This is a genomic window from Acetobacter suratthaniensis (assembly GCF_017377745.1).
GTDB lineage: Bacteria > Pseudomonadota > Alphaproteobacteria > Acetobacterales > Acetobacteraceae > Acetobacter > Acetobacter suratthaniensis.
In genome coordinates, this window is sequence record NZ_JAFVMG010000002.1 from 57,672 (window position 1) to 173,014 (window position 115,343).

101 protein-coding genes and 3 tRNA genes (2 of these 104 cut by a window edge) are annotated in these 115,343 nt (G+C 60.4%); 36 read left to right on the forward strand and 68 right to left on the reverse strand.

The features are described 5' to 3' along the window. Positions 1–2,741, forward strand: partial view of a phosphoenolpyruvate carboxylase gene (locus tag J2D75_RS03835; protein ID WP_207853042.1) — the 3' portion only. The gene continues 67 nt to the left of window position 1, outside the view; 2,741 of the gene's 2,808 nt are visible here — the last part of the coding sequence; the start codon falls outside the window, past its left edge; the stop codon is at positions 2,739–2,741. An 83-nt stretch (positions 2,742–2,824) separates the two neighbouring features. Here the strand turns inward: J2D75_RS03835 and J2D75_RS03840 are convergent, their stop codons facing one another. The 5 genes from J2D75_RS03840 to J2D75_RS03860 form a co-directional block, all read right to left on the reverse strand. Beyond that, positions 2,825–3,838 carry an FkbM family methyltransferase gene (locus J2D75_RS03840; protein ID WP_243428474.1) on the reverse strand — a complete coding sequence of 338 codons (1,014 nt, stop codon included), beginning with the start codon at positions 3,836–3,838 and terminating at the stop codon, positions 2,825–2,827. Positions 3,839–4,036: 198 nt separating this feature from the next. Continuing rightward, positions 4,037–6,124 (reverse strand): elongation factor G, encoded by a 2,088-nt coding sequence (gene fusA / locus J2D75_RS03845; protein WP_207853047.1) that lies wholly within the window; start codon positions 6,122–6,124, stop codon positions 4,037–4,039. A gap of 227 nt (positions 6,125–6,351) precedes the next feature. Further along, on the reverse strand, positions 6,352–6,657 hold the full coding sequence (gene rpmB / locus J2D75_RS03850) for a 50S ribosomal protein L28 (RefSeq protein WP_207853049.1): 306 nt from the start codon (positions 6,655–6,657) through the stop codon (positions 6,352–6,354). 118 nt (positions 6,658–6,775) lie between these two features. Beyond that, the gene (locus J2D75_RS03855; protein WP_207853051.1) at positions 6,776–7,072 is read right to left on the reverse strand and encodes a hypothetical protein; all 297 of its coding nucleotides are present in this window, start codon (positions 7,070–7,072) and stop codon (positions 6,776–6,778) included. Positions 7,073–7,120: 48 nt separating this feature from the next. Then, complete coding sequence (locus J2D75_RS03860) at positions 7,121–8,938, reverse strand: ABCB family ABC transporter ATP-binding protein/permease (protein WP_207853053.1); 1,818 nt, start codon at positions 8,936–8,938, stop codon at positions 7,121–7,123. A gap of 164 nt (positions 8,939–9,102) precedes the next feature. Between J2D75_RS03860 and J2D75_RS03865 the strand changes: the two genes are divergently transcribed. After that, on the forward strand, positions 9,103–9,993 hold the full coding sequence (locus tag J2D75_RS03865; RefSeq protein WP_207853054.1) for an NUDIX hydrolase: 891 nt from the start codon (positions 9,103–9,105) through the stop codon (positions 9,991–9,993). Here the strand turns inward: J2D75_RS03865 and J2D75_RS03870 are convergent. Together J2D75_RS03870 and mutS are read right to left on the reverse strand one after the other, a co-directional pair. After that, entirely contained in the window at positions 9,981–12,932 is a 2,952-nt protein-coding gene (locus J2D75_RS03870) for a [protein-PII] uridylyltransferase (protein ID WP_207853056.1), read from the reverse strand. The genes J2D75_RS03865 and J2D75_RS03870 overlap by 13 nt on opposite strands. A 29-nt stretch (positions 12,933–12,961) precedes the next feature. Next, complete coding sequence (gene mutS, locus J2D75_RS03875; RefSeq protein WP_207853058.1) at positions 12,962–15,622, reverse strand: DNA mismatch repair protein MutS; 2,661 nt, start codon at positions 15,620–15,622, stop codon at positions 12,962–12,964. A gap of 198 nt (positions 15,623–15,820) precedes the next feature. Between mutS and J2D75_RS03880 the strand changes: the two genes are divergently transcribed. From J2D75_RS03880 to J2D75_RS03905, 6 genes are all read left to right on the forward strand, one after another. Next, positions 15,821–17,347, forward strand: a complete 1,527-nt coding sequence (locus J2D75_RS03880; protein WP_207853338.1) for a carboxypeptidase M32 — start codon at positions 15,821–15,823, stop codon at positions 17,345–17,347. Next, positions 17,340–18,509, forward strand: coding sequence for an SMP-30/gluconolactonase/LRE family protein (locus J2D75_RS03885; protein WP_207853060.1), 1,170 nt, complete (start codon positions 17,340–17,342; stop codon positions 18,507–18,509). Before J2D75_RS03880 ends, J2D75_RS03885 begins: the two co-directional genes overlap by 8 nt. Before the next feature lie 110 nt (positions 18,510–18,619). Continuing rightward, positions 18,620–20,023, forward strand: a complete 1,404-nt coding sequence (thrC, locus tag J2D75_RS03890) for a threonine synthase (protein WP_207853062.1) — start codon at positions 18,620–18,622, stop codon at positions 20,021–20,023. Between the two features lie 62 nt (positions 20,024–20,085). After that, the gene (locus J2D75_RS03895) at positions 20,086–21,351 is read left to right on the forward strand and encodes a M16 family metallopeptidase (RefSeq protein ID WP_207853064.1); all 1,266 of its coding nucleotides are present in this window, start codon (positions 20,086–20,088) and stop codon (positions 21,349–21,351) included. Next, entirely contained in the window at positions 21,348–22,688 is a 1,341-nt protein-coding gene (locus tag J2D75_RS03900) for a TldD/PmbA family protein (RefSeq protein ID WP_207853067.1), read from the forward strand. The genes J2D75_RS03895 and J2D75_RS03900 overlap by 4 nt, the downstream gene beginning before the upstream one ends. Before the next feature lie 60 nt (positions 22,689–22,748). Then, on the forward strand, positions 22,749–23,666 hold the full coding sequence (locus J2D75_RS03905; protein ID WP_207853340.1) for a Tim44 domain-containing protein: 918 nt from the start codon (positions 22,749–22,751) through the stop codon (positions 23,664–23,666). Positions 23,667–23,768: 102 nt separating this feature from the next. On the opposite strand, the gene J2D75_RS03910 is transcribed toward J2D75_RS03905, so the two are convergent. From J2D75_RS03910 to J2D75_RS03945, 8 genes are all read right to left on the reverse strand, one after another. Further along, on the reverse strand, positions 23,769–23,918 hold the full coding sequence (locus tag J2D75_RS03910; protein ID WP_207853068.1) for a hypothetical protein: 150 nt from the start codon (positions 23,916–23,918) through the stop codon (positions 23,769–23,771). A 12-nt stretch (positions 23,919–23,930) separates the two neighbouring features. Further along, on the reverse strand, positions 23,931–24,896 hold the full coding sequence (locus J2D75_RS03915) for a heme o synthase (RefSeq protein ID WP_207853071.1): 966 nt from the start codon (positions 24,894–24,896) through the stop codon (positions 23,931–23,933). Further along, on the reverse strand, positions 24,893–26,209 hold the full coding sequence (locus tag J2D75_RS03920; protein ID WP_207853072.1) for a cbb3-type cytochrome c oxidase subunit I: 1,317 nt from the start codon (positions 26,207–26,209) through the stop codon (positions 24,893–24,895). Before J2D75_RS03920 ends, J2D75_RS03915 begins: the two co-directional genes overlap by 4 nt. A 220-nt stretch (positions 26,210–26,429) precedes the next feature. Continuing rightward, complete coding sequence (locus tag J2D75_RS03925; RefSeq protein ID WP_207853342.1) at positions 26,430–27,116, reverse strand: class I SAM-dependent methyltransferase; 687 nt, start codon at positions 27,114–27,116, stop codon at positions 26,430–26,432. A gap of 233 nt (positions 27,117–27,349) precedes the next feature. Further along, entirely contained in the window at positions 27,350–28,345 is a 996-nt protein-coding gene (gshB, locus tag J2D75_RS03930; RefSeq protein ID WP_243428475.1) for a glutathione synthase, read from the reverse strand. A gap of 117 nt (positions 28,346–28,462) precedes the next feature. Beyond that, positions 28,463–29,935: an ArnT family glycosyltransferase gene (locus J2D75_RS03935; protein WP_207853075.1), complete on the reverse strand. Its 1,473-nt coding sequence runs from the start codon at positions 29,933–29,935 to the stop codon at positions 28,463–28,465. Positions 29,936–29,957: 22 nt separating this feature from the next. Further along, complete coding sequence (locus J2D75_RS03940) at positions 29,958–31,085, reverse strand: glycosyltransferase (protein ID WP_207853346.1); 1,128 nt, start codon at positions 31,083–31,085, stop codon at positions 29,958–29,960. A 32-nt stretch (positions 31,086–31,117) separates the two neighbouring features. Next, complete coding sequence (locus J2D75_RS03945) at positions 31,118–31,603, reverse strand: Lrp/AsnC family transcriptional regulator (protein ID WP_265782908.1); 486 nt, start codon at positions 31,601–31,603, stop codon at positions 31,118–31,120. A gap of 235 nt (positions 31,604–31,838) precedes the next feature. Between J2D75_RS03945 and trxB the strand changes: the two genes are divergently transcribed. The 4 genes from trxB (at position 31,839) to J2D75_RS03965 (ending at position 35,042) form a co-directional block, all read left to right on the forward strand. Further along, positions 31,839–32,786 (forward strand): thioredoxin-disulfide reductase, encoded by a 948-nt coding sequence (trxB, locus tag J2D75_RS03950; RefSeq protein ID WP_207853079.1) that lies wholly within the window; start codon positions 31,839–31,841, stop codon positions 32,784–32,786. Between the two features lie 118 nt (positions 32,787–32,904). Next, positions 32,905–33,792 carry a LysR substrate-binding domain-containing protein gene (locus J2D75_RS03955; RefSeq protein ID WP_207853081.1) on the forward strand — a complete coding sequence of 296 codons (888 nt, stop codon included), beginning with the start codon at positions 32,905–32,907 and terminating at the stop codon, positions 33,790–33,792. Positions 33,793–34,120: 328 nt separating this feature from the next. After that, positions 34,121–34,591 carry a MucR family transcriptional regulator gene (locus tag J2D75_RS03960; protein ID WP_207853082.1) on the forward strand — a complete coding sequence of 157 codons (471 nt, stop codon included), beginning with the start codon at positions 34,121–34,123 and terminating at the stop codon, positions 34,589–34,591. Positions 34,592–34,748: 157 nt separating this feature from the next. Further along, positions 34,749–35,042: an integration host factor subunit beta gene (locus J2D75_RS03965; RefSeq protein ID WP_207853084.1), complete on the forward strand. Its 294-nt coding sequence runs from the start codon at positions 34,749–34,751 to the stop codon at positions 35,040–35,042. A gap of 5 nt (positions 35,043–35,047) precedes the next feature. On the opposite strand, the gene J2D75_RS03970 is transcribed toward J2D75_RS03965, so the two are convergent. Continuing rightward, the gene (locus J2D75_RS03970) at positions 35,048–36,322 is read right to left on the reverse strand and encodes a UdgX family uracil-DNA binding protein (RefSeq protein WP_243428477.1); all 1,275 of its coding nucleotides are present in this window, start codon (positions 36,320–36,322) and stop codon (positions 35,048–35,050) included. Then, complete coding sequence (gene murJ / locus J2D75_RS03975) at positions 36,319–37,878, reverse strand: murein biosynthesis integral membrane protein MurJ (protein ID WP_207853086.1); 1,560 nt, start codon at positions 37,876–37,878, stop codon at positions 36,319–36,321. The genes J2D75_RS03970 and murJ overlap by 4 nt, the downstream gene beginning before the upstream one ends. Positions 37,879–38,078: 200 nt before the next feature. On the opposite strand from murJ, the gene J2D75_RS03980 reads away from it, so the two are divergent. Beyond that, on the forward strand, positions 38,079–39,197 hold the full coding sequence (locus tag J2D75_RS03980) for an AI-2E family transporter (RefSeq protein WP_207853088.1): 1,119 nt from the start codon (positions 38,079–38,081) through the stop codon (positions 39,195–39,197). 38 nt (positions 39,198–39,235) lie between these two features. Here the strand turns inward: J2D75_RS03980 and J2D75_RS03985 are convergent. The 7 genes from J2D75_RS03985 to J2D75_RS04015 form a co-directional block, all read right to left on the reverse strand. Beyond that, positions 39,236–39,309, reverse strand: a tRNA-Pro gene (locus J2D75_RS03985). Between the two features lie 67 nt (positions 39,310–39,376). Then, positions 39,377–39,961, reverse strand: a complete 585-nt coding sequence (locus tag J2D75_RS03990) for a MerR family transcriptional regulator (RefSeq protein ID WP_243428478.1) — start codon at positions 39,959–39,961, stop codon at positions 39,377–39,379. Next, a complete protein-coding gene (locus tag J2D75_RS03995) occupies positions 39,954–40,274 on the reverse strand; it encodes an integration host factor subunit alpha (protein WP_207853090.1) in 321 nt (106 codons plus the stop codon). Before J2D75_RS03995 ends, J2D75_RS03990 begins: the two co-directional genes overlap by 8 nt. An 85-nt stretch (positions 40,275–40,359) precedes the next feature. Further along, positions 40,360–41,331: a beta-ketoacyl-ACP synthase III gene (locus J2D75_RS04000; protein ID WP_408736734.1), complete on the reverse strand. Its 972-nt coding sequence runs from the start codon at positions 41,329–41,331 to the stop codon at positions 40,360–40,362. A 76-nt stretch (positions 41,332–41,407) separates the two neighbouring features. Continuing rightward, entirely contained in the window at positions 41,408–42,514 is a 1,107-nt protein-coding gene (gene plsX / locus J2D75_RS04005; protein WP_207853092.1) for a phosphate acyltransferase PlsX, read from the reverse strand. A gap of 80 nt (positions 42,515–42,594) precedes the next feature. Next, positions 42,595–42,798, reverse strand: a complete 204-nt coding sequence (rpmF, locus tag J2D75_RS04010; protein WP_081773538.1) for a 50S ribosomal protein L32 — start codon at positions 42,796–42,798, stop codon at positions 42,595–42,597. A 174-nt stretch (positions 42,799–42,972) separates the two neighbouring features. Beyond that, positions 42,973–43,527, reverse strand: coding sequence for a DUF177 domain-containing protein (locus J2D75_RS04015; RefSeq protein ID WP_207853094.1), 555 nt, complete (start codon positions 43,525–43,527; stop codon positions 42,973–42,975). A gap of 274 nt (positions 43,528–43,801) precedes the next feature. Here J2D75_RS04015 and J2D75_RS04020 point away from each other — a divergent pair, with 274 nt between their 5' ends. After that, the gene (locus tag J2D75_RS04020) at positions 43,802–44,359 is read left to right on the forward strand and encodes an outer membrane protein assembly factor BamE (RefSeq protein WP_207853096.1); all 558 of its coding nucleotides are present in this window, start codon (positions 43,802–43,804) and stop codon (positions 44,357–44,359) included. Positions 44,360–44,363: 4 nt separating this feature from the next. On the opposite strand, the gene J2D75_RS04025 is transcribed toward J2D75_RS04020, so the two are convergent. The 5 genes from J2D75_RS04025 to def are packed head-to-tail and all read right to left on the reverse strand — an operon-like array spanning position 44,364 to position 48,210. Continuing rightward, positions 44,364–45,692, reverse strand: a complete 1,329-nt coding sequence (locus J2D75_RS04025; RefSeq protein ID WP_243428479.1) for an ATP-binding protein — start codon at positions 45,690–45,692, stop codon at positions 44,364–44,366. Between the two features lie 59 nt (positions 45,693–45,751). After that, positions 45,752–46,483: a response regulator gene (locus tag J2D75_RS04030; protein WP_207853101.1), complete on the reverse strand. Its 732-nt coding sequence runs from the start codon at positions 46,481–46,483 to the stop codon at positions 45,752–45,754. Next, positions 46,473–47,000 (reverse strand): MarR family winged helix-turn-helix transcriptional regulator, encoded by a 528-nt coding sequence (locus J2D75_RS04035; RefSeq protein WP_207853103.1) that lies wholly within the window; start codon positions 46,998–47,000, stop codon positions 46,473–46,475. The genes J2D75_RS04030 and J2D75_RS04035 overlap by 11 nt, the downstream gene beginning before the upstream one ends. A gap of 14 nt (positions 47,001–47,014) precedes the next feature. Further along, on the reverse strand, positions 47,015–47,683 hold the full coding sequence (locus J2D75_RS04040) for a ubiquinone biosynthesis protein COQ9 (RefSeq protein ID WP_207853105.1): 669 nt from the start codon (positions 47,681–47,683) through the stop codon (positions 47,015–47,017). Beyond that, complete coding sequence (gene def, locus J2D75_RS04045; protein WP_207853107.1) at positions 47,680–48,210, reverse strand: peptide deformylase; 531 nt, start codon at positions 48,208–48,210, stop codon at positions 47,680–47,682. The genes J2D75_RS04040 and def overlap by 4 nt, the downstream gene beginning before the upstream one ends. 224 nt (positions 48,211–48,434) lie before the next feature. Between def and rpsU the strand changes: the two genes are divergently transcribed. Beyond that, the gene (gene rpsU, locus J2D75_RS04050) at positions 48,435–48,638 is read left to right on the forward strand and encodes a 30S ribosomal protein S21 (protein WP_081773585.1); all 204 of its coding nucleotides are present in this window, start codon (positions 48,435–48,437) and stop codon (positions 48,636–48,638) included. A 175-nt stretch (positions 48,639–48,813) separates the two neighbouring features. Here the strand turns inward: rpsU and leuB are convergent, their stop codons facing one another. From leuB to ubiA, 14 genes are all read right to left on the reverse strand, one after another. After that, positions 48,814–49,935: a 3-isopropylmalate dehydrogenase gene (leuB, locus tag J2D75_RS04055; RefSeq protein WP_207853109.1), complete on the reverse strand. Its 1,122-nt coding sequence runs from the start codon at positions 49,933–49,935 to the stop codon at positions 48,814–48,816. 24 nt (positions 49,936–49,959) lie between these two features. After that, complete coding sequence (leuD, locus tag J2D75_RS04060) at positions 49,960–50,583, reverse strand: 3-isopropylmalate dehydratase small subunit (RefSeq protein WP_207853111.1); 624 nt, start codon at positions 50,581–50,583, stop codon at positions 49,960–49,962. Next, positions 50,583–51,986: a 3-isopropylmalate dehydratase large subunit gene (gene leuC, locus J2D75_RS04065; RefSeq protein WP_207853113.1), complete on the reverse strand. Its 1,404-nt coding sequence runs from the start codon at positions 51,984–51,986 to the stop codon at positions 50,583–50,585. The genes leuD and leuC overlap by 1 nt, the downstream gene beginning before the upstream one ends. A gap of 258 nt (positions 51,987–52,244) precedes the next feature. Further along, positions 52,245–52,628 carry a 50S ribosomal protein L19 gene (rplS, locus tag J2D75_RS04070; protein ID WP_025861518.1) on the reverse strand — a complete coding sequence of 128 codons (384 nt, stop codon included), beginning with the start codon at positions 52,626–52,628 and terminating at the stop codon, positions 52,245–52,247. A gap of 14 nt (positions 52,629–52,642) precedes the next feature. After that, on the reverse strand, positions 52,643–53,395 hold the full coding sequence (gene trmD, locus J2D75_RS04075) for a tRNA (guanosine(37)-N1)-methyltransferase TrmD (RefSeq protein ID WP_207853115.1): 753 nt from the start codon (positions 53,393–53,395) through the stop codon (positions 52,643–52,645). Beyond that, complete coding sequence (gene rimM / locus J2D75_RS04080; RefSeq protein ID WP_207853117.1) at positions 53,392–53,934, reverse strand: ribosome maturation factor RimM; 543 nt, start codon at positions 53,932–53,934, stop codon at positions 53,392–53,394. The genes trmD and rimM overlap by 4 nt, the downstream gene beginning before the upstream one ends. A 17-nt stretch (positions 53,935–53,951) precedes the next feature. After that, positions 53,952–54,302, reverse strand: coding sequence for a 30S ribosomal protein S16 (gene rpsP, locus J2D75_RS04085; protein ID WP_207853119.1), 351 nt, complete (start codon positions 54,300–54,302; stop codon positions 53,952–53,954). A 62-nt stretch (positions 54,303–54,364) separates the two neighbouring features. After that, positions 54,365–55,765 (reverse strand): signal recognition particle protein, encoded by a 1,401-nt coding sequence (ffh, locus tag J2D75_RS04090; protein ID WP_207853120.1) that lies wholly within the window; start codon positions 55,763–55,765, stop codon positions 54,365–54,367. A 137-nt stretch (positions 55,766–55,902) separates the two neighbouring features. After that, positions 55,903–56,640, reverse strand: coding sequence for an ATP12 family chaperone protein (locus J2D75_RS04095; protein WP_207853122.1), 738 nt, complete (start codon positions 56,638–56,640; stop codon positions 55,903–55,905). Further along, on the reverse strand, positions 56,637–58,826 hold the full coding sequence (locus tag J2D75_RS04100; RefSeq protein ID WP_207853124.1) for an AsmA family protein: 2,190 nt from the start codon (positions 58,824–58,826) through the stop codon (positions 56,637–56,639). The genes J2D75_RS04095 and J2D75_RS04100 overlap by 4 nt, the downstream gene beginning before the upstream one ends. A gap of 29 nt (positions 58,827–58,855) precedes the next feature. Then, positions 58,856–59,836, reverse strand: a complete 981-nt coding sequence (locus tag J2D75_RS04105; RefSeq protein WP_207853126.1) for an RluA family pseudouridine synthase — start codon at positions 59,834–59,836, stop codon at positions 58,856–58,858. A 10-nt stretch (positions 59,837–59,846) separates the two neighbouring features. Beyond that, on the reverse strand, positions 59,847–61,217 hold the full coding sequence (locus tag J2D75_RS04110) for a replication-associated recombination protein A (RefSeq protein WP_207853128.1): 1,371 nt from the start codon (positions 61,215–61,217) through the stop codon (positions 59,847–59,849). 135 nt (positions 61,218–61,352) lie between these two features. Next, positions 61,353–62,042: a LolA family protein gene (locus tag J2D75_RS04115; protein WP_207853355.1), complete on the reverse strand. Its 690-nt coding sequence runs from the start codon at positions 62,040–62,042 to the stop codon at positions 61,353–61,355. Between the two features lie 96 nt (positions 62,043–62,138). Further along, positions 62,139–63,053, reverse strand: coding sequence for a 4-hydroxybenzoate octaprenyltransferase (ubiA, locus tag J2D75_RS04120; protein ID WP_207853130.1), 915 nt, complete (start codon positions 63,051–63,053; stop codon positions 62,139–62,141). Positions 63,054–63,146: 93 nt separating this feature from the next. On the opposite strand from ubiA, the gene J2D75_RS04125 reads away from it, so the two are divergent. Further along, positions 63,147–63,902 carry a 16S rRNA (uracil(1498)-N(3))-methyltransferase gene (locus J2D75_RS04125; protein WP_207853357.1) on the forward strand — a complete coding sequence of 252 codons (756 nt, stop codon included), beginning with the start codon at positions 63,147–63,149 and terminating at the stop codon, positions 63,900–63,902. Between the two features lie 69 nt (positions 63,903–63,971). Next, on the forward strand, positions 63,972–65,402 hold the full coding sequence (locus tag J2D75_RS04130; RefSeq protein WP_207853132.1) for a glutamate--cysteine ligase: 1,431 nt from the start codon (positions 63,972–63,974) through the stop codon (positions 65,400–65,402). A 76-nt stretch (positions 65,403–65,478) separates the two neighbouring features. Here J2D75_RS04130 and J2D75_RS04135 read toward each other — a convergent pair whose 3' ends face one another. The 6 genes from J2D75_RS04135 to J2D75_RS04160 all read right to left on the reverse strand — a co-directional run bounded on the left by J2D75_RS04135 (position 65,479) and on the right by J2D75_RS04160 (position 71,602). After that, complete coding sequence (locus J2D75_RS04135; protein ID WP_207853358.1) at positions 65,479–65,820, reverse strand: zinc ribbon domain-containing protein YjdM; 342 nt, start codon at positions 65,818–65,820, stop codon at positions 65,479–65,481. 107 nt (positions 65,821–65,927) lie between these two features. Continuing rightward, positions 65,928–67,325 (reverse strand): MFS transporter, encoded by a 1,398-nt coding sequence (locus J2D75_RS04140; protein ID WP_207853134.1) that lies wholly within the window; start codon positions 67,323–67,325, stop codon positions 65,928–65,930. Positions 67,326–67,458: 133 nt separating this feature from the next. After that, the gene (gene der / locus J2D75_RS04145; protein ID WP_207853360.1) at positions 67,459–68,865 is read right to left on the reverse strand and encodes a ribosome biogenesis GTPase Der; all 1,407 of its coding nucleotides are present in this window, start codon (positions 68,863–68,865) and stop codon (positions 67,459–67,461) included. A gap of 13 nt (positions 68,866–68,878) precedes the next feature. Further along, positions 68,879–70,270: a PQQ-like beta-propeller repeat protein gene (locus J2D75_RS04150; protein WP_207853136.1), complete on the reverse strand. Its 1,392-nt coding sequence runs from the start codon at positions 70,268–70,270 to the stop codon at positions 68,879–68,881. A 4-nt stretch (positions 70,271–70,274) separates the two neighbouring features. Beyond that, complete coding sequence (locus J2D75_RS04155; protein ID WP_207853138.1) at positions 70,275–70,976, reverse strand: tetratricopeptide repeat protein; 702 nt, start codon at positions 70,974–70,976, stop codon at positions 70,275–70,277. Between the two features lie 233 nt (positions 70,977–71,209). Continuing rightward, a complete protein-coding gene (locus J2D75_RS04160) occupies positions 71,210–71,602 on the reverse strand; it encodes a hypothetical protein (RefSeq protein ID WP_207853140.1) in 393 nt (130 codons plus the stop codon). A 178-nt stretch (positions 71,603–71,780) separates the two neighbouring features. Here J2D75_RS04160 and J2D75_RS04165 point away from each other — a divergent pair, with 178 nt between their 5' ends. From J2D75_RS04165 to hisI, 5 genes are all read left to right on the forward strand, one after another. Next, positions 71,781–72,686, forward strand: a complete 906-nt coding sequence (locus J2D75_RS04165; RefSeq protein WP_207853142.1) for a glycosyltransferase family 9 protein — start codon at positions 71,781–71,783, stop codon at positions 72,684–72,686. After that, complete coding sequence (locus J2D75_RS04170) at positions 72,683–73,732, forward strand: glycosyltransferase (protein ID WP_243428480.1); 1,050 nt, start codon at positions 72,683–72,685, stop codon at positions 73,730–73,732. Before J2D75_RS04165 ends, J2D75_RS04170 begins: the two co-directional genes overlap by 4 nt. After that, complete coding sequence (gene asnB / locus J2D75_RS04175; protein WP_207853144.1) at positions 73,733–75,544, forward strand: asparagine synthase (glutamine-hydrolyzing); 1,812 nt, start codon at positions 73,733–73,735, stop codon at positions 75,542–75,544. A gap of 63 nt (positions 75,545–75,607) precedes the next feature. Next, positions 75,608–76,498: a CAF17-like 4Fe-4S cluster assembly/insertion protein YgfZ gene (gene ygfZ, locus J2D75_RS04180; RefSeq protein ID WP_207853146.1), complete on the forward strand. Its 891-nt coding sequence runs from the start codon at positions 75,608–75,610 to the stop codon at positions 76,496–76,498. A gap of 6 nt (positions 76,499–76,504) precedes the next feature. After that, a complete protein-coding gene (gene hisI, locus J2D75_RS04185; RefSeq protein ID WP_207853148.1) occupies positions 76,505–76,936 on the forward strand; it encodes a phosphoribosyl-AMP cyclohydrolase in 432 nt (143 codons plus the stop codon). 55 nt (positions 76,937–76,991) lie between these two features. Here the strand turns inward: hisI and lpxB are convergent, their stop codons facing one another. Further along, positions 76,992–78,170 (reverse strand): lipid-A-disaccharide synthase, encoded by a 1,179-nt coding sequence (gene lpxB / locus J2D75_RS04190; RefSeq protein ID WP_207853151.1) that lies wholly within the window; start codon positions 78,168–78,170, stop codon positions 76,992–76,994. Between the two features lie 172 nt (positions 78,171–78,342). On the opposite strand from lpxB, the gene J2D75_RS04195 reads away from it, so the two are divergent. After that, the gene (locus tag J2D75_RS04195; RefSeq protein ID WP_207853153.1) at positions 78,343–79,800 is read left to right on the forward strand and encodes a SulP family inorganic anion transporter; all 1,458 of its coding nucleotides are present in this window, start codon (positions 78,343–78,345) and stop codon (positions 79,798–79,800) included. Positions 79,801–79,903: 103 nt separating this feature from the next. On the opposite strand, the gene J2D75_RS04200 is transcribed toward J2D75_RS04195, so the two are convergent. Further along, the gene (locus J2D75_RS04200) at positions 79,904–80,461 is read right to left on the reverse strand and encodes a protein-methionine-sulfoxide reductase heme-binding subunit MsrQ (protein WP_243428481.1); all 558 of its coding nucleotides are present in this window, start codon (positions 80,459–80,461) and stop codon (positions 79,904–79,906) included. Positions 80,462–80,660: 199 nt separating this feature from the next. On the opposite strand from J2D75_RS04200, the gene J2D75_RS04205 reads away from it, so the two are divergent. After that, the gene (locus tag J2D75_RS04205; RefSeq protein WP_207853157.1) at positions 80,661–81,536 is read left to right on the forward strand and encodes an NAD(P)-dependent oxidoreductase; all 876 of its coding nucleotides are present in this window, start codon (positions 80,661–80,663) and stop codon (positions 81,534–81,536) included. A 31-nt stretch (positions 81,537–81,567) separates the two neighbouring features. Here the strand turns inward: J2D75_RS04205 and J2D75_RS04210 are convergent, their stop codons facing one another. Further along, entirely contained in the window at positions 81,568–82,380 is an 813-nt protein-coding gene (locus J2D75_RS04210; RefSeq protein ID WP_207853159.1) for a squalene/phytoene synthase family protein, read from the reverse strand. A 269-nt stretch (positions 82,381–82,649) separates the two neighbouring features. On the opposite strand from J2D75_RS04210, the gene J2D75_RS04215 reads away from it, so the two are divergent. The 3 genes from J2D75_RS04215 to J2D75_RS04225 all read left to right on the forward strand — a co-directional run bounded on the left by J2D75_RS04215 (position 82,650) and on the right by J2D75_RS04225 (position 86,838). After that, entirely contained in the window at positions 82,650–83,258 is a 609-nt protein-coding gene (locus tag J2D75_RS04215; protein ID WP_025860543.1) for a superoxide dismutase, read from the forward strand. Positions 83,259–83,492: 234 nt separating this feature from the next. Continuing rightward, positions 83,493–86,111 (forward strand): ATP-dependent chaperone ClpB, encoded by a 2,619-nt coding sequence (gene clpB / locus J2D75_RS04220; protein ID WP_207853161.1) that lies wholly within the window; start codon positions 83,493–83,495, stop codon positions 86,109–86,111. 94 nt (positions 86,112–86,205) lie between these two features. Further along, entirely contained in the window at positions 86,206–86,838 is a 633-nt protein-coding gene (locus tag J2D75_RS04225; protein ID WP_207853163.1) for an NUDIX hydrolase, read from the forward strand. Positions 86,839–86,872: 34 nt separating this feature from the next. On the opposite strand, the gene hflX is transcribed toward J2D75_RS04225, so the two are convergent. From hflX to gpt, 12 genes are all read right to left on the reverse strand, one after another. Continuing rightward, entirely contained in the window at positions 86,873–88,231 is a 1,359-nt protein-coding gene (gene hflX / locus J2D75_RS04230; protein WP_207853165.1) for a GTPase HflX, read from the reverse strand. Beyond that, entirely contained in the window at positions 88,173–88,457 is a 285-nt protein-coding gene (gene hfq / locus J2D75_RS04235) for an RNA chaperone Hfq (RefSeq protein WP_207853365.1), read from the reverse strand. Before hfq ends, hflX begins: the two co-directional genes overlap by 59 nt. A 78-nt stretch (positions 88,458–88,535) precedes the next feature. After that, complete coding sequence (gene ntrX, locus J2D75_RS04240) at positions 88,536–89,927, reverse strand: nitrogen assimilation response regulator NtrX (protein ID WP_207853166.1); 1,392 nt, start codon at positions 89,925–89,927, stop codon at positions 88,536–88,538. After that, positions 89,917–92,148: a sensor histidine kinase NtrY-like gene (locus tag J2D75_RS04245; protein WP_207853168.1), complete on the reverse strand. Its 2,232-nt coding sequence runs from the start codon at positions 92,146–92,148 to the stop codon at positions 89,917–89,919. Before J2D75_RS04245 ends, ntrX begins: the two co-directional genes overlap by 11 nt. Positions 92,149–92,156: 8 nt before the next feature. Continuing rightward, positions 92,157–93,611, reverse strand: coding sequence for a nitrogen regulation protein NR(I) (gene ntrC, locus J2D75_RS04250; protein ID WP_207853170.1), 1,455 nt, complete (start codon positions 93,609–93,611; stop codon positions 92,157–92,159). Next, positions 93,608–94,750 (reverse strand): two-component system sensor histidine kinase NtrB, encoded by a 1,143-nt coding sequence (locus tag J2D75_RS04255; protein WP_265782851.1) that lies wholly within the window; start codon positions 94,748–94,750, stop codon positions 93,608–93,610. Before J2D75_RS04255 ends, ntrC begins: the two co-directional genes overlap by 4 nt. Then, entirely contained in the window at positions 94,747–95,808 is a 1,062-nt protein-coding gene (gene dusB, locus J2D75_RS04260) for a tRNA dihydrouridine synthase DusB (protein ID WP_207853369.1), read from the reverse strand. The genes J2D75_RS04255 and dusB overlap by 4 nt, the downstream gene beginning before the upstream one ends. Positions 95,809–95,910: 102 nt before the next feature. Then, positions 95,911–97,065 carry a 2-C-methyl-D-erythritol 2,4-cyclodiphosphate synthase gene (gene ispF / locus J2D75_RS04265; protein ID WP_207853172.1) on the reverse strand — a complete coding sequence of 385 codons (1,155 nt, stop codon included), beginning with the start codon at positions 97,063–97,065 and terminating at the stop codon, positions 95,911–95,913. Between the two features lie 148 nt (positions 97,066–97,213). Further along, positions 97,214–97,290 (reverse strand) — tRNA-Arg (locus J2D75_RS04270). Between the two features lie 39 nt (positions 97,291–97,329). Then, on the reverse strand, positions 97,330–97,635 hold the full coding sequence (locus J2D75_RS04275; RefSeq protein WP_207853174.1) for an ETC complex I subunit: 306 nt from the start codon (positions 97,633–97,635) through the stop codon (positions 97,330–97,332). 23 nt (positions 97,636–97,658) lie between these two features. Then, positions 97,659–97,735 (reverse strand) — tRNA-Pro (locus tag J2D75_RS04280). Positions 97,736–97,821: 86 nt separating this feature from the next. Then, positions 97,822–98,313 carry a xanthine phosphoribosyltransferase gene (gene gpt, locus J2D75_RS04285; RefSeq protein ID WP_207853176.1) on the reverse strand — a complete coding sequence of 164 codons (492 nt, stop codon included), beginning with the start codon at positions 98,311–98,313 and terminating at the stop codon, positions 97,822–97,824. A gap of 189 nt (positions 98,314–98,502) precedes the next feature. Between gpt and J2D75_RS04290 the strand changes: the two genes are divergently transcribed. The 8 genes from J2D75_RS04290 to J2D75_RS04325 all read left to right on the forward strand — a co-directional run bounded on the left by J2D75_RS04290 (position 98,503) and on the right by J2D75_RS04325 (position 110,138). After that, entirely contained in the window at positions 98,503–99,765 is a 1,263-nt protein-coding gene (locus tag J2D75_RS04290) for an exonuclease SbcCD subunit D C-terminal domain-containing protein (RefSeq protein ID WP_207853178.1), read from the forward strand. After that, positions 99,765–103,490: an AAA family ATPase gene (locus J2D75_RS04295; protein ID WP_207853180.1), complete on the forward strand. Its 3,726-nt coding sequence runs from the start codon at positions 99,765–99,767 to the stop codon at positions 103,488–103,490. The genes J2D75_RS04290 and J2D75_RS04295 overlap by 1 nt, the downstream gene beginning before the upstream one ends. A gap of 291 nt (positions 103,491–103,781) precedes the next feature. Continuing rightward, entirely contained in the window at positions 103,782–104,300 is a 519-nt protein-coding gene (locus tag J2D75_RS04300) for a sigma-70 family RNA polymerase sigma factor (protein ID WP_207853182.1), read from the forward strand. Positions 104,301–104,321: 21 nt separating this feature from the next. Further along, a complete protein-coding gene (locus J2D75_RS04305) occupies positions 104,322–105,332 on the forward strand; it encodes a FecR family protein (protein ID WP_207853184.1) in 1,011 nt (336 codons plus the stop codon). 145 nt (positions 105,333–105,477) lie between these two features. Next, positions 105,478–107,994, forward strand: a complete 2,517-nt coding sequence (locus J2D75_RS04310) for a TonB-dependent receptor (RefSeq protein WP_243428485.1) — start codon at positions 105,478–105,480, stop codon at positions 107,992–107,994. After that, complete coding sequence (locus tag J2D75_RS04315) at positions 107,994–108,278, forward strand: hypothetical protein (RefSeq protein WP_207853187.1); 285 nt, start codon at positions 107,994–107,996, stop codon at positions 108,276–108,278. The genes J2D75_RS04310 and J2D75_RS04315 overlap by 1 nt, the downstream gene beginning before the upstream one ends. Position 108,279: 1 nt before the next feature. Further along, positions 108,280–109,815: a PepSY-associated TM helix domain-containing protein gene (locus J2D75_RS04320; protein ID WP_207853189.1), complete on the forward strand. Its 1,536-nt coding sequence runs from the start codon at positions 108,280–108,282 to the stop codon at positions 109,813–109,815. Beyond that, positions 109,812–110,138: a DUF3325 domain-containing protein gene (locus J2D75_RS04325; RefSeq protein WP_207853191.1), complete on the forward strand. Its 327-nt coding sequence runs from the start codon at positions 109,812–109,814 to the stop codon at positions 110,136–110,138. Before J2D75_RS04320 ends, J2D75_RS04325 begins: the two co-directional genes overlap by 4 nt. Before the next feature lie 80 nt (positions 110,139–110,218). On the opposite strand, the gene glpK is transcribed toward J2D75_RS04325, so the two are convergent. From glpK to J2D75_RS04345, 4 genes are all read right to left on the reverse strand, one after another. Beyond that, a complete protein-coding gene (glpK, locus tag J2D75_RS04330) occupies positions 110,219–111,718 on the reverse strand; it encodes a glycerol kinase GlpK (protein ID WP_207853193.1) in 1,500 nt (499 codons plus the stop codon). A 27-nt stretch (positions 111,719–111,745) separates the two neighbouring features. Next, the gene (locus tag J2D75_RS04335; protein ID WP_207853195.1) at positions 111,746–112,564 is read right to left on the reverse strand and encodes an MIP/aquaporin family protein; all 819 of its coding nucleotides are present in this window, start codon (positions 112,562–112,564) and stop codon (positions 111,746–111,748) included. A 57-nt stretch (positions 112,565–112,621) separates the two neighbouring features. Then, positions 112,622–114,157 (reverse strand): glycerol-3-phosphate dehydrogenase, encoded by a 1,536-nt coding sequence (gene glpD / locus J2D75_RS04340; RefSeq protein ID WP_408736737.1) that lies wholly within the window; start codon positions 114,155–114,157, stop codon positions 112,622–112,624. 105 nt (positions 114,158–114,262) lie between these two features. Next, entirely contained in the window at positions 114,263–115,054 is a 792-nt protein-coding gene (locus J2D75_RS04345) for a DeoR/GlpR family DNA-binding transcription regulator (RefSeq protein WP_207853199.1), read from the reverse strand. Positions 115,055–115,289: 235 nt separating this feature from the next. Between J2D75_RS04345 and J2D75_RS04350 the strand changes: the two genes are divergently transcribed. Continuing rightward, positions 115,290–115,343, forward strand: partial view of an aromatic ring-hydroxylating oxygenase subunit alpha gene (locus J2D75_RS04350; protein ID WP_207853202.1) — the 5' end (the start) only. The gene runs 987 nt beyond the window's last position; 54 of the gene's 1,041 nt are visible here — the first part of the coding sequence; the start codon lies at positions 115,290–115,292; its stop codon lies off the right edge, out of view.

Below are 115,343 nucleotides of genomic sequence, written 5' to 3' on the forward strand. Positions count from 1 at the left end.
CGGAACCCTCAGGTGTCGGCACTCTGGCCGAAGGCACAAACCCGGTCATGGCCACGGCCCTCAGGCTGGGCGAATCCCTCGATCAGGGCGAACTCACCTACGACGACATCAAAACCCTGATCAGCACCCTGCGTGACGATGCCTTTGTCAGCCGTGCGCGCCGTCTGCACCGCTATGTCGGCGGCGCTACGCTGGATGCCTCACGCAAGAAGCTGAAAGCGGTTGCCGCACAGGTGCTGGAAAACCTGCCTGAACACAGCTTTTCCGCCTATAGCAGCGCCACGGACAGCATCCGCTTTGCCGCCGTCTTTACCGCACACCCGACCTTTGCGCTGAGCAACCCGGTTTACGCAGCACTGGCCCAGTGCGCCTCCACCGAAATGCCTCCCGAAAAGGCCCCTTTCTTTGAAACGCACCGGCGGCTTGCACCACCCACGCTGGAAGAAGAATTTACCCTTGCGGCACAGGCCATTACCCGCGCACGTGACGCGATCGACCTGCTCTGCGCCGCCCTGCTGGAAACAGCCGAAGCCAACTGGCCCGAACAGTGGCGCACCCTTGTGCCCTGTCCGGTGATTGCCACAAGCTGGGTGGGTTACGATACAGACGGCCGCACCGATATTGGCTGGTGGGACACGCTGCGCCTGCGCCTGCGCATGAAGCTGTTCCAACTCATGCGCCTTGAGCAGCAGATCGCGCATGAAGGCGTGCTTGCCCCTGAACTCAGCGAACGCCTGCAAAATGCCATTGCCTGCGTGAAAGAGCAGATCAGCGCCGCCCCCACCAGCCCGAGCGACACGCAGGCCGTGGCCCATTTCGCCCGCCTGATGGTGCAGGGCCGCGACCGGGCGCTGTGCAGCGCCTCCGAACTGGGCAAGCTGCTCCAGAACGCCATCGATTCCGCCCCGCCCTCTGCCCGCCTGCCGCTGGCAGTGGCCCGCGCAGGCTTTCTCTCTCATGGGCTGGGGCTGGCGCATACGCATGTCCGCCTCAACTCGGTGCAGGTTCACAACTTTGTCCGCCAGAAACTGAACCTGCTGGATGACCCGAGCAATCCGGCCCATCGTCGGGCTCTGCTCAACCGCGTGAACGAGGCCCTTGATACGGTCGAGCCGGTAGCCGTGGACTTTGGTGCGCTCCTCAACGACCCCTCGACAGCCGGGCGGTTGATGATGACCATCGCCCAGATCACCAAATACGTGGATACGCAAACGCCGGTGCGCTTCCTGATCGCAGAAACCGAAACCGGCTATACCCTGCTATCCGCCCTGTGGGCCGCCACCTATTTTGGCGTAGCCGACAAGATCGAAATTTCGCCGCTGTTTGAAACAGAGGAAGCGCTCGTCAACGGAGATCACATCGTCGAGGAAGCCCTGCGTTCTTCCGCATGGCGTGATTATGTGCGCCGCATGGGGCGTATCTGCTTCCAGTTCGGCTATTCTGACTCAGGGCGTTATATTGGCCAGCTTGCCGCCTCCTACCAGATCGAGCGCCTGCGCCTGCGGATTTACGATCTGCTGGCCCGCTGGAAACTGACCGATGTCACCGTGGTGTTTTTCGATACGCATGGCGAAAGCATCGGCCGAGGCGCACATCCTTTCCGCATGTCCGACCGTCTGGCCTATCTGTCCCCCGCTCATGTGCGCGCGCGCTTCCAGTCCAGCGGTCTGGCCTATCGGGAAGAAGCCGCTTTTCAGGGGGGCGATGGCTACACCCTGTTTGGCACGCCAGAGCTGGCCTGCGCCACGCTAGCAACCATTGCCGAGAACATCTACATGCCCTTCGGGCAGGATGAAGACCCCATTTACGATCATCCTGATTTTTCGGCAGACTTCTTCTCCAGCGTTATCGAAGATATGACCGGACTGGTGGAAGACCCCGGCTACGCGGCACTGCTCGGGGCATTTGGCCCTTCGCTGATCGACCGCTCAGGTTCGCGCCCCCCGGCCCGGCAAAGCAGCGAATCTGCTACACGCACACGCATTACCCACCCCAGCCAGCTCCGCGCCATTCTCAATAACGCCATCCTCCAGCAGCTTGGCTGGTGCGCCAATACCTTGCAGGGCCTTGGGGCCGCAGCACGCCGTCACCCCGAAACCTTTGAAACCCTCAATACATCCAGCCCGCGCTTTCATCGCGCACTGGACTTTGCCCGCCATGCGCTGGCCTGTTCGGATGACAAAGTACTGAAAAGCGTTGTCTGCCTGCTCGATCCGGGCTTCTGGCTCGACCGCGCAACCGAAGAACAGGACAGCAAGCGCCGTGGATTCTTCCTGACCATCATGCGGGATCTGGAAAAACTGAACCTGTCAGCCGAGCTGCAAACCCTGTTCCGCCGCATTCAGGCCGACCATCTGGCCCTGCGCGAAGCCTGGCAGCATGCCCCCCGCACGGAACCACGCATCCGTCTGCTGCATGCCATCCGCATCATGCTGATTGAACGCATCTGGCTTCTGGCCTGCCGCATTCCATTCTTCATGCCGCGTGGCGGGTTCAGCCACGATGCCATGATGCAGCAGATCCTGTGTCTGGACATCCCGACGGTGCTGCAGAACATGAACCATATTTTCCCCACGGGTTCCGGCCCGTCCGACCTTGATTTCTTTGAACCGCGCGGCCCGCGTGAAGAAGGGATCTATGTCCGTGAACATCGCGACATCTTCGCCCCCATGCAGCAGATTTTCGAACTGATCCGCGAAATCAGCGTGGCGCTGATGCACGATATTGGCGCATTTGGCTAAACCTTTTCGTCCCTCTCATGCAAAAGGGCCACGCCGTTCTCCGGCGTGGCCCTTTCTTTTTGATCTATCTGCTATGGAACAGCTCAGCGGCTGATCGGCGCACAGTAAAGAACCGTTTCTTCCTGATGAATGGTGTAGTGCCCGATATAAAACTTATAGAAATCAAAATGCTCTTTCACATACAACAGCAACGAAAAAATATCGTCCGGCTTGTGATAGAGAGAAATCGCCATTTTAGGACGGAACTTGCGAATACTCTGTATCGCTCCTTTTAATGTTTCCAGTTCTGCACCTTCAACATCGAGTTTGATATAATCAATCCTGTCAATTTCACCCCGCTCGACAAGACTATCCAGCGAGGTAAGCGGCACAGGCTTAGCCTCGACAGAAAAGCCCGGTGCATAGTGATCCGTAACCATTAAGGGCGCATCCACTTCATGATCTGAAAGACCATAGGGCATTGCCACAACATTCTGGTACGGAAACTGAGCGATATTATAACGTAGAATATCAATATGATCTTTCACGGGGTCAAAGGAATAAACCTTACCCGCCGGGCCAACCGCATTGGAGAATACAAGCGCCGTATCCCCTGTGCAGGCCCCACCATCAATCACGACATCGCCGGGTTCGGGCATAACCCGGACATCACCCACTTCGTAAAAATACTGCCGCCGATGCAGACAGGCCTCAAGCCCAAGACAATCCGCTACATAGCGATGCCCCTCGAACTCAAAATCAAAATGCTGGAGTTTTCCAAACATCCCTGTAACCGGATACTGACTTTCCGTAGATTTTTCCGCAGCACGGAATGCTTCCAGCTCCTTTTGGCGCGAAAGAAAATCGACCGGAATTTTGAACGCCAGATGCCCGGCAAGCCGGTAGGTAATCAGGCAGATATAAAGCAGTTTGGACTGATCATTGGACAGGCTGGAATAGGCTTCAAACAGCCTCTCCCGCCGCGCGAAAAACCACGAGAAGAAAAACATTCTGGCATTCAGATCGAAGTCTCTGGAACGATCCTGCCCATCAAAATTAAAGCGTTCGGCATCAAAATTATCTGAAAAATTGTTGAATTTCAAAGAATTCAAACTCATTCCAAGAACTATATTATAAAACCCATCAAAATTATCAGGTAAGTTCATGGACATTTCAGCACCTTAAAAAACTTTGTTAAATCACAGCAGATATTCACTCATAATGTAAAAAATACACGTGACCAAGAGCTTAAAAACACAAAGGCCGCCCCCTTTCGGGGGCGGCCCTTATACCCGGTCAGCTAACAGACCGTAAAATCAGCGGGACTGAGCCATGATTTCATCGGCCACGTTACGCGGCACGGGATCGTAGTGATGGAACTGCATCGTGAAGGATGCACGACCCTTGGTCATGGAACGCAGCTGAGAAATGTAGCCGAACATTTCCTTCAGCGGCACGAACGCACGCACCATAACGGTGGAACCAGACGTTTCCTGATTCTGGATCATGCCACGACGACGGTTAAGATCGCCCACCACGTCACCAACGTGATCGTTCGGCGTGGTCACTTCCACGTCCATGATCGGTTCAAGAATGACCGGGCCAGCCTTCTTCATGCCTTCGCGGAAGCAGGCCTTAGCGGCGATTTCGAACGCCAGAGCGGACGAGTCAACATCATGGTACTTACCGTCGAGCAGCGTGAACTTGAAGTCCACGGTCTGGAAGCCAGCCAGAACACCCGTAGAAGACTGGACGCGAATGCCCTTTTCCACTGCCGGGATGTATTCCTTCGGCACCGTACCGCCGACAACCTTGTTCTCGAACAGGATGCCGTCGTTACGCTCCAGCGGCTGGAACTCGATCTTCACTTCAGCGAACTGACCCGACCCACCGGACTGCTTCTTGTGGGTGTAGGTTTCGGTATGCGGCTGCGAAATGGTTTCGCGATAAGCAACCTGAGGCGCACCCACATTGGCTTCCACGCCGTATTCACGACGCAGACGGTCAATGATGATGTCCAGATGCAGCTCGCCCATGCCGGACAGGATGATCTGGCCGGTTTCCTGATCGGTCTTGAGCTGCAGGGAGGGATCTTCGCCAGCCAGCTTCTGCAGGGCGAGAGTCATCTTCTCGACCGCGTCCTTGGTCTTCGGCTCAACGGAGATGTCGATCACCGGCACGGGGAAGGACATACGTTCCAGCACAACCGGATCGGTGCCGTCAGCCAGCGTGTCACCCGTCTGGGTGTCCTTCAGGCCCACGAACGCCGCGATATCACCCGCATGCACTTCGCTCAGTTCTTCGCGCTTGTCGGCATGCATCTGATAGATACGGCCGATACGCTCCTTGTGGCCTTTCGTGGTGTTCAGAACCGTATCACCGGTCTTGAGCACGCCACGATAGACGCGCACGAAGGTGAGCGTGCCGTATTTATCGTTGATGATCTTGAACGCCAGACCAGCGAACTTGCCATCGGGGTCAACCGGGATGATCGGCTGGTTGTTTTCGTCTGCCTCTTCGCCTTCGGGCGGGGCGCAACGAATGCCTGCCACGTCGTTAGGAGCGGGCAGATAGTCGATGATCCCGTCGAGCAGGGGCTGCACGCCCTTGTTCTTGAAGGCCGTGCCGCACAGGACGGGACGGAACTCGCCGGAGATCGCGCCCTTCTTGATGCAGCGCTTGAGCGTCTCGACCGTGACGTCGCCGTTCTCGAAGTATTCTTCCATTGCCTTTTCGTCGACCGCCAGAGCGGTGTCGAGCAGGTTCTGGCGGGCTTCGGCAGCCTTTTCCTTCAGGTCGGCCGGAATTTCCTCATCGTGGAACTTCGCACCCAGTTCACCGCCTTCCCAGACGATGGCCTTCATCTCGACCAGATCGACAACGCCCAGGAACTGATCTTCAGCACCGATGGGGAGCTGCAGCGGAATCGCTACGATGTCGAGCTTTTCCTTCAGCGTGTCGAACGCGCGATAGAAATCGGCGCCGGTACGATCCAGCTTGTTGATGAAGATGATACGCGGCACGTTGTAGCGGTCAGCCAGACGCCAGTTGGTTTCGGACTGGGGCTGCACACCGGCCACGCCTTCGATGATGAAGACAGCGCCATCGAGCACGCGCAGGGAGCGGTTCACTTCGATGTTGAAGTCGATGTGTCCGGGCGTATCGATGATGTTGATACGGTGATCGTTCCAGTCACAGGTCACGGCGGCGGAGGTGATGGTAATACCACGCTCACGTTCCTGGGCCATGTAGTCTGTGGTGGTGTTACCTTCGTGCACTTCACCGATTTTGTGAGACACGCCGGTGTAATACAGAATGCGCTCGGTCGTGGTGGTCTTACCAGCGTCGATATGCGCGGTAATGCCGATATTGCGGATCTTGGACAGATCTGTTGTGGCGGACACGAAAACCTCCAGAAAACAGGCGAGGCGCGACGGGAGAGCCCTTCGCGCCTGTGGCCGCCGAACACCGCGGATATCGCCCTAGGCCAAGCCTTCAGGCATTCCGGCTGACGGACACCGGCCGAGAAACATGAAAACACCTGACATGACGCCAGGCACCTGAACCGCACGGGCCGGACGCACCCCAATCAGGGGCGCAGCCCGGCCCGAACACGGCAAAACCCCTGAAATCAGGCGCCAGCAGCGGCCTGTTTCTTGGCCTGAGCGCGCTGCAGGCGACGCTTGATCACCAGAGCTTCGGTCGGCAGCTTGCGGTTGGCCGTGCCGAGCAGGAAGGCATCAAGCCCACCATTGTGCTCGATGGTACGCAGGCCACGTGCCGTCACGCGCATACGCACGGAAGAACCGAGCGTTTCGGACATGAGGGAGGCATCCTGCAGGTTGGGCAGGAAGCGGCGGCGGGTCTTGTTGTTGGCATGACTGACGTTGTTTCCGGTCAGCACGCCCTTGCCGGTGATCTGGCAACGACGGGACATTGTCTCATCCTTGTCTTAACAAAAATAAAGGAACAGAGGGCCGAGACAGAACCCGGCGACCACATTCGGGATTGGCGCGGCTTATGACTTAGCCATCGCTTCCAGTCAAGGGTTTACCTCAGGCTTTCTCGCTTTCGTGGCCATCTTCCGCCTTTACGGAAGCATGAACATCGCCCGAGCGCACGCTGCTGGCGGCAGAGTCGAGGATACGCAGGACGGTCTCTTTGTCCACACTGCGTGCCAGAACACCCAGCGCACCGCCCAGAAGGGCCGAGGCCACCGCCAGTGGCGGATATTTTTCCTGCTTCAGATGGTCGATGGCATGCTCGATCACCATGGCGCAACGCGCCAGATCTTCGGGAACATCCGCCTGATGGGGAGGTGCTGCCGTATCCTGCGATGAAGTATCCGCCATATTTTTTCACTCCTCTACCCCACCCGGATTCGGGGCGGGCTTCTTCTTTCAGCCTTCCGCGACTGCTTCGCCAGCCTGGGCGGCCCACATCCCTGCGTAACGCCCCTGCGCAGCGAGCAGCGCCTCATGCGTGCCACGCTCCACCACGCGGCCATGTTCCATCACCAGAATTTCATCCGCGTCCACAATGGTGGACAGACGATGGGCAATGACGAGCGTGGTACGGCGGGCAGAGACGGTTTTCAGGGCAGCCTGAATTTCCTGCTCGGTATGTGTGTCCAACGCGCTTGTAGCCTCGTCAAGCACAAGAACGCGTGGGTCTTTCAAAATCGTCCGGGCAATGGCCACACGCTGCTTTTCACCCCCCGATAGCTTAAGCCCGCGCTCTCCCACCGCCGTGGCATAGCCTTCGGGCAGGGAGAGGATGAAATCGTGGATCTGGGCAAGCCGCGCCGCCTGCTCGACCTCCTCCTGTGTGGCCCCCAGACGCCCGTAGGCGATGTTGTAGCCTATGGTATCGTTGAACAGCACCGTATCCTGAGGCACCACCCCTATAGCGGCTCTGAGGTCAGCCTGCCGGTAATCCCGCACATCATGCCCATCCAGCCGCACACTGCCCGATGACACATCGTAAAAGCGGAACAGCAGCCGGCTGATGGTGGACTTGCCTGCCCCCGTGGTTCCCACAATGGCCAGCTTGCTGCCCGGCGCCGCCACAAAACTGACCCCATGCAGGATTTCCCGCTCGGGCCTGTAGCCAAAACGCACAGCGCGGAACTCCACCTCCGCCGGGCCAGCATCCGACAGGCGCGTGGCCATAGGCAGCGGCTGGGCGGGGTCTGCAACCTCCACGGTTTCGTCCACCAGCCCCATCATGTGTTCCAGATCGACCAGCGCGGTGCGAATGCCCGAATAAACCGACCCCAGAAAATTCAGCGGCCCGTAAAGTTGGAGCAGATAGGTGTTGAGCATGACAAACTCACCCACCGTAATCTGCCCCGCCTGCACATCACGCCCGCCCAGCAGCATGATGGCGGCCAGTGAAATAGCCACAATGGCCGCCTGCCCGAAATTGAGCAGGCCGAGCGAATACTGCGTTGTCAGCGCGGCCTTTTCATACCGCGCCTGCGCACTGTCATAACGCCGGGCCTCATGCAGTTCGTTGCCAAAATACTTGACCGTTTCATAGTTCAGCAGGCTGTCCAGCGCCTTGCCGGTGGCTTCGCTATTGGTTTCGTTCATCTTGCGGCGCACACCCAGACGCCACGTTGTAAACCGCACCGTAAACAGGATGTAGGCAACAATCATGACCGCCACCAGCACCACATACCACCCGCTGAACAGGTGCCCGATAACCGCCAGCACCAGAACAGACTGCAAAATGGTGGGGGAGATGGACATGAGCATGCGCAGCAGCGTTTCCACCGCCTCGGTGCCGCGCTCTATGGCGCGGGTCACAACGCCTGTGCGCCTGTCCAGATGGAACCGTAGCGACAGGGCATGCATATGCTGGAAACTGCGATACGCCGCCTGCCGCGCCACACGGAACCGCACAGGAGCAAACAGGGCATCACGCAGGTTGGTCAGCGCCGCTGATAACAGCCGGACAAGACCATACCCGACAATAAGGGCTGCTGGCGCCATAGCAAGATTGGCCGGATGCACGAAGCGATCCACCACACGGCTGTAAACCAGTGGCACGCATAACGTGACCAGTTCTCCCGCCAGCATGACAAGCAGCACAAGCACAACCCGCCCGCGCAGGGCAAGATCACCTCTCGGCCACAGATAGGGCAGAAGGCGGGCATAGGTAAGGGAGGCGGGTTTCTGAAGCGGCCCGGACACCGCACGACGCGAACGAGACATTCTGTGGATGTGACATGCCAGCGCTTTTTTGCAAGCCCCCAAAGCCTTGCCACATCGCGCGTCACACCGGATAACAGGGTCTTTCAGCACCCTGTACGCCGCTCCGGCGCACCACCCTGCCTATCCGCCACACCCGGCCACCATGCGGGACAACAGGATTTTTCATGTTTTCCAATCCCTCTCCCTTTTTAAGACATCTGCAAGAATGCAACACAGCCAACCCCGCCGCCACACGTGCGCCGTTCAGTCTTGCGGGCGTGGCTGCAGGGTGGATTACCCCTGCCCTGTTCGAACGCCTGACACAGGCGGGCCTTGGTTCCGCACAGGATGGCTTCAACCTGCCTGAACCTGCCACACTCGAACAACTGGGCGAGCAGCTTGCATCTGAGGGGTTTTACACCTCCCATCATGAGCTGTTTGATGTCGCAACCAATGTGGATTGCCCCACCATTGCCCGCATAGACCGTGGCGCCCTGCCGCTTTTTGGTCTGGTTGCTGCCGGTGTGCATATGAATGGCCTTGTCCACATGCCCTCCGGCCTGCACCTGTGGACAGGGCGGCGTGCCGCGAACAAACGGCTTGACCCGGCCAAGCTCGACCATCTGGTGGCAGGCGGAATCCCCGCCGGACACACCCCGGACGAAGCCCTGACCAAGGAAGCGGCGGAAGAAGCCAGCATCCCCTCAGCCCTGATCGCAACCGCACAGAAAACCGGCAGGATCGTTTACGCACTCGACCGCCCCGAAGGACTGCGGCGTGACGTTCTGTATTGTTATGATCTGTATCTGCCGACTGATTTCACCCCCATCGCAGCGGATGGAGAGGTTGAATCCTTCACGCTCATGCCGGTTGAGGAAGCCTTCCGCATCGTGCGCGATACGGATGAGTTCAAGTTTAACGTCAATCTGGTGCTGATTGACCTGTTCCTGCGCCACGGACTGATCGACCCTGACAGCAGCGAAGGCCGCCAGCTCCGTGCTGGGCTGAAATACGGCCTGTCCAGCGCCAGCCCGGGCCATGCAGCCCGGACCGGCACCGAGAATCAGGCAGAGTAACGCGCCGCTGCCTGCGCCGAGGCTTCGGCCTCGGCTTCCTTCAACCCGGCGAGCAGACGCTCACGGATTTCCTCAAGCCGCTTCTTGTCGGTAATCTTGAGGCCGAACAGATCCTTGACGTAGAACACGTCCACCGCCCGCACGCCGTACGTGGTGATGTGCGCCGAGGCGATCTGAAGGCTTTCCTTGTTCATGGCCTCTGTCACATCATGCAGCAGGCCGGGCCGGTCGCGTCCGTTGACCTCAATAACAGTATAGGTATTGGACGCACCGTTATCGACCACCACGCGCGGCGGCACATGGATGGCCCGCATACGCAGCGGCATGTGGCCAAAGCCCGCACGCGCAATTTCAGCCTCGATATCCAGCTCGCCACTCAGCCCCTGATGGATCAGCGCTGAAAGACGCGCCAGACGATGCGCCTCCTCATAGGCCTGCCCGGATGTATCCTGAATCCAGAACGTATCGAGCGCCATGCCGTGCGTCATGGTATGAATACGGGCATCGACAATGGAGGCTCCGGCAAGCGCCAGTGCTCCGGCAATTTTGGAGAACAGGCCCGGCACGTCCACGGTATAGACGGTTACTTCCGTCACCCCACGCGCGGGCAGCGGCAGCACATCGACCGTCAGCGGGGCATCGGCGGCATCGGCCTCGCGCACCAGACGGGCATGGCGGCGATGCGTCTCGTAATCGAACGACAGCCAGTAGCCCGCGTAACCCAGCCCCAGAAAGCGATCAATTTCCTGACGGGAAAGACCATCCTCGGTCAGCACTTCCGCCGCAATGTCTTTGGCGTGGCGCACACGCACATCGCGTTCGGTGGTGGACAGACCGCCCGCCAGCACTTCGGCCACGCGCACATACAACTCGCGCAGCAGGGTGGCCTTCCAAGCGTTCCACACCTTGTTGCTGACCGCACGCATATCCACAATGGTCAGCAGCAGCAGCAGGCGCAGGCGTTCGGGCGACTGCACGATATCGGCCACATCCAGAATGGTCTTGGGGTCGTCTATATCGCGCTGGAAAGCCGTATGGCTGAGCAGGAGGTGGTGTAGCACCAACCACGAGACCGTTTCCGTCTCCTCCCCCGACATGCCAAGACGCGGGCAGAGATCAGCGGCGATTTCCGCCCCGATTTCAGAATGATCCCCACCCCGACCCTTGGCCACATCGTGCAGCAGCACGGACATATACAGGGCCCGGCGCGAGTTCAGCCCCTTGACCAGCTCGTAGGCAATGGGGATTTCGTCCGCCATGCGCCCGGCCACAACCTCGTCCATAATGCGGACAGCCTCGATCGTGTGCTCGTCCACCGTAAAGACATGATAGGTATCGAACTGCATCTGCCCGACAATGCGCGCCCAGTCGGGGATAAGCCGCCCGAAGATACCGGTTTCGTTGAGAATATGCAGCCAGTGTGAATGCCCGGATGGCGGATGATTGCCATAGGAGACAGCATACCCGGCCTCTTCCGCGGCAGAAGGCGGCGGCGGCGCGGCCAGCAGGCGGCGGCGGGGCCGCTGCTCCTCAGCTGGGATTTCGCCACAGAGGAGGTCTAGGAAAATCCGCGCGGCTTCAGGGTTGTCGCGCAGGGTGGTCGCCCGGCGTTCCCAGCGGATCAGCTCATGCCGGGCCAGAGGATGCAGCGCCCGGCGGCGCAGGCGCGCCCAATCCAGAATCTGCATCATCTTGATAGGTTCACGGTCGAACGACACGCCCCTATCAGGCAGGATCTGGCCGTCAAGCAGGGTAAACCCGGCTTCACGCATGGCCTCATCAGGCTTGGCGGCATGAGCCACCGGCCCCTGTGCCTGCCGCAGCACGGCGGGTTCCAGCACATGGGTCAGACGCATGACTTCACGCGCGGTCAGGAAGTAGTGCCGCATGAAGCGCTCGACACCATTCTGGCGACCATGACGGGTATAGCCCATCCGCGCCCCGATAACGGGCTGGGTATCAAAGGTCAGACGTTCTTCCGCGCGGCCCGCCACGTAGTGCAGGTGCAGGCGCACCGTCCACAGGAAGTCCCACGACCGGCGGGCGCGGGCGGCTTCCTGTTCTGTCAGCAGGCCCATCCAGATAAACTCTGGGGCCAGCAGATCCTTGACATGACGCGTGCCAAAGGTGTTGCGGCACATCCAGTACAGGGTTTGCAGGTCACGCAGCCCGCCACGCCCTTCCTTGATGTTGGGCTCCACCAGATAGGGGCTGTCGCCAAAACGGCGGTGCCGTTCCAGCCGCTCGCGCCGCTTGTCCTGAATGAAGCCACCGACACCGGCCTCAACACAGGCAAGGATATAGCGGGCCTCGAACATGGCGAACAGCGCCGTATCCCCGGCCAGCAGGCGGGCATCAAGCAGGGCTGTGCGCACGGTGGTATCCGCCGCAGCCTCGGTAATGCACTCATTGACCGTGCGGGTTGCGTGGCCGACCTTAACCCCTAGATCCCACAGGAAATACAGTATGTATTCGATCAGCGGATGCACGCGCTCGCCAGCATCATCCGCAATCAGGAATAGCAGATCAATATCGCTGAACGGCGCCAGCAGACCGCGCCCGTAACCGCCCGTAGCCGCCATGGAAAAGCCCGACAGCCCACCCGCGGGGCTTGCTGGCCCCACCAGTTCAGTCGCGCGCATGGCCAGATCCACAATGGCGCGCAGCATGACATCCGTGAAGGATGCAATCATTTTGGCTGCTGCGGCGCCCTTGAGTTCATACCGCTCAAAACGGTTGCGGATATCGGCCTGATAGCGGCCCAGATAGCGGCGGAAAATCGCCACGGCCTCTTCCCGCTCGGGAATGACCGCTTCTTCTCGCGCGGCGTCTCTGAGCTCACGGGTCAGACACGCGGCAAGGGCTTCTGGCGTCAAGGCCGCCAGTACGGCCATGTCAGGCTGCTGCCCAGAGGCAGCGTGTGCGGAAGAAGTGGACATCGGGCTTCGGGTTCGGTTCCTGTAGGGGTCTAGAAACTGTCGGTTTCAGGGCTGGACTGTCCATGATCGCCCATGGCCTGAGAGTGCGTCCGCTCGGCTTCCCTGCGCAGGTCATACACAAGCTCCAGAGCATCGCGCGGGGTCAGGCTGTCGGGGTCGGTATCCATTATTCGTTTTCTTAACGTATTTTCAGGCGGATGGGGTAATGTCTTCTGCGTGTCGAAAAGGGGAAGCGGCTCGGGTATTGTATTTTCAGCACGCTCCAGTTCTTTGAGCAACCGTGCCGCCCGTTCCACAACCGGAACAGGCACCCCTGCCAGACGCGCAACATGCACACCCCAGCTTTTTTTGGCTGTGCCCGGCAGCACCTCATGCAGGAACACAATCTGCCCACGCCACTCCCGCACGCCCATGGTGTGCAGGCTCAGACGCGGCAGGGTATCAACCAGCCGCGCCAGCTCATGGAAATGCGTTGCAAAAATGGTTCGGCAGCGCACGGTTGAGTGCAGCGCCTCCAGCACACCCCATGCAATGGCCAGGCCGTCCAGCGTTGCGGTGCCACGGCCGATTTCATCCACCACCACCAAAGAGCGTGGTCCGGCCTGATTGAGAATGGCGGCGGTTTCGGTCATTTCCACCATAAAGGTCGAGCGGCCCCGTGCCAGATCGTCCGAAGCCCCCACACGCGAGAAGAGCTGGTCCACCACCCCCAGACAGGCCCGCTCCGCGGCAACGGGAAAACCCGCCTGCGCCAGAATAACCGCCAGCGCCGTCTGGCGCAGGAACGTAGATTTACCGGCCATATTAGGGCCTGTCAGCAACATGACGCGCTGCTCGGGCGGCAGGCGGCAGTCATTAGGCGTAAAGCGTGTGCCTGCGGGCAAGGCGGCCTCCACCACAGGGTGTCGGCCTCCCTCAAGGACAAAAGCCGTATCGTCCGTAACCTGCGGCGTACACCACGCCCCACCCGCCGCCAGCGTTGCACAGGACTGAAACACATCCAGCTCCGCCAACGCCTGCGCCAGCGGCGGCAGATCGGCCTCTGCCAGAATAACGTCCACCAGTGCACCAAACACCGCACGCTCACGGCGGGCGGCCTGCTCGGCGGCTTCGGTTATCCGTGTATTGAGAGTAGCCAGCTCTTCCGTAACAAAACGCGCATTACTGGCCGTACCCTGCCGCAACACCAGTTCAGCCCTGTCCTTGAGGCGCGCACTGGCCGCCACTGGCACTTCCATGACGTAACCAAGCTGGGCGTGATGGCGGATCTTGAGGGTCGTAACACCGTAACGGGTCGCATATTCAGCCTGCATGGCGGCAATCAGGCGGCGCGAATCATCGCGCAGGGTGCGGTGTTCATCCAGTTCCGCATCGTAACCCGGCGCGATCACCCCGCCATCATCCAGTCTGGCGGGCAGGTTTTCGGCCAGCGCGCGCCCCAACTGCGCCTCCAGCCCTCCGGCGACCGACAGAAACGCACAGACACGCGCCAACTCGCGCGGCAGGTCGCCTATCCGATGCAGCGCACCACCGGCCTCGCGTGCGGCCTGAATACCATCGCGCACCGCCGCCAGATCGCGTGGCTGGCCCCGCCCAACCGACAGACGCCCAAGCGCACGTGCAATGTCAGGGGCTTTTTTCAGGGCTGCGCGCAGTCCTTCGCGGCTGATGGGCTGTTCACGCAGCCAGCCCCATGCCTCCTGCCGCGCGGCAATCCGGGCAGGCTGCGTCAGGGGGGCTGCCAGCCATTCGGCCAGCAATCGCGCACCTGCGGCGCTGGCAGTGCGGTTAATCGCGGCAAACAGCGTGTGATCGGTACCGCCATCACGCGCGCGCAGCAGGTCGAGACTCGCACGGGTGGCGGGGTCTATGCCCAGAATACCGCTTTCATTCTGCGTGACCGGGCGGGCCAGACGCGGCAGGCGCCCCGCCTGCGTGCGGCGCACATACTCGACCGCCGTAGCGGCCGCCGTACTTTCCTCGTCCGAGAACGTGCCGAACGCATCCATGCTGGCCACGCCAAAAGCCGACGCCAGGCGCTCCCGCGCGGCCTCGGCTGATGGCGCGACCATATCGGGTGCGCGGCGGCTATTGAAATCCGCCAGATCAAGTGTTGCAGGCGCAAGAATTTCAGCGGCATCAAGCCGCCCCAACAGAGCGGGCAATCCGCTGATATTCAGGCTGGCCGTTTCGAACACGCCAGTAGAAACATCAATCCACGCAGCCCCCAGTGTTTCATGCTCTTTCGCCTTGCGGCTCCGTCCGGCTCCGGCTGTCAGCACCAACAACAGATTCGAACGCCCCGGCTCCAGCAACTCGTCCTCGGTCAGGGTGCCGGGCGTGACCAGCCGCACCACCGCACGCGCCAAGGGGCCTTTGGATGGGCGACCTTTAACGGGCGTTTCCGTCTGCTCGGCCACGGCCACGCGAAAGCCGCGCCGGATCAGCCGCGCAAGATAGGCCGGAGCCGCCGCAACCGGCACCCCACACATGGAAATGGGCTCTCCGCCATGGGTGCCGCGCGCTGTCAGGGCAATATCAAGGGCTGACGCGGCGGTAACCGCATCATCAAAAAACAGTTCGTAAAAATCACCCATGCGGAAAAACAGCAGGGCTTCGGGGTTTTCGGCCTTGAGCGTGAACCACTGCGCCATAGCGGGCGTGGCCCCTTCGGAGGAAAGTCGTGTCATACCCGTATCATAGAAGAGCCGCCGGACGGGGCAACCGGCTTTACGGCCTCTACCCCGCATTATACGCGACACCCTGCCTTTTACGCCCACGCCCAACGCGCCCATGCCGCACGCTCATTGCCGCAACGCAGCGCACGCGGGAAAATTCCGCCACGCAGGACATTCCGTCCGGGCGGCGGATGCTGTACCATGCGTGCCATGAACACGGCCTATCTCGCGCTTGAGCGCCATTTCGCCCGTATTGCCTCCCTACAGGACGCCATTGGCCTTCTGGGGTGGGACAAGGAAGTCATGATGCCTTCGGGCGCTGCGGAGCGCCGGTCGGAAAATCTGGCCATGCTCGAAGGGCTGCGCCATGAAATCCTGACCGCCCCCATCATGGCTGACCTGCTGGATCAGGCCGAGGCCGCGCCAGCACGCGCGGCATCAGCCGAAACGGACTGGCAGCGCGCCAACCTGACAGCCATGCGCCGCCAGCACACGCGCGCCACCGCCCTGCCGCAGGATCTGGTGGAAGCCCACGCGCAGGCCACAACCCTGTGCGAAATCGCATGGCGCGATGCCCGCCAGAACAGCGACTTCAAAGCCCTGCTACCCGCCCTGACCGAAGTGCTGAACCTGACACGCGCCATCGCTGCCGCCACAGGTGAGGCCTGCGGTCTCAGCCCTTATGATGCGCTGCTCGATTCCTTCGACCCCGGCACGCGTCAGGCGGACATAGACCCGCTCTTTACCCGCCTGCGGGCCGAACTGCCCGCCCTGACCGCCGCCGCACTGGAAACACAGGCCGCCCTGCCCACCACCAGAGCGCCACAAGGCCCCTTCTCCCTGCCCCGGCAGGAAGCACTTGGTCGCGAACTGATGCAGCGCATGGGCTTTGACACCACGCGCGGACGGCTGGATGTCAGCCTGCACCCGTTCTGCGGGGGGGCCACACATGATGTGCGCCTGACCACCCGCTACCGCGAGGATGATTTCATTCCCGCCATGATGGGAATCCTGCATGAAACAGGCCACGCCCTGTATGAAATGGGCCTGCCCGATGCGTGGATTTCGCAGCCAGTAGGGCAGTCCGGCGGCATGACACTCCATGAAAGCCAGTCGCTTATCATGGAGATGCAGTTCTGCCGTTCAGCCCCCTTTACCCGCTGGCTGGCCCCGCGCCTGCGTGCGGCCTTCGGCGTAGCGGACAACGCACCGGGATGGGATGCACAGGCGCTGCACCGCCAGCTCACACATGTGGAGCCGGGCTTTATCCGTGTCGATGCTGATGAAGTCACCTACCCGGCTCATATTCTGGCGCGCTATGAGCTGGAAAAAGCACTGGTTTCGGGCGATCTGGCGCTGAAAGACCTGCCAGCCGCCTTCAACGAGCGCATACACACCCTGCTGGGCCTGCGCGTGCCTGATGACCGGCAGGGTTGCCTACAGGATATTCACTGGCCCGCCGGGCTATTTGGCTATTTCCCCTGCTACGCATTGGGGGCCATGACTGCGGCCCAGCTCCGTCAGGCCGCCTGCACGCAGGAGCCTGCCATCCTGCCCGCTATTGAACAGGGTGACTTCGCACCCCTTCTCGAATGGCTGCGCACGCATGTGCATGGACGCGGCAGCAGCGCACCGCTCAGACAGATCGTGCTGGAAGCCACAGGTGCGCCGCTGGATGCGGATGCCTATCTCACCCACCTTCGCACCCGTTACGTGGATCGTGCCCCCAATGCCTGATACAGCCCCCTGTCGCCGCTTTTTCAAACGCCCCGCCCCCCGGCGGCTGGGCGTTCTTGCCACGGCGCTGGCATGCCTTGTCCTCAGCCCGCAGGCTTGGGCACTGCACATGCCAAAGGACTCTGAGCTGGGGCCACAGGCGCTCACGCCCTTCCTGCAATCGCCCGACCATATCTGGGATACCGTGCTACCCCTGCCCGATGGCCGGATGGTGCTTGAAGCCCCGGCATGGCTCGGCAATCACGGGCCGCAACTCTATATCCACACACCTGATGGGGCTACAGTGCCTTGGCCTGCGGCGCTCTCAGACACCACGCAGGATACGGGTGTTCAGCCTGATAGCACCGGCCCGCTCATAGCCGCAGCAGGTCTGACGCGCACCGCGCAAGGCAGCCTGTGGGTGCTGGACAGCGGCGTGCCCCAGCGCGAACAACCAGCCAAAGCCGCACCCAGACTGATCGAGATCGACCCCGCCCGCAATGCGGTGGTGCGCAGTGTGCGCATTCAGGCCGATGCCCTTCAGCCGGGCAGCATTCTCTCAGGCGTAGCCGTACACGACAATACCGCCTACGTGCCGGATTCCGGCGTGGGGGCCATTCTGGTCGTGGATCTGGAAACGGGTGTAACCCGCCGCTTTCTGGATCGGCACCCCGCACTGGTCGCCACACGCCCCATCATGACGCCGCAAGGCCCGCTACACCACCCGGATGGCGGGCTGGTAGCCGTGGATTCCAGCATGATCGCGGTCAGCCCGGATGGAAGCTGGATTGTGGTGCAGGCACCGGGCGGGTATCTCTCCCGCATTGATACCGCCATTTTTAACGACCCGCACATTACCCCCGCGGCGTTTGAAGAAAGCGTTACCCAGTGGTTCAAGACACCCAGCCTCGGCGGATTGGTGATTGATGCCGATGGCACGCTCTACTGGTCTGACCTCACCACCGGCAGCATACAGAGCTACACCACCGGGCGCATTCCGCGCAGGCTGATAACCGATGAACGCCTGCGCTGGCCCACCACACCGGGGCTTGATGGCAAAGGCCACCTCTATGTCACGGCCAGTCAGGTTGACCACAGCGGCGCGTTTGGCGGGGCACCGTCCATGAACTGGCCCGTAACACTCTACCAGCTCACCCTGCCCACGACGGCTCCCGCCCGTTAACCCCTGATCCTTTTTTATACGTCCTGCACCCGCCCGGCACCGGCGCGTGCGGGACGAATGTTCCACAAGGCCACTTCGCGGCACACGCCATTCAGGATATACTGTCGTCCATGCGTTACATTTCGACCCGCGGGAACGCCCCCGCCCTTTCCTTCTCCGATGTGCTGCTCACCGGCCTGGCCGAGGATGGCGGGCTTTACCTGCCCGAAACATGGCCGGAATTCTCCCTTTCCGACTGGCAGGCCCTGCGCGGACTGCCCTACCCTGAACTGGCAGCCCGTGTCATGGCCCCCTTTACGGCGCCGGACATCAGCTTCGAGACGCTCAAAACCCTGTGCGAGCGCGCCTATGCCGGTTTCAGCCACCCCGCCACGGTGCCGCTGACACAGGTGGATGACGGGCTGTTTGTGCAGGAACTGTTCCACGGCCCCACGCTGGCCTTCAAAGACATGGCCATGCAGGTGCTGGGCCACCTGTTCGAGCATGTGCTGACCCAGCGCAACGAGCGCGTAACCATTGTGGCCGCGACCTCGGGCGATACGGGCTCGGCCGCTATCGAGGCCTGCCGTGGGCGCGAACGCCTGTCCGTTGTCATTCTGCACCCCAAGGGCCGCACCTCCGAAGTGCAGCGCCGGCAAATGACCACGGTGCTGGAACCCAACGTGACCAACCTTGCGGTGGAAGGCACGTTTGATGACTGTCAGGATCTGGTAAAAGCCCTGTTCGCGGATATGTCCTTCCGCCGGGAAATGAACCTGTCCGCCGTCAACTCCATCAACTGGGCGCGTATTGCTGCCCAGATTCCCTATTACGTGCATGCCGCCCTCGCCCTTGGCGCTCCCGAACGCGAAGTCTCTTTTGCTGTGCCCACCGGCAATTTCGGCAATATTCTGGCCGCATGGGCCGCACGCCGCATGGGCCTGCCCATTCGCCAGCTCTGCGTGGGTTCGAACCGTAACGATATTCTCACGCGCTTCCTCAACGCCAATGACATGACCATCAAGGGTGTGGTGCCAAGCCTCTCGCCCTCCATGGACATTCAGGTCTCCTCCAACTTCGAACGCCTGCTGTTCGAACTGCTGGGCCGCGATGCAAAGCGTTGTGCCGAACTCATGACCGGTTTCCGCGCCAGCGGACACATGGATATTCCGGCTGAAACATGGGAGCGTGCGCGTGACCTGTTCTCCGGGCTGGCACTGGATGATGCCCAGACCGAAGCCGCGATCCGCTCCGTTCACCAGCGTTCAGGCTATCTGGCAGACCCGCATAGCGTGATCGGCATTGAGGCGGGCAGGCGCTTCCGCCAGCCCGGCATTCCCATGGTGGCGGAAGCCACGGCGCACCCGGCCAAGTTCCCCGATGCCATGGTGGCCGCAACCGGTATCCACCCGGCCCTGCCGCCCCATATGGCCGACCTGTTCGAGCGCCGCGAGCGCTACCGCACCGTGCCTGCCACTCAGGACGCCATCAAGGACGCTGTCCGCGCCGCCCTTGCTGGCGGCAACACCGACTAAAAACAAACGCTCCACCCCATCAGGCTGCCTGCCCGGCAGCCTTTCCTTTTTTCAGGACGAGAATGACAGACCCCATCAGACAGACCCGCCTGCCCTCCGGCCTGACCGTTATCACCGAGCGCATGGCGCACGTGGAAACGGTATCTTTCGGTGCGTATGTTTCCGCTGGCACACGCAACGAAACCGCCGAGGAAAACGGTGTCTCCCATTTTCTCGAGCATATGGCCTTCAAGGGCACGCATAACCGCTCCGCCCTGCGCATTGCCGAGGAAATCGAAAACGTGGGGGGGCATATCAATGCCTATACCGCCCGCGAGCAGACGGTGTTCTATGTCAAGCTGCTCCGCGAAAACCTGAATCTGGGTATCGACATCATTGGCGATATCCTGACCCACTCCACCTTCGATGCGGCTGAACTCGAACGTGAGCGCGGTGTGATCTTGCAGGAAATCGGTCAGGCCAACGATACGCCCGACGATATCGTGTTTGATCATTTTCAGGAAACCGCCTTTCCCGGTCAGCCTATGGGGCGCCCCACCCTCGGCACGGAAGAGCTGATCCGTAACATGAGCCGCGAAACGCTCATGTCCTACATGGCCACACATTACACGCCCGATAACGTGATCGTTGCCGCGGCTGGCAATCTGGAGCACGAGGCGGTGGTGGAGCAGGTGCAGCGGCACTTTGCAGACCTGCCAAACGCCACCCGCCCCAGTGTGTCGCCCGCTCGCTATCTGGGGGGTGAGTACCGCGAAAGCCGTGAGCTGGATCAGGCACATGTGCTTCTGGGCTTCCCCTGCGCGGGGTATCAGGGGGCGGACTACTACGCCACCATGCTGCTTTCCACTCTGCTGGGTGGGGGCATGTCCTCACGGCTGTTTCAGGAAATCCGCGAAAAACGCGGGCTGGTCTATTCGGTCTATTCCTTCAGCGCGCCTTTCCTCGACGGTGGTCTGTTTGGCATCTATGCCGGAACCGGAGAAAAGGAATGTGCGGAACTCATTCCTGTAACACTGGACGAGCTGCGCAAGGTGCAACTGAACGTGCAGGATGATGAACTGGCCCGCGCACGTGCTCAGCTCAAAGCCTCGCTGCTGATGTCGCTCGAAAGCACAGGCAGCCGGTGTGAACAGATTGCCCGCCAGCTCCAGATTTTTGGACGCATCATCCCCACACAGGAAACCGTGCGCCGGATCGAAGCTGTCACCACGGATGACATCCGCGCTGCGGCAGCCCGGATTTTTGCCGGAACACCCACACTGGCAGCCCTTGGCCCCATTGGTCACATTCCTTCCCTCCAGAGCATTACGGAGAATCTGGCAGCATGACGGCCCAGACCCTGTCCCTGCTTTCCGACCTGCTGCGCCATGCCAGACAGGCCGGGGCGGATGCGGCCGAGGCCGTGCATGTCAGCAGCCTTTCCGTAGGCGCTGGCGTACGAAACGGTGTGACCGAAGAACTCGAACGCTCCGAAACCACGGATATGGGGCTCAGGGTTTTTATCGGCTGCAAGAGCGCCATTGTCTCTACCTCCACCGTAGAGCCTGCCCGTTTCGGACAACTGGCGGCGCAGGCCATGGCTATGGCCCGTGTTCTGCCTGATGACCGCTACGCAGGGCTGGCCTCTCAGGCCATGACAACCCCCTGCACTGATAATGCCCTGCAGCTGAACGACCCCGCCGAACCGGATACCGCCACCCTGCTGGAACGCGCCCGTCTGGGCGAGGATGCAGCCTTGGCCATTACCGGGGTAACGAACAGCGCTGGCGCCAGCGCTTCATGCGGGCGCACGCAGGTCAGTTTTGCGACAACAGGTGGGTTTTCCGGCCAGTATGCCCGCAGCAGCCACGCCAACTCTGTTTGCGTTCTGGCGGGCAGCGGCGAGAGCATGCAGCGCGATTACGATCATCACGCCACGCTCTGGCTGCACGATCTGACAGATGCCGCCGAACTCGGCCGCAATGCAGGGCAGAAAGCTGTCGCGCGCCTGAACCCGACCCGCCCGCGCACAGGCCGCACGCCCGTTGTATTCCACCCCCGGGTGGCGGGCAGTTTTCTCAACCATTTTGCCGGGGCGATTAACGGCACGGCCATTGCACGCGGCACATCCTTCCTCAAGGACAGGATGGATCAGGCGCTATTCTCCAGCGAAATCAGCATTACGGACGACCCTACCCGCATCAAGGGCCTGCGCTCGCGCCCCTTCGATGGGGAGGGCCTGCGCATGGCCCCGCTCAGTCTTGTGCGCGATGGTGTGCTGTCTTCATGGTTGCTGGACAGCCGCAGCGCACGCCAGCTCGGGCTGGAAACCAACGCGCGTGCAGGCCGTGGCACCTCCGGCCCACCCTCACCGGGGGCCACCAACCTGTTTTTCGAACCCGGCACCCTCAGCCCGACCGAACTCATGGCCGACATCAAGGAAGGGCTGTACATCACCGAAATGATGGGGTCTTCCATCAATGGCCTGACAGGCGATTACAGCCGGGGTGCATCAGGCTTCATGATCCGGGACGGACAGATTGCCGAGCCTGTGGCTGAGTTCACCCTTGCCGGTAATCTGCTGGAAATCTTTGCCTCCATGACACTGGCGAACGATCTGGCCTTCCGTTTTGGCACCGACGCCCCCACATTAAGGGTCGAGACCCTGAATACCGCAGGGGCCTGACCTTTTTTGCCTGAGAGTATCTGATCTGTGAGCGTTCGTTTTTTATCCTCCGCACTGGCCATGGTCATGACCGCGAGCCTTGCCATCGGTCCCCTTGCCTCCCATGCCGATGCACGGGCAGGCAGCGGTGGCTCCATGGGGAGCCGGGGCAGCCGGACATGGAGCGCACCGCCCAGAACCAGCACATCCCCCTATGAGGCTGCGCCGATGGAACGCTCCATCGCGCCGCGCATGGCGCCCTCTACCCCCGGTTACGGTGCCATGGGTGCAGCGCCCTTCGCACGGCAGGGCATGCCTTACCAGAACCGCCATCCGTTCCTGACCGGGTTTGCTGGTGGTTTCCTTGGAGCCGGGCTTTTTGGCCTGCTCTCTGGCCATGGCTTCATGGGCGGGGTGGGCGGTCTGTTCAGCTTCCTTGGGCTGCTGATCCAGATCGGGCTGGTTGTGATGGTGGTTATGTGGCTTGTGCGCCGCTTTTCCGGCGCAGGCAACCGTATGGGTATGGGCGCGCAAGGGGCGTCTGGCCCGGCATCACCTCCCTTTGGCGCACAGCCTCAGCCCGCCAGCACACCGGTGCAGATCATGCCTGCGGATTATCAGGCCTTCCAGCAGACCCTGCTGGATATCCAGACCGCATGGAACCAGCAGAACATCTCGGCCATGCAGCAGATGGCCACACCAGAGATGGTCTCCTACTTCAACGAACAGCTGGCCACACTCGCCAGCCAGGGTGCGCGGAACGTTGTCTCTGATGTTCGCTTTCTTCAGGGGGATCTGTCCGAGGCATGGTCTGAAAACGGTATGAACTACGCCACGGTCGCCATGCGCTACAGCCTGATCGACCTGACCACGAATGCTATGGGGCAAGTGATAGACGGCAGTTCGACCGATCCTGTCACCATTACGGAACTCTGGACTTTTGTCCGCCCCGCACGGGGGGGCCGCTGGCTGCTTTCCGCTATTCAGCAAACCCGCTAAGGCGGTCAACCAACAGAAAAGGCCGGGGAGCACACTGCTCTCCGGCCTTTTTTATGTACCCGCTCACCGCTGGCCTATAAACAGCGCACAGCGCGTCTCCTATCAGGCGTGGAGCAGGCCTAGCCCAAACATCACGCTTGCCAGAACCAGCATGAAAGCCAGCATGCTTCTCACGCGCTGTGTCTGCCTGCGTTGTGTTTCCGCCAGCTCAGCCTGTGCGCTCACAGCCGTTGTCGCATCGGTATCGCTCATGGTGCTGCTCCCTTACCCAATCCAGTTCCAGCCGCGCAGGATATGATCCGCCAGCAGGCCGCAAAACAGGAAGAAAAGATATGCGAGTGAAAACCGGAACGAAATCCGTGCAGCCTTGTCGCCCGCAAGGCTGACACCCGTGGCATCCTGCGGTTCCAGCAGCACCCGCACGGCACAGGCGATAAAGCCCAGCCCCAGCACAAGCGCCGTAACCGTATAAAGCCAGCCGCTCAGCCCAAGCACCGATGGCACAAGAGAAACCGCCAGCAATACCAGCGTGTAGCCAAAAATCTGCCAGCGCGTATGCCGCCCTCCCCGCACAACCGGCAGCATGGGAATCCCTGCGCGCCCGTAGTCCTTGCAGGCATAAAGCGACAGCGACCAGAAATGCGGCGGTGTCCAGAAAAACACGATCCCGAACATGACCACCGGCATAACCGCCATATGGCCCGTAGCCGCAGCCCAGCCGATCATGGGGGGGAAAGCTCCCGCAGCCCCACCAATCACGATGTTCTGCGGTGTCGAACGCTTGAGCCACATCGTATAGATGACGGCATAGAAAAAGATGGAAAACGCCAGAATGCCCGCCGCCAGAGTGTTGGTGGCAATCCACATCAGGCAGACAGACAGGCAGGACAGCCCGATACCATAGGCCAGAGCTTCGTCCTGCGGAATGCGCCCCCCCGGAATAGGGCGGGTAATGGTGCGCTGCATGATGGCATCAATATCGCGGTCAAACCACATATTGATGGCCCCTGCCGCCCCCGAGGCCAGACAGATGCAGAAAATGCTCACTGCCGCGACAAACGGGTTGAGATGGCCCGGTGCCATGATCATGCCCGCGGCACCCGTAAATACCACGAGAGAGATAACGCGGGGCTTAAGCAGCATCAGCCAGTCACGCGCCTGCGTGCCAACACGCGCCGTTTCAAAACGCACCCGGCGGGCGGGTTTATCCGTCAGTGCTGCTTCGCTCATGCCCGCTCTCCCTTGCTGGTCTCACCGGACTGAACCGGAACCAGCATGGTAGCACCCATCTGCTCCACAGAGCCGTAACGCAGGCCAAGCCCCGCGGCCAGAAGGAAACACAGCGCCGACAGACCGAACAGCGCGCTGCCCAGCGCCTGCTGGCCGGGCACAAAAACGAGGGCCGTGGCCACAACCGTCAGTACAAAATGCAGCCGCGCCAGACGCCTTGGGTACCAGAACCCGCCGGTCTGGCCACGCCACAGGTAAAAGCCACCACAAACAGCGTAGAGCGCACCAAGCTGGAGGGCGGAATGCAGGCCAGCCCCCTGCACAAGCTGGGCCACCCAGCCAGCCGAGACCACGACCAGAAATCCCATGCCCCACAAAAGCGGCACACGCGGCGATACCCGGCTGCGCCACGTACCGGCCAGCCATAGCCCGGCAAGGCTGACAGCCGAAAACGTGCAGACTGCGAGCAGAATAGCCCCGATCCGCAGCGCACTGGCCTGTTCAGCCCCGGATGCCAGATCAGCCTTGGCCCACGCAACAAGGCCAGTACCAGCCGTAGCCGCCATGACAAGAGCCACCGGTTTTTCGGAAAAGCGGCCGATACGCGCACTCATTTCAAACACGACACCAAAACCGGCCAGCAGCACCACCAGCCCGATCGGCCCGGCAAAGGTTTCCACGCCTGCGGTTGTCGCAACGGGGAACAAACCGAAAGAGGTCAGCACCTGCCGTACCAGATGGGCTGCAAAAACCGGAACCGCCAGCAGCAGCACAGCAGCCGACAGCATTTCCCCCCACACGAAAGGCGAAAAACTGGAACGCCCGGCGCTATCGGCCCGGCTGTCAAAAATCGTTACCAGAAGCGCCATGCACGCCAGCAGCGTCCCTACGCACCACAACAGGGTGGCGATAGTCGCCCCGGTTCCATGCAGACCCGAACCTGACAGGGCCGCGCCCACTGTCAGCACCATGCCCGCCGTCACCAGCCCCAGACCGGACAGGTTCAGGCCATTGGCCAGCATACCTGCCCGCTGTAGCGCACCGGGCAACCACAGGGTACCGAATCCGCACACCATGGCAGGCACAACGACATAGAGCAGCATCAAGATCGGGTGGGCCTGCTCCAGCCCTGCCCAGACAGACCCCGAAGCCAGCGTACCCATACCCGCGAAAGCGGAAATCCCTCCGCCGACCAGTGCTGCAATCACAGCCAGAGCCAGCCATCCAGCTCCAAGTCCGGCCTCGACACCTGTTAGAAAACGGGTGGAGCCGTAGGCTTGGGCATGCGGGTTCTGAGCATGGACAACGGTCATGGTCTTCCTGTTTCCATCATTTCATACGCGCATGGCAGGATGGCGCGTTACGGTTTCAAAAACGAGAAACCTTCAATCCGGCTCTTTCTAGCGTGTTCCGCCGCATGGAACGAGCCATTCAGCCCCGCGCCCATCACGCCCCTGCCACGCCGCACACGCACATATGCGTGTGCAAAAGGAACGAGACAGGGCGCAAGCCGGGGGGGGGGGGGGGCGGGTATCAGCCCGGCAGGTTTTCGAGCGTAACCAGCGTAAACAGCCCCATTGGCGGGACAGGCTGGATATAGGCGCGCGCGAGATCATTCGGAGGCAGCAGCGATTCCATAGCAAAATCAGGATGCCAGCCGAGCGAGCGCGAGGCACGGGCCATGGCGTGCTCAACTGCACCGCGCACACCACCCGGTGCCAGAAAGTGGTTTACGAACAGGATATAGCCGCCCGGACGGACAACCCTTTTCAGTTCGCACAGCAGCTTGCGCGGATGCGGCACAACAGAGGCCACGAACATTGCCACCGCAATATCGAAGGAATTATCTGCAAAGCGCGTAGCTTCAGCATCCATTTCCAGCAGGTCGCGCACGGTTGCAAGATTATCGCGCTGCACGCGTTCGCGCGCCTTGGCCAGCATGTCGCTTGAAAGATCAATGCCGGTAATGGCCTTGTCGGCCTTATAATGCGGCAGAGCCAGACCGGTACCCACACCCACTTCAAGCACATCCGTGCCGGGCAGGCCGTTTACGGCTTCGACCGCACGCAGGCGGCCAAAGCGCGAAATGCCACCGAAAGCCACGTCATACACATTGGCCCAGCGACGATAGGCGAGTTTGACGGCTTCCGCATCAAGCGCTGAGCGCGAGGGAGGAGGAACAGGTGCGCCTTCCCCGTCAGAGGGATACCCGTTCAGCATGTCGTGTACTTCCCCTGCCTGCCTGTTCGCCACTATTTCTTCAAGAGCCACTCTGCCTCTTCCTTCCCCGTTGCGGTTCGCGGCCTCTGGCCTGCGCCCCGCACTACTGCCCGCACCATGCTCTGGCTCAAGGCGTGGGCCTTTGTATCATTACCTGAGCCGGACTATCGCCGGTTTTCGACATTCCGCCAAATATTTTGCCAGCAGAACGGGCAAAACATCCACGCATGCCCTCAACTGCCGCCCAGACGCCCCTCGATGGCCTCCCATACAAGGGCTGCACCATTCACGCCATCAAAGCGCTCAAGTTCCTGCAAACCAGTGGGGGAAGTCACGTTGATTTCGGTCAGATACTGCCCGATAACGTCAATGCCCACAAAAATCAGACCATGTTCTTTCAGGAACGGTCCGATGGCCTTGCAGATTTCCTGATCACGCTCGGTCAGCCCGACCTGACGCGCCACCCCACCTACGTGCATGTTCGAGCGATGGTCATCCCCCGAAGGCACGCGGTTGATCGCACCAACAGGCTCGCCATCCACCAGAATGATACGCTTGTCACCGGCAGTAACGGCTGGTTCGTAGCGCTGGATCATCAGCGGTTCGCGCGAGCGGGCAAAGTGCATTTCCAGCAGGGCGTTAAGGTTGCCGTCATCCTCACGGATACGGAACACGCCGCTGCCACCGTTGCCGAACAGAGGTTTGACAATGATGTCGCGCCATTTAGCGCGGAAGGCGCGAATCTCCGCCACATCCCATGTCACCAGCGTAGGGGGCATCAGATCCGGGAAATGCGTGACCAGAATTTTTTCCGGGCAGTCGCGTACCCAACGCGGGTCATTGACCACCAGCGCCTGCCCCGGCCCGGTGCCATGCACATGGTCAAGCATATGGGTTGCGGTAATATAGGCCATGTCGAACGGGGGGTCCTGACGCATCAGCACCACATCCACCTCACCCAGAGAGCGCCGCACGGCTTCGCCAAAGGTTGCGTGGTTACCCTTTTCGCGCCGGACGGTAACAGGGCGCATAAGCGCGCTAACCCGCGCGGGCCTGTGCTGCCCCGGCTGCGCCACGCCCTCACCCAGAGCAAGGCTGTTAACATCATAGACAAACAGGGAGTGCCCCCGTGCCTGGGCCTCCAGCATCAGGGCGAATGTGGAATCGCCCTCGATATTGATATGCTCCAGCGGATCCATCTGAACCGCCACAAGCCGATGCGAGCCCATATCCTTACACTTCCCGTTTCTTCTGATGCCGCGAAATATGGCAACATTCTGCCCGTTTTACCACCAACACGCAAACACACCCGGCCTGCATGCCTATTCCCCCGGTCTGATCACGCCTCATGAACGACGAACCGGCAGGCTGGCCGCTTCTCCCAGAGAGGCAGCGCCGGGCTTACAGCGCAGGCTTACCGGTTGCAGGACATACCATTCCGCCACCATACCCCGGCGCGCACGCGCCACGGGCTGGCCGGGGTCTCCCAGAACCTCAAACACACTTGGATTGGGGGCACCTTTATCCTGCGCAGAACGCAGCAGCATACCCCGCAGGCCACAGGCCGGACGCGGAAAATCAAACAGACGCCAGCGCGGTTCGACCGCCACAACCTCAATATCACGCGTGTAAAACGCTAGCTCACCCGCCAGACCATAGTTTTCGGTTATCAGAACGGGAGCCACGCCCGCAGCCTCACTGGCCATATGCGCCTGCATGGCCTGAGCCAGTGTGCTCCATCCCCCCATCTGCCTCAGAGTTACATCCGTACGCACGGGCAGGCGTAGGGGCGCGAAGGTTGCCTGCACCATGACCACGACAGTAAGGACACCACCAAGCCAGACAGCTCCTTTCCACCACCGGGGGCACCACACCCCCGCCGCCAATGCACAAGCGGGATACACCAGCACGGGCCAGTTGGCCTGCACCCGCGCACCAAGCGCATGCTGGAAAAACACAGCCAGCGGACACAGGATCATGCACAGCAGCAGCGCGGAAAAACCATCGCGCCGGCGCCACAAATGCACGCAGCCCCCCACAAACAGGACAAACACCAGCCCCGAGGCCAGCCCCACCTGCCCGCCCAGCAACTCGGACAGAAACACCGGCGCCCGCGCTGGTTGCCAGTCCAGCACCCGCCCGCCCTGTCGGGTTAAACCACCCCATGCGTGCTGCGCGTTCCACCAGATGACAGGGAGCACACACACGCACCCGACAATCGCCCCCAGCCACGGCCACGGCTTGCGCAGCCAGACCCGACCTGCCGGGCTGCCGACCAGCCACAACCCCACGCCGGCAACGGGCAGCACCATGGAATATTTGCTGTCAAAACCAAGCCCCGCCGCCAGCCCGGCCACCAGCCAGAGCCATGACGCACCGCCCATGCAAAGCCCACCCAGACTCCAGAGCAGCAGGGCTACAAAAAAAATCAGTGGCGTATCGGGCGTCATGATAATCGCACCAAGCCCGATTGCGAGCGTAGCATTGAGCAGCAGCGCCACGCGGGTTCCGGCCCGCCAGTCTGGCTGGCCATCTGGGCGGCGCAGCCATAGCGCACCAACATGGGCAAGCAGAACGGAACCAAGAGCGGCCGAAAGTGGCCCCATTACCCGCAGGCCAAGGGGGGTATCCCCCACCACCAGCAGGCCGAACCTGATCCACAGCGCCACCATGGGGGGGTGATCAAAATACCCGGCGGCAGGGGCGAGCGCCCAGAGCCTGTAATACGCTTCGTCAGGTGTAAGCGGCACACTGGCCGCAACCGCCAGCCGGAAGAGCGTCAGGAGCGCCAGTACGGTCAACCATCCACCGCGGCCCATACGCTCCCCCGCCCCCAACAGGTTACGGTCTCCAGACGATTGTGGAAGACATGGCGTAATTCCACACCGCCGCCATAATGGCCCCGGCCACGCTGGCCTCCGTAATCATATGCCCCTGATCATAAAGCATGCGGGCAATGCCGATATTGGCAATGGCACCCACCGAGCACACAAGCATGAACAGCAGCAGGCCCCGCGCAATCCGCGCACCCTTGAGCCGCCGGTCACGATAGGTGACGGTGTTGTCGAGGAAGAAATTAACAATCATGGCCACAACGGTGCCGATACCCTGTGCAAGCCCGAAATCGGCACCGCCCAGCAGAGCCAGCCGCATGATCACCAGATTGGTGAGCACACCCGCAAGCCCCACCCCGCAGAATGCAATAAAGCGCAGCGGCACCAGGCCGTGGCAGAGCTTATCCACCAGCAGGGCACCAAACTGGAGCATGACCAGCACATCCAGCTTGCTCTCCCCCGCAACGCGCGCGCGGAAACCGCAGGGCACTTCCTGCACTTTCAGTGGTTTGGGCGAGGACAGAACCAGATCAAGCAGGATTTTGAAGCCAGTCGCAGCCAAAAACGGCGCGATCTGCTGGAACCTGTCCTGCCTGATAGCGAAAAATCCGCTCATGGGGTCTGTCAGCCGCACCGGCATAAACCGCTGTGCAAGCCAGATACCACCATCGGACAGGGCATGCCGCCAGGCGTTGGCCAGCCCCTGATTGCTGCCACCTTCAACATGGCGGCTGCCAACGGCGAGATCGCACCCACCGCCCGCAACGGCATCAATCAAAGCAGGCAGGCGGCTTTCATCATGCTGGAGATCACCATCCATAACCGCCACAATCTGTGCGGAAGACGACAGCGCCCCTTCTATCACAGCCGAGGACAGACCCCGGCGACCAATACGGCACAGGCCGCGCACGCGGCTGTCTTCCTGCGCGAGAGCCCGCACGACATCACTTGTGCCATCGGGGGAGTTGTCATCAACAAAAATGACCTCCCAGTTCCGGCCATCCAGAACCTTGCGCAGCATGTCCACCAGCGGCCGAACATTTGCGCTTTCATTATAACAGGGCACGATGATGCTGACATCGGGCCCACCTGTCACGTCCGCCACTCTGGCTCCCTGCACCACATCACTAGTCATATCATCCACTACCGGCCTATCCGCACGCTCACTCATGCGGCTGGCCCCTCGTTCTCATTTTTCAACGGCACGCCCCACCGCTCCAGACTTGTGCGGATGGTCTGCAGGGTCTGCACACGGATAACATGCGTGGCTTCAGTCAACTGGCGGGTGAGCAGGTTTTCGTGGGCGGCATCACGCGCAATCAGCCTCACGAGAAAATCACCGCCACCACGGATCATGTGGCACTCGCGCACTTCCGGCCACTGGGCCAGATAATTCTCAAAGGCGCACAACACGGTTTCCTTCTGGCTTTCCAGCCCAATCAACGCAAAAAACGTAATTGGCCAGCCAAGAGCCGCTGCGTCCGGGTCGGCATGATAGCCGCGTACCACACCGTCATCCTCCAGACGCCGGACACGGCGCAGGCAGGGCGGTGCCGATATACCCACGCGCCGGGCCAGTTCGACATTGGTGATACGCCCATCGTCCTGCAACTCTGCCACGATGCGAAGATCAACTGCGTCCAGATCCACCACCTTCAAACTCCGATCCCCCCGTGCAGGATAAAATCCCTGCAGAGCACGCCATACCGGCAACTGGCACCGTATATGACACGCCCGCCTTCCCTCGGCAAACCGCATCCTTACACTGTCGCACCCCTTGCCCTACAGGGGCCGTGCGGTCATATCTGGCCCCATATCGCCCGGAACGCGCCGACAGCAGTGGCGCGGCCGGGCTTGGCCTTACCCGCTGGGGATGATGTAAAAAACCATGACCGAAACAATCACGACCGACCTGCTTGTCATCGGCGCTGGCCCCGCGGGCTATACGGCCGCCATTTACGCCGCGCGCGCCAACCTGTCTCCCGTGCTGGTGGCGGGGCTGCAGCCCGGCGGGCAGCTGACCATTACCACCGAAGTGGAAAACTACCCCGGCTTTGCCACGGCCATTCAGGGCCCATGGCTGATGGAGCAGATGGCCGAACAGGCGCTGAATGTCGGCACGCGTATTGAATACGACATTATTACAGATGTGAAACTCGATGGGGGTTCGCCCTTCCGGCTGGTGGGCGATTCCGGCACGGTCTACATTGCGCGTTCCGTTATTGTCGCAACGGGCGCACAGGCCCGCTGGCTTGGTCTGCCCAACGAAAAACGCCTGCAAGGGGCCGGTGTTTCCGCCTGCGCCACCTGCGATGGCTTTTTCTACCGTGGGCGCAGGGTTGCCGTTGTCGGGGGTGGCAACACGGCCGTGGAAGAGGCGCTCTACCTCACCCACCACGCCGACCATGTCACCCTGATCCACCGCCGCGACACGCTGCGCGCTGAAAAAATCCTGCAGGATCGGCTGTTCGCAAACCCGAAGGTCAGCGTTGTGTGGAACAGCGTTGTCGAAGACATTCTGGCTGACGGCACGCCCCCAACCGTTAACGCCATCGCCCTGCGCAACACGCAGGACAACACGCTCACCACCCTGCCGACTGATGGCGTGTTCATTGCCATCGGCCATTCGCCTACAACCGATATTTTCAAAGGCCAGCTCGAGCTGGATTCCGAAGGCTATATTGTTACGGTTGCAGGCGGCACACGCACATCGGTCGATGGAGTCTTCGCCGCGGGCGATGTTCAGGACAAAATCTACCGTCAGGCTGTCACCGCAGCAGGCACAGGCTGCATGGCCGCACTGGATGCGGAACGTTTTCTGGCTGGCCTAAATTAATAATTACTTCCCCATGGTCTCTTGACCATGGGGGGCAATTACTGCACGTATGTATAAACCATAAAGCATAATTTCATGCTTTACATGAGTATCATTCAATATTTAGTAGGAGGCGTGCGTGGACTGGGACAAACTCAGGGTTTTCCATGCTGTGGCGGAAGCCGGTTCCTTTACCCACGCGGGAGACGTTCTTAACCTGAGCCAGTCTGCTGTATCCCGGCAGATTTCCGCGCTCGAAGACGTTCTTCAGGTTCCTCTTTTCCACCGTCATGCAAGAGGTCTGATCCTGACCGAACAGGGTGAAACCCTGCATAAAACGGTGCGGGAAGTATTTTCCAAACTCGAAATGACACAGACCCTGCTGACTGAAAGCAAGGAAAAAGCCGCAGGTCGGCTGCGTGTCACAACAACAACCGGTTTTGGCAATTGCTGGCTTATGCCACGCCTGCACAAGTTCATGCAGGCCAATCCTGAAATCGATATCTGCCTTATTCTGGAAGATAACGATCTGGATCTGGGCATGCGCGAAGCTGATGTGGCCGTGCGCATGCACGCACCGCGCCAGCCCGATCTGATCCAGCGGCATCTGGCAGATTTCCATCTGCCCATTTTCGCAGCCCCCCTCTATCTTGAAAAACATGGCACGCCGCAGAGCCTTGAAGAAATCAAGAACCATCATCTGGTTCTGTTCGGCGAGCACCACCCACCCGTTACGCATGTAAACTGGCTGGCGCAGGCTCTGCAGAATACGGGTCATGCCGGGCTGCATAATACCCGGCTGGAAGTCAACAGCATGGCCGCCATGGCTTATGCCATTGCCGGTGGGTTGGGTATCGGTTCGATCCCAACCTATGCCGCAGCGGCATTCCCAGATCTGGTGCAGATCCTGCCCGATGTCGCCACGCCGACTGTTGATGCCTATTTTGTCTACCCGGAAGAACTGCGCAGCTCCAAGCGCGTGTCAGTATTCCGTGACTTCCTGATGAGCGAGCTGGGTATCCGCTAAAATAGCACCCGCTTTACAGATCAAGGGCAGACCGTTTCGTACTGTTTAAAGGCGAATCGTTCTGCCCTTTTTCATATGCACAGCAGTTCATACATAAAATCGCATAATAATGTGGCTGAATAGCACTCTTTCTATGTCTGTTCTTTAAATTTCAGAACCCACCTGTTTCATATCCTTTACACTTCTGCATATCTCTACTGCCAGAGAAGATCAGATAACCAAGAAAAACCGGGAAAAGGTTCAAAAAAAACGTATCTTCTCCATTCACAAACAAGAAACCATTCCCTATATTTGGAAAAGTAAATTCTTACTTTTAATTGGGCCAGCCATGACAGACACTGCAGACTACTCCCCCGTTCTAGAACTTGTATCAGAGATTGTGGCGGCATATGTTTCCAACAACCAGGTGGAAGCCACCGCCATTCCCGTTCTGATCAAGGATGTTTATCAGGCACTGAAAACCGCCGAACTGCCGCAGAGTGAGCCGGAAAAGCTTCAGCCTGCCGTGCCCGTCAAGCGTTCTGTTTTCCCTGACTACATCGTGTGCCTTGAAGACGGCAAAAAGCTGAAAATGCTCAAGCGCCATCTCCAGAGCGCCTACAACATGACGCCTGAGCAGTACCGTGAGCGCTGGGGCCTGCCCGCAGACTACCCCATGGTTGCCCCCAACTATGCTGAACGCCGCTCCACACTCGCACGTGAAATCGGTCTGGGCCGCAAGATTCACGCTGCTGGGGATGAAGATGAAGTGGGTGGCCGCGGCCGTCGCTCCAAGAAAAACGCGCCGACCAACGCGTAATACATCCCTCAGATCAACGAGGCCCGAAGCCCGGTGGAGCGTCTGTCACGCCCCACCGGGCTTTATTTATGTCTTGACGCAAGAACCCTATACGCAGGAGTGTTAAAAGCGAGTGGCCCTGCTATCTGGCCATATGATCAGATGGAAATGCACTACCATGACCAGATCTGAGCTTATTGCTGTTCTTTTGCAGAAACATCCTCACCTGCAGGTCAGGGAGGCAACGCGTCTCGTCAACACTGTGTTTGGTGGCATCGCCCGCAGCCTTGCCAATGGACAACGCGTGGAACTACGCGGATTTGGGGCTTTTTCCGTCAAGGAACGCGACCCCCGACTAGGCCGCAACCCCAAAACCGGGGAACAGGTGCAAGTCAGCCGCAAATATGTGCCGTTCTTTAAAACAGGCAAAGAGCTGCATCAGCGCCTGAACACTCCACGCAAAAAAGAATAACCTGCCTACAGCAGACCCTTGCTGCACAGATAGTCGCGGGCAAGCTTTATATCCGCGACGAATCTTTCATATTCTTTCTGGCGCGTAGATTCGTCGGGCAACCGTAATAGATAGGATGGATGCACCGTCACCAGCCCACTGGTTGTTTCATCCAGCGGCAGAATACGTGATCTCTCACGTGAAATTGTAATGGGTCGTTTCAGCACGCTTCGCGCCGCCGTTGCCCCGAGCATGACCACCAACACGGGATCAAGAATACGCCTTTCAGCCTCCAGCCAGACATGACAGGCGTTAATAGCTCCCTCGTCAGGCTTCTGGTGCAACCGCCTGCCATTACGCCAGGTAAAACCAAAATGCTTGACGGCATTGGTCACGTAAATCTGCTCACGGTTTAAACCTGCCTCCGCCAGCGCCCTGTCCAGAACCTGCCCTGCAGGCCCGACAAATGGCACTCCGGCCAGATCTTCCTGATCTCCCGGCTGTTCACCCACCAGCATCAGCCGAAGACGCCCCTGCCCGCTCCCGAACACGGTGCGCGTCGCCTTTTCCCATGAGGGGCAAGCCCGGCAATCCATAGCGAGCGCACCAAGAGCCGCCAGACTATCCGCCTGCCGGGTTTCCTCCAGCGATGGCGGCTGAACCGTGTTCGGGTAACCCTGCCAGCATCCCTGCCCGGAGGGTTGCCATGTGCTGGCCTGCACATGGGTGGCCTCAGTCTCGCCCGGCCCGAAAAATAGTCTCTGGCCATTCCACAACACACGTCGATAGGGGCTGCAAATCTCCCACAAACGTGGCATGCGCGCCTGACAGAAAGCGGCATTGGCCTCCAGAATATAGTGGGCAGGTGCGTCATGCAGGCAGGCCGTGGAGCGGTTTGCCGCAAAGGTGGAAAAACGCTGTCGGAAGGCCCTCGTTTCCCTTCGCACGCTTTCAGCTAGCGCACGCAGTGCCATCAGATCCGGGTCGTGCCCATTGCCCAGCGATAATTCGCGCCGGGCCAACCGATAGAGGATTGTGTAACCAAGGCTGAAGCGGGTTTCATCACGCGCCTGAATGGCGTCTTCCAACAGCGCCAGCAAAGCCCGTGAAAGCGTAACACGCAGCCCCGATGGCGCAGACTCCTTCCCGCTATCCTGCTCCGGCAACGCTTCACCAAAGCCAGCCACCCGCCAATGCAGGGATTCTGGCGGTGTCTCCCGCGCGATATGCCACCTGACCGCCTGCCGCCATGCTGAAAAATCAACCTGATGCGCAAGAACACTCTCTGCCAAGCGACTCAAGCCCCCCCGCTGCGCCTGCCACGCTTTAAGCGGCCGGGCATGGCTGCAACCTGCTGCCAGCGCACGATTCCCGTCAGGCACAGCAGAAGCAGATACAGAGCACCACCACCCACCACCATAAATCCAAGCCAGCACAGACGCAGCACGATATGGGCAGGAAACGGCAGCCCCCAAGCCCCCAAACCAACGCCTAGCGCCATGCCTAATGCAGCAAGCCCCACAAACCCCATACGCATAAGCAACGCCTGTGGCACATGCAGCACCGCGCGCAGGCGCAGTATAATTGCCAGACTGGCAACATTGAGCACCGCTGCCAGACTACTGGCCAAAGGTGGCCCCACATGAGCAAGCGGCTTCATAAACACAAGGTTAAGCAGCAGGTTAGCCACCAGTACACCAATGCCGATCATGACCGGCGTACGGGTATCCCCCCGCGCGAAAAAGGCAGGCGACAGCACCTTGACCAGCACAAACGCAGGCAGACCAATGGCATAAGCCCGTAATGACTGAGCCGACAGAACGGCATCATGCTCGGTAAAGGAGCCGTGGCCGAACAGAACCACCATAATGGGATCAGCCAGCACCAGAATACCGGCCACCGCAGGCAGCGTTAGCAACAGTACATACTCGATCGACCGATTCTGCGCCGTATGCGCCCCTTCATGATCACCCGCCGCGACATGACGGGTCAGAACAGGCAGTAGCGTTGTACCTGCGGCCGCACCCAGTACGCCCAGTGGCAACTGGTTAATCCGATCTGCAAAATACATGAGCGACACACTCCCCGCAGGCAGTAGCGTGCCGATAATGGTGTCGATTGTCAGGTTGATCTGCCCGACTCCACTCCCTATCAACCCCGGCACCATGCGCCTGAGCAGCAGCCTGATGCGCGGCGTCAGGCGCGGCCAAAGTGGCATAAGGCCAAAGCGTGCCCGCTCACAGGCCCACATGAGTAGCCCAAGCTGCACCACGCCCGACAGGGTAACCCCCCATGCCGCAACAATTGCTACATTGGCGCTCAGGCACGCCCCCCCAAGAATGGCCGCGATGCCAACAATATTGAACGCCAGATACGCAGCCGATGCCATACCAAAACGATGCAGCCCGTTCAGCACCCCCGCCAGCAGCGCTGCGGCACAGATCATGACCAGATAGGGAAAGGTAATCCGGCTAAGCGTTACCGCCAGCGCATAGCGTTCGCCGCTTTGCACAAAGCCCGGCGCAATCGCCCGCAGCACCGCAGGCATGAACAACTCGCCCAGCAGGCATAAAAACACCAGCCACGCCAGCATGACGCCAAGCGTACGCCGCGCGAAGTGGCGCGCCTCATCCGCCCCATCCTCGACCAGCACAGACGAAAAAAGTGGCACAAATGCCGCGTTGAACGCCCCTTCACCAAACAGCCGCCGAAACATGTTAGGCAGACGGCAGGCAACCTGATAGGCATCCTGTAATGGGCCAGCCCCAAGAAACGCAGCCAGAAGCTGATCGCGCACAAGACCAAGAATGCGGCTGAGCATGGTCCAGCCGCCAACTGTCAGAAAATTTTTCAGCATGATGTCCCGTGCGATCCGTCAAGGCCGTGGCGGTAGCCCCACGGCGCCGCCTGTCAGAGCATACCGGCTGCACGACTCATGAACAGTCTTAACAGATACGGCATAGGCATGCCGCTTACCTCGCTCTATTATCCCATGTCAAAGGCGGCAGCTTGCACAGCCTGCCGCCCGCCCCAGAAGCCTGGAAAGAATACACGCATATGCCAGCCCCGCCCGCCCAACACCCGGCCCCCATCACCCGCTGTCTGGGGCTGAAAGCCAGCCAGCGCTCAAAACGGGGGCAGGAAATCGCGCGTGCAACTCTGGCCACCTTTATCGCGGGTATGGCGCTTTACACTGTGCATGGCTTTTTACCTGCCCTTGCATGGGGCGGGGTTTTTGCCATTGCCACATGGCCGCTTTATACCCGGGCCTGCAAAGCCTGGCCCGATGCTGCGGGAGGCACAGTGCTGCCCGCCCTGTTTACGGCGGTAATGGCGCTGATATTCGTCATTCCCCTAACACTTCTGACGCTCGAAGCCATCGGCGAAGCCCAGAGTGTGCTGCGCTGGCTTGATGGCGCGCGCGCCCATGGCGTGCCTGTGCCCGAAGCCTTGGGCCATCTCCCCTTCGGTCAGGCTGCCATTACACAGTGGTGGCAAAGCCACCTGACGGACCCACGCAATATTTCAGGCATGCTGGGTGCTCTGGATAATCGTGGCATGGCTATCACCAAAGCACTCGGTGCGCAGATCGCCCATCGTGGAACCCTGTTCTGCTTTTCCATCCTGACCCTATTTTTTCTTTATAAGGATGGGCCTTCCGTTATCCGCCAATGCCGCGTGGCCTCCTGCCGTGCCTTTGGCAAACGGGGGGAAACCATCGGCCGCCAGATAGTGGCCTCGGTGCATGGCACGGTGCAGGGGCTTGTTCTGGTGGGCATAGGCGAAGGCATTATTCTGGGCATCGCCTATATGGTGGCCGGAGCGCCTCATCCTGCGCTTTTTGGTGTTATTACCGCTGTGGCGGCCATGATCCCGTTCTGCGCGCTTGTAGCTGTGGGACTGGTTTCGCTGCTGATTCTCGCACAGGGGGCCTCAGCAGCCTGTGTGATTATTTTTGCGCTGGGCGCCACAGTCATTTTCATTGCCGACCATTTCGTACGCCCTGCCCTGATCGGCGGCAGCACAAAACTGCCATTCCTGTGGGTGCTTCTGGGCATTCTGGGAGGAGCCGAAACATGGGGCCTGATTGGCCTGTTTATCGGCCCGGCCATTATGGCAGCACTCAACCTGCTGTGGCGGCGCTGGACATACGGCAATAGCGAGGCAGCCCCATAAACAGGGGCGCCTCGCCATACCAACTTTTCGGAAAAATATCGGGCAGGCGGGATTCGAACCCACGACCCCCAGTCCCCCAGACTGATGCGCTACCAGACTGCGCTACTGCCCGTTAAGTGTGAAGCGGTGTTTAGCAGGCGATCCCACACGGCACAAGCCCGTGTGAGATAATTTTTTGCTTAAACAACAAGTTTCTGGCGAATGGCCAGCAGCTCCACCAGAATACCTTCCAGTTCAGCCCGCAGATGCGCGTCATAAACAGGCACGGCAACAGGAGCCGCCTCTTCCTGTACGCTGGCGGTTACAGACTGAGCTTCAGACTCCGCAATAATATCCTGCACCTCAGGGTTTTCATGCTGAAGAGCTTCGGCAACATCCACCGATTCCGCCGCGGTATCATCGACCACACGCGCAGGCATGGGAACAACCATGCCGCTATCGAGCAGGCGCTGAACACCCTTGACTGTATAACCCTGCGTATAAAGCAGATCGGAAATATGCCGCAAAAGGGCAATATCATCCTGCCGATAATAACGCCGCCCCCCAGCACGCTTGACCGGCTGCACCTGCTGGAACTGGGATTCCCATAGTCTCAGCGTGTGCTGAGGCACATGCAGTTCGTCGGCAACTTCACTAATGGTTCTGAAAGCGTCCGGTGCTTTTTCCAATTCGTCCAATCCCATGCCCTCTTCCTCGGAATCCAGCGCTTCCAACAGACCGATACGCACCTGCCCGGCGCTGCCGTATTCCGAAGAATCAGTCATCGTCATAGCCTTCATACCCTTCCGGGGGTTCATGATTGACCTCAGCTTTCAAAAGCTGACTGGACCTGAAAACCAGCACGGAGCGTGGCATGATCGGAACTTCCTCACCCGTTTTCGGGTTGCGTCCCGCTCGTTTGCCTTTCTTGCGAACGGCAAAGGTGCCAAATCCACTGATCTTGACGCTTTCTCCGCGTTCAAGCGCTTCCATGACTGTCTCCAGAACATCTTCCAGGAGCACAGACGACTCTTTACGAGACAGACCTACCTGCTGATAGACCTGCTCTATCAAGGATGCACGCGTCACAGTTTCCATGAATCGGAGCGTAACCACGCCCGCAGGGCGCGTCAATTCATTCGCACAAACGTCGCATTTTTATAGAGAGCGCAGTCGCCGCCGGTTACATCCGAACTAGCGCCGAACCCCATGTCAACCCGCCGCCCAGCGCCTCAAGCAGCACCAGATCACCCTTGCGGATACGCCCGTCACGTATGGCCTCATCCAGCGCCAGCGGAATGGAGGCTGCTGAGGTATTCGCGTGTCGGTCAACGGTCACCACCACCCGCTCGGGTGGCAGGCCAAGTTTTTTGCCCACACCTTCGATAATGCGGATATTGGCCTGATGCGGCACAAGCCAGTCTACGTCGGCATAGGACAGCCCCTGAGCCGCCAGCGCCTCATCCACCGCAGAAGACAGCTTGGAGACAGCATGACGGAAGACATCGCGCCCGCTCATGACCAGATGACCGCTTTTGTCGGGCTGCCCCACGGCACCATCGACATAGAGCAGATCGCCCAGCGTGCCATCGGAATGCAGGTGGGTGGACAGTAGCCCGCGCCCGTCATCCTCATCCGAGGCGGACAGCACCACAGCGCCCGCACCATCACCGAACAGGACGCAGGTGCCGCGATCCGACCAATCCAGAATGCGCGAATAAACCTCGCTGCCAATCACCAGCACCTTGCGGGCCATGCCCGCGCGGATATAGGCATCAGCCGTAGCCAGCGCAAAAATGAACCCTGAACAGGCCGCAGAAAGATCGAAGCCGAAGCCTCGCGTCATACCAAGCAGAGCCTGCACGCGCACCGCAGTTGACGGGAAAGCCTGATCGGGGGTGGCCGTTGCGAGAAAAATCGCATCAATATCGTCGGCAACCAGTCCGGCATAATCGAGCGCTGCCTGCGCAGCCCGCGCTCCCATACTGGCGGCTGTATCATCTGGCCCGACCTTATGGCGACGGGTAATGCCGGTGCGGGTTCTGATCCACTCATCCGACGTGTCCAGCTGGGCAGCAAGCTCGTCATTGGTCACAACCCTGTCTGGCAGGTAGCTGCCAGACCCGATCAGAAGCGCATGCTTCGTCATCGCCATTCTTTCATTATCCACCGCCGCAACGGACATACATCGCTGCTCACCACGACAGGCCAGTTCATGTCTATGCGTCTATTCAGGAAACCGGAACCGCAACCTCGCGTTCTTCGGCTACCTTCTGCCCGGAGAGCAATGCCCCCATATGGCTGAGACGGTCACGGATACTGTCATTGAAACCATGCGTAACCATGTCCATGGCTACATCAACGGCTGCGGCAAACCCTTCGGCGTCAGTGCCGCCATGAGACTTAACCACCACGCCGTTCAGGCCAACAAACACCGCGCCATTGTAGCGCCGGGGGTCCAGCCATTCCTTCATCCGCTCCAGACCGGGGCGGACAAGCAGATAACCGATTTTTGCCAGCACGCTGCTCTGGAACACCCGGCGCAGCAGGGTGGTGGCCATTTTCAGCACACCCTCGCCCGTTTTGAGCGCAACATTGCCGGTAAAGCCGTCCGTCACAACCACATCGGTCGTGCCTGCGGTAATATCATGCCCTTCCACAAAACCGTGGAACTGGGCAGCCAGCGGGCTTTCGCGCAGCGTTTCCGCAGCAACCCGCAGCTTTTCATCGCCCTTGAGTTCTTCCGAACCGATATTGAGCAGGCCGATGGTCGGAGCCGGGAGACCCAGCACCGACTTGGCAAAGGCTTCACCCATGACCGCGAACTCAACCAGATTGCGCCAGTCGCATACGACATTGGCGCCCAGATCGAGCATGACCACGTCACCTTTCACGGTCGGGCTGATAGCCGCCATGGCGGGACGGGAAATACCCGGCAGGGTTTTGATCACGATCTTGGCCAGAGCCAGCATGGCCCCGCTGTTGCCAGCGGACACCACGCCCTGAGCACGCCCACTGGCCACGGCATCCATGGACAGACGCATGGAGGACTGCCGCTGGCGCAGAGCCTGCGTGGGCTTCATGTCCATGGGAATGGACACATCGGTATGCCACACCGTGCACACCGCTGCCGCACGGGGATATTTAGCCAGCAGCGGTTGCAGTCTGGCCTCATCCCCGATCAGCAGGACGCGCAGATCACGGTGGCGTTCCGCGGCAATGGAAAGCCCGGCAACAACGACCTCGGGAGCCCCATCGCCTCCCATTCCATCCACCGCAAGGCTGAACGCCCCGGAGGGATCGGAAGGAAAACTGTCTGGAATCTCGGTCTTGTTCATGCCTGCTTCTCTGCCATGCCGCAGATGCCTTGCTCCCGTATCCGCACGCCTGAGCGCACGCTCAATACCCGCCTGAAAAATCAGGCGCGCACAGCTACCTTCAGCGCCTTGCCAGCGGCAACCACTTCACGCCCATCGTAATGGCCGCAATGGCTGCACACATGGTGCGGGCGCTTCAGCTCACCGCAGTTGGAGCATTCAGCAAAAGCCTCGGCGCTGAGCGCCTGGTGGCTGCGACGCATACCACGACGAGAAGGCGAAGTTTTTCTTTTGGGTACAGCCATGAGCCTGAGCCCCTTCCTGCAAAGACAAGTTAATAAATGCCCGGCTCGCGTTCCTGCGCCCTACCAGACAACACCATTCGGTTCATCACCAGACTGAGCCGGGGCCTCTAGCAGACGGAGGGTTTTTTCGCAAGTAATGCAAAAAGAAAACCCGCGTCTTTCTTTAACGCCCGCTCAGGCTTTTCCACCATTCCAGCGCGACAGCGCCGCAAACGGGTGGGGTCGCTGCTCGCTCTTATCCAGCGCTACGGGCTCTTCCGCATCGTCCTCATCCCTGACGAGGCCGGGCGGCAGATCAATATCCGGCGCATGGGGATAGGGATCGAGATCAAGCGCAAACTGCTCAACCACGGCCTCCCCCAGATCAATCTCCTGACCATCATAGGGAATTTCATCCGCCGCATCCATGTCGGGCAGATCAGACTCCACAAAATGTTCGGCCGGGACGAAACGAACCACAAAAGAGCCTGCAATCATATCCTCAAAAGTTTCAAGACTGACAACGCAGGTCTGCATGAAGCGTGCCGCCAGCGCTCCCTGAGCCTCCACCACGCCGCGCTTCTGATCACGCAGGTGGTAACGGCAGCGCAGCATATCAATGCGCGGCAACTTGAGCCGGGCCGCAACGGCGCGGCATTCCGCTTCTGTTGCCTCCACCGTGATTTCCGTGCCGTTCACACCGATTCGGCGCACGGCCAGAGGGCGAGAAAATTCAGGCCTGTCTTTCATGGAAACCTCCACAGGTGGCACAATGGCTCTTTCAAAAGTCGCGTGCCTGCGGGCCACGCCCGCACATGGCACACGGATCGTTCTATCATATCGCCCCGCAACAGGGGAGTAATGCCGTGCAGCAAAGGGGAAATACGCTCCAAGCTCCATTCAGGAATTGACGCACCGCAATGGTTCGGGCATCCGAAACAAGAGAAATAAGCCCGGCCGGAGCAAGCCAGACCCTATGGCTTGAAACCACGGGGGACAGAAACGCAGGGAAAGCCTGAAACGCATGACACTGCCACGCCGCAACCGGATGACGCGCCTGCATGGTGCCTGCACAGCCCTTGCGGCGGTTCTGGCGCTTTCGGGCTGCGCGGTTTTCTCCCCCACGCCCATCCCGCGCGGCTCTCTGGTCGAGGCGGATGATTACAACCAGCTCATTCCCGGCTCCAGCACCCGTGCCGATGCGCTTGATCTGATGGGCACCCCCACCACCAAAGGGGCCTTTGACGACAATACGTGGATTTATATTTCCATGACCACGCGGCTGGTACCCATGGATTATCCAGCCGTGCTCAAGCAGGATGTGGTGGTTCTGAAATTCACCCCGACAGGCACCCTGCAAAGCGTACGCGCCCTTGACCGCAAGGATGCGATACATGTGGCCATGGTTTCCAAGATCACCCCGACCCCCGGCACCAAAGTCAATGTTCTCCAGCAGATTTTGGGCAATGTCGGTCGCTACAACCCCATGCAGAACATGATGGGCTCCGGCTCGGCTGGCGGCATGATGGGTGGCTACAACAACCAGGGCCCCGGCCACTTCGGCTCTGGCAACTCTCTCTGAGCGCCTAGCGCGGCAGGGTAATCCTGACGCGCAGCCCACCTTGGGGCGAATCCTCCAGCGTCAGTTCACCGCCATGGGCGCGCACGATATCGCGTGAGATCGTCAGCCCAAGCCCTGTGCCATTGATCTGACCGCTTTCAAAAGCAGTCAGAACCCGCTCGCGCCGATCCGGCTCGATACCCGGCCCGTTATCATCCACCAAAAATACTACCCGCTCGGGCGTAACCCGAACTGTCAGGCTGACACACGCCCCATGGCGGCGGGCATTGTCGATCAGATTGGTCAGAGTTCTACGCATGGCGTCAGGCCGCATGGGCACCACAAGCTCTGGCGAGACTTCCAGCCGCACCTCACGCCCGCCTGCCCGCGCTGCCGCCGCAACAATTTCTTTCAGGAATGGCCGCAGCGCGACATCTTCGACCTTTTCCATCCCCTCGCCGCGCACGAAGGCGAGATAGGTACCGATCAGGTTTTCCATCTCCACCACGTCGCCCACCATGTCGTCGATATCCTGCCGCAGATCCTCCGCACGCACGACGCCGGTTTGCGGGAGCATGACCAGAGAAAGCCGCAGACGGGTCAAAGGAGTACGCAGGTCATGAGAGACCCCGGCCAGAACCCGCGTCCTTTGCGCTACAAAGCGGTGTATGCGTGCCTGCATGCGATTGAACGCCACAGCAACCCGACGCACCTCCTGCGCGCCTGTAGGCCGTATCATGCCCACATCACGCCCCAGCCCGAACTGTTCCGCCGCATGGCCAAGCATGCGAATAGCCCTGACCTGCCTGCTCATGAACAGGCTGGCCAGCATGAACAACAGCAGCGTACTACCCACAGTCCAAGCAACAAACAGCCAGATCTGCCCCATATCCAGCCGCTTGCGCGGGGCGTCCACCATCAACACACCATCAGGCAACTGTATGAAAATACTGACTTTTCTTGGATCGCGATTCCATGAAATATAAAATGGATAGGAGATGGACGAGGCCAGATCGCGCACCAGATCATCATCCATCGGCCCCAGCACATGGGTGGAACCAAAGTGATCCAGCTTCATGCCCGGCCGCCACTGCTCCCGCAGGTGCAGATGTGACCACGCCTGTGATACAAACCACGCCTTGTCAGCCGGGCTTTTAAGCCGCTCCAGCGCATTGAGCGACAGCACGACCTCAGAGGCCACGCTGTCCGTCAACCTGCGCGAGACGACCTTGAGAAAATTACCGTAAAACAGCTCAAGCGCGATCCCCTGCGTGGCCAGCAGCGGAAACAGCACAATCAGCAACGAACGCCCGAGAAACGAACGGGGCAAAAAGCGCCGCAGAATTCTTTCCATCCTGCGTCCTCCCTGCTCCACCATAAACTGCCACAGACGCGCTCCCCGGCCCATCGCGCCTACAGGCCCGGCTTCAGGACATAACCGCGCCCTCTGACCGTTTGCAGGAAGCGCGGCTCCCTCGGGTCTGTTTCAATACAACGGCGCAAGCGCGTAACCTGCACATCCACTGCGCGCTCGCCTATTTCCAGCATATCCAGTGCCGTAGCAATTTCCTCGCGCGAGAAGATTTCGCCCGGCCTGCGCGAGAGCACGGCCAGTAGCGCAGCCTCGCCCCCGGTCAGGTGAATATTGCCATCTGGCCCCTGCAAAAGCAGGCGCTCCAGATCAAACTCCTTATCGCCAAGACGCACGATGCGTGGCGTGCCCGGTGTTGGCGCGGGCTGGTGTCGCCGCAGATGCGCCTTGAGCCTGAGCAGCAGTTCCCGTGGCTCGAACGGTTTGGCAAGATAATCATCCGCCCCGGCTTCCAGCCCTGTAATCCGGTCTTCCGGTTCGCCTCGGGCGGTCAGCAGGATAATGGGCATGTCCAGACCATCCGCCCGCAGGGTGCGGGTAAAGTCCAGCCCGTCCTGTCCGGGCATGTTCACGTCCAGCACAATGGCATCCGGCTGGATACCATTGAGCGTCTGCCGCGCTTCCTCCGCATGAGCCGCAACGCTGATACGAAACCCATTTTCAAATAGATAGCGATGCAAAAGGCGACGCAGCCTCGGGTCATCATCCACCACCAGAACATGCGATACGGCTTCTTCTTCCACCGGCTGTACTCCTGTCGCCTTAACCGCCATGCTGGCGCCCGGCCTCTACCTTGCCTTCATTCGCCAGAACGCTCCGGCTATGTTCGGACAGCATGCCAAGCATAACCCGCCCAAATCCTTCCACCGCAGCGCCCCCCGCCTCTCGGTAGGCCTCCATAAGCCGCTGACGCACCACGGCAAACAGCCGGGCTTCGGCATCCTGCCCGGCGGCTGTCAGAAACAGCAGGCGCTGGCGTCTGTCTTCCCTGCCCCGCCGAATTTCCAGATACGCACGCTCTTCCAGCTCGTGCAGGGTGCGGCCAAGGCTTTGCTTGGTCACACCCAGAATATCCTGCACCCGACTGACCGGCATGCCGGGGCTGAAGGCCAGAACCTGCATGACACGATACTGTGCACGACCCAAGCCGTCTTCCTCCAGCATAGAGGCCACGGCTTCGGCCATGTCTCTTTGCGCCAGAAACATCAGGGCTTGTGCAAACCGCAACCGCTCTTCGCGCAGGAAGAGCAGGTCCGCACCCGCAGCGGCACGCGAAGGCAAGGCCGCCATGTGCGCGGGGCCGCCTAGGCCGCCGCCTGTGGCCGGGCAAACCCGATCAGAGCCATGACACGCTCACGCGCCTTCCCCAGCCGCTGCACACAGGCCAGACGCCTGTCCACAAACGCCGCCAGCGCAGCCTCATCCGACGCACCTGCCAGCCAGAACAAAAAACTGGCTCCATATACCTGCGCCAGGGTCAGCCGCTTGGTCAGGTAGGTGGCTCCCGATGACTCATCCCGCGCAGCCATCCAGATTGCATTGACCGTACGCATCCACCCGCGCCGAAATGCCGCCTGCCCCCCCCCGACAAGCTGCGCCGATACACCACGGGCTGCCGCGCGCCGCACCGCTTCATCCATGGGCAGGCGGCAAAGCAGCGCTTCGCGCACACGCAGGCTCAGCCGCGGCTCAGATGTCTCCTGCATACGGGCCAGCATGTCGCGGTCGCATAGGTCTGACCACGCTTCCACCAGTTCCATCTCTCCGCCGGGGAACAGCAGTTCCGCTTCGCTGCCCGCTACATCCCGCAGGACAGACACCCCCCAGCCCCGCTCACCCGCCACAGCGGCCAGCGCACGCAGGGCAGAATCCCGCTCAGAATGACGGGGCATAGCCTGCGGCATAACGCCAGTCGCCAGCGCCGTAGCCGCCAGTGAAACCGCCTGCTTCAGATTATCTGGCCGCATGCTCATGCTTTTCCCCCATACCGCGCCATTTCGACATCAAAGCCCATACGGCTCATATCCGTCATGCGCATGGGATAGAGGATTCCATCAAGATGATCCATTTCATGCTGCATGACATGCGCACGAAAACCGGTCGCAACCCCTTCAATCTGCTGTCCGTTTTCATCCAGCCCCCGATAACGCACCGCCCTGTAACGCGGCACCTCGCCCCGTAGTCCCGGCAGGGACAGACAGCCTTCCATACGCAGCAGCGTTTCCTCGCCCAGCGGTTCCAGTTCGGGGTTGATGATCACCTGCACCGGCAGGGCCGGATCATCCGGGCCTTCGCTACGGGTTGGCGGCACGGAATACAGAAAAAGCCTGCGTGAGACATGCACCTGCGGCGCCGCCAGCCCCACGCCCCCGCTCTGCTCCAGTGTTTCGCGCATATCGCTGATCAGACGGCGGATTTCAGGAGCCTGCACATCGTCAACCGTCTGCGCCTCAGCCAGCAAAACAGGGTGGCCCATACGGGCTATCGCAAGAACTGCCATCGCTTTTATTGTTCCTTCATGCGTCAGGCGGCATTTTTTTTGCTTAAAACACGTTTCCGTGCCCACCGGAAACGCAAGAACAAATTGTATCTTCCATTCAAACAGTGTTATAGAACCCGCCAACAGGGGAATCGGTTCGCCCTCGTGGCGAGGCGGTGCCTATTCCAATTTGGCTTCCAAAAAGCCGGGCGACCGGATTTTTCTGAACAGGGGTTAGTGACCAAGTGCACGTTCTCGTCCGTGACAACAATGTCGATCAGGCTCTTAAAGCGCTCAAGAAAAAAATGCAGCGCGAAGGCATTTTCCGTGAAATGAAACTCCGTCGGCATTACGAAAAGCCGTCTGAGCGCAAAGCGCGTGAAGGTGCGGAAGCCGTACGTCGCGCCCGCAAGATGGAACGCAAGCGCCTGGAACGCGAAGGCTTCTAAGCCTTCCGCCCTATCAGGACGCGAAAAAAGGTCGATCCCGCTCGGATCGGCCTTTTTTTATGCCTACCTCCTGCCCCACGCTACAGGGCAGGCATAAAAAAAGGGCGCCCAACCGGAGCGCCCCTTTTCTGCCGCCCTGCCCTTTCGCAAAAAACGAAAGAGCAGGATCAGTTTTTTATTTCTGCAGTTTGTCCAGTTCGCGCACAATGGCCTCGCCCATAACAGCCGTGCCAACGCGCGCCATGCCTTCAGACATGATATCCGCCGTGCGCAGGCCGCTGGCCAGCACATTGGCAACCGCCTGCTCGATCAGGTCTGCCTCGGCCTGCATATCCAGCGAGTAACGCAGCAGCATGGCCAGAGACAGGATCTGTGCAATCGGGTTGGCAACACCCTGCCCTGCAATATCAGGCGCGCTACCATGAATCGGCTCGTACAGCGCCGGGCGCTTGCCATTGTCCTGCACCGCACCCAGCGTTGCGGAAGGCAGCATGCCAAGGCTACCAGTCAGCATGGAGGCCAGATCGGACAGCAGATCCCCGAACAGGTTGCCGGTCACCAGCACGTCGAACTGGCGCGGGTTGCGGACGAGCTGCATGGCGCAATTATCCGCCAGCATATGGCTCAGTTCCACATCCTTGAACTCACGCCCATGCACATCGGTGACAACTTCCTTCCACAGAAGCCCACTTTCCATGACATTGCACTTCTCGACCGAGCAGACCCGGTTGGAACGCTTGCGGGCCAGATCGAAGGCCACGCGCGCCACGCGCTCGATTTCACCCGTGGTATACACCTCGGTGTTGATACCGCGGCGGCTGCCATCGGCCAGCGTTTCGATGCCGCGCGGTTCGCCGAAATAGATGCCACCGACAGTCTCACGCACGATCATGATATCGAGGCCACGCACCACTTCGGGACGCAGCGTGCTGGCATCCACCAGCGCATCGAACACCTTGGCAGGGCGCAGGTTGGCAAACAGCCCCAGTTCCTGACGCAGCTTGAGAATGGCAATTTCAGGCCGCTTGTCAAAACCGACATGCGTCCATTTCGGGTCACCAACGGAGCCGAACAGCACCGCATCGGACGCCCAGGCTTTTTCAATCACCTCGTCACGGATCGGCACGCCATATTCAGCCAGAGAGGCACCGCCCACCAGATCATAGGTCAGGTCAAACGTAACGCCGCGGTTCTTTTCCAGCCAGGCAAGAACCCGGTTCGCTTCCTGCATGATCTCGGGGCCGACACCATCGCCCGGCAGGACAAGAAGTTTAATGGGGGTCTTCTGCTCGCTCATGACGCGCTCCGAAAAAAGAAAAAATCAGTCGATATGAATGGAAGGCATCCAGGGCTTTTCCTGATGCTCACGATTTTCATAGCGGGTGATGCCCTGCTCATGCTTGAGGGTCTGGCCAATATCGTCCAGCCCCTCAAGCAGCAGGTGCTTGCGGAAAGGATCGATTTCAAACGGCACTTCCTCACCATCGGGGCGGATCACCACCTGCCGGGCCAGATCGACCGTCAGGCGGGCATTCTCACCCATGGAGGCATCATCCATCAGGCGCTCACAGATCGCACGCGGCAGGTTGATGGGCAGAATGCCGTTTTTGAAGCAGTTGTTGAAAAAGATATCGGCAAAAGACGGTGCAATCACGCACCGTATGCCAAAATCCAGCAGAGCCCAAGGCGCATGCTCGCGGGACGAGCCACACCCAAGGTTGTCGAAGGTAATCAGGATTTGCGCTTTACGCCACGGCTCGCGGTTGAGAACGAAGTCAGGATTTTCCGCCCCATCCTCGCGGTAGCGCATGGCGTCGAAAGCATGCCGCCCAAGCCCCGTACGCTGCGTGGTTTTAAGAAAGCGCGCCGGAATGATCTTGTCCGTATCGATATTGGCTTCCGGCAGGGCGGCCGCAATGGCGGACAGTGTGGTAAATTTTTCCATCAGACCAGCTCCCTCACATCCGTCAGGCACCCTGTAACCGCCGCAGCCGCAGCCATAGCAGGCGAAAGCAGGTGGGTACGACCACCCGGCCCCTGCCGTCCTTCAAAATTACGGTTGGAGGTGGACGCACAGCGCTGCCCCGGTGTCAGGCGGTCGGGGTTCATGCCCAGACACATCGAGCAACCTGCCTCGCGCCATTCAAACCCGGCATCGAGAAAGATCTTGTCCAGACCTTCTTCCTCGGCCTGACGCTTCACATTGCCCGAACCAGGCACGATCATGGCGCGGACACCCTGCGCCACCTTACGCCCTTCGGCCACGAGGGCTGCGGCCCGCAGGTCTTCAATACGGCTGTTGGTGCACGAGCCGATAAAGACAACATCAACCGGTGTCCCGGCAATGGCCTGCCCCGCCTGCAGGCCCATATAGTCAAGCATGCGCTGCATCTGAACCCGGCGGGCCTCATCAGGCTCCTGCGCCGGGTCGGGCACAGCACCACTGATCGGCAACACCGTTTCGGGGCTGGTGCCCCATGTCAGGGTTGGGCTGATATCTTCTGCCCGCAGGGTCACTTCTTTATCGAAATGTGCGCCTTCGTCGGTCGAAAGCGTTTTCCAGTACGCAACAGCACGGTCGAAATCCTCGCCCTTGGGGGCAAAGGGGCGGCCACGCACATACTCGAAGGTCGTGTCATCCGGGGCGACAAGCCCTGCGCGTGCACCGGCCTCGATCGACATGTTGCACAGCGTCATGCGGCCCGCCATGTCCAGACCGCGTATGGCCGAACCCGCGAATTCAATCACATGACCCGTGCCACCCGCCGTGCCGATATGCCCGATGATCGCCAGCATAATGTCCTTGGCGGAAACACCATGGCCCGGCACGCCCTCAACGGTCACGCGCATGTTCTTGGCCGGTCTTTGCAGAATGGTCTGCGTGGCCATCACATGCTCGACTTCGGAGGTGCCGATACCGAATGCCAGAGAGCCCATGGCGCCATGTGTGGAGGTATGGGAGTCCCCACACACAATGGTCATGCCCGGCAGGGAAATACCCTGCTCTGGCCCGACTACATGCACGATCCCCTGATTGGCTGAAAGCAGCGGGAAATACGGAACCCCGAATTCCTTTACGTTGCGTTCCAGCGTTTCAATCTGATTGCGGCTTTCGGGTTCCTCGATCGGCTGGGTGCGATCCGAGGTCGGGACATTATGATCCACCACGGCAATCGTCCGCTCGGGATGACGCAGGCGCCGCCCGGCCAGACGCAGCCCTTCGAACGCCTGAGGACTGGTGACCTCATGCACAAGATGACGGTCTATATAAAGAATGGAGGTGCCATCGGGCAGAGTTTCCACGACATGATCATCCCAGATCTTGTCGAACAACGTGCGCGGCGCCATGGCCACCTCTCCTTCTTATCCTGCCCTGTTTATGCCGTGGGTCAAAACAGCGGGGCGGTGTGCTTTATATATGGTGAGCAAGAGCCACAAAGCCCAAGCCTAAGACCCGAAATTAACGCAGGTTGTCATGATACCCGCATGCACACGAAAACCCGGCCAGCCTTTTGCGCCAACCGGGCCAGCAGGCCACAAAGAGCCTGTTCGCGCGCGAGTCATGATGGCCCGAAAGCCACCATGACTAATCAGCCCGTTACCGGATCAACCGGCGACCGGAGCAACCACTTCACGCGGGCGCTCGGCAATACGAGCGGACTTGCCGCTACGGCCACGCAGGTAATACAGCTTCGCGCGACGCACCTTACCACGACGCACGACCTTGATTTCGGCCACGGTCGGGGCATAGAGCGGGAATACGCGCTCGACACCTTCACCGTTGGAAATCTTGCGCACGGTGAAGTTGCTGTTCAGGCCCTTGTTGGAACGGGCAATCACAACGCCTTCAAACGCCTGCAGACGCACGCGCTCGCCTTCCTTAACCTGCACGGACACGCGCACGGTGTCGCCTGCTTCGAATTCCGGAACAGGGCGTTCCGCTGTCAGCCGCGCGATTTCCGCAGCTTCGTACTGCTGAATGATATTCATCTCGGTATCCTTCCTCAAACCCCTAACTGGCGTGTCTGTGCGGCCCCGCCCACAGCTACAGCCCTGTTTGTTTCCTTGCGGGCCAGCCAGGCGGACCACAGATCCGGCCTTCTTTCCCGCGTTGTTTCTTCCGCCTGCCCACGCCGCCAGGCCGCAATGGCGGCATGGTTACCTGATAGCAGGATTTCCGGCACGGCACGCCCTTCCCACTCAGCGGGACGAGTGTAGTGCGGATACTCCAGCAGCCCTTCGGAAAAACTTTCCTCCACGCCGCTTTCCTCGCTCCCCATCACGCCGGGCAGCAGGCGCACGCACGCATCCAGCAGAACCAGCGCTGCGGTTTCTCCACCAGAGAGAACATAATCCCCGATGGAAACCTCCTCAACGCCACGCGCCTGCAACACGCGCTCATCCACCCCTTCAAACCGCCCGCACAGCAACGTAACCCCCGGCCCCTGCGCATAGCGGCGCACGGTCTGCTGGGTTAACGGCCTGCCGCGTGGCGTCAGATAGACCACGGGCACACCCGCAGGCACATCCGCAGCGCTGATGGCGGCATCGGCCACATCCGGCCGAATGACCATGCCCGCGCCACCGCCAAAGGGCGTATCGTCCACAGCCCGGTGCCGCCCCAGCCCATGCTGGCGCAGATCTTCGGTCCGGCACGACCACACCCCCGCTTCCAGCGCTCTCCCGGCAAGGGAAAGCCCCAGAGGCCCCGGAAACATTTCCGGAAACAGCGTCAGCACCGTGGCATGCCATGTCATGCCGACACCCCGGCCTGCACCTGACGCCCCACACCCCGACCTTCCTCCCCCGCGACATCAGTCGGGCGGATTACGCTCACGGTACGTTGCTTCAGGTCAACCTGAGGCACACAGGCTTTTGTAAATGGCACAAGCACGCCGCCTGCCAGTTCAAGACTGGCTCCGGCACCGTAATCATGCACCATGGCCACCCGCCCCAGAGAAAGACCATTTTCGAACGCTTCCATACCGATCAGATCGGCATGATAGAATTCTTCTTCCTCTGGCTCGGGCAAGGCCTCACGCGGCACATAAAGCCGCATGTTCACCAAAGCCTGCGCCTGCGTGCGGTCAGCAACAGGCCGACCCTGCGCATCCATCAGTTCCGCAACACCTTCCCCGCCGCGCCAACGCAAAGACCAGCGACGGCCCTGCGCATCAAGCAGCGCCTCATACTGTTCCAGCGAGGCGGGATCTTCCGCATAGGAGCGCACGCGCACAAGGCCGCGCACTCCATGCGGTTTCCCCACAACACCGATCAGGATGAGATCAGGAGACATGGCGGTTCAGACGGGTTTCAGGCTGCGGCTTCTGCTGCCTTGGCGGCAGCGGCGGCACGTTCCTGAGCACGCTTCTTGGGAGCGGACTTCTTGGGCTGCTCACGGAAAGCGGGCTTTTCGGCCAGACCAGCGTTACCCAGGAAGCGGGCAACACGATCGGTCGGCTGCGCGCCCTGAGAAAGCCAGTGCGTGATACGCTCACCAACCAGACGCACGCGCTCGGCGTGGTCGGACGGCAGCATGGGGTTGTATGCGCCCACCTTTTCAATGAAACGGCCATCGCGCGGGCTACGGCTGTCAGCCACAACGATGTGGTAGTAGGGGCGCTTCTTTGCACCCGCACGGGCGAGACGAATTTTAAGACTCATTCGGACTTACTCCAGACCCAAAAACAAAAACCCGAAAACGTAACCGACGGAAACAGACCGCATCAGCGGAAAGGAGGCATACCGGGTCCACCCGGCGGGCCTCCGCCCATTCCCTTAGGCATGAGCGCGGACATCCCCTGGCGCATGAGACCTTTCACACCCAGTTTGTTGAAGCGCTTCATCATGGAGGACATCATATCAAACTGCTTGAGCAGCTTGTTGACATCCTGAACCGTTGTCCCTGACCCGGCGGCAATACGCTTCTTGCGTGACGCCTTGATGATGGAGGGCGCGCGGCGCTCCCCCTTGGTCATGGAAGAAATAATGGCAAGGTGACGCTTGAGGATGGACTGATCGAGATCCTTGTCCCCAATCGCTTCCTTGATCTTGCCCATGCCCGGCAGCATGCCCAGAATACCGGAAATGGAACCAAGCTTGTTGATCTGGCGGATCTGGGAGGCATAGTCGTCCAGATCGAATTTGCCAGCCATCATACGCTTGGCAAGACGCTCACCTTCCTCATGGTCGAGGGTATCGGCGGCTTTTTCCACCAGGCCTGCAATATCACCCAGACCGAGAATACGGCCAGCAACACGCTCGGGGTGGAACTCTTCCAGCGCATCGAGCTTTTCGCCCGAACCCGTCAGCTTGATGGGGGCGCCGGTAATGGCCTTCATGGACAGGGCGGCACCACCACGGGCATCGCCATCCATACGGGTCATGACAACGCCACTGACACCGACTGCTTCGTTAAACAGCTTGGCCGTGTTGACCGCGTCCTGCCCGGTCATGGCGTCCACAACCAGCAGGGTTTCCGCCGGGTTGACCACATCACGGATCTGGCGGACTTCGTCCATCAGGGCTTCGTCAATGGACAGGCGACCGGCCGTATCCAGAATGACGACATCATACCCTTCGCGCCGGCCTGTTTCCATGGCGCGGCGGGCGATCTCGACCGGGGTCTGCCCGGCAACAATCGGCAGGGAAACCACACCCGCCTGCGTGGCAAGCTGGGCAAGCTGCAACTGCGCCGCCGGGCGCTGGGTATCCAGCGAGGCCAGTAGCACTTTCTTGCGCTCACGCTCATGCAGGCGCAGGGCGATCTTGCCAGAGGTCGTGGTTTTACCCGACCCCTGCAAACCCACCATCAGCACCGGCACCGGCGGCACCGCGCTGAGGTTGAGCGGCACGGCACCCGCGCCGCCAAGGGCGTCAATCAGGGCATCGTTAACGATTTTGGCAACTGCCTGACCGGGAGAGATGCTGTCCAGCACCTCATGCCCGACGGCACGCTCACGCACCTTGTTAACGAAGTCTTTTACGACAGGCAGCGCAACGTCCGCATCCAGCATGGCCAGACGGACTTCGCGCATTGCCTCCATCACGTCGGCTTCGGACAGCGCGCCACGTTTTGCGAGCCCGTCAAAAACCCCGGAAAGCCTGCCTGAAAGCGCTTCGAACACCAGTACAATACCCCATAACAAAACGCGCCACTGCGCGAAAACTCGCGAGGTGGCGGTTCTTTGTGTGAGACGGGGTTAGGCCATCACCTTCCCCCTGTCAAGATCTTTGCGGGCAGGCCCCGACCCGCCCGACCCCTTTAGCCCTGACGGAACAGAACCAGAAAGCGCGCGGCGTGTTCCACCTCATCCTGCATGGCGGCCATACGGTCAGTTACCTCGGGGTCTTCCCCCCAGACCGCCATCTGCGCACGCTCATCCAGCGTGGCACAGGCTGCCAGCACTGCTGGAGACGCTGCCTCGCGTAGCAGAGCCAGCCCCAGCACGAGGCTCCCAAGCGCTGGAGCCGCAACCCCCAGCACCGCCAGTTCGGCATCTGAACAGGCGGCCAGCGCAGCCCGTAGAGCCTCAACGGCCTGTTCGGGCTGGGGTATGGGCATAACGCCCTGCGTCACCTCAAGCCGTGCACCGGTCTCGCGCGCCAGCCAGTCCAGCCAGGGGTCCCATTCCATACGCTGCCGGTCGCCCAGAGCAGGATTGGCACCATCGCGGTAACACAGCAGATCGCTGCCCGCATACGCCAGCAGACTGGCCCGCACACCTTCACGCGCCCCCGGAATCCTCTCAAGCATGGAGCCGGCAATGCCCGTCAGCGGCAGTTCCGCCGGAGTAAAGCTGCCATCGGCCGTTTGCCCGGCCGCACGCCATTCCGCCGCCAGTGCCTCAGCCAGAGCCCGCGAGGGTACGCAGAGCGGCATTCTACCCGGCAGTCTTACGCCCCGGCCATCAAGCTGCACGGCGTAACCACCCCCCTCCTGCACAACATCCACCTGTTTCCAGAAACGCTTGCGTGCGGATGACTGCTGGGGCGCGCTCATCGGAACAGCCCCAGACCCTGCAGAAGGTTCATGATCTTTTCTCCCTTACCGCTTTTTTTCGCAGGGGCCGCTGGCCCCGCAACCCCTTCGCGCGCAGTAGACAGCAGGGCTGGGCAGGAATCCGCGCTGCTGTCATCACCACCGATCGTGACACCATAACGCCCGCCGGTATCCGCATCCAGCGCGGGCCGTGGTGCCGCGACCGTTCCCCCCACCCGTATGCGCGAAGCCGCCGAAGCGCCGCCAAGCTGAAGGCGTGGCGACAGATGCAGATCAAGCGCCCCCGAACCCAGACCAACGGTGCCGCTGCCATCAAGCTGCACAAATTCGCTTTGCAGGCCCAGCGTGTCGATATGCGCCACATCGCCACCAAGCTGCATATGCGCACCAAAGCAGCGCACCGGCATCCAGCCTTTCAGGTGCGGCGCCTGCGGCCCCAGTAGCGCTTTAACCAGAGTGGCGTTAATCCCGCCATCCACCACGGACAACCCAAGATGCCCGGCCAGTGTCTGCCGCCGGGTAGCGCTATCATGCCCCTGCGCCGAAACAGCCCCCGCCACCAGCAGGTTGCCCCGCATGTCCTGCGGCAGGCCAAGCCATGTCTGCACAGCGGAAAGCGGCAGTATGACCGGGCTGGCCTTAAGGGCAAAATGCGGCCCATCGGCTGCGGGCGTTATATCCACCCGTGCCGACTGCGCGATACCGCTCCCCTGCGCTGTCAGCGGGGCAAGGCTCAGTTGCCCGGCCTGCGCCACAACATGCGCCACAAGGTCAGTCCAGCCCGTTCCCTGCCATGTCAGGCTGCGGGCACTGACATCGCCCACCCCTGACAGTGCAGCCAGCACCTGCTCCGCATCCTGCGCTTTCAGTAGCTTGAGCGTATCGGGGGTCTCTACATGGGCATTGACCCGCACCCCTTGCAGGGCAGGCAAAGCGGCATCGGGGGCAAGCTCTTCAAGCGCTCCCTGCATATCCAGAGCGGTATGCCCCACCCCGGCCGTGCCGCTGACATGCAGATGCGCCGCACCCTGCTCCAAAGACAGATCAACCGGCAAAGCCTGTGGTCTGGCACTCCAACCGCCCAGCACACCCGCCGAACCCGCAACCGAAACCGGCTGCCCGCCAACCTGCCCGACCAGATGCACCGCCACCGGGCCTGCCGGGCTGTTTGCATCGACACTGAGGCCAGCAAGAGAGGCCCCCGTGAGCCAGCGCCCGATATCCAGAGCCGCTATGCGCGCATGCAGGCGCTGGATGCCGGGCTGATCCCCCCTGCCATCCAGCGCCAGATCAAGCGAAACATTTTGCCCGGCGGGCACCCCGGCATGGGGGAAAAACACATTAAGGTCGGACAGTTGGGCCAATGAGCCCCCTACCGTCAGGCGGTAACCCAACGCCCCGCCATCAGCCCCGGAAGACGAGGGCTGAGCAGGCAGCAAAGCGCCGTCAAGATGGGCCATACCGGCATCACGACCATCCACCTTCACGGCAAGGCGCAAGGCCAGAGGCAACGGAGCAGCTCCCCACGCAAGGAGCGGGCCGGTCTGGCCTGTCAGCACGAAATGCCCACGGCCTTTTTCGCCTTCGACATGCCAGTCGGTCATGGCGCCATCCAGCCCAGTCAGGCGGGCCTGACTGAGTTGGAGCGTACCGGAGCGGTGGGTCTGCGCACTATCCCAGCTGATATCAGCCTGAGTGAGCGTGCAGTCCGACAGACCGACATTCCAGTGCAACTGCCCCTGTGCGGGGCCAAGGCTGGCCTGTGCCCCACCATCAGCCTGTCCATCGCCTGCGCCCTGAGCCTGAACTTTGGCCTGCGTCCTGCCATCGGGCAGGCGATGCAGCCGCACATGAGGCTGAACGATACTGACAGAGCGGAAAATGACCTTATGGGAAAATAGCGGCAGCAGAGACAGTCTGGCCCGCACCTGCTCAATGCTCAGCACATCCTCGCCCAGACCATTGGCGGCGGAAAGCGTGACATCCCGCGCTTCCACCCAAGGATATGGCAGAATCCAGACATGCAGGGTGCCGATATGGAGGCTGCGCCCGGTCTTTAACTGCACCGCGTCAACCAGCCGGGTACGCAGCCAGTCGGCATCCTGTGTAGCGGATACGATACTGCCACCGCCCACCAGCAGCACCGCTGCTCCGGCCAGCAGGCCGATTTTCCGTTTCAGACCCATAAGTGCCTCTCTGTTTCTGCTGCCCGCCCTTAGCCGCCCCGCCGCACGGGGGCAGGTGTGCTACCCGGCGTAAAGCCCAGATCGCGGAAGGTTCCGCGCATATGGGCTGGCAGTTCCGCCGCCACAATCAACCTGCCACCTGCGGGGTGCGGAATGTCGAGCATACGCGCATGCAAATGAAGCTGATCGGTAAAGCCCGAAGGATGCGCCGCCTCCCCTCCGTATTTGGGATCGCCCAGAATGGGTGTGCCAAGGGATTCGCAATGCACGCGCAATTGGTGAGTACGCCCGGTCAGGGGGGACAGTTCCAGCCATGAGAACCGGCGCCCCGCCGAATCCAGAACCTGATAGGCCGAGCGGGCTGACTGGGCGTCCTTATCCGAGCGGTCGGCGGCAACGGTAATCGCTCCCGGCCCGACACCAAGGCGCGCCAGCGGCTGGTCGATTTCGCCTGACTGCGGGTCAGGCCTGCCTACCACCACGGCCCAGTAAACCTTATGCACATCCCGCCCCCGGAAAGACGCCGCCAACTTGGCCGCAACGCCGGGCGTGCGCGCCAGCAGCAGCAGGCCCGATGTGTCACGGTCAATCCGGTGGACAAGACGCGGGCGCGGGTCATCACCCTCGCGCAGACCATCAAGCATCATATCAACATGCCTAGTAATGCCCGGCCCGCCCTGCACTGCCAGCCCCGCAGGCTTGTTCAGCACAATAACCTGGGCATCCTGATAGATGACCATGCCGCGGATTTCGCGCACCAGACGCTCATCCAGCGGGCGCGGCACATCCCGCGCGGGCTTTGCCGCGACAGGGATTGGCGGCACGCGCACGGCCTGCCCCGGCTCAAGACGGGTGGACGCCTCAACCCGACGACCATCCACCCGGATCTGCCCGGTGCGGCACAGTTTCTGTAACCCGCCCTGTGTCAGGTGCGGGTAATGACGGCGGAAATAACGGTCAAGGCGGATACCGGCCTCATCTTCCGTTACGCTCAAAGTGACAACGCTCATGCTGCGATATTCACGACTGGCGCCGTTCGCGCAAGCGTGACCATGTTTCCAGCCTGTGACGGACATCACGTTCATACCCCCGGCCTGTGGGGGTATAGAAGGTCTGCCGCCGCATGCCCTGCGGGAAATAATCCTGACCTGAAAAGCCTTCTTCGCTATCGTGGTCGTATTCATACCCCTTGCCGTAACCAATATCCTGCATCAGCCGGGTGGGGGCGTTCAGAATATGGGCGGGGGGCATCAGACTGCCGGTTGCCCGCGCCGCGCGCCGCGCCGCATTATAGGCCTTGTAAGAGGCGTTGGATTTGGGGGCTGTCGCCAGATGTACCACAAGCTGCGCCAGCGCCAGCTCTCCCTCTGGCGAGCCAAGCCGCTCATAGGTCTCCCACGCCGAAACCGCTAGCGGCAGGGCGTGCGGGTCGGCCATCCCCACATCTTCAGTAGCGAAGCGTGTCAGCCTGCGGGCCAGATAGCGCGGATCTTCCCCGCCTTCTAGCATACGGGCAAACCAGTATAGCGCCGCATCGGGGTCTGAACCACGCAGGGATTTATGCAGGGCGGAAATCAGGTTGTAATGCTCTTCCCGGTCGCGGTCATACAGGATCGCGCGGCGGGCGAGCAGTCTGGCCAGCGCCTTGGAATCCAGCACGCCGCTGTCCTTCAGGCTGAGAATCTGCTCGACCATGTTCAGCAGGTAACGGCCATCACCATCCGCCATGGCGCGCAGGGTGGCGCGGGCATCTTCCGTCAGGGGCAGGGTTACGTTTTCGGCCTGCTCTGCACGGGCCAGCAAGGCTTCCATTGCGACATCATCCAGCCGGTTCAGCACCATAACCTGACAGCGCGACAGCAGGGCGGAATTAAGCGCGAAGGAGGGGTTTTCGGTGGTAGCCCCCACCAGAACCACCGTGCCATCTTCCACCACTGGCAAAAAGCCATCCTGCTGGGCGCGGTTGAAACGATGGATTTCATCCACGAACAAAAGCGTGGCCCCACCGCCTTCTGCCCGCCTGCGCGCGACCTCAAAGGCTTTCTTGAGGTCAGCCACACCGGAGAATACGGCGGAAAGCTGCACAAACGTCAGCCCAGCAGCTTTAGCCAGCAGCCGGGCGATGGTGGTTTTGCCAACACCCGGCCCGCCCCACAGGATCAGACTGGCCAATGAGCCGCGCTCCAGCATACGGCTGAGCGCCCCCTCCGGCCCAAGGAGGTGCCCCTGCCCCACCACATCTGCCAGTGTTGCGGGGCGCAGCCTGTCGGCCAGCGGTTGTGTCAGGGCGGAGGAGGCAGACTCGGTGCCGCCTGCATTGTTTTGCGGCGGCGGAGCCTCGGAGCCAAAAAGATCCTCTCCCGCCAGAGGGGTGTCACGCCGTGCCGCCATGGCTGAATATCCTGCTGCCTCTAAATATCAAATAAGTGCTACCCGCGCCCATACTGCCTGAAACAGCATGGGCAACGCTTTGCACAATATCACAACGCGCCGCCGGTTTTTCCAGCCCCCGCGGCTTGTTTTGGCTTAATCAGCCTGCTGGGGCAGCACGAACAGGCTATCGGCCAGCGCCTGCCCTGCATGAATATCCGACAGGGTGACACGGGTCTGGCGGGCCTGTGCATCCGTGACGCTCCACGCCACAAGCGCCAGCGACTTTTCACGGAAAACGAGCGTCAGGCTACCATCACCCGGAGCCGAAGTCCGCACCAGCGTCACCTGCACCAACCCGCTATCGCGCACGAAATCCGTAACCGTGACATCGCCCGACAGGCTGATATGGGCGCGCAGCAGCAGGCCCAGCGGCGTGCGATCAATGGGGATAACCGTTGTCTGATCAAGCTGGTTGTCACGGAACACAACCTTACCTTCCGCCGCAACCAGCAGCAGCGGAGATGGCGGATCATAAACCAGACGCATCTTGCCCGGCCGTTGCATCCATACCGTACCGGTTTCGATCTTGCCTGCCGCATCAACCTGACGGATATGGGCCTCAAACGTGCTCTGGCGGTTCAGTTCCTGCTCGATTTTTCCCAGCAACACCCTGTCCTGCGGGGACAGCACAACACTGACCGGGCCGGATGGCGCTGCCACGGCGGGGCTATCCACGCTTGAAACCACAATACCATCATCAGCCCCGGCCGCATGCGCGGGGCCAGTGCTGGCAAGCAACAGACCACACAGAGCGACAGACAGGCACCAACGCCGCCCCATCATAGGCGCAGCAGAATTACAGGCGGGAAGAAAAGAAATTTTGTCCACGTGATACGCTTCCTTACCGTCTGTCTTTAAAGCCGTTCCAACCAGCCCGTCTCACACACGCCACAGCCCGGCTAGGAGTGCGAGGGCGACCGCCAGACCGATTTCCCGGTTCGCACGGAACTGCCGCAGGCACAAGGCCGGGTCTGCCGGGTTAACCCGCAGCGCCTGATACCCAAGCAGACAGGCGGGCAACAGCAGCGCAGGCCAGAACAGCCACCCCAACCCGGCCAGAACCGCAGCGCCCCCCAACAACACCACCATGCCCGCATAACAGGTCGCAATAAAACTGCGGGCATGCCCCGCCATCAGCCTTGATGTGGATTTGACGCCAATGCGGGCGTCATCCTCCATATCCTGAAAGCCATAGATCGTATCAAAACCAAGCTGCCACAGAATGGTTGCCCCATACAGGGCCGCCTGCGCCCATGAAAGTGCGCCAGCCGCTGCCGCATAGCCCATGGGCGCGCCAAACCCGAAGGTAAAGCCCATGACAAGCTGAGGCCACCATGTCAGCCGTTTGGCCAGCGGATAAAACGCCACCAACGCCAGAGAGGACACCCCCAGCACCCAGCTTAACGGATTGAGCTGCACCAGAACCGCCAGCCCTGCCAGCAGCAGGAAGGCCAGAAACGCCACGGCCTGTTTCATGCCCAGCGCACCACAGGCCAACGGCCGTCCCGCCGTACGGCTGACCTGCCGATCAATATCACGGTCCCACATGTCATTGACCACGCAACCCGCCGCCCGCATGACCAGACTGCCAATACCAAACAGCACAATCAGCCTGACGCGCTGCAATGGGGCCAGTCCCGCGCTCTGGGGCAGCAGAATGCCCCATATGCCCGGCAGCCATAGCAGCCATGTACCAACCGGCCTGTCCAGCCGCGCCAGCAGCGCATAAGGCCGCATGCCGCGCGGCAGACGGGAAATCCACCCAGTGGCCCGGATATCGGTATGCTGGCTCATGGCTGATACGGCATGAAAGCCCCTTTCGGCTGGCGTGTGAATGCTGCCCCCCTCTATGCCATAAAGACCCGGCATGCCATAAGCATGCGGATCATGACCGGCTTTACCCAGCTTCCGCGTCTTTACACGCCCCCTGAAACCCTGCCCCCCGGCGGGCAGGAAGCACTATGCCCTATGACCGCCGAACAGGCACGCTATCTGGGCACGGTTTTACGCCGCTCAGCGGGGGATGCGGTGCGCCTGTTCAACGCTCAGGCGGGCGAGTGGCTGGCCAGCATAGCGGATGTCCGCAAGGATAAAGGGCATTTCCGCCTTGAGCGCCCTCTGCGCCCGGCCTGCCCGCAACCTGCCCTGACACTCGCCTTTGCCCTGCTCAAGCGCGATGCCACCGATCTGGTGCTGCGCATGGGCACCGAACTGGGTGTAACCCATTTTGTGCCGGTCATAACCGAACGCACCAACAGCCACCGCGTCAATCTGGAACGGCTGCACGCCATTGCCACCGAGGCGGCGGAACAGTGCGAACGGCTCGATATTCCTGCAATCAGCGCCCCGGCTCCCCTTGTCTCGCTCATTGGGGCATGGCCCGCCGAGCGCACGCTGTTTGTCGCCCTCGAACGCATGGGCGATGCCCCTGCCCGCACTCTGGCTGAAGCCCGCGAGGCCGATGGCCTGCTGATCGGCCCTGAAGGCGGCTGGAGCGAAGTCGAGTGCCAGATGCTGGCAAAGCGCGCTTTTGTTGCTCCGGTTTCTCTCGGTTCTCTGGTGCTGCGGGCCGATACCGCAGTCGCCGCCGGGCTGGCCCTCATGGGGGGTGGCTTGCGTTCAGGAACCGTTTTGTCACAATAACGTGTCAGTCATGCCTTGCGCGTCCTGCTGCGGGGCTTTTTCTTATGCAGGCAATTTTAGGGAACTCTCATGTCCAACCCCGGCGCGGCAGACGAAACCCCCATCCGCTCAGTCAGTGTTCTGGCCGAACTGCTCGCGCAGGGCTGCAAGCCGCGTGAGGCGTGGCGTATCGGCACCGAACACGAGAAATTTGGCTTTATCCGCCCTGAAACAGCGGCCAGCGAACCCTCTCCCTATCCGGGCCTGCCCGCCTATGCCACGCCCCCTTATGCCCCCGAAGGCATTGAAGCGCTGCTCAAGTCCTTGCAGAAATCCGAACCGGATGACTGGACCTCGGTTCTGGACGGCTCGCACATTATCGGGCTGAAAGGCCGTGGAGAGCTGGCTGGCGCTGCCATCTCGCTTGAACCGGCAGGGCAGTTCGAACTGTCTGGCGCCCCCTTGCGTACCCTGCACGAAACCGCGCGTGAACTGAACGCCCATCTGGACAGCGTGCGCCCGCTGGCGCGCAAGCTCGGACTTGGGTTCTCGCCGCTGGGTTTCCACCCCACCGCCACCCGCGCTGAAATGCCGTGGATGCCCAAGTCGCGCTACGCAATCATGCGCGACTACATGCCCAAGGTTGGCAGCATGGGGCTGGATATGATGCAACGCACCTGTACGGTGCAGGTCAATCTCGATTTCGGCTCTGAACAGGACATGATCCGCAAGATGCGCGTGTCCATGGCGTTGCAGCCGGTTGCAACCGCCCTGTTTGCCAACTCCCCCTTCAAGGAAGGCAAGCCTAACAACTTCCTGTCCAACCGCGCGCAGGTCTGGACCGATACCGATAATGCCCGCTCCGGCATGCCAACCTGCGTGTTTGAGCCCGATTTCGGGTTTGAACGCTATGTGGAATGGATGCTGGACGTGCCGATGTATTTCATCATGCGCGATGGCAAGATGCACAATGTGGCCGGGCGCTCTTTCCGCGCATGGCTCAATGGTGACAGGCAGGACGGGCTGGAAGGCTTTACCCCCACCATCGGCGATTTTGAAGACCACCTGACCACCGCCTTCCCCGATGTGCGGCTCAAGCAGTTCCTTGAAATGCGTGGAGCCGATGCGGGCTCCCCCGACATGATGCAGGCACTCTCGGCACTCTGGACCGGACTGCTGTATGATGATGCCGCCCTTGAATCCGCATGGGAACTGGTGCGCGCCTATCCGTGGGAAGATTTTGTAAAGCTGCGCAGCCTCGTGCCCATGATGGGGCTCGATACGCCGTGGGGTGAAGGCACCGTGCGTGACCTCGCCGCCCAGATGATTGCCATCGCTATGGACGGCCTGCAAAGCCGCGACATCGTGGATGAAGAAAGCCAGGCAACAGAGTGGATTTACCTCGCCCCCCTGACAGGGCTGGTCGCGGGCGCACCCACACAGGCCGAACACTGGCTGGAACGCTATTACGGCGCATGGCAGGGCGATACGAGCCGTATTTTCCTCGAAAGCGAAATCTGACACCCGGCCCGGCCAGCGTCTGGGCAACCCTGATCAACCTCCATGCGGGGCAATATTTCCCGCATGGAGGCCAATATCAGGCTTTTTTGACGAACTCTGACTTCAGGTTCATATCGCCCAGACCGGTAATCCGGCAGGCGATATTGTGGCCGCCGCCACCATCCACAAGACGGATGCCGCGCACCTTGGTGCCGCCCTTGATAACCTGCGATGCACCCTTGATCTTGAGATCCTTGATAACCGTCACGCTATCGCCATCCACCAGAACGGTGCCATTGGCATCCTTGACCACCGGCTGACCATCATCTTCAGCCTGTTCGGCGGGCGCATTCGCGCTCCATTCATGCCCGCATTCGGGGCAGACCCACAGCCCCCCATCCTCATAAGGATGTTCGGACGAGCAATGTGGGCAGTGCATTTCCATGATGAAAATCAGCCTTCTTTCCAAAGAGAAAGCCGCACCCTACAGGATCGCTGCTCACAGGCATATCCCCGCCCACATCTGAAACACCCTGCACGCAGGTTTCAGGCGGTTTTCATCAGAAGACGGCTGACACTGATCAACGCGGCCGCCAGCGCCACACAGGCCGCCATAAACAGACAATCATGCGTGGCTCTGGTTGCGAACAGGCCAAAAAACGCTGCCACCCCCATAGCACCAACAGTCTGCCCTGCCTGCCGCGCCACCTGCACCATGCCGCTTGCCCCACCCGCACGCATACCCGGCGCGGCAACCATCATGGCCCGGTTATTCGGCGGCTGGAAAAAACCAAACCCCCAGCCCGCTATCGCTGTACGCCACACAATATCCCATATCGCCGGATGTGCAGGCAGCCGCCAGAGCAGCAGAAAGCCACAGGCCGTAATGCTCAGCCCTATGGAAGAGAGCACGCCAGCCTCGTAACGGTCAGCCACCCGGCGAATAACCGGCGCGGATAACAGGATACCAATCGGCCAGGGCGTAATGAGCAGACCCGTCTGGGCTGAAGACAGGCCCAACGTGTCATGCAGCATGAACGGCATGGAAACGATATAGAAATTGGAGGCCACAAAACCAGCAAAGCCGCTAATAAACGCCAGTGTAAAAGCGGGCTTTCCCAGCAGATCTACCGGCAGGATCGGATGGGGCACATGCCGTTCGCGCCGGGTCAGCAAAACACCTGTGGCAAGCCCCGCCACCAGCAAAAAACAGGACAGAACAACGCCCTGCTGGTGTGCCAGTGAATCGCCCCCCATGATGCACAGGCCAAATGCCAGCATGCACAACACACTGCCCGTGCTGTCGGGCATGGCGTCCGTTCGGGGCGTATCAGGCAGGGCAAAGGCCGCAACCCCAAGCGCCAGAGCCCCCATAGGCAGGTTGATCCAGAACAGCCACGGCCATGCACCCATCGTCAGGATAACCGCCGCAGCCGTTGGCCCCATGGCCACGCCCAGCGCAACCACGACACCATTAAGGGCAACCCCGCGCCCGATTTCCGCATGAGGATAGATAAAGCGCACCAGAGCGATGTTCACGCTCATAATGCACGCACCACCAACGCCCTGCAAAACCCGCGCCATGGCCAGAAATGGCAGGCTGGTCGCCACCGCGCAAAGCAGAGAGGCCACCATGAACAGCACAATGCCTGCCCGGCACAGCCGCGCAAAGCCCACACGGCTCCCTAATGCCGCCAAAGGCAGGAGCGTGACCAGACTGGCCATCTGATAGGCATTAACCACCCAGATAGACGCCGAAGACGAGGCGTGCAGGTCTCGGGCAATATCAGGCAGCGCCACATTGGCAATGGCGTAATCCAGCAGAGCAAGGAAAACCGACAGGGCCACGGCCAGCATGGCCCAGCCACGCGCCGTGCCATACAGCCCCCCCGTCCCGTCTGCTACAACGGGTTGCGCGGGCGTTGCCACGTCCTGCGTATTCATGCCTGATTTCACCTCCTGCGTTGCATGCCCCGCGCCTTTTGCGCCAGAGACCGGCCTTTGCCTGCGCGCAGCACAGCCCAATCAGGGCGGAACAGGGTCAGGAGGGTGAAAGACCTGACCCTGCCAGAACGACTTAGCGATCCGCGTAAGGGTTTTTGGTGCCTCGGGTCTGTAGACGGATCGGCACGCCCGGCAGATCAAAGGTTTCACGCAGGCCATTCACCAGATACCGCTTGTAATCCTCTGGCATCTGCTCGGCCCGTGTGCCGAAAACGACAAAGGTCGGCGGCCGTGCCTTGACCTGCGTCATGTAACGCAGTTTCAGCCTCTTGCCGTTAACGAGCGGCGGCTGGTGCCGTTCCTGCATCTCTTCGAACCAGCGGTTAAGCTCGCCCGTAGGTACGCGCGCATTCCATACTGTCCATGCGTCCCGCACGGCCGGTAGCAGTTTATGCACGGCCACCCCTGTCAGGGCCGAGAACGTCACCACCGGCACGCCACGCATCTGCGCCAGAGAAATGCTCAGCCTGTCCAGAATGGCCTTGCGGGTTTCCGCCCGGTCTTCCACCGCGTCCCATTTATTGAGCGCCAGCACACAGGCCCGGCCCTCGCGCTCGATCAACCGCGCGATCTGAAGATCCTGCTCCTGCACACCCAGTGTCGCATCGAGCACAAGAATGGCGACTTCCGCCATTTTCAGCGCTTCGATAGAAGCCGAGACGGACATTTTTTCCAGCGCTTCGTCAATCCGGGCTTTTTTACGCAGGCCCGCCGTATCAACGATCTCGAACGTGTCATCCCCATCATGCAGGGTCACGGCAATGGAATCGCGCGTCAGCCCCGGCTCGGGGCCGGTGATCATGCGCTCTTCACCCAACAGGGTGTTAAGCAGCGTGGACTTGCCCGCATTAGGCCGCCCCACAATCGCCACGCGCATCGGCCCCGGCGGACGGGCATCCGCTTCGGCATCCGGGTCTTCCTGTTCGTCTTCTTCATCCCGCCCGCTGCTGGCAAGCTGGGGAAGACGCTCGGCAATTTCCCACATCAGGTCGGTCACGCCTTCGCCATGCTCGGCGGACAGAGCGACCGGCTCACCCAGACCAAGGGCATAGGCTTCCAGCGCGGACGCCGTACCCTGTCGTCCTTCGGCCTTATTGGCCAGCAGCAGCACTGGCCGGTTCTGACGGCGTATCCATTGGGCGAAGTGTTCATCTGCCGGGGTAATACCCGCACGCGCATCAATGCAGAACAGCACCAGATCCGCCTCATGCACGGCACTTTCAGAAGACGCGCGCATACGCCCGAACAGGCTATCCGGTGCGGCTTCTTCCAGCCCGGCGGTGTCGATCAGGCGCACATAACGCCCGCGCACCAGCGCCACCCCTTCCTTACGGTCGCGGGTCACGCCGGGGGTATCCGCCACCAGCGCCTGCCTGCGGCCTACCAGACGGTTGAAAAGGGTCGATTTACCCACATTCGGCCGCCCGGCAATAACCACAACCGGCAGATCTCCGGTGGGCAACGGCGCGGGCGGGCGCATGGGTTTGTAGCGATCAGCCATAGGAACGCAGATATCCTTCATTCGTGGCGATCAACATCTGGCCGTCCACTATAATCGGCGCCATGCAGGCCGGGCTGTCCATGGCATCCACTGAAATAATCCGGCCGGTTGCCGGATCAACACGCACCATACCGTTTTCGGGCAGGGTGCTCAGGCATACGAGTTGGCCACCAGCCAGAACCGGGCCAAACCAGGTAACGATATCCTTATCCGAATCCAGCTTACGGAAACGGCGGAACTGCGTGATCCAGCGCACATGCCCGGACAGCCGGTCAATACAGGCAAGCTGCTGATCCAGCGACAGCACGAACAGCCAGTCACCTACAATCAGGATATTGTTCAGACTGGCGACCGAGCGTTCCCAAACGCGCCGCCCGGTGCGGATATCGACCGCAGCGAGAACCTGCGCCATGCTGACCGCATACACCACGCTGCCCACGATCACGGGCATACCGCGCACACAGGAGAGGTTAAGCGTGCTGGCCTGACTGTTCACGTTGCCCAGCATTTCTGCCCAGACAACCTCGCCACTCGCCGCACGGAAAGCCACGAGGTCTCCCCCGCCAAAGCCTGCCACCACCACGCCATTGGCATAAGCCGGGGCTGGCTGGCCAAACACCGTGGTTTCAACCGAGGTGGCGGCGTAACTCCAGAGCTGGCGACCGGTCGCGGCATCCAGCGCGTAAAAACGCTCATCAATGGTGCCGAAGAACACCCGCCCTTCCGCAATGGTGGGGGCAGAGCGGCCGGGTACGCCAATATCCGTACGCCACTTGACCTTGCCGGTCGCGACATTGACCGCCAGAGCCTGAGACACGCCATCGACAATATAGAGCGTATCACCATCGACACCCAGCCCGCCGCCCAGATTGCTGGACAGAAGCTTTTTGGGGCGCGGGTTGAACGTCCATTCATGTCGCATACCGGGCCATGAAAACGCCCGGATGACGCCTTGCGCATCCATCATGAACAGGCGACCGCCATGCACGATCGGTTCGCACTGAATGATACCGCGCCCGAGCGAACCCAGAGCCGCCCATGCCAGCAGGCTGGGCTCGGAAATACCAGCACCGATGCTCCGCCGCCAGCGGGCATGCAGGCCGCCCCACGCATAGTTGCTGCCGACATGATCCGGCACGCGGCCATTGACCGGCCATTCCGATACCGTGATCGAGGCTGGCACGGTAATGGCGGTCTTGTCTTCCTTGTCCACCACCAGCGCCTCACCGGAGGACAGGATGTCCGTGCGGTGGCCTACCAGCGGCACTTTTTTCTCATCATCATCGCAGCCCGCGAGAACAGGGGCGATAGCCCCGGCCACCAGCAGGCCCCGGCGGGTCAATCCTTGATGACGGGGCTGGCCCGGCATTGTTTTGCTGCTCATGCTCTTATCCTGCTGACGGGTCGAGGGCCTGCATCATGTCCTGTGCGCGGCTACGCACGCCACCGGGCAGATCAGGCTGGGCCATTAGGGCCGCGAATTTCCGGCGCGCATCATCAATATGCCCTTCACGCACATCCAGCAGGGCCAGCGCTTCGGTTGCCAATCCGTACCAAGGCTGATCCTTGCCAGAAAGAACGGACAGGCGCGAGCGCAGTTCCGCCGGGTTTGCGGTATCAAGCTGCTGGCGGCACCACAGGAGCGAGGCCAGATCACGCAGCAGGCGGGGTGCGTTTTCATCCGCCTGCACACTATCCCACGCGGCCAGAGCGGCTTTGGTATCACCCCGTGCCGCCTGCATGCCCGCTTCCTGCAAGCGGGCCAGAACGGCAATGCCCCCCGGCGCATGTCCAGCGAGTTCACGCAGGCTGTCGAGACCTGTCTGCTCCGCCTTGCCCAGCACGGCAGGGCTGCTCGCCCCCGGCAGCGGAGCGGGCAGGTTACTGGTCTGGTTCAGGGCGGTCAGATATGTACCTGTCGCCTTCTCGCGGGCGGTCTTGAGCTGGTTCACATGCCATGCCCAGCCCCCTCCGGCCAGCGCGACAGCCACAACCGCCGCCGCCGCCAACCCGGCATACCGCCATGCCACACGACGCAGGCGCTCGGCCCGCAGAGCGTCATCCACTTCCCTGAAAAGATCCTCTGACACGTTCCGGCCTGTCCTGTTTCCTGAATCCGCGCTGGCACTTCGGGCATTACTCGCCTGACTACACGCATATCTGCCCCAGCCAGCGGTATCACACAAGGCGCAAAGCCCCATGCGTGGCAAAGCATCGCTCTCTCGCCCCGCCTAGCAAGGGCCAGCCACCCCGACCATTGCCTTTGACCCACCGCCTTTCTGTCTGGGGGCGGGTTAGCCGCGCTGGCCGGGACGACCTGATATTACTGCGCTGCTTTCTGAAGCCGCGTGCTGCCTGCCTTGAGTGTTGCCGTGAGTTTTTCAAAGTTGGCGGCAATACGCTTCTGCACGGCGGCGCTGCTATCATGCACGAAGGTAATGCGATCCTTTGCATCCTCGCTGATGGCGGTTTCCTCGTGCAGGGCCGAGCGTACGACACAACTGTTATAGGCACGGGCTTCCTTCTGGTAAGCGCTCACCTTGTCCACACTGGCATTGTAGCGCTCCACACTGGAAACATCGACGGCGGGGGCGGCGGGTTCCTCACCGCAGTTCTGCGGCGTCCATACGTGTCCGGCAGCCCGAACAGGCGTCACATTCTGGCTCCAGCCACAGGCCAGAACCACACCAGCAAGCAGGGCAGTCTTTTTTTTCATGATTCTGTCTTCTCCACTCATGATCGGGGGCTTTTTCCAAAGCCATGCAAGCCCCCCGCCGAAATCCGCAGCCGAGACCAACCCGATTTTTCTCTTCTGGCACAGGCCCGCCAAAAGTCCAGTGACCCCATGCGTGAACGCTTGGACAAGCCCCGCAACCCGGTATAGACCTATTGCAATGCACATGCTTTTCATTACGGCCACACGGCTGGGCGATGCGGTAATCTCAACCGGCATTCTGGCCGAACTGCTGCGCCGCCATCCGGGCGTGCGCATTACCATTGCCTGTGGGCCTGTACCAGCCGAACTTTTCAGCCATGTTCCGGGACTCGAACGCATCCTGATCATGGAAAAGCAGCCTTACGACCTGCACTGGCTAAAACTCTGGAAAGCCTGCGTAGGCCAGCGGTGGGACATAACGGTAGACCTGCGCGGTTCCGCCACCACCCTGCTCCTGCGCTCAGGCCGACGCCTGATCATGCGCGGGGGCAGACGCCCCGGCCGTAGAATAGAACATCTGGCAGCCCTGCTGGGCCAGACCCCTCCGCCCCTGCCCACACTCTGGTCTAGCGAGACCGAACGCGCACAGGCCCTAGCCCTCATCCCCCCCACACAGCAGGTGATCGCACTCGGCCCCACCGCCAACTGGACAGGAAAAATCTGGCCTGTCGAGCGGCACATAGCACTCTGGCAGGCTATCCGCGCCACATACCCGCAGGCACGCCCGGCCATTTTCTATGGCCCCGGCACGCAGGAAGCGGGCCTTGCCCGCCCCCTGCTTGATGCCCTACCCGATGCGCTGGATATGGGCGGGCGCTTCACGCTTACCCAGACAGCCGCCCTGCTTGCCCGCTGTGCGCTGTATGTAGGCAACGATTCTGGTCTAATGCACATGGCCGCAGCCGCAGGCACGCCCACGCTAGGACTGTTCGGGCCTTCTCGGGCGTCCGAATACGCACCAGCGGGCCCACGGGCACACTGGATTGCCGCCCCCGGCCCGGAGGGCGAAGCGCCAATCGCGGGACTGAGCATAGAAACCGTTACCAGCGCCGCACTGGCCCTGCTCAAGGAGAATGCGGCATGACCACAGAACAAACCCTTTCGCTGCCCCGGGTTGCCCATGTCATGGCGGGGGCCGCCGCCGGAGGGGCCGAACTGTTTTTTGAACGCCTGTGCATGGCGCAGGCTGCACAGGGCATGCCCGTACTGCCCATCATCCGCCGCAATGCCGAGCGCACGGCCCGCCTGAGCAGCACAGGCGCACAACCACTGCAACTCCCCTTTGGCGGCAAGCTGGATTTGCGGACCGGCCCGCGCCTGCGCCGCGCTCTACAGGCTTTCGCTCCCCGCGTAACCATTGCGTGGATGAACCGCGCCGCCCAGTTTACCCCCAAAGGCGACTGGGTTCTGGCCGGGCGGCTTGGGGGCTATTACGATCTGGCCTATTACCGCCGCTGCACCCATCTGATCGGCAATACACGCGGGCTGAAAAGCTGGATGATCGAGCAGGGGTGGGACGAAAAACGCGTTCACTACCTGCCAAATTTCGCAACCGATCTGGCCGACACGCCGCCACTCTGGCCCGCACAGGTGCCGCACGGTGCCCCCTTTCTGCTGGCACTTGGCCGCCTGCATGCCAACAAGGCCTTCGATGTCCTGATCCGCAGCCTGAGGACTGTGCCGCATATTCCGCTTGTTATCGTAGGCGAAGGCCCCGAACGCGCAGCGCTGGAGGAACTTGCCCGCCGCGAAGGCGTGCAGGAGCGTGTGTTCATGCCCGGCTGGGCGACTGATCCGGGGGGGCTGATCCGGGCCTGCACGGCGCTGGTCTGCCCGTCCCGCCACGAACCGTTGGGTAATGTGGTGATTGAAGGTTTTTCAGCCGCGCGGCCTGTCGTGGCGGCGGCATCGCAAGGCCCGACCGAGCTGATCGAACAGGGGCATAACGGCCTTCTGGCCCCGATAGAGGACGCAACAGCACTGGCAACAGCCCTTAATGAAGTGCTGGAAAACCCCGCACTGGCGCGCAATCTGGCTCTCGCCGGGCGGGAAACCTACGCAAAAACCTTTGCCCCGGCCCCCGTCCTGCATGCGTGGCAAACTTTCCTCTGCACGGTGGAGAACACCTAAATGTGCGGCATTGCCGGGCTGGCCTACACCGTAGCCACCCCTCCCTGCCCGGAGCCGGTGCTGGACGCTCTGGCCTCCGCCCTACGCCACCGTGGGCCGGACGGTGCGCATATCCACCGTGAAAACGGGGTTGATCTTGTGCATACGCGCCTGTCCATCATTGATCTGGCGGGGGGCGATCAACCTCTGATCAACCAGAGCGCAACACTGGTGGCCAACGGCGAACTCTATAACGACCCGCAGATCCGCCAGCGCCTTGGCCCAGCCGCCTTCCAAACCGGGAGCGACTGCGAATCCGCGCTCGCACTGTTCACCCGTGAAGGGGCCGAATACCCGCGCCATTTACGCGGCATGTATGCCATCGCCCTGCATGATACCCGCTCAGGTGAGGTGCTGCTCACACGCGATCCGTTTGGTATCAAACCACTTTACATGGCCGAAACCAGCTACGGGCTTGCTTTTGCATCCGAACCCGCAGCCCTGTTGCAGGCGGGACTGGTCGCACGCGGCTTATGCCCGACTGCGCGTGAAGCCTTGCTGCAACTCCGCTTCATACCCGGTGAGTACACCATTTTTCCCGGTATCCGCCGTGTACTGCCCGGCGAGACACTACGCATTGCCAACGGGCAGATTACCAGCCGGTTCCGCCAGCCCGCCCTACCCACGACCCATAAGACCGACCTGCTGCCCGAACGCTGCGGCAACACCTCGGAAGAAAGAACGCTGGCCTTACTGGATGCAGCCCTGATGGACAGTGTCTCCGCCCATGAACGCGCGGATGTTCCCTTCGGCCTGTTCCTGTCTGGCGGCATAGACAGCGCGTGTATCTTAACCGCCATGAGCCGCCTCAAACGCGCCAGTGCGCACCCCACCCAGCCCTTGCGGACATGGACAGCCACCTTCGATGCCACAGGCGCCGCCAACGAGGCCGAAGCCGCCCGCGCACTGGCGCAGGATGCGGGGGCCGAACATGAAACGCTGATGGTCACACGGAAGATGGTCTGGCGACACCTGCCAGAAATCGTCGCCTGCATGGACGACCCGGCAGCGGATTACGCCATTATCCCCACATGGTTTCTGGCCCGCCGCGCTGCTTCTGAAGTCAGGGTCGTGCTCTCGGGCGAAGGCGGAGATGAACTATTCTGCGGCTACGGGCGTTACCGCGCCGCCACCCGCCCCTGGTGGGCTGGCCGCAAGCGCCCGTGGCGACGCGGTGTTTTTGACGGGCTGGAGATTCTACGCACCGACCGCCCCGGTGCGGATACAAACTGGCGCGCGGGCATTCGCGCGGCTGAACAGGCCGCCGCCCTTGCCCCCACACCGCTCGCACGCGTGCAGGCCGCCGATGTGGCGGAGTGGCTCCCCAATGACCTGCTGCTCAAACTCGACCGCTGCCTGATGGCCCACGGGCTTGAAGGCCGCACTCCGCTGCTTGATCCGGTGGTGGCTGATGTGGCCCGCCGCCTGCCCGATAACCTGCGCGTGCGGCATGGGCAGGGCAAATGGCTCCTGCGCCGCTGGCTGGCGCAACATGCCCCGGCCGCCCGCCCGTTTGCCCGCAAGCAGGGCTTTACGGTGCCGATTGGCACATGGATTGCACAGGACGGCCAGAAGCTGGGCGCACTGGTGGCCAGTCAGGACTGCATAGCCGAAATTGCCCACCCCGAACGCGTGCGTGCGCTTTTCATGGCAGCGGATAAAACCCGCGAAGGTGCCTGTGCATGGGGGCTGCTGTTCTATGCCCTGTGGCACCGCACCCATGTGCAGGCACGGCCCCTCGCGGGCGATGTATTTGAAACTCTGGCTGTTTGAAACAACGCCAGACAGGTTATAGACTGATCGACCACGCCCAACCGCCCGGACAAGGAGTGCGCGATGTCCTCGCCCGCACACAGCACGCCCCATATCGCCAGACTGTCAGACAGAACCGTCATCCGTCTGACCGGCGCGGATCGTGTCCGCTTCCTGCAAGGGCTGGTCACGGCGGATATTGCAGCTCTGGGCCCGAACGATGCCGCATGGAGCGCCTGCCTGACCCCGCAGGGACGCTGGCAGACCGATTTTTTCGTGCTGGCCCACCCGGACGATCCCTGCCTGCTGCTGGACTGCGCCACCACACAGGCCGAAGCCCTGCGCACCCAGCTGCTGCGCTTTCGCCTGCGCTCTGATGTCGCAATCGACCTGACCGGGCTGAGCGTTCATGCCGTATGGGAAGCCGCCACCGATAGTGTCGCAGGCGAAACCCTGCTGGAAAACGCCCTCAGCTACCGTGACCCCCGCCTTGATAACGCAGGCTGGCGGCTGATTGACGCCCCCCCCACCACCACGGCCAACGCCACGGAACAGGATTACGCCCTGCACCGCCTTGCTCTGGGCCTGCCAGACGGCGTGCAGGATTGCGAGGCAGGCCGCACTCTGGCGGCTGAAGCCAACATGGATCTGCTGGGGGGCATTTCCTGGGGCAAAGGCTGCTATATGGGGCAGGAAGTCACGGCCCGCATGCGCTACCGTGGGCTGGTCAAACGCAGGCTGGTGCCGGTTGCCGCCACAGCGCCCCTGCCCGCCCCCGGCACTCCTATTGAACAGAACGGGGTAGAAGTCGGCACGCTGCGCTCATCACAAGATCATCTGGCGCTGGCCATGCTCAAAACCGGCCTACCACCGGCGCCGCTGCTCTGCGCGGGCCATACCCTGACGCCTCGCCCACCCGCATGGCTGGCCGAAGCTCTGCAACCACCCGCTTCCTCCAACTCCGCACCGGATTGAACACCCATGTCCTATACCGCCCCCGATACCGCCACTGTGGACAACATGCTGGACACGATGCGCTTTGATGCCGCAGGTCTTGTCGCCGCTATTGCCCAGCAGCATGACACGGGCGAAGTGCTGATGATCGCATGGATGAACCGCGAAGCCCTGCGTGAAACCCTGCTGAGCGGGCGCGTGTGCTACTACTCACGCAGCCGCAAGGGCCTGTGGCGCAAGGGCGAGACATCCGGCCAGACCCAGACCCTGATCGAAGCCCGCATAGACTGCGATGCCGATGCCGTGCTGGTGCTGGTCGATCAGATCGGGGTGGCCTGCCACACCGGCAGACGGAGCTGTTTTTACCGCGCAGCAACGCCTGATGGCCTGATTGAACTGACCAAGCCTGAAATCGACCCGGCCGAACTGTACCACTCCCACGCCCACACGCACGCCTGAGCATAACCCGCCTGCCCCCGGCATACCGGGGAGGGCATACCGCCAGAACGCTTTTTCAGGCGGGGGTATTTCGGGCCAGCAGGGCCACAATGGCATCCGCCGCCGCATCGGCGGGCAGGGTATCCCCCGGGCCTTCCAGCCCGTGCAGAACCTCGGCAAAAGCCTGTTTCTGCCGGGCTGCGCAATCTCTGTCTTCAAAAAGCTGACACACCGCACGGGCCAGTACATCCGCCCGACAGTTCTCCTGCAATAATTCAGGCACCACTGCCCGCCCGGCCAGCAGATTGACCATGGCCACATGCGGAACACGGATAAGCCTGCGCGCGAAAAACGCCGTAATAGGGTTTACACGATAGGTAACCGCCATCGGCACCCCCGCCAGAGCCAGTTCCAGCGTGGATGTGCCGGATTTGGTCAGCGCGGCACCAGCCGCGGCAAAGGCGTCATGCTTGTCCTGAAGGTCGGTAACAATAACCGGGCGCACGGGCCAGCGCGCCGTTGCCTGCTCCACCACCGGGGCCACAACAGCGGAAACCGGCACAACCGGCACCACATCCGGCAGCATCACACGCAACAATGCGAGCATACGGCCGAAAACCGGCAGCAGGCGCGGCACTTCGGAGCGACGGCTACCGGGCATGAGAATCAGCACCCGCGCCCCCGCTGGCAGGTCATGTGTGCGGTAAAACCGCGCGGCATCGCCCTGATCCGCCCCGGATTGCAAAACCGGGTGGCCGACAAAACGGGCCGCAAGCCCATGTTTGCTGAAAAAATCCGGCTCAAAAGGCAGCAGGCAAAGCAGTTCATCCCACAGACCGGGGAATTCACGCACCCGTTTCTGACGCCATGCCCAGACCTGCGGGGCCACGTAATGCACACGCGCAATCCCCAGCCCCGCAATACGGCGCAAAAGACGTAGGGCAAAGCCGGGGCTGTCAATCGTAACCACCAGATCGGGGCGGGTGGCGGTAATGTCCGCCACGGCTTCATCCAGCCTACGGGATAACTGGCGCAGGCGGGGAAGGATTTCCACCAGCCCCATGACCGCAAGATCCCTCAGGGGGAAAAGACTATCCAGCCCCTGCTCGGTCATGCGCTGGCCGCCAACACCGGCAAAACGCGCCCCCGGCACGCGTGCGCGAATGGCCTGCATCAGACGCGCACCCAGCACATCGCCACTGGCCTCGCCAGCCAGAATCCAGATCAGGGGAGAAGTATCGGCTGTTCCATCCATAACCCAAGCCATAAAGGGCGTGCGTGCGCGGCACAATCACCGCCTTGCCATCACTGACGGGTGGCGCGGTTTTTTTCCCCGATGCAGAAAAGCCTTTCACCCCACGGCATGGCGGTTTATCCCGGCTGCATCCCGCCCTTTCCTTCGGTCAGAATAACGGAGCCAGCAATCCGTGACAGTGCAGAACTATCTCCGCGAATGGACAGGCCAGCCTGTCCGCGACATCCTTTCAGGCATGGTGGGCACGTTCGCGCTCATTCCCGAAGTGATCGCTTTTTCCTATGTCGCGGGGGTAGCACCTGAAGTCGGGCTGTTCGCCTCTTTTATCATCAGTGTCGTCATTGCCATTACGGGCGGCAGGCCGGGCATGATTTCCGGTGCGGCCGGTTCAGTGGCTCTGGTGGCCGCCAGTCTGGTGCATACGCACGGGCTGCAATACCTACTGTTGGCAACGCTGATGGCGGGGGGCATACAGATCATGTTCGGGCTGCTGCGCCTGCAATCCATCATGTGTTTTGTCTCGCGGGAAGTAGAGACAGGTTTTGTCAACGCGCTGGCCATTCTGATTTTTTCAGCGCAGGTTCCTCAAATGGTGCATGTAAGCTGGCACACTTACGCATTGATCGCGCTGGGGCTGGCCATTGTCTATCTGCTGCCACGGCTGAGTGCGGCCATTCCTTCGCCCCTTATCTGCATTGTGGTGCTGACTGCACTCTGCGCCGCCATACCCATGCCGGTACGGGTGGTGGCTGATCTGGGCGCATTACCCACCGGGCTACCGCACTTTACCCTTCCCGCCGTGCCGCTGAGCACCGAGGCGATCCTGACGGTACTGCCCTATGCTTTCGCCATGGCGATGGTGGGCATACTGGAATCCCTGATGACAGCCGCCGTTGTGGATGAAATGACCGACACCCACAGCAGCAAACGCATGGAATGCACCGGGCTGGGCCTATCCAACATCATGGCCGGGCTTTTCGGCGGCATTGCGGGCTGTGGCATGATCGGACAGACGGTGGGCAACCTGCGCTATGGCGGGCGGGGGCGGCTGTCCACCTTTACCGCCGGGGCGTTCCTGCTCCTGCTGCTGGTAGCGCTGCACCCGCTTGTGGCGCGCGTGCCAGTCGCGGCCCTTGTTGCGATCATGATCATGGTTTCCATCAGCACGTTTTCATGGTCTTCGCTGCGGGATTTATTCCGCCACCCGCGCCTGTCGTCCGCTGTCATGCTCATAACCGTTGCCGTGGTGGTGGCCACGCACGATCTGGCAGCCGGGGTTGCCTGCGGCGTGCTGCTCAACGGCCTGTTTTTTTCCTTTCAGGTCATGCGGCTGGTCACGGTCAGCACACAGGACAGCCCCGATGGCCAGACACGCACCTACCATGTCCGGGGCGAGCTGTTTTTTGCCTCGGCCTCCCTGCTGCCTGACGCCGTGGATTTTCAGGACAACGCCCCCAACGTGATCATTGATCTGGCGGATGCCCGCATATGGGATCTGAGTGCGGCCGCCACGCTGGAAAAAACCGTCAATCGCCTGCGGGCGCGCAATAAACAGGTCCGCCTCCACAATGCGGGACCACGCACCACCAGCCTACTGACCACACTAGGCCAGAAAGCCCTGCTCTCCTGAATACGGGCTGGCCCGAGAAAATGTGTTGAGACTGCACAGCCAATGCGCCACATCAGGCCAGCGCTATCTGCGCTCATAAACAACACAATATGCAACTACAGTGTTAGCGCTCGCGCCGTTTAGGCGGCAGCCACCGCACGGCCAGCACAACCACCGTCAGGGCGGCGTATACAAAGGCTTCGATATGCCATGTGCGAAAAGCCAGACAGAAATGCACACTAACCAGCACCGCCGCTACATAAACCAGCCGGTGCAACCGCGCCCACCGCCGTCCCATGTGCCTGATGGCGCCTCGGGTCGAAGTCGCGGCCAGCACGGATAACAGCAGAAACGCCAGTGCCCCGAACACAAAGAGAGGATGCGTCATGAAATCATGCCGCAACCGCTCCGTGTCCAGATGCGTTATCCAGACAAGATACAACACCGCATGCACACAGGCATAGGTAAACGCCAGAAGCCCCAATGGCCGGCGGTACACCATGATATCGACCCGCGCAAAACGCCTGAGCGGCGAAACCAGCAGACAACATAAAAGAAAACGAAAGGCATACAGCCCGAACTGATGCTGCTGCTCCACAATAGCCTGAGTATGGTCGGGACTATGCCAGACCTCCAGCAGACCGGCACAGACCGGCACCATGAACAGCGCATAAAACAACATCTGCCTGTAAAACGGCGATAATCTGGGCCTTTTGCGTGGCCTGCCCGGCGCAGGCGGGTCTTTCACGCTCAGCATGCGTCTGCTCCCTGCCGGTTTGCACGCCTTTGGTGGAATCGCTACGCTGTACGACGCCAAACGGGGAAGACGCACATTTTTTCCGGCCTATGATAGCAGAAAAACTTCGGAGTCACGGGAAATCATGACAGCAGCACAGACTATCGGCTTTATCGGACTGGGTGCCATGGCCAGCCGCATGGCGGTCAATCTGAGCAAAGTCGGCTACAAAGCCGTTGCCTACACGCCGTCCGGCAAAGGCGGCAATGGTGATATTCCCTTTCTCGCCACACCGGCCGAAGTAGCACAGGCGGCGGATATCGTTCTCGTCTGTGTGCCGGATGATGAAGCGCTTGAAGCCTGTATGTATGGCCCGCAGGGAACGCTGGCCGGCATGAAATCCGGCGGGCTTGTGCTCAATACCAGCTCCGTTTCCCCCGAGGCCACACAGGCTCTGTTTGAAGCCGGGCAGGAACTGGGCATTACCGTAATCGACTGCCCGGTTTCAGGCAGCACCCCCGAGGCCGAGGCCGCCACACTGGTGGTGCTGGCGGGCGGCAGCGATAACGCCATGCAGCGCGCCAAGCCGGTTTTTGACGCCATTGGCCGCCTGACCGTGCATGCAGGCCCGGCAGGGAGTGGCGCGCGGCTTAAACTTGTTATCAACGCCATTATGGGCGCCGGGCTGGCCGCCGTGGCAGAGGCCATCGCCTACGGGCTGGCGGCCGGACTGGATCGCTCCATGCTCTTTGGTGCGCTGGATGAAATGGCCGTGATCTCGCCGCATCACAAACGCAAGATCCGCATGGCCAGAAATGGTGATTTCGCGCCGCAGTTTCCCACCCGGTTGATGCAAAAAGATATGCGCCTGTTCATGGACGCAGCCGCCCGGCTGGCTGTGCCTGTGCCGACACTGGCCGCCACCACGCAGCAGCTTTCGCTAACCCGGCGCGCAGCGGAAGATGCCGATTACTCGGCGCTGATCGGCATTATGGAAAAAATCGTCGCTAACGACGCCTGAAGGCCCGTATCAGCCCTGAGTGCTGCGCGCCTTACCCCCGGCGCGCAGCCCGCCACCCGGCCAACATGACCGCCAGCCTGTCTCCCACGCCACGCGGCTGCCCGGCCTGCATGCTGTGCGGCCCGGTTGGCCGGTACCGGGCCAGATCACGCCGGGCCAGCACCAGCGGTAACGCCGCCAGACGCCAGCCCGCCTCCTGCCCTCCGGCCTGCCCGGCAAATGACTGGGCTTGTGCGGCAAAGCGACACCCAGCCTGATGCAGTGCCGATACCGGGCCAGGAAACACAAAGCGTCCGCCCACTTCCAGCACGCTCCAGTGCCGTAACATGGCCCCTGCCCCATAGGCCATGCCGCACCACTCCAGTGCGCCCAGACAGTCGGCCTCCCGCACACCCAGAATTTCGCCCATGCCAGCACTCAGCGCTCCGGCCCCATCGCGCAGCATCTGCTCCCATGCGGAAGGTGTTACAGGGCTATCGGGGTTTGCCTGTCTGTCCAGTTCCGTTTCGGCTGACAGCACGAGCCGCAGCAGCGTCTCACGCCCAAGCTGTCCACGCTGTATGGCCTCCAGCAAGACCGGGGCCAGACAATGTTCTGGCGGGCGCTGGCCTTCCAGCACCTCGCGCCACCATTGCAGGCGCACCATGCCCGCCAGAGACCCCGCGACCGCACTGGAGCGCGCAGGCTGGAGCGCGCGCAGGAGTTCATTATGAAAAGCCAGCAACGCCCATGCCCGCTCACGCGCGGGAGGCGGCATGAAAGCCGCACATAACATCCTGTCAGGATCGCTACGCGCCATGTGCATGATCGAAGCTGTATCCGTTGCCTGTTCGGGGGGTATCATCGTGTTTTTCCGTTATCCCAAATGCGTGGGCCGCACCCTGCCGGGTTGCAACGCGCTCCTTTTTCATGCGTAATACCCGCACAGCATTCCTGACGGAATGCCTGACCACAAGCCCCCACCAGCAGGGCGCATTTCCCAGCGCCTGAACCCGGTAAAGCTCCTGCGTGCGTCTTTGTCATGGGGCATTCCCTTGACGCATTGTGCATGTGTCCATAGCTGTTGCCGGATGAGGCGCCCCCTCACGCCCTGCACTTGATACGGAGTTGACCATGGCTTTCGAACTGCCATCCCTTCCCTACACCACCAATGCTCTTGCCGCGCGCGGCATGTGCCAGGAAACGCTTGAGTTCCATCATGGCAAGCACCATCAGGCTTATGTCACGACGCTGAACACCCTGCTTGAAGGCAAGCCGGAACTGGCTGGCAAGTCGCTGGAAGACATCATTCTGGCCGCGCACGGCAAGGCTGACCTGACCGGCCTGTTCAACAATGCTGGCCAGCATTGGAATCACTCCTTCTTCTGGAACAGCCTGTCCGCCACGGGTGGCGCCATGCCCGAAAAGCTGGGTGCCAAGATCACCGCTGATTTCGGCAGCATCGACACCTTCAAGGACGAGTTCCGTAAGGCCGCCATTTCGCAGTTTGGTTCGGGCTGGGCATGGCTGGTTCTGGGCAAGGACGGCAAGCTGGCCATCGCCAAGACCCCCAACGGCACCAACCCGCTGGCAGAAGGTCAGGGTACAGCCCTGCTGACCGCCGATGTGTGGGAGCACTCCTACTACATCGACTTCCGCAACCGTCGTCCTGACTACATCACCAACTTCCTCGACAAGCTGGCGAACTACGAATTTGCGGAAGCTCAGCTCAACGCTGCGTAAGCCGCGCTGACAGCAAAACGGAACGGGGCGGAACCTTGTGTGAGGTTCCGCCCTTTTTCTTTTTCAAGGCCGTTATTTTCATCTCCCTCGCCCCGCAGGCCTCCTGCCCTCTTGATTGTCCGCCACAGCCTTCCAATCTTATGAAAAGAAACAAAAGACCCTGATCCGTTGCCTTGAACTAGGGACGGCAGCAGGGCCTTCGGTCGCCTCATTCAAAGGGACAAGAGGGATATCATGGATATTGCAAAATTTACCGAACGTTCACGCGGTTTTCTTCAGGCGGCGCAGACGATCGCCCTGCGTGACTTCAATCAGCAACTAACACCCGAGCACCTGCTCAAAGCCATGCTGGACGACCCCGAAGGGGCCGCTTCCTCGCTGATCCGCGCCGCAGGTGGCACGCCGGAAGCCGTCAAGGCGGCTACAGAACAGGCACTGGCCAAACTGCCCAAGGTGCAGGGCGGTGGCGCTGGCCAACCTGCCGCAACCCCCGACCTTGTGCGCGCCCTCGATTTTGCCGAGCAGAGTGCCCAGAAAGCGGGCGACAGCTTTGTGGCGCAAGACCGCCTGCTGGCCGCCCTTGCCGCCTCTGACACGGCAGCGGGCCGCGCGCTCAAGGATAACGGTGCATCAGCCGAAGCGCTTGAAAAAGCCATTACCACCATTCGCAAGGGCCGCACGGTCACCAGCGAGGGAGCCGAAGCCAATTTCGACGCACTGAAAAAATACGCGCGCGATGTCACGGAAGTCGCGCTGGCAGGCAAGCTTGACCCCGTTATCGGGCGTGATGAGGAAATCCGCCGCGCCATTCAGGTTCTAGCCCGGCGCAGCAAGAACAATCCCGTCCTGATCGGTGAGCCGGGCGTGGGTAAGACCGCCATTGTGGAAGGGCTTGCCCAGCGCATCGTCAATGGCGATGTGCCCGAAGCCCTGCGCAACAAGAAACTGCTCTCGCTCGACATGGGTGCGCTGGTGGCCGGTGCCAAATATCGCGGTGAGTTCGAAGAACGCCTGAAAGCCGTGCTGAAAGAAATTGAAACCGCCGAAGGGCAGGTCATTCTCTTCATTGACGAAATGCACACGCTGGTAGGCGCTGGCAGGACGGATGGCGCTATGGATGCCTCCAACCTGATCAAGCCGGAACTGGCGCGCGGCACCCTGCACTGCATTGGCGCCACCACGCTGGATGAGTACCGCAAATATATTGAAAAAGATGCGGCCCTCGCCCGGCGTTTCCAGCCGGTTTTCGTGGGCGAACCCAGTGTCGCGGACACCATTTCCATCCTGCGTGGCATCAAGGAAAAATACGAACTGCACCACGGCGTGCGGATTACCGATGGCGCCTTGGTAGCCGCTGCTACGCTGTCCAACCGCTACATCACCGACCGCTTTCTGCCGGATAAGGCCATCGACCTGATTGACGAGGCGGCCAGCCGCCTGCGTATGCAGATCGACAGCAAGCCCGAAGAACTGGACGAACTCGACCGCCGGATTATCCAGCTCAAGATCGAGCGTGAAGCCCTGCGTAAGGAAGACGACACGGCCAGCAAGGACAGGCTTGAGGCCGTGGAAACCGAGCTGGCTGATCTGGAAGAAAAATCCGATACGCTCAGCGCGGCATGGCATGCGGAAAAAGACCGTGTGCATGCCACACAGAAGTTGCAGGAACAGCTTGATCAAGCCCGTTCCGATGTGGAGGTGGCCCAGCGCCGAGGCGATCTCGGCCGTGCATCCGAACTGATGTATGGAGTTATTCCCAATCTGGAAAGCCAGATCGCCCAGACACGCAAAACGGAAGAAGAATCCGCCAAGCAGAATGATCTGGTATCAGAAGCCGTAACCGATCAGGGCGTTGCCGCCGTGGTTTCGCGCTGGACGGGTGTGCCAGTTGACCGGATGCTGGAAGGCGAGCGCGCCAAGCTACTCCGCATGGAAGACGAACTGCGTCGCTCCGTTGTCGGTCAGGAACCGGCACTCAAGGCCGTGGCCGATGCGGTACGCCGTGCCCGCGCAGGCTTGCAGGACCCCAACCGCCCGATTGGCTCTTTCCTGTTCCTCGGCCCAACGGGTGTGGGCAAGACCGAGCTGACCAAGGCGCTGGCCCGCTTCCTGTTTGACGATGACAAGGCGCTGCTGCGTATCGACATGAGCGAGTTCATGGAAAAGCACGCCGTGGCCCGACTGATCGGAGCTCCTCCGGGCTATGTCGGTTATGAGGAAGGTGGTGTGCTGACTGAAGCCGTGCGCCGCAGGCCGTATCAGGTCATCCTGTTTGATGAAGTTGAAAAAGCCCATGAGGATGTCTTCAACATTCTTCTGCAGGTGCTCGATGACGGCAGGCTGACGGACGGACAAGGCCGGACGGTTGATTTCCGTAACACGCTGATTATCCTTACCAGCAATCTCGGTTCGGAGTATCTGGCCAACCAGCCCGATGGTGAAACCACGGATATGGTTCAGGCACAGGTCATGAAAGTGGTGCGCGAACACTTCCGCCCCGAGTTCCTCAACCGTCTGGATGAAATTATCCTGTTCGCACGGCTGCAGAAAGCGGACATGAGCAAGATTGTGGAAATCCAGATCAAACGCCTGCAAAAGCTGCTGGATGACCGCAAGATCACCCTCACGCTTGATCCGCTGGCGGACTCCTGGCTGGCGAATGAAGGCTATGACCCGGTTTACGGTGCGCGTCCGCTCAAGAGAGTGATCCAGCGCAACCTGCAAAACCCGCTGGCGGAGCAGTTGCTGGAAGGCCGTATCCACGATGGTGATCAGATCACCATTTCGGCTAATGGCGATGGCCTGCTGATCAACGGGGCCACCACGGCCGCACCCGCTGATGCCAGCCTCTGAACGGATGTGTTCTCAGGTCTGTCACTGATTTAAAACAGAAACGGGAGGGCTACGGCCCTCCCGTTTTTTGCATCCATATACAGGAGAACGCACAATGGCAGACCCTGACTGGCTGATCTGGGCACGAGATATACAGGCCATTGCCCAGACCGGCCTGCATTACATCAAAGACCCGTTTGACCGTGAGCGTTACGAGCACCTGCAAGCACTGGCCGCCCGCATGATGGCAACGGGTAGCGGCGCAGACAACACCACTATCGAAAACCTGTTCTGCCAGCAGAGCGGCTACGCCACACCCAAGCTCGAAGTCCGTGTGGCGGCTTTTGACCAGCAAAACAGACTGTTGATGGTGCGCGAAGTGCTGGATGAGGATCGCTGGACCATTCCGGGCGGCTGGGCCGATGTAAACCTGACCCCGGCAGAAAACGCCGCCAAGGAAGTGCTGGAGGAAACCGGCTACACCGTGCGGATTACCAAGCTGGCCATGGCGTTTGACCGCGACCATCAGGGCCACACGCCCCCAGAACCGTTTTCCATTACCAAACTGTTTTTTGTGGCCGAGGTTATCGGAGGCGAGGCCAGAACCAGTGTGGAAACCAGCGCTGTCAGCTTTTTCAGCCGAGAGGAAATCCCGACCGATCTTTCAACCGGGCGTATCCTGCCACATGAAATAGACCTGCTCTTCGCCCACCGGGCAGACCCACACCGCCCTGCCGAGTTCGACTGACAGCCTCCCCCACTCAGGGGGGAGGCTATACTATTCAGGCCAGAATGGCCGTTACGTGGGTAAACTGGCGCTCAAACCGTGCACGATCCTCAGCAGCAAGGCGCACGGTAATATCGGTCTGCTCTTCCTGATCAGCGCGGTGGAGAACCTCGCCGTGCTGATAAAGCCAGGCCGAAGCCGCGCCATCTGACAGGGCCAGCCGGTAGCGCACCATTTCCATGCCGGTAGTAATGCGCTCATCAATCCGCGCCAGCAGATTGCCCAGCCCATCGCCCGTTATGGCTGAAATGGCCACCGTATCATCTGTGCGTGGCAGGGTATCCGCCCCGCCCAGAAGATCCACCTTGTTCAGAACTTCGACAACACGGCCAGACCAGTCCTGCTCCAGCATATTGTCGCGCGCCATGCCTTGCAGCACGCCCAGCACATCCTTTTTCTGCGCGGCACTATCAGGATGGGCGACATCCCGCACATGCAGGATGATGTCCGCCTCAGCCACCTCTTCAAGCGTCGCACGGAAGGCTGCAATCAGTTCGGTCGGCAGTTCGCTGATAAAGCCCACCGTATCAGACAGGATCACCTGCCGCCCTGAGGGCAGGGTAATGGCCCGCATGGTCGGGTCCAGCGTAGCAAAAAGCTGATCCTGCGCGTACACGGTCGCCCCTGTCAGGGCGTTAAACAGGGTGGACTTGCCCGCATTGGTATAGCCAACCAGCGCCACCACCGGAAACGGCACCCGCCGCCGGGCCTGACGGTGCAGGCCACGGGTGCGGCGCACCTGCTCCAAATCTTTTTTAAGCCGGACAATCCGCTCGCTGATCATGCGGCGGTCAGCCTCGATCTGCGTTTCACCCGGCCCGCCAAGAAAGCCGAAGCCACCGCGCTGGCGTTCAAGATGGGTCCACAGCCTGACAAGGCGCGAGCGCTGGTATTCCAGATGCGCAAGCTCAACCTGTAGCGTGCCTTCACGCGTGGCGGCACGGGCACCGAAAATATCAAGAATAAGGCCGGTACGATCAATGACCTTACAACCCAGCTCCGTTTCAAGATTGCGCTGCTGGGCCGGGGTTAGGCGTGAATCCACCACCACCACATCCACCCGGTCGGCTTTTACGGCTGCTGCCAGCGCATCCACCTGCCCTTTGCCCAACAGAGTGGAGGAGCGGCGCATGCGGAGTAAAACCACAGCCTTGCGGACAACAATCAGACCGATGGAAGCGGTAAGCCCCACGGCTTCTTCCAGCCGAGCTTCCGCGGCGCGTACGTCCTGCCCGTGCGCTGCGCGCTCCCACGGCAGAATAACGGCTGCGCGGGTGGCAACGACTTTTTTCTGTTCAGATAAACTCGTCGCCAAAACCGGTTTCCCTGTCGGCTGACGCGGCAGCCCCTGCATGTTCGGAAAGATTGACGGCGACACTGGGCATCACTGTGCTGATGGCATGCTTGTAAATAAGCTGGGTCTGGTCATCACGACGCAGCAGCATCACCTGATCATCAAACCAGGTGATAAAACCCTGCAGCTTGACGCCATTCACCAAAAATACGGTTACCGCCGCACGGGAGCGGCGAATCTGATTTAGAAACGCTTCCTGTACATTCTGGACACTCTCTTTTTCCACAGTGTGAACCCTACTCATTCTCTTTATTGTTCTGCCATTGCGCCGTGGTCGCGTATGACCCTTTTTATGCCTGACGCATCAGCCAGCACTTCGTTCCTCTGATGTTACACCAAGCTGCTTAAGTTTACGATGCAAAGCACTGCGCTCCATGCCCACAAATAACGCCGTACGGCTGATATTGCCGCCAAAACGCAAAAGCTGGGCCTGAAGATACTGGGTTTCAAACAGGTCTCGCGCATCACGTAGCGGCAGGCTCATGACATCGGTGGACGCATCGAATTTCAGCAGTGCCGGAGCGCTCTCCCCCACTGTCGAGGGCAACATATCCGCACGGATCGGCTCATTGCTGCCGCCCGGCTGCATGATCAGCACCCGTTCCATGAGGTTGCGCAACTCGCGTACATTGCCCGGCCAGTCATACGCCTGCAACACAGCGACCGCATCAGCCGAAAGCTCGCGCGCAGGCAGGCCCGCCATTTCGGCCGCACGGCGCAGGAACAGGGCGGCAAGGCCCGGTATATCGTCACGCCGCTCCTTGAGGGCAGGCATACGCAAAGGCACGACCGCCAGCCGGTAATACAGGTCTTCACGGAAACGCCCGGCCATAATCTCGGCCTGTAGATCGCGGTTGGTGGTCGCCAGCACGCGGATATCAACCTTGACCCGCGTATCCCCCCCCAGCCGCTCGAAGGTCTGATCCTGCAGGGCGCGCACGATCTTGCCCTGCGTTTCCATGGGCATGTCGGCCACTTCATCAAGCAGAAGGGTGCCACCATGCGCACGTTCCAGCACGCCAGTGCGCCGCCCGGCTCCATCCAGCCCGCCTTCGATGCCGAACAGTTCTTCCTCAAAACGGTTGGGCGCGAGAATAGCGCAGTTAAGGGCCACAAACGGGCCATCGGCCCGGCGTGAACGCGCATGCAGCGTGCGGGCGGCAACCTCTTTGCCCGTACCCGGCCCGCCACTGATCAACACGCGTGAGCCTGTGGGCGCAACCTTGTCGATCTGGTTGCGGACAGCCGATATCTGGGCACTGGCGCCAAACAGCTCCATGTCCTGCCCGGCCCGCAGACGCAGTTCCTCGTTTTCACGCGCCAGACGCGAAGCTTCGAGCGCACGGCGCACCACCACCAAAAGCCGGTCGGCCTGAAAGGGTTTTTCGATAAAATCGTATGCCCCATGGTGCAGTGCGGCAACGGCGGTTTCAATCGTGCCGTGGCCCGAAATCATGACCACCGGCACGGAAGGTTCCTCCGCCTTGAGAGCCTGAAGGATTTCCAGACCATCCATGCCCGAGCCCTGCAGCCAGACATCCAGAATGACAAGCGCCGGTCTACGCACCCGAAACGCGGCCAGAGCTGCCTCGGCACCATCAGCCGCCCGTGTCTCGTATCCCTCGTCGCTCAGAATGCCTTCTATCAGCAGCCTGATGTCGGGCTCGTCGTCAACAATCAGGATTTCATGCGCCATGATCGTCCTTTACCGGCAAAATCAGAATCGCCATGGTTCCCCTTTCTTCCGCCCGGTCTTCCAGACGTAGGGTTCCACCATGATCTTCCATGATTTTTTTCACAATAGCCAATCCCAATCCGGTGCCTTTGACCTTATGTGTCACATACGGCTCCGTCAGTCTGTGGCGGTCATCGGCGGGCAGGCCCACGCCATTATCCGCCACACTCAGTGCGATCGTGTGGTCATCATGCGTAATACGGAGCAAGACCTTCCCCTCCGCTGCTTTCTGCCCATCATCACGGCTGACCATCGCAATGGCGTCCGCCGCGTTCTGCAAAAGATTGATCAGCGCCTGGCTGATCAGCCTCCTGTCGCACCGCACGACCGGCCCTTCGCCCTCAACCTCGAAATGATAATGGATTTCCGGGTGGGCATTGCGCTGGAGCACCAGCACCTCACGCACGATACGTGAGAGAACCTCATCCTTCATAACCGGCTGGGGCATGCGCGCAAAGGCCGAAAACTCATCCACCATGCGCCCGATATCGCCCACCTGCCGCACGATCGTATCCGCGCACTGGACAAATGTATCGGGGTCGGAGGTGATTTCCTTGAGAAAACGGCGCTTGAGCCGTTCTGCAGCAAGCTGGATGGGGGTCAGCGGGTTCTTGATCTCATGCGCGATGCGCCGCGCCACATCCGCCCAGGCCGCTTTGCGCTGAGCCTGTTGCAGGGCTGTTATGTCGTCAAACGTCATCACATAGCCCGCAACCTCGTTGCCACGCAGTTCCGCCCCGATCCGCACCAGCAATGTACGCTGGCTGGTAACAGGCCCGGTCTGCACTTCCTGCGTCAGCACCTGATCGGGTGTTATGCGCGCGGCCGTCAGCAGGCTGGCAAATTCGGGCACGCGCTGCGCCAATGGTTCGCCCGTGGCATCGAGAAGGCTGGTCTGGAGCAGAACACTGGCCGCTCTGTTAGGCAGCTCGATACGCTGCTCCGCATCCAACCCGATCACTCCAGCGGAAACACCGGACAGCACCGCTTCGGTAAAGCGCCGCCGTTCGTTGATCTGGCTGTACGCCGCCATAAGCTCCGTGCGCTGGCTGGACAGTTCCTCTGTCATACTGTTGAAGGCGCGGGACAGGCTGGCCACTTCATCATCGCGCTTGATGTCTGGCACATGCACATCCAGATCCCCCTCGCTCACCCGCCGGGCCGCGACACTCAGCAGCCCCAGTGGCCGGGCAATCTGGTTGGCCAGCGCAAGACCGATCAGCACGGCGGCCACCAGCACCAGCAGCGCTACCAGCACAAAAATCATGACAAAGGTAAGCTGTATCTTGGCCTTGTTGCTATTCAGATGCCGGTAATCCGCCACCACATTTTCCGTGCGGTGCATATGTTCAAGAATACCGGGATCTACCAGCCGCGTGATCACAAGCATGAGAGCAGGAGTTTGCGACAGCTCCACCACCGCGCGTACCGTCCGCTCATCCGGCGAGTCCAGAATGGCCACATCGTTCGAACGCGCCATGACGGTCGCAGCCGGCGGTGGAAGCTCCTGAAGAAAATTGCCGGTGCGGCTCATCAGCCCACCTGCCGCCACCACCTTGTTGGTAATGGGGTCATACACAAGCGCTTCGGTCAGGCCGCGCATGGTGGCCTGACTGTCCAGCATCTGGCTCAAGGCTTCATGGTCCTGAAACAGATCCATGCCGCTGGCCGAAAGCTCGTTCTGCGCCCCCATGATGTAACTGGCCATGGAAAACGCATCGGTGCGGATATTGGCATTATGCTCTGTCAGATACCCGCGTGATGCCTCAAGCGCCTCGTTCAGCGCGGTATTCACCCGATCAGAAAACCAGATCTGGATACCGAAATGAAAGAACAGGGTAGCGAACACCCCCACAACCAGCGTGGGGGCCACAGCCACGATACCGAACAGCGTCACCAGCCGCACATGCAGCCGCGCCCCTACCAGCCCCTTACGGTGTTCAACCAGCATGGGCCAGACACGGATAACCAGCGCCAGCAAAAGCAGCACCAGCACCAGCCCGTTCAGGAACAGCACCAGCGGTTCGATCAGTGCATATCGCCCGAACGACATCCCCGCCGACAGCACGACAAACGTTGCAAACCCCAGACACAGCGCCAGTGTTGCCAGAGTGATGGCCACACTCCGCCGCTCAAGCGCACGCAGCAGCCAGCGCGCACGGGTGAATAACCCCGGTTTCATGCCTGCGCTCACCCCGCCCCCCGCACCACCGGAATATCCAGCTCTCGAATTTTCTTGCGTAGCGTATTGCGATTCAGCCCCAGCATGGCCGCAGCCTTGATCTGGTTGCCCCGCGTTTCCACCAATGTCATCTGAATCAGCGGACGCTCAACCTCCGCCACAAGCTGGGCATGCAGATCATGCAAGGGCGTGCCTTCCCGGCCTGCGGCTAAATAGCGGGCAATATGGCGTGAGACCGCCTCAGACAGAGGCTCTCCTGCCTGCTCACCGGCTTCATCATCATGCCATGCGGCTCCTATGGGGGCGGTATCGAGCAGTTCAGCCTCGATCAGTTCACGGGTGATCGTCTCCTGCGAATGCAGCGCCACCACCCGGCGGATCAGGTTTTCCAGTTCCCGCACATTACCCGGCCAGCGCCATGCCTGAAGGCTGTTCAAAGCCGCCTCGTCAATCTGGCGCAGGCGTCCATCTTCTTCCCGGCACTGGTTCAGAAAATGGCGGGCAAGCAGGGGAATATCTTCTGCCCGCTCCCGTAGCGGGGGCAGGCGCAACGGCACCACGTTCAGGCGGTAATACAGGTCTTCACGGAAAGTACCGGCCTGAATGGCCTGCCGGAGGTCACGATGTGTCGCCGCCACAATCCGCACATCGGCCCGCAGAGGCTGGTTGCCCCCCACGGTCGTAAACTCACCCTCCTGTAGCACACGCAGCAAACGGGTCTGGGCCTCCTGTGGCATATCCCCGATTTCATCAAGAAACAGGGTGCCACCCGTTGCCTGCTCAAACCGGCCAGGCATACGCCCCAGAGCGCCCGGCCGCTCAAAACCAAACAGTTCGCTTTCGATCTGCTCGCGCGGCAGGGCGGCCATATTAACGGCCACAAACGGGCCATTACGCCGGCGGCCATATTCATGCAGGGCGCGGGCCACCAGTTCCTTGCCGGTGCCGCTCTCTCCCGAAATCATGACCGTGAGGTCCGATGTCGTCAGCCTTGCAATGCTACGGTAAATCGCCTGCATGACCACCGACTGTCCGATCAGGGCCAGCCGTTCTTCCGGCAGGCCATCGGGGCTATCCTTATCCGCATCGGGGGTGGAGGCTGTCAGCGCACGCGCAACGACAGCCAGCAGGGCTTTAAGATCAAACGGCTTGGCCAGATATTCAAACGCGCCGCGCTGGGTTGCCTTGACCGCCGTGGTCAGGGTGGACTGCGCACTCATGACGATAATGCGCAGATCAGGCCGCACCTGTTTGATACGCGGAATGAGATCAAGCCCGCTGCCATCGGGCATAATGACATCGGTAATGACCAGATCGCCCTCACCTTCCTCCACCCACTGCCACAGGGTAGAAACATAAGGCGTGCTGCGCACCTGATAACCCGCACGCCCCAGTGCCTGCCCCAGCACGGTGCGGATCGAACGATCATCATCAGCAACAAGAATGGTGGGAGGTGGGGTCATGAGGGAGCGGTCTCCTGTCCGCCTTCGGCCTGTTTTTCCTGCGCCACGGGCAGGTACAGGCTTATTTCCGTGCGCCCCGGCCGACTTTCAACATCAATGGCACCGCCGTGGTCATCCATGATCTTGCCAACCAGCGCAAGACCAAGCCCCCGGCCATTGGCCTTGGTGGAAATAAAGGGTTCGAACAGATGCGGCCGCACTGTTTCATCAATCCCCGGCCCTGTATCACGCACCGTTACCACCAGCGGCAGGTGCCGCCACTCATCCGTGCCCGGTACCGCAACCCGAATACCGGGACGATAGCGCGTGATCAGGCTTATCTGCCCTTCCCGCCCGCTTTCGCGCATGGCTTCCGCCGCGTTCTTCACCAGATTGATCAGCACCTGCACAAGCTGGTCACGATCACCCCAGACTGGCGGTAGCGACGGATCATAACGTTCAAGAATCTGTAGCCCGCGTGCAAACCCGTTCATGGCCAGCAAGCGCACATGCTCCAAAAGCCGGTGGATATTGAAAGGCCGCAGGTCAAGCTGGGCCTCACCAAACATGCCCATGCGCTCCACCAGCGCATCAATTCTGTCCACTTCTTCGCAGATAAGGGTTGCCAGTTCACGATCACCCGCTGTCACGGCCTGTTCCAGAAGCTGGGCCGCCCCCTTGATGCCTGATAGCGGATTGCGGATTTCATGCGCCAGCATAGCCGCCATACCCGACACACTGCGGGCGGCGGAGCGATGCGCCATCTGCTGATCCAGCGCACGCGGCGCCGCCGTGACATGGAAAGTCAGCAGAATAATACCGGGATGGTCAGGTACATCCGCCGCCTGCACGCTTACATTATCATGGTGGAACCGGGCCGAACTGAACGCCACCCCATGCTCGGTAACACTCCCTCCGCGCTGGCGCAGGTGTTCAAGCAGCACAAAAACCGGATGATCAGGCGGCGCCAGCCCTTTCAGGCCAGCGTGCATCAACTGCTGGCGCGATGTCGCGAAAAACTCCTCCGCCGCAACATTGGCAGCCAGAACCGCATCATCTGACCCTATTTCCAGAAACGGCACGGGCAGAAAATCCAGCAGGCTTTCCGCTCCCGGCCCGGCCTGTCTGTTCTGTTCCGCCCTATCACCGCGCAGGGTCACGCGGCGTGCGCCTGCGCGGCATTATCATGACGGGACTGGCGCGGGTCACGCACGGCACCATGCGCGATCTGGCTGTCATAAAAAGCCGTGATCGCTTCCAACGCCTCATCCACCGTTTCAATTCGGTTGAATGCCGCACGAAACGCCGCGGATTCCCGTAGCCCGGCGGAATACCAAGAGACATGTTTGCGCGCCAGACGCAGGCCCGGCCTTGGGCCGAAATGCTCCTGCATCATAGCGTAATGCTCCAGCACAATGGCTTTTTCGCTCGCAAGGTCGGGGTCTGGCACCTCTGCACCATGGCACAAAGCCTGCGCCACCTGTGCCAGAAACCACGGGCGCCCATAACAGCCACGCCCGATCATGACTCCATCCGCCCCTGACTGGCTTAGCGCCGCTCGCGCATCCGCCACGGTCAGAATATCGCCATTGACGATCACAGGCAGATCCACCGCGTCTTTCACGGTTCTGACAAATGCCCAATCCGCTACACCATTATAAAACTGCTGGCGGGTGCGGCCATGCACCGTAATCATGCGGATACCGACATCCTGCGCGATACGGGCCAGAACCGGGGCGTTCAGGTGCTGGTGATCCCAGCCCATACGCATTTTGAGTGTAACCGGCACGGATACGGCTTCCACAACGGCCTTGAGCAGACGGGCCGCACCGATCTCATCGCGCATCAGGGCCGAACCAGCCATCTGCCCGACCGCGACCTTACGCACCGGGCAGCCGAAATTGATGTCGATCATGTCAGCACCGCGCCGCACCGCTATGCGGGCCGCTTCAGCCATCGCATCAGGGTCGCACCCGGCAAGCTGCACGGCATTGGGGCCACCGGCATCAGCCACTTCAGCCATCCGCAGGGTGGTGTCGTTTTCACGCACCATGGCCCATGAGGCAATCATTTCCGAGACGACAAGCCCCGCCCCCAGCCTGCGCGCCAGACGGCGGAAGGGAAGGTCCGTTACCCCCGACATGGGGGCAAGGATCACAGGGGTATCAAGAACGACACCCCCCAGATCAATCGGGCGCAGTGTGGATTGCGGTTGCACGGTCATGTCCATATGCCTACAGATTAGGCAGAAATAGCCACCCGGCGCACCCCGCGCAATCCTTTTAATCCGCGCCCTGACCTGCGGCCAAAAGCCGGTGGATCAGGGTACCAGCACGGATACGGTAGCGGCGCAGGCAATTCCTTCCTCACGCCCGGTAAAACCGAGGCGTTCGGATGTTGTCGCCTTGACCGAAATCCGATCCACATCCACTTCCAGCAGAGCGGCCAGACGCTCGCGCATGGCCTGTGCATGCGGGCCAATCTTGGGGCGTTCACAGATCAGGGTCAGATCGGCATTGACCAACATGCCCCCGCGTTCCCGGATACGCTGGCCTGCATGGATCAGAAAGCGCGCACTATCGGCGTCCTTCCACTCGTTCTGGCTGGGCGGGAAATGACGCCCGATATCCCCTTCGGCCAATGCTCCGTAAATGGCATCGCACAGGGCATGAATGCCCACATCGGCATCGGAATGACCCGCCAGACCATGCGTATGCGGCACCGTAATGCCGCACATGATCAGCGGACGGCCTTCCTCGAAGGCATGCACATCGTATCCAAGCCCCACGCGTGGCAGCAGTGTCGGGCCTATCAGCCGTTCCAGACGCACCAGATCATCCTCGTAAGTCAGCTTGATATTATCATCGTCACCCGGCACCAGCGCCACGCTGAAACCGGCATCTTCGAGCAGTTTCGCATCATCCGTTGCACTGAGCGATGCACTGGCGCGGTGGAGTTCCAGAAACAGCGGAAAGCGGAAGCCCTGCGGTGTCTGCGCCCGGTAGAGATGATCGCGCGGCACGGTGCCGTCAATCACGCCATCCTTGCCACGCTTGAGCGTATCAGCCACAGGCACGGCGGGAATGGCACCGGGGTGATCGGCCAGAGCCTGCACCACACCGCCAATGAGTTTGGGTGTAAGATACGGGCGCGCACCATCATGCACCAGCACCAGATCAGGCTTCTGCTCTGCGGGCAGGCGATCAAGGGCCTCAAGCCCGGCTCTGACACTGGCCTGCCGGGTATCGCCCCCGGCAACAGGTGGCAGAACAGCCAGCCCATCCAGTGCATCCGCAAGAGATTGCGGGTCCCCTACAGGCTGAATGCAGGCCACATAAGGCAGCAGGGCCTCAGCGGCGTGACGAATCACGGGACGCCCGGCCAACAGCACATACTGCTTGGGAAGGGGGGAGCCAGTTGTGGCGGCATAGCGGCTACCTGTACCGGCAGCCAGAAGAATGGCAGCTACTCGCATGGGCAAGCAATGCGGTCGGGTGCGGATGCCGTCAAGAGCGAAAATTGCACGCACGACCCACATAGGGTGAGCTGCCGACAGGCGTGCGGCAAAGCTGCGCCTTACGCCAGCACGGAGCGTACCAAACAACAGAACTGTAAAGAGAAAGTGGCGCGCCCTGCTGGATTCGAACCAGCGACCCACAGCTTAGAAGGCTGTTGCTCTATCCAACTGAGCTAAGGGCGCCCTGTTGGTTTTCACGCATAAAGGCGAAGGCGCTGAAAATCAATGTGTCCAGTTCTGGATTCGGTCGAAGCGGAAATTATCCGCGTAAACCTTGGGACGACGCAGGCGCTCAGCGGGCTTTTCTACCTCAACGGCAATCTGCTCACGCTTGGCATAAGCCAGCGCCTCATCCATCGTATCAAACGCGAGCTTGATCTGGGAACGGGTATCAGCACTGCCTGTCCAGCCCATAAGGCTGTCCTGACGCCGTGGTGCGCCCTGTCCATATTCAAGAACCCAGCGGCGCGTACCCGCAAGACCGGACTGACCGGCAGGTTTAGACTGTTTGTAAAGACGAGCTGGCATATCGGGACTCCCCGCTTTTGCAGTGGTCGGGGCGCCCGGACTCGAACCGGGGGCCTCGTGTACCCAAAACACGCGCGCTACCAGGCTGCGCCACGCCCCGAACGAGGCAGAACCTAAGCGCCCTGCCGCGCGCTGGCAAGAGCCACGACATCAAAAAACCGATAAAATTTCAGCCAGCACACCAGCTTACGCCGCCGCACCGCCATCCCGACCGCCATCGACCAGCGGCGGCACAAAGAGCGGAGCCGTATCCCACGGGAACAGCACCCACGTATCCTGCGAAACCTCGGTCACAAAATGATCCGTCAGATCACGCCCTTTGGGCTTGGCGTACAGGCAGGCAAATACCGCCTTTGGCAGGCGTTCGCGCACCAGCCGGGCTGTCACACCGGAATCAACCAGATCATCCACAACAAGAAACCCCTCGCCATTACCTGCCGCATCGGGCTGTTTGACAATCACGGGGTCTCCCTGCTGCTCCTCATCGTACGACACGACGGAAATGGTTTCCATCACCCGGCAGCCCAGTTCACGGGCGATAATGGCGGCGGGAATCATACCGCCGCGCGTAATGGCCACCACCCCACGAAACGGCATAAGGGGCATAAGCTGGCGCGCGAGCGTGCGGGCATCCCTGTGCAGTTGGTCCCATGTTACGGTTGCGTACTGCGTGGCCATTGCGTTTCCCAAATCATGTGTCGTTTCTTCTGGGGAACAGACATGCTCTGCAATGGCGTGTCATGCAACGCTCTTGATTACGCATACCCTGCCACACGGCCATGCCTGCGGGGGTGTTGTCTTTCCCAATCTGGCCGCTCCATAATGGGATATGCCATTTCTCATACCTCTCCGCCCTGCCTGCAACGCATGCTAAGCGCTCCTCTCTCCAGCGCGGCTGTCAGGCCGGTCAGGCTGCTGCACACATCGGACTGGCATCTGGGGCATGAACTGTTCGGCCACACGCGCGAGGCGGAGCATGATGCTTTTCTGGCATGGCTGTCAGATACACTGGCACAGACACAGGCCGATGCCCTGCTCGTAACAGGCGACATCTATGATGTGGCCAATCCCTCCGTGCCAGCGCAGCAGCGGCTATATAGATTTATAGCTGCACTACGCCAGCGCCTGCCCCGGCTTCAGATCATCATCATCGGGGGCAACCATGACAGTGCGGTACGCATAGACCTGCCCGGCGCTCTGGTGGATGCAGATGTGCATTTGATTGGCGGCCTGCCACGCCATGAGCGCGAGCCTGACATGGAGCGGATCTGTATCCCGCTAAAAAATACCGATGGCGTACCCGCCGCGTGGCTGGCGGCTGTTCCTTTCTGCCGCCCGTCAGACCTTGATGCAACCGGACTGAGCGGACTGTATGCCCGCATCATGTCCGCGCTGGCGGACAGGGCGCGCGGCCTGCCCATGGTGCTGAGTGGCCACCTGCATGTTGCAGGTGGCGAAGTTTCCGAGCTGTCCGAGCGCAGGCTTGTTATCGGGGGGGAAGAAGCCGCCGCAACCGATCTGTTCGACCCCCGTGCCGCTTATGTGGCACTGGGCCATCTGCACCGCCCGCAAACTCTCAAAGCCGCCATGCCCATCCGCTATGCTGGCTCCCCTTTCCCGCTTTCCGCCGCAGAGCGCGGCTATCGTCATTGCGTTACACTGGCGATCCTTGAGCAAAGCGGCACCAGACTGGAAACCCTGCCAATCCCGCGCAGCGTGGATTTTCTACGCATTCCTGAAAACGGCGCCTTGACACTGGATGATGCCGTAAATGCCATACAGGCCCTTACCCTGCCAGACCGCCCCCGCGCACAGCAGCCCTTTATTGAAATTGCCATTCTGATCAACGGGCCGGAGCCACATTTACAGGCGCGTATTCTCGCAGCCCTTGAAGGCAAGCCCGTGCGTTTGACACGCATCCGCCGCGTTACCCCCCAAAGCGGGCAGACTACCCCGCTAAGCGACCCCACACGCGACCTGTCCGACCTGCGTGCAGAGGATATTTTTATCGCAATGCACCAGCGCGAACACCAGACACCCCCCAGCGAAGCGCTTAGCCGTGCCTTTGCCGAACTGCTTCTGGAAGCCTCCCGCGAAGAAGACAGTGCGCAGACGGATGGGAAAAACTGATGCGTATCCTGTCCATTCACGGCAAAAACCTTGCAAGCCTTGCCGGAGAGTTTTCGCTTGATTTCCGGCAGGGACCATTGGCCGATGCCGGTATTTTCGCCATTACCGGGCCAACAGGCGCTGGTAAATCCACCCTGCTGGACGCCATGTGTCTGGCCCTGTTTGATAGCCTGCCCCGGCTCGAACATGCGCCACGCAGCGGAGAAAGCACGCAGGATGGCCTATCACCCAGCGATCCACGCGGCATCCTGCGGCATGGTACGGGCGAAGGCTATGCCGCGATAGAATTCATGGGCCGCGATGGCCATGTCTATCGCAGCGAATGGAGTGTGCAGCGCGCGCGCAAGCGCCCCGATGGTAGCCTACAGGCCTCAAAAATGATGCTGACCTGTCTGGATGCCAGCCCGGCATTGCCGGACAGAAAAAAAGAAATCAAAGACTATATTCTCGATCAGATCGGCCTGAACGCCCAACAGTTCGGCCGCGCTGTGGTGCTGGCCCAAGGCGAGTTTGAGGCCTTCATCAAGGCACCGGGCGATGAGCGCGCGCAATTGCTGGAAAAGCTGACCGGCACCGGCATCTATACCCGTATCGGCCAGCTTGCATTTGAAAAATCCAGTGCAATCAAAAAAAGCTATCAGACCATTGAACAGAAGATTGCGGCAAAGGACTGCCTTACCCCTGCCGCCCGCACAGCTCTTGAAGAACAACAGAATACGGCATCCACCGCCGCCAAGGCCAGCACGGCCCACCTGCATGCGCTGCAAACCCTGCAAACATGGTACACCCACCATCACGAACACACCACACGACTGGAACAGGCCCAGTCAGAACTGAACAATGCCCGAAAAAATCAGGACAATGCCGCCCCACGCCGCGCCGCACTGGCCCGCAACCAGCGCGCACTGGCACTGGCGGAATTCTGGCGCAACAGCCTTGATGCCCAAAAAGCTCTGGATGATGCGACAAAAACCCTAAACCAAACTCGCATAGCAGAACAGGAAGCCCGACAGGCCGTCCAAACCACCCAACACACTCTCCTTCAAGCGGCCAACACTCTGGCGCAGGCAGAACAACAACAAAAAGAGACCACTCCCCAACTGGCCGCCGCCCGCCGAGCAGATCAAGAAATCGAAGCCGCCAGACAAACCTTCCGCATAGCCCACGAAAAACATGAGACCTGTAAAGAAAATTACGTACGCTCACAAAAACAGGCGGTAGAGTCTACCAAAGCACTGGAAACCGCCCAGACCCTGCAAACCACATTGCAGGCCTGGCAGGAAGCCCATAGACCGCTTGAACGCCTCGCGCATGATGAACATGACATAGCCCGCAGACTAAAAAGCCGTCAGGAGCAGGCCCAACATATCCAGAACCTGCAACAGAGTTTGCAACAGCACACAGCGGAACTGGAAAAAGCCCATGCGGCCATGACAGCCGCCCGCCAAACCTGCACGGAAGCGGAAACCAACCTCCAGAAAGCAGCACGCCACCTGCACACTACCCAAGACAGCGCTCCCACGGCGCAGCAACGCACAGCCTTGCACGAAGAAAATACAACCCTATCAAAACTCGAACAAAACCATGCGGCTTTGCAAAAAGACCGCCTTCTGATCACTCAGATCAAACAGGAGCACGAGACTGTTCAGGCTGACCTCAGCCGCCTGATAAACGAGCAGCAGGAACGCCAGGCCGCAAGACAACACGCCGAACAGATACGCCCCGTACAACACATCCGGGCGGAAGAAGCCCGCAAGGCCGCCACAAGACTGACTGCCGCAACCGATGGCACTGCGCAGCGCCTGCGCGACACGCTGGTACCGGACTGCCCCTGCCCTGTCTGCGGGGCAAAGCAGCATGATCTTTCGACCATCACCAATGTTCTGGATGAAGCGGCAGCACAAGCGCAGGCAGAGGCACATAGCGCCGAACAGGCCCTGCACGATACCGAGCAGACCCTGCTCACCCTGAACGCGGCAGACGCCGCCGCCCTGCCGCTACGCACACGGCTGGAGCAGGAGCGGCAGCGCCTGACGCATCAACGGGCCGACCTTGAAAGCCTCTGTGCACAGGCCAGCGCCACCCTGCACGCAGCACTGTGCACAGAGGCGGATGAACCCGAACCCGATGCCGACACTCTGGCCCGGCGCCTGCACAGCCGACAGGAAAACCTGCACGCACGCAGCATGGCCATGACCCGCGCACAGCAAGATGTTGATCAGGCCAACCGTGATGAGCGCGATGCACGCAGCCTATATGAAAAACAGCGCACCCAGTTCGAGACAGCAGCCGAACATCTGCGCACAGCCCAAAACAGCCACAGCACCACACAGAATGACCTGCAAACCACGCAGGAAAAACAGGCCGAGCTTACCGGTTTTCTAGCAGAACGGCTCGATACGATTGAACCAGACTGGCAAAATCTGCCCAACCCGCAGCTTTGGCTTTCTGAAAAAACACTTGAATGGCGCGACACAGAGACCCGCCTGAACGCCAGCAAGGCCGATTTGCCCATTCTGATAAGCGAAGAAGCCCGTGCTACTCAGGCCCGCGACATGACCCTCCGCCAGATGGAGGAAGCGCAAAAAAACCTGACACAGGCTGAAACTCTGCGCATTGATCTTGAGCGCACACGGGCAACCCTGCTGAATGGAAAACCCGTTGAAGCCGTTGAAACTGCACTCGCCAAAGCAATACAGGCCGCAACCGAACAGCACGAACACGCACGCAACGCGCATAACAGGGCCAAACTGCTCGAAAACACAACGATAGTGCAGCATCAGGAAGCTGAACGCACTGTCCTGTCCACAACGCAAAAACAGGCGCTCAGCCAGCAGAAGCTCGACCAGCATCTGCTAGCCGCCTCGCTCAGCATTGCAGACGTAACACTGGCCGCAAACCTTGGGGCCGATGCACTGGCCGCTGAAGAAAAAGCCCTGCATGCATTGGAAACCGCCATAACCAGCGCGCAGGCCAAAGTTGTGACCCATCAAAACCTGCTGGCCGAGCACGAGGCTGCCCGCCCACACAATCCAACGCCGGAAGGCCTCTCTCTGGAACAGGCTCTCCAGCTTGCAAGAGAGATCACTGACAAAGCCGATACCGCCCTGCAGGATGTCACATTCCGCCTGAGACAGGATAACGAGGCACGCAACCAGACCGAAAAACTCCGTGCCGATCTGGAGCAGGCCAAAAAACAGGGCCGCGTATGGGAAGAACTGGGCGACCTGCTGGGAGATGCCAAAGGCAAGATCCTGCGTGGCTTTGCCCAGAACCTGACCCTTGATCGCCTTCTGGGTTTTGCCAACGAAAAACTGGCCGATCTCAAGCCCCGTTACACCCTCCAACGCGCCGGGGGCGATACGCCTGATGGCGCCATGCTGATCGAGGTTGTGGACAACGACATGGGCGGGCAGACACGCGGCCTGCACAATCTTTCTGGCGGAGAGCGCTTTCTGGTCAGCCTGTCGTTAGCCCTTGGCCTGTCGGAAATGTCCTGCGGGCAAGGTGTGCGCATTGAAAGCCTGTTTATTGATGAAGGCTTTGGCTCGCTGGATTCCAATAGTCTCGGGCAGGCCATTGCCGTACTGGAACACCTGCACGCGCAAGGGCGGAGGGTTGGGGTTATCAGCCATGTCGAGGAACTGAAAGAGCGCATTCCGGTCAAGGTGGAAATCACGCCCGGCGCGAGCGGGCGCAGCAGTCTGACCATCATAACCGACTGAAGGAAAACCACCCCGGCTCTGCGATTCGTAAAGCCGAATAAAACCGCAACAAATACCCCTACCCTAAAGGACGGATAAGGGGCTGGTTTTTATAGCCAGAAAATTCATTTTTTTTGCGCCCGGCCATTATTTATCGGCCGAAAGGGTCTGCACTGTAGCGCTTGAGCCATGACTGGCCGAATAGTCCTTGCAGTTAAGAACGGGTCGCAATACATCGGAGCTGGCGGGTTTGCCCTGCCCTTATGTTGCGCGTGTTTTTTAACCCTTATTCACGGCAGGATCTCAAGCACGGTGAAGGATTCAGAACCCATTCTGAACGTCTATCTCAGCCACCGCCTGCATTTTGTGGAGGTAGCGGCCAGCATTGTCGGTTGCCGTGCCAAGGCTGAAGATATTGTGCAGGATGCCTTTATCAAAGCCACCTTGGTACATGATAAAGGCACACACATCCAAAACCCTGTGCCGTATCTGTTGCAGGTTATCCGCAGGCTGGCCATTGATTTCCTGCGCTTTGGCCGGATCCGCAATGAAACAGACATAGCCGACAGCGCCATCCAGAACCTGCTGAGCGACCCCCGCTCACCCGAAACCTATCTGGGCAACAGCGAAGAGCTGGCCATTATCGAAAATGCCCTCGCTGCCCTACCTGAGCGGGTGCGCCTTGCTTTTGAAATGAAACGTTTTGGCGGCTGCAAACTGCGCGAAATTGCCGTCGCGCTGGATATTTCCGTGGGCCGCGCCGCGCAACTGGTCAGCGAAGCCATGCTGGCCTGCCAGACAGCGCTCGATCAGGCCGAACCCAGAAACTGAACTGAGTGCCATGCCGTGCCCATGACAGAGCCCCCTTCTTCTTCACACGACCCGCTGGGCAGCGAGGCCTCTTTGTGGGTTATCCACCTGACGGACACCCCGCATGACCCCGCCCTGCGCAGGGAGTTTGCCACCTGGCTGGCACGCTCTCCCGCCCATGCCCATGCGTGGGCACGGGCATTGCATGTCTGGCGGCTCTCTGGTGCTACCGAACCGGCACTCACGCCTCTGCCTGCTACCGTCGAGGGACGACGCCAATTCATCCCATTTGCTTTCATGCCAATCGCCATACGACATGCCGGACTGGTCTGCGCTTTTACTGCGGCATTCTGTCTGGCGGGGGCTTTTGTACTACCGGATATTCGTCTTGCCCTACAGGCGGATTACAGAACCTCCACCGGCACAAACCAGAGCGTCACCCTTGCTGATGGCAGTATCGTCACACTGGGTGCTCGTTCAGCCATAGCTGTTCATTACCGCCACCGGACACGCGATATTACCCTGCTTGCGGGCGAAGCTTTTTTTCAGGTCAGACATGATGCGGCAAGGCCTTTCCGGGTCACGGCAGGTTCTACCCATGCGCGCGATATTGGCACCCGGTTTGATGTCCGGCTGGATTCAACGCAAGTACAGATCAGCGTGCAGGAAGGGCGTGTCGGGGTGTCCAATACCCGGCACGAGGCAGAAGAGATTGAACTGGGCGCGGGAGAAGAAGTCCGAGTGGATCGGGCGACTGGCAACATGACGCGCGAAAGCGTTGTGCCTGATACCATCGGCTCATGGCAAACGGGCATGCTGGTGGTCAGCAACGATACTGTCGGGCATGTCACTGATACGCTCAGGCGTTATTATTCCGGCTTTATCGTAAGCTGGAGCCCGGCCCTTCTCTCCCGGCATGTCGGGGGGGTGTACGATCTGCATAATATCCCTGCGGCGTTCAGGGCTGTGGTTGTGCCTTCTGGCGGGCGGGTCCGCGAAGTAGCGGATCACGTGCTGATTGCAACCGCTGCCCATCACCCCCACAAACCCTGAACAGATCAGGCCCGCACAAGGCTTTTGTGTATTCTCCGCCCTGCTTTGCAAAAATAATTTGAAAGAGCGCCCTATAAAAATGCCCGGGTTCCCCGTCCTCATTTCAAATGCGATTCATTCTTATACTTTGATTGAGGCGATCCATATGGAACCTGAACTAACTCCTCGCGCCCGCAGCCACACCCACAAGCCCGGACTACGCCAGACATGGCTTAACCGCCCTGTCATGCTGGCTATGCCTGCCGGGCTGTTTTTCGTACTGACAAGCCTGAACACGTTCCCTGCCCACGCGGCAGAGGCAGCCGCTTTACAGGCCACCCCAACCGCCGCCCATACCTACGACATTCCCGCCCAGCCACTTGGGCAGGCTCTGGCCGTTTTTGGCAAGCAGACCGGCATTCAGATCACTTATGACCCCGCACTCCTTGCAGGCAAAACATCCGCACAGGTCGCCGGTTCCATGCCTGCACAGGAAGCCTTACAAAAACTTCTTTCACAGTCAGGACTTTCCTATCGCTACGCAAGCCATGATACCATTGTTATCCAGAATGCCGCCACCAGCATCATGCTCGGCCCCGTGCGGGTTGCAGGCTCGGAACTACCCTCATCCGCCATGATAGGTGCCCTGCCCCCAACCCTGCCCGGTGGACAGAATGCACGGGGCGGACAAGTGGGCATATTCGGCAATCGCGATGTTATGGACACACCGTTCAACACGACAAACTATACAGAAGACTTTATTGAAAAACGGCAGATCAGGACAATCCGTGATGCCCTGAAGGATGATCCTTCCGTACGGGCCGGATTTGCAACAGGCACCGCCGGGGTCGAACGCATACAGATCCGTGGTTTCAATATTGATAATCAGGATATGGCGCTCGGTGGCATTTACGGCATGCTGCCTTTCAACGGCATTACATCTGAACTGGCTGAACGGGTTGAAGTGCTGCGCGGCCCCGCCGCCCTGCTGAACGGCATGACACCGGGCGGAAGTGTTGGCGGTGTTGTCAACATCATTCCCAAACGCGCCCATGATAAACCCATAACCAAAATCGAAGCCGATTATACCTCCAACACCCAGTTTGGCGGCCATGCCGATCTAGGCCGACGCTTTGGCAAGGACAAGCAACTTGGCGTGCGGCTAAACGGTATGATCCGTTCAGGATCAAGCCCCATTGACTATAACGACATGAAAACCGCCCTGATTGCCTCAGGCATAGATCTGCGCCTGCACCGCATACGTTTTTCCACCGATTTTGGCTATCAGGTGCGCGATATCAACGGCGTTCTGCCCTATTACGATCTGGCCTCCAACGTAGCCATACCCGATGCGGGGCGTGTGAAAAGAAACTTCAATCTGCCGTGGAGCTACCTGAACGCTCAGGATTTTTTTGGTGTATTCCGCACTGAAGTCGATCTATTCCGTAATTTTACAGCTTATGGCACCGTGGGCGTGCATGATTATCAGGTCAAAGGTGCTTACTACCAGCAGATGATCATCAAGGACGCGCAGGGTAACGCAACGGCCTCCACACCGGTAGGAATTGCCCAGCACGGGCGTTACCTGACGGCCGAAGTCGGCGTGCGCGGCAAAATCGACAGTGGCCCCATTACGCAGGAACTCGCGTTTTCCGCCAACCGGCTCGATTACATGCTGGGCCGCCAGTTCGCCAACAACAATGCCGTCTCGCCTGACAGGATCAATATCTATAGCGGTCTGGGCACGTATTATTCAGGCAACAACATTGCCGTGCCGGGTTCAGCCCCGATCGCCAGCACGGTCACTCTGGAAAGCCTTGCCTTTGCCGATACGATTTCCGCACTGGACAAGCGTATACAGGTCACTGGCGGCCTGCGCGTGCAGCGTGTGCAAAGCTCCAATTACGGCTCGGACCATGTAGGGGCAAAAACCAGCAGCTACGACCAGACCGCTATCAGCCCCGCCGTGCTGGCGATTTTCAAGCCACTTAAGAATGTTTCAATCTACGGCAACTGGATTCAGGGATTGCAGCAGGGCGGCACCGTTGCCTCCAACTATGCCAATGCCGGGCAGGTTTTCTCTCCTTACAAGTCAACCCAGTACGAGGTAGGCGTCAAAGCTGACTTGAAAAAATTCATTCTTAGCCTGGATGTCTTCCAGATAACTCAGCCAAGCCTGACCTACGATGTCAAAACCAACATTCAGTCTGAAAATGGCGAGCAGCGTAACCGGGGGCTGGAAATCAATATTGCAGGCGAAATCATCCACGGCCTGCGCGCCACGGGTGGTGTCATGCTGGTTGACGCCAGAATGAAGAAAACACAGGGAGGCACCTATGATGGACAGAGCGCGCCCAACACCGCACCGGTCAATTTCAACATGGGACTGGACTACGATATTCCGTTTATCCAGAACCTCGCCGTAACAGCCGATGTTATGTACACAGCTTTTGAATATATCGAAAACAGCAACACAAACCGCAGGCGCATTCCCGGCTGGGTCAGGCTGGATATGGGAGCGCGTTATTCCATGAAAAACCCGGCATCGCAGGATGGAAAGCTTACCTTCATGCTCAATGTCGATAATGTCACCAACGAACGGTACTGGAACTCGGGCGGGTATAACTATCTCTCGCTCAGCGCGCCCAGAACAATCCGGTTCGGGGTGACGGCGGACTTCTGATGGTGCCAGCCGGACTAAAAACAACCGCACGTATTCTACTCGCTCTGGGGGGTGGATACTGGGCCTCCTCCGCCTCCTTTGCGCTGTTGGCCCGTGTGCTGACAGCTTGCGGCATGCCACGGGTGGACGCGGTAACACTGGGCATGATGCTGGTTTTTATCCTGTATCTCTGCCTGATCCTGTGGGTTTTTGCCGCGCGCCGGGTCTGGCTTCCCTTCTGGGTGCTCTGCGGCCTGATTGCAGCAGGCCATATGGCACCGTTCTTTTTTACGCAGGGGCACTGACATGGAGCCTGATTTCCGCCGGGCCATGGGCTGGCTCCATACATGGGCAGGAGTTTTGCTGGGCAGCGTGCTGTTCGCCATTTTCTGGATGGGCACACTCTCGGTTTTCGATATCGAGATAGACCAGTGGATGAAGCCCGCTACCCGCCTTCCCCCGGCGGCACAAACACTGGCGCTGGAGCGTTTTCGGCCCTCTTTGAACGAAGCTATTGCAGCACGGGCCGCTTTTTGGAACGTGGAACCACCCAACGACCGCCAGTCAGTCGCCAGCGTGCATTACCGGACAAAAACCGGCTTTGTCAGTCACGATATAGACCCCGTATCCGGTCGCACCCTGCCTGATGCAGGCACCCTTGGAGCCAGCGGGTTTATTTTCCCTTTTCATTACTCGCTGCATCTCAGGATTATGAATCTGGGAACATGGCTGGTGGGGCTGGCTTCCATGGCCATGCTGGTTCTGTGTGTGAGTGGCGTCATTATTCACCGCAAGATTTTTGCTGAATTTTTTACTTTCCGCCCTAGTAAAAAGCCACGGCGGCTCCTGCTTGACCTGCATAATCTCTCCGGTGTTTTAGGCCTGCCATTCCATATCATGCTGACATTTTCAGGGCTGGTCATTCTGGGGGCCACGTTTTTTCCTGCGAGCATCAACGCGCTTTACCCCAATCCACGCGGGTATTTTTACGAGGCGAATGGCCTATCATTCCTCAATGTCAAACCGGGGCAACCCGGCGCACCTGTTGTTTCTCTGGATGAAACCTTCGCCCGCGCCCAGGCAGTCTGGGGAAACGGCAGCCCCGAAACCGTGCTTGTCGCCACACCCGGCACAACAACCGGCCGTATCGCCTTTTTTCGTGACCGCACCCAACAGGTCGTTATGGACAGGGATGTCGTGGCCTTCAGCAGCACAACAGGCGAACTGGTGTCGCATCCGCCAGCCCCCCGCGCGATCATACGCACACAGCGCTTCCTGAGCGGCCTGCACCTTATTCATTTCCACCACTGGGTGCTGCGCTGGCTATACTTTATGCTGGGGTTGGGGAGTTGTCTCCTGATTGCCTCGGGCTTTCTGTTCTGGCAGGCCTCGCGCCGGACAAAACAGGCCAACACATTCGGTTTCAGGCTGGTGGAAGGGCTGAGTGCAGGCTCCATTACCGGAATCATGCTTGCAACACTGGCTTTTTTTATCAGCAACCGCCTTCTGCCCCCCGGCGCCCATGCCTTTGGCATGGGCCGCGCCGCGCTGGAGATCGGGTGTTTTTATCTTGTCTGGGTCGGGGCTTTTCTGCACGGCTGGCTCCGGCCACGCCGGGTCTGGATTGAACAGAGCGCCGCCATCAGCGCATTTTCTGCGCTGGCTGCCATGCTAAACTGGATCACTACGGGCGACCACCCGTTACATAGCCTTGCCAACCGTTATCTCTGGCCTGTTGCCGGGATGGATATGCTCCTGCTGGTCGGGAGCGCACTGGCTTTTCTGACAGCACGCAAACTGGCGCGCAAGCAACCCGGCAAAGCCGTAGGGAAAACCGTATGAGCACTACCTGCCTGTTCTACCTGCCCCTTTGCCTGTGGCTGTTTATTGCTTTTGCCCTGCTGGCTCTTACACAATTCAACCACCGGCGCGCATGCGGCATGACCGACCTGCCGCCCTCCCGCACACGTCTGATCCGGCTTATGGCTGGAGTGATGCTGCTGTTTGCACTGGTTATCTCGATTGCACATGAAAGCAGCGGGTTCGGGTTTCTGCTCTGGGTCGGGCTGCTGTCGCTCTGCGCCTGTGCCGTAGCGCTACTGCTTGGATGGTACCCACGCCTGCTGGCCCCACTAGCCCGTTTGATGGCCAAGCCATCAACTTAAAAAGCGATCTGAAAACGCATATATTTTACAAAAAAACCCCGACGGATTTAACCGCCGGGGCAAACAGAACAAAGCGACATTCAGCCTGCGGGGTAAGTGCTGAGTGTGCGTTTGACCGCCTCGTGCCAACCCGCAATCATGGTGCGGCGCTGTTGCTGTTCCATTTTGGGTTCAAACAGCGAACCACGCGCCCATTCGGTGGCCACCGTCTCTTCACTCTCCCATATCCCTGTTGCCATACCAGCAAGAAAACCCGCCCCCATAGCCGTGGTTTCCACATTGCGCGGTCGCTCGACCTTGGCCTGAAGCATATCTGCCAGAAACTGGCAGTACCAATCATTGGCCGACATACCACCATCCACGCGAATGCTTTCAGCGGCTCCGCCGCCATCCTGCTGCATGGACGTCACCAGATCGAGGGTCTGGAACGCCACGGATTCCAGCGCTGCGCGGGCAATATGGGCCGCCGTTGCATCCAGTGTCAGCCCGCAGATAAGGCCACGAGCGTCCGGGTCCCAATGGGGGGCGCCCAGCCCCACGAAACCGGGTACCATATAAACACCGTGGCTATGGGGCACGCGGGTGGCCATATCATCCGTCTGGGACGCATGCGTAATCAGGTGCAACCCGTCACGCAGCCACTTGATGGCTGCCCCTGCCACAAAAATAGAACCTTCCAGTGCGTAAGTGGCCTTGCCGTTCAGGCGATAAGCAATGGTGGTGAGCATACGGTTGCGCGAGATAACCGGCTTATCACCCGTATTCAGCAGGACAAAGCAGCCAGTACCATAAGTGGCCTTGGCCATGCCCGGCGTAAAGCAGGCCTGCCCGACCACAGCCGCCTGCTGGTCGCCCGCGATCCCGGCAATGGGAATGGCCCGCCCGAACAGGGCTGGATCGGTCTCGCCATACAGGGTGCTGCTGTCACGCACCTCGGGCAGCAAGGCTGCGGGAATACGGAACAGACGCAGCAGTTCTTCATCCCAGATCTGGCGATGAATATCGAACAGGGATGTACGCGCAGCGTTGGTGGCATCAGTGGCATGCACCTTGCCCCCTGTCAGCCGCCACAGAATGAAGGAGTCGATCGTGCCGAAGGCCAGCTCGCCCTTTTCGGCACGAGCCCGCGCGCCCGATACGTTATCGAGTATCCATGCGAGCTTGGTGGCCGAAAAATACGGGTCCAGCAGCAGGCCGGTGCGTTCGCGCACCAGATCTTCCGCCCCTTCCTCGCGCAGTTTCTGGCAGGTTGTAGCGGTACGCCGATCCTGCCAGACAATGGCGCGGTGAATAGGCTTGCCGGTAGCACGTTCCCACACCACGATGGTTTCACGTTGATTGGTAATGCCAATACCCGCCACCCGCTCCAGCGCACCGCTTTTGTCCAGTGCGGCGCGGGCAGTGTTCAGCACATCGCGCCAGATGTCCTCCGGGCAGTGCTCTACCCATCCGGCATTAGGATAATGCTGAGGAAATTCCTGCCGCGCAGCCGCCAGTTCCTGTGCATTCCGATCAAAGACGATACTGCGGGTTGAGGTCGTTCCCTGATCAATAGCCAGGACACAGTCTTGCATGCTCATGTGGAATAGTCCTTCCGGGTCGAACGCTCAGTCAGCCGAAAGAGCTGAGGTGGCTGATTTTGCGGGCATGAATGGGCGCAGCAGGCACTGATACAGCGTGGCTCCCACAAGCCCGCCGCATAGTGGCCCGACAATCGGCACCCACCAGTAGTTTTGAGGCCCCGGCAGGGCGGAAGCCCCCCAACCGGCGATATAACAGAACAGGCGCGGCCCAAAGTCGCGGGCCGGGTTAAGCGCCCAGCCTTCCAGATTGCCGGATGCCGCACCAATAATGGCAACCAGCAGACCAATGATCAGCGCGCCAGAATTGGCCTGTGGCGCAACCGTATTGTACTCGCAGGTAATGGCGAAAATACCGAGGATGAGAAAAGCAGTCAGGATGATCTCATCAGTCAGCGCATGCAGGGGGGTTATGGCCTCGCCCGGCATGGTAAAAAAGACCCCGCCCGCGGCACCGTCATGCACGAAATCGAGCTGATGCACCTGTGCGAAATGCACGATAACCGGCCCATACAGCGCATAAACCAGTGCAGCCCCCGCAAAGCCACCCAAAATCTGGGCAGCCCAGTACGGCACAACTTTTTTCCATGAAAAACCACGGTAACAGGCCATTGCCAGCGTAACCGCCGGATTGGCATGGGTGCCGGAAACGGCCCCTGTCACATAAATGGCGATCGTAACGCCCAAACCCCACGTAATAGCCAGCCCCCAGTAGGACAGCTTGTAGGGGCTGGGGTCATACAGCGCATACATGGCAACGGCGGAATCACCAATCATGACAATGATCAGTGTCGCCAGCCATTCGGAGATCAGTTCACCCAACAGGGCAAATCTGGTTTTGCTCATATCTTTCCTCTTTTTATTCTTGTTTTTCAGGAAAGGGCTGAAACGTCTGACAGGGTTTTACCCCAGCTTCTGCCGGATATAGGCTTCCACCTCGGCTTTGGCGGCGTCATCCAGATGCAGGCCCAGCTTGCTGCGCCGCCACAGGACATCCTCTGCCGTGCGAGCCCATTCATGGGTTATCAGATAATCGATCTCGCGTGTACCCAGATCGCTGTCCGCCAGCAAGCCCATCTCATCAAGCGATGTCGCATCGCCGATAATCTCGTAAGCCCGGCTGCCGTAATTGCGCATCAGACGCCAGGCCAGACCTTCTGGCAACCAGGGGGCGGCATGGCTCAGACGATCAAGCGCACCGCCAAAACCGCCTTCGCCAATATCGCCACCGGGCAATACTTCGTTTGCAGTCCAGCTCTGCCCGGAAACAGCCGGCAGCACAGGGGCTAGCTTTTCCAGCGCATGTTCAGCCAGCTTGCGATAGGTGGTAATTTTGCCGCCAAAAATGGACAGAAGCGGCGCACCGCCCTGCGTATCCAGATCCAGCACATAATCACGCGTCACTGCCGAAGCGTTGGCCGAGGCATCGTCATACAGCGGACGCAGGCCAGCATAGCTCCAGACCACATCGGACTCACTAACCGTAGCCTTGAAATAGCGGTTCACGCTCTCGCACAGATAGCGAATTTCTTCCGGTGCAATAGCGACCTTGCCCGGCTCCTGCTCCCACGGGATATCCGTCGTGCCGATCAGGGTAAAATCCTGTTCGTAGGGAATAGCGAAAACAATGCGCTTGTCGGGGTTCTGGAAAATATAAGCCTGCGGGCCGTCAAACACACGCGGCACAATGATATGGCTACCCTTGACCAGCCGGACAGACTTGGAGTTAGGCACCTTGAGCGTATCGGCCAGCAGGCGTGCAACCCACGGCCCTGCCGCATTGACCAGCGCCCGCGCCCGCACAGTGCTCTGTTCGCCCGTTATACGGTTTTCCAGCGTGGCTTCCCACAGGCCATCCACGCGGTTTGCCGCGATCAGCCTTGTGCGGGTGCGAATATCCGCCCCACGCTGGGCCGCATCAATAGCATTGAGCACCACCAGACGGCTGTCCTGCACCCAGCCATCGGAATAGATAAAGCCTTTGGTGTATTCGGGCTTGAGCGCACGACCGGAAGAGTGAACCCGAAAATCAATCCCGTGCGACTTGGGCAGCGTCATGTTGGACGCCAGATGATCGTACAGAAACAGCCCGGCCCGCAGCATCCACGCCGGACGCACCAGCTTGGAATGGGGCAGTACAAAACGCATGGGCCAGATAATATGAGGGGCGATCTTCAGCAGCCGCTCACGCTCCATCAGCGCTTCACGCACCAGCCGGAATTCATAATATTCCAGATACCGCAGCCCACCATGCACCAGCTTGGTGCTGGCCGATGAGGTATAGCTGGCCAGATCATCCTGCTCGACCAGCAGGACAGAGGCACCGCGCCCCGTAGCATCGCGCGCAATACCTGCGCCATTGACGCCACCACCGACGACAAGCAGGTCATAAGGGACGTTGGATGAGACGGTCTGAGACATGATCCGGGCAGGTTCCATCAAAACGAAATGGCCCACAGTTTATTCGAAAACGAAAAAGAAAAGCAAGATTTTCGCGCAAGCCAGCCGCAAAGCCCCGCCAAATGGGTTCGTTTACGAAAAAAATTAGGCCGGCTGGCCCGTAATATCCCCACACACAACATGCAGTCGCACGGCATTTTCCTGCAGGATAGCGCGGATTCCAGCCGGGGGCGGCTGGTCAGTATAGAACGCGCTCACCTGCGAAATATGACCCACACGCGCCATCGGGCGGCGATGGAATTTAGTATGGTCGGCAAGCAGGAACACCGTGCGCGCATTGCGTAGGATTGCCTGCGCTGCGTTGATTTCATCCGCATCGAAGTCGAGCAGCGTGCCATCCTCATCGATCCCGCTGATTCCGATTACCCCGAAATCAGCCCGATATTGCTCGATCATGGCCGCCGCCGCCGGGCCAACAATACCGCCATCGCGCAGGCGCACGCTGCCGCCTGTAATAATAAGGCTGCAATCCGGAGCGGGAGCCAGCAGGCTCGCCACATGAATGTTATTGGTGATAACCCGCAGCGCCCTGTGGCTCCGCAGACTACGGGCAAAAGCCTCGGTTGTGGTGCCGATGTTGATGAAGAGCGAAGCACCGTCCGGTATGGCCTGGGCAGCTTCGCGCCCTATCGCTTCCTTTTCGCGCAGATGCAGAATCTGGCGATCAGAATAATCAATATTCTCGGCCTGAGAAAGCGCACTCGCCCCGCCATGATGGCGGGTGAGAAAACCTTGAGCGTCCATACAGTTCACATCACGCCGGACGGTCTGCACGGTTACATTGAGTGCGCGGGCCAGTTCCTCGCTGCTCAGATACCCCCGCTGGTTGACCAGCTCAAGAATACGCGCGCGGCGAATATCAACAGCGCTTGCCATGCGTCCTTTTTGCCCCTGTGCCAGCCGGGATCACCCCTGTGCGATACCGAAAAACTCCCGCTCTTGGTGCCCCAGACCGGCTTGCGCCGTCAACACCGGGCGCACCCGGAATGCTTGCATCACCCCGGCATGGATGGGGCGTATTTTCGTTCTGTAACCAGAATGGTCTTGCCTCACAAAAATAATCAGTATACTGATATAAAAACGGCACGCCCCCTAGCCACGGAGACACTTCATGTCTGTCAAAACCATCCTGTCCGAACTGGAAGGGTGCACAGATTCCGCCCTG

What these genes read in the sequence shown, in the direction of transcription:
- J2D75_RS03935 (WP_207853075.1), bottom strand. Translation starts at nt 29,935, where the DNA reads ATGGGCCGCGGTGGATGGTTGACCGTACTGGCGCTCCTGACGCTCTTC.
- J2D75_RS04135 (WP_207853358.1), bottom strand. Translation starts at nt 65,820, where the DNA reads ATGCACTGCCCACATTGCTCGTCCGAACATCCTTATGAGGATGGGGGG.
- J2D75_RS04320 (WP_207853189.1), top strand. Translation starts at nt 108,280, where the DNA reads ATGGAGCCTGATTTCCGCCGGGCCATGGGCTGGCTCCATACATGGGCA.
- ubiA (WP_207853130.1), bottom strand. Translation starts at nt 63,053, where the DNA reads ATGAGCCAGCATACCGATATCCGGGCCACTGGGTGGATTTCCCGTCTG.
- J2D75_RS04160 (WP_207853140.1), bottom strand. Translation starts at nt 71,602, where the DNA reads ATGAAAAAAAAGACTGCCCTGCTTGCTGGTGTGGTTCTGGCCTGTGGC.
- ispF (WP_207853172.1), bottom strand. Translation starts at nt 97,065, where the DNA reads ATGCGAGTAGCTGCCATTCTTCTGGCTGCCGGTACAGGTAGCCGCTAT.
- J2D75_RS04215 (WP_025860543.1), top strand. Translation starts at nt 82,650, where the DNA reads ATGGCTTTCGAACTGCCATCCCTTCCCTACACCACCAATGCTCTTGCC.
- J2D75_RS03980 (WP_207853088.1), top strand. Translation starts at nt 38,079, where the DNA reads ATGCCAGCCCCGCCCGCCCAACACCCGGCCCCCATCACCCGCTGTCTG.
- J2D75_RS04295 (WP_207853180.1), top strand. Translation starts at nt 99,765, where the DNA reads ATGCGTATCCTGTCCATTCACGGCAAAAACCTTGCAAGCCTTGCCGGA.
- J2D75_RS04205 (WP_207853157.1), top strand. Translation starts at nt 80,661, where the DNA reads ATGACAGCAGCACAGACTATCGGCTTTATCGGACTGGGTGCCATGGCC.
- J2D75_RS04310 (WP_243428485.1), top strand. Translation starts at nt 105,478, where the DNA reads ATGGAACCTGAACTAACTCCTCGCGCCCGCAGCCACACCCACAAGCCC.
- J2D75_RS04210 (WP_207853159.1), bottom strand. Translation starts at nt 82,380, where the DNA reads ATGATACCCCCCGAACAGGCAACGGATACAGCTTCGATCATGCACATG.
- J2D75_RS03870 (WP_207853056.1), bottom strand. Translation starts at nt 12,932, where the DNA reads ATGTCCACTTCTTCCGCACACGCTGCCTCTGGGCAGCAGCCTGACATG.
- J2D75_RS04035 (WP_207853103.1), bottom strand. Translation starts at nt 47,000, where the DNA reads ATGGCGGCCTTGCCTTCGCGTGCCGCTGCGGGTGCGGACCTGCTCTTC.
- glpD (WP_408736737.1), bottom strand. Translation starts at nt 114,157, where the DNA reads ATGGAACCTGCCCGGATCATGTCTCAGACCGTCTCATCCAACGTCCCT.
- ygfZ (WP_207853146.1), top strand. Translation starts at nt 75,608, where the DNA reads ATGTCCTCGCCCGCACACAGCACGCCCCATATCGCCAGACTGTCAGAC.
- J2D75_RS04125 (WP_207853357.1), top strand. Translation starts at nt 63,147, where the DNA reads ATGACCGGCTTTACCCAGCTTCCGCGTCTTTACACGCCCCCTGAAACC.
- J2D75_RS04100 (WP_207853124.1), bottom strand. Translation starts at nt 58,826, where the DNA reads ATGGGTCTGAAACGGAAAATCGGCCTGCTGGCCGGAGCAGCGGTGCTG.
- J2D75_RS04245 (WP_207853168.1), bottom strand. Translation starts at nt 92,148, where the DNA reads ATGAAACCGGGGTTATTCACCCGTGCGCGCTGGCTGCTGCGTGCGCTT.
- J2D75_RS04140 (WP_207853134.1), bottom strand. Translation starts at nt 67,325, where the DNA reads ATGAATACGCAGGACGTGGCAACGCCCGCGCAACCCGTTGTAGCAGAC.
- J2D75_RS03995 (WP_207853090.1), bottom strand. Translation starts at nt 40,274, where the DNA reads ATGGAAACTGTGACGCGTGCATCCTTGATAGAGCAGGTCTATCAGCAG.
- J2D75_RS03940 (WP_207853346.1), bottom strand. Translation starts at nt 31,085, where the DNA reads ATGACTAGTGATGTGGTGCAGGGAGCCAGAGTGGCGGACGTGACAGGT.
- J2D75_RS03925 (WP_207853342.1), bottom strand. Translation starts at nt 27,116, where the DNA reads ATGCTGAACGGGTATCCCTCTGACGGGGAAGGCGCACCTGTTCCTCCT.
- J2D75_RS04130 (WP_207853132.1), top strand. Translation starts at nt 63,972, where the DNA reads ATGTCCAACCCCGGCGCGGCAGACGAAACCCCCATCCGCTCAGTCAGT.
- J2D75_RS03855 (WP_207853051.1), bottom strand. Translation starts at nt 7,072, where the DNA reads ATGGCGGATACTTCATCGCAGGATACGGCAGCACCTCCCCATCAGGCG.
- clpB (WP_207853161.1), top strand. Translation starts at nt 83,493, where the DNA reads ATGGATATTGCAAAATTTACCGAACGTTCACGCGGTTTTCTTCAGGCG.
- J2D75_RS04275 (WP_207853174.1), bottom strand. Translation starts at nt 97,635, where the DNA reads ATGCCAGCTCGTCTTTACAAACAGTCTAAACCTGCCGGTCAGTCCGGT.
- glpK (WP_207853193.1), bottom strand. Translation starts at nt 111,718, where the DNA reads ATGAGCATGCAAGACTGTGTCCTGGCTATTGATCAGGGAACGACCTCA.
- rimM (WP_207853117.1), bottom strand. Translation starts at nt 53,934, where the DNA reads ATGTCTCCTGATCTCATCCTGATCGGTGTTGTGGGGAAACCGCATGGA.
- J2D75_RS03840 (WP_243428474.1), bottom strand. Translation starts at nt 3,838, where the DNA reads ATGAGTTTGAATTCTTTGAAATTCAACAATTTTTCAGATAATTTTGAT.
- lpxB (WP_207853151.1), bottom strand. Translation starts at nt 78,170, where the DNA reads ATGGATGGAACAGCCGATACTTCTCCCCTGATCTGGATTCTGGCTGGC.
- J2D75_RS03910 (WP_207853068.1), bottom strand. Translation starts at nt 23,918, where the DNA reads ATGAGCGATACCGATGCGACAACGGCTGTGAGCGCACAGGCTGAGCTG.
- J2D75_RS04200 (WP_243428481.1), bottom strand. Translation starts at nt 80,461, where the DNA reads ATGTTGTTTTATGCGCTGTTCATGGTGCCGGTCTGTGCCGGTCTGCTG.
- def (WP_207853107.1), bottom strand. Translation starts at nt 48,210, where the DNA reads ATGGCAGTTCTTGCGATAGCCCGTATGGGCCACCCTGTTTTGCTGGCT.
- J2D75_RS03860 (WP_207853053.1), bottom strand. Translation starts at nt 8,938, where the DNA reads ATGTCTCGTTCGCGTCGTGCGGTGTCCGGGCCGCTTCAGAAACCCGCC.
- leuC (WP_207853113.1), bottom strand. Translation starts at nt 51,986, where the DNA reads ATGGCGCCGCGCACGTTGTTCGACAAGATCTGGGATGATCATGTCGTG.
- J2D75_RS03915 (WP_207853071.1), bottom strand. Translation starts at nt 24,896, where the DNA reads ATGAGCGAAGCAGCACTGACGGATAAACCCGCCCGCCGGGTGCGTTTT.
- der (WP_207853360.1), bottom strand. Translation starts at nt 68,865, where the DNA reads ATGCGCCCGCCCGCGCCGTTGCCCACCGGAGATCTGCCGGTTGTGGTT.
- mutS (WP_207853058.1), bottom strand. Translation starts at nt 15,622, where the DNA reads ATGACACGACTTTCCTCCGAAGGGGCCACGCCCGCTATGGCGCAGTGG.
- J2D75_RS04150 (WP_207853136.1), bottom strand. Translation starts at nt 70,270, where the DNA reads ATGAGCAGCAAAACAATGCCGGGCCAGCCCCGTCATCAAGGATTGACC.
- J2D75_RS04030 (WP_207853101.1), bottom strand. Translation starts at nt 46,483, where the DNA reads ATGGCGGTTAAGGCGACAGGAGTACAGCCGGTGGAAGAAGAAGCCGTA.
- plsX (WP_207853092.1), bottom strand. Translation starts at nt 42,514, where the DNA reads ATGAACAAGACCGAGATTCCAGACAGTTTTCCTTCCGATCCCTCCGGG.
- J2D75_RS04115 (WP_207853355.1), bottom strand. Translation starts at nt 62,042, where the DNA reads ATGATGGGGCGGCGTTGGTGCCTGTCTGTCGCTCTGTGTGGTCTGTTG.
- J2D75_RS04305 (WP_207853184.1), top strand. Translation starts at nt 104,322, where the DNA reads ATGACAGAGCCCCCTTCTTCTTCACACGACCCGCTGGGCAGCGAGGCC.
- rpsP (WP_207853119.1), bottom strand. Translation starts at nt 54,302, where the DNA reads ATGAGTCTTAAAATTCGTCTCGCCCGTGCGGGTGCAAAGAAGCGCCCC.
- J2D75_RS03895 (WP_207853064.1), top strand. Translation starts at nt 20,086, where the DNA reads ATGACAGACCCCATCAGACAGACCCGCCTGCCCTCCGGCCTGACCGTT.
- J2D75_RS04325 (WP_207853191.1), top strand. Translation starts at nt 109,812, where the DNA reads ATGAGCACTACCTGCCTGTTCTACCTGCCCCTTTGCCTGTGGCTGTTT.
- gpt (WP_207853176.1), bottom strand. Translation starts at nt 98,313, where the DNA reads ATGGCCACGCAGTACGCAACCGTAACATGGGACCAACTGCACAGGGAT.
- ntrX (WP_207853166.1), bottom strand. Translation starts at nt 89,927, where the DNA reads ATGGCGCATGAAATCCTGATTGTTGACGACGAGCCCGACATCAGGCTG.
- trmD (WP_207853115.1), bottom strand. Translation starts at nt 53,395, where the DNA reads ATGACATGGCATGCCACGGTGCTGACGCTGTTTCCGGAAATGTTTCCG.
- J2D75_RS04040 (WP_207853105.1), bottom strand. Translation starts at nt 47,683, where the DNA reads ATGAGCATGCGGCCAGATAATCTGAAGCAGGCGGTTTCACTGGCGGCT.
- ntrC (WP_207853170.1), bottom strand. Translation starts at nt 93,611, where the DNA reads ATGACCCCACCTCCCACCATTCTTGTTGCTGATGATGATCGTTCGATC.
- J2D75_RS04105 (WP_207853126.1), bottom strand. Translation starts at nt 59,836, where the DNA reads ATGAGCGTTGTCACTTTGAGCGTAACGGAAGATGAGGCCGGTATCCGC.
- J2D75_RS04020 (WP_207853096.1), top strand. Translation starts at nt 43,802, where the DNA reads ATGACACTGCCACGCCGCAACCGGATGACGCGCCTGCATGGTGCCTGC.
- J2D75_RS04025 (WP_243428479.1), bottom strand. Translation starts at nt 45,692, where the DNA reads ATGGAAAGAATTCTGCGGCGCTTTTTGCCCCGTTCGTTTCTCGGGCGT.
- J2D75_RS04290 (WP_207853178.1), top strand. Translation starts at nt 98,503, where the DNA reads ATGCTAAGCGCTCCTCTCTCCAGCGCGGCTGTCAGGCCGGTCAGGCTG.
- J2D75_RS03880 (WP_207853338.1), top strand. Translation starts at nt 15,821, where the DNA reads ATGAACACGGCCTATCTCGCGCTTGAGCGCCATTTCGCCCGTATTGCC.
- gshB (WP_243428475.1), bottom strand. Translation starts at nt 28,345, where the DNA reads ATGGGCTCGCATCGGCTTGTGGCGGTTCAGATGGATCCGCTGGAGCAT.
- rplS (WP_025861518.1), bottom strand. Translation starts at nt 52,628, where the DNA reads ATGAATATCATTCAGCAGTACGAAGCTGCGGAAATCGCGCGGCTGACA.
- J2D75_RS04335 (WP_207853195.1), bottom strand. Translation starts at nt 112,564, where the DNA reads ATGAGCAAAACCAGATTTGCCCTGTTGGGTGAACTGATCTCCGAATGG.
- murJ (WP_207853086.1), bottom strand. Translation starts at nt 37,878, where the DNA reads ATGCTGAAAAATTTTCTGACAGTTGGCGGCTGGACCATGCTCAGCCGC.
- hisI (WP_207853148.1), top strand. Translation starts at nt 76,505, where the DNA reads ATGTCCTATACCGCCCCCGATACCGCCACTGTGGACAACATGCTGGAC.
- trxB (WP_207853079.1), top strand. Translation starts at nt 31,839, where the DNA reads ATGACCGAAACAATCACGACCGACCTGCTTGTCATCGGCGCTGGCCCC.
- J2D75_RS04165 (WP_207853142.1), top strand. Translation starts at nt 71,781, where the DNA reads ATGCACATGCTTTTCATTACGGCCACACGGCTGGGCGATGCGGTAATC.
- J2D75_RS04315 (WP_207853187.1), top strand. Translation starts at nt 107,994, where the DNA reads ATGGTGCCAGCCGGACTAAAAACAACCGCACGTATTCTACTCGCTCTG.
- J2D75_RS03960 (WP_207853082.1), top strand. Translation starts at nt 34,121, where the DNA reads ATGACAGACACTGCAGACTACTCCCCCGTTCTAGAACTTGTATCAGAG.
- J2D75_RS04170 (WP_243428480.1), top strand. Translation starts at nt 72,683, where the DNA reads ATGACCACAGAACAAACCCTTTCGCTGCCCCGGGTTGCCCATGTCATG.
- J2D75_RS04225 (WP_207853163.1), top strand. Translation starts at nt 86,206, where the DNA reads ATGGCAGACCCTGACTGGCTGATCTGGGCACGAGATATACAGGCCATT.
- J2D75_RS03990 (WP_243428478.1), bottom strand. Translation starts at nt 39,961, where the DNA reads ATGACTGATTCTTCGGAATACGGCAGCGCCGGGCAGGTGCGTATCGGT.
- rpmF (WP_081773538.1), bottom strand. Translation starts at nt 42,798, where the DNA reads ATGGCTGTACCCAAAAGAAAAACTTCGCCTTCTCGTCGTGGTATGCGT.
- J2D75_RS04345 (WP_207853199.1), bottom strand. Translation starts at nt 115,054, where the DNA reads ATGGCAAGCGCTGTTGATATTCGCCGCGCGCGTATTCTTGAGCTGGTC.
- leuD (WP_207853111.1), bottom strand. Translation starts at nt 50,583, where the DNA reads ATGGAAAAATTTACCACACTGTCCGCCATTGCGGCCGCCCTGCCGGAA.
- J2D75_RS04095 (WP_207853122.1), bottom strand. Translation starts at nt 56,640, where the DNA reads ATGAGCGCGCCCCAGCAGTCATCCGCACGCAAGCGTTTCTGGAAACAG.
- J2D75_RS04000 (WP_408736734.1), bottom strand. Translation starts at nt 41,331, where the DNA reads ATGGCGATGACGAAGCATGCGCTTCTGATCGGGTCTGGCAGCTACCTG.
- J2D75_RS03920 (WP_207853072.1), bottom strand. Translation starts at nt 26,209, where the DNA reads ATGACCGTTGTCCATGCTCAGAACCCGCATGCCCAAGCCTACGGCTCC.
- J2D75_RS03900 (WP_207853067.1), top strand. Translation starts at nt 21,348, where the DNA reads ATGACGGCCCAGACCCTGTCCCTGCTTTCCGACCTGCTGCGCCATGCC.
- J2D75_RS03965 (WP_207853084.1), top strand. Translation starts at nt 34,749, where the DNA reads ATGACCAGATCTGAGCTTATTGCTGTTCTTTTGCAGAAACATCCTCAC.
- asnB (WP_207853144.1), top strand. Translation starts at nt 73,733, where the DNA reads ATGTGCGGCATTGCCGGGCTGGCCTACACCGTAGCCACCCCTCCCTGC.
- J2D75_RS03885 (WP_207853060.1), top strand. Translation starts at nt 17,340, where the DNA reads ATGCCTGATACAGCCCCCTGTCGCCGCTTTTTCAAACGCCCCGCCCCC.
- J2D75_RS04110 (WP_207853128.1), bottom strand. Translation starts at nt 61,217, where the DNA reads ATGGCGGCACGGCGTGACACCCCTCTGGCGGGAGAGGATCTTTTTGGC.
- J2D75_RS04015 (WP_207853094.1), bottom strand. Translation starts at nt 43,527, where the DNA reads ATGAAAGACAGGCCTGAATTTTCTCGCCCTCTGGCCGTGCGCCGAATC.
- rpmB (WP_207853049.1), bottom strand. Translation starts at nt 6,657, where the DNA reads ATGTCCCGTCGTTGCCAGATCACCGGCAAGGGCGTGCTGACCGGAAAC.
- J2D75_RS03865 (WP_207853054.1), top strand. Translation starts at nt 9,103, where the DNA reads ATGTTTTCCAATCCCTCTCCCTTTTTAAGACATCTGCAAGAATGCAAC.
- leuB (WP_207853109.1), bottom strand. Translation starts at nt 49,935, where the DNA reads ATGAGCGAGCAGAAGACCCCCATTAAACTTCTTGTCCTGCCGGGCGAT.
- thrC (WP_207853062.1), top strand. Translation starts at nt 18,620, where the DNA reads ATGCGTTACATTTCGACCCGCGGGAACGCCCCCGCCCTTTCCTTCTCC.
- hflX (WP_207853165.1), bottom strand. Translation starts at nt 88,231, where the DNA reads ATGCAGGGGCTGCCGCGTCAGCCGACAGGGAAACCGGTTTTGGCGACG.
- J2D75_RS03905 (WP_207853340.1), top strand. Translation starts at nt 22,749, where the DNA reads ATGGTCATGACCGCGAGCCTTGCCATCGGTCCCCTTGCCTCCCATGCC.